The organism is Streptomyces sp. NPDC032940, assembly GCF_040636935.1.
Taxonomy (GTDB): Bacteria; Actinomycetota; Actinomycetes; order Streptomycetales; family Streptomycetaceae; genus Streptomyces.
In genome coordinates this window covers 1-115,343 of sequence record NZ_JBEZVJ010000023.1, presented here as the reverse complement: position 1 = coordinate 115,343, position 115,343 = coordinate 1, and the positions used below count along the sequence as shown (strand labels likewise).

At 71.9% G+C, this 115,343-nt stretch carries 97 protein-coding genes, 3 pseudogenes and 1 riboswitch (1 of these 101 running past the window's edge); of the genes and pseudogenes, 37 read left to right on the top strand and 63 right to left on the bottom strand.

Features of this window, described 5'->3' with window-relative positions; all coding sequences use genetic code 11:
- Positions 1-2,606 carry the 5' portion of a metallophosphoesterase gene (locus tag AB0E77_RS24995; RefSeq protein ID WP_361574160.1) on the bottom strand. It extends 643 nt beyond the left edge of the window, so only the first 2,606 of its 3,249 coding nucleotides appear in the window; its start codon is at positions 2,604-2,606; its stop codon lies off the left edge, out of view.
- A gap of 225 nt (positions 2,607-2,831) precedes the next feature.
- Here AB0E77_RS24995 and AB0E77_RS24990 point away from each other — a divergent pair, with 225 nt between their 5' ends.
- A complete protein-coding gene (locus tag AB0E77_RS24990; protein ID WP_361574158.1) occupies positions 2,832-3,488 on the top strand; it encodes an SLATT domain-containing protein in 657 nt (218 codons plus the stop codon).
- A 33-nt stretch (positions 3,489-3,521) separates the two neighbouring features.
- Here AB0E77_RS24990 and cimA read toward each other — a convergent pair whose 3' ends face one another.
- The 5 genes from cimA to ureA form a co-directional block, all read right to left on the bottom strand.
- Positions 3,522-5,126: a citramalate synthase gene (gene cimA / locus AB0E77_RS24985; protein ID WP_361574156.1), complete on the bottom strand. Its 1,605-nt coding sequence runs from the start codon at positions 5,124-5,126 to the stop codon at positions 3,522-3,524.
- Between the two features lie 309 nt (positions 5,127-5,435).
- A complete protein-coding gene (locus AB0E77_RS24980; RefSeq protein ID WP_361574154.1) occupies positions 5,436-6,044 on the bottom strand; it encodes a TetR/AcrR family transcriptional regulator in 609 nt (202 codons plus the stop codon).
- Positions 6,045-6,054: 10 nt separating this feature from the next.
- Complete coding sequence (locus tag AB0E77_RS24975) at positions 6,055-7,074, bottom strand: agmatine deiminase family protein (RefSeq protein WP_361574152.1); 1,020 nt, start codon at positions 7,072-7,074, stop codon at positions 6,055-6,057.
- A gap of 34 nt (positions 7,075-7,108) precedes the next feature.
- Positions 7,109-8,821 carry an urease subunit alpha gene (locus AB0E77_RS24970; protein ID WP_361574150.1) on the bottom strand — a complete coding sequence of 571 codons (1,713 nt, stop codon included), beginning with the start codon at positions 8,819-8,821 and terminating at the stop codon, positions 7,109-7,111.
- Positions 8,818-9,522 (bottom strand): urease subunit gamma, encoded by a 705-nt coding sequence (gene ureA / locus AB0E77_RS24965; RefSeq protein WP_361574148.1) that lies wholly within the window; start codon positions 9,520-9,522, stop codon positions 8,818-8,820. Before ureA ends, AB0E77_RS24970 begins: the two co-directional genes overlap by 4 nt.
- 160 nt (positions 9,523-9,682) lie before the next feature.
- On the opposite strand from ureA, the gene AB0E77_RS24960 reads away from it, so the two are divergent.
- Complete coding sequence (locus tag AB0E77_RS24960; protein WP_361574146.1) at positions 9,683-11,170, top strand: cytosine permease; 1,488 nt, start codon at positions 9,683-9,685, stop codon at positions 11,168-11,170.
- Positions 11,171-11,382: 212 nt separating this feature from the next.
- Here the strand turns inward: AB0E77_RS24960 and AB0E77_RS24955 are convergent, their stop codons facing one another.
- The 3 genes from AB0E77_RS24955 to AB0E77_RS24945 form a co-directional block, all read right to left on the bottom strand.
- On the bottom strand, positions 11,383-12,471 hold the full coding sequence (locus AB0E77_RS24955) for a branched-chain amino acid aminotransferase (RefSeq protein WP_361574145.1): 1,089 nt from the start codon (positions 12,469-12,471) through the stop codon (positions 11,383-11,385).
- A gap of 260 nt (positions 12,472-12,731) precedes the next feature.
- Positions 12,732-13,775: a 3-isopropylmalate dehydrogenase gene (locus AB0E77_RS24950; RefSeq protein ID WP_361574144.1), complete on the bottom strand. Its 1,044-nt coding sequence runs from the start codon at positions 13,773-13,775 to the stop codon at positions 12,732-12,734.
- Positions 13,776-13,862: 87 nt separating this feature from the next.
- Positions 13,863-13,994, bottom strand: a complete 132-nt coding sequence (locus AB0E77_RS24945) for a hypothetical protein (protein WP_272920560.1) — start codon at positions 13,992-13,994, stop codon at positions 13,863-13,865.
- A 338-nt stretch (positions 13,995-14,332) separates the two neighbouring features.
- Here AB0E77_RS24945 and AB0E77_RS24940 point away from each other — a divergent pair, with 338 nt between their 5' ends.
- Positions 14,333-14,539: a DUF5988 family protein gene (locus AB0E77_RS24940; protein ID WP_361574143.1), complete on the top strand. Its 207-nt coding sequence runs from the start codon at positions 14,333-14,335 to the stop codon at positions 14,537-14,539.
- Between the two features lie 79 nt (positions 14,540-14,618).
- Here AB0E77_RS24940 and pruA read toward each other — a convergent pair whose 3' ends face one another.
- Together pruA and AB0E77_RS24930 are read right to left on the bottom strand one after the other, a co-directional pair.
- Positions 14,619-16,250 (bottom strand): L-glutamate gamma-semialdehyde dehydrogenase, encoded by a 1,632-nt coding sequence (gene pruA, locus AB0E77_RS24935; protein ID WP_361574141.1) that lies wholly within the window; start codon positions 16,248-16,250, stop codon positions 14,619-14,621.
- 49 nt (positions 16,251-16,299) lie between these two features.
- Entirely contained in the window at positions 16,300-17,226 is a 927-nt protein-coding gene (locus AB0E77_RS24930; RefSeq protein ID WP_361574139.1) for a proline dehydrogenase family protein, read from the bottom strand.
- A 143-nt stretch (positions 17,227-17,369) separates the two neighbouring features.
- Here AB0E77_RS24930 and AB0E77_RS24925 point away from each other — a divergent pair, with 143 nt between their 5' ends.
- Positions 17,370-18,629: a helix-turn-helix domain-containing protein gene (locus tag AB0E77_RS24925; protein WP_361574137.1), complete on the top strand. Its 1,260-nt coding sequence runs from the start codon at positions 17,370-17,372 to the stop codon at positions 18,627-18,629.
- Here the strand turns inward: AB0E77_RS24925 and AB0E77_RS24920 are convergent.
- Positions 18,610-19,200, bottom strand: a complete 591-nt coding sequence (locus AB0E77_RS24920; protein WP_361574135.1) for a TetR/AcrR family transcriptional regulator — start codon at positions 19,198-19,200, stop codon at positions 18,610-18,612. The genes AB0E77_RS24925 and AB0E77_RS24920 overlap by 20 nt on opposite strands.
- 83 nt (positions 19,201-19,283) lie before the next feature.
- On the opposite strand from AB0E77_RS24920, the gene AB0E77_RS24915 reads away from it, so the two are divergent.
- Positions 19,284-20,831 (top strand): MFS transporter, encoded by a 1,548-nt coding sequence (locus AB0E77_RS24915; protein ID WP_361574134.1) that lies wholly within the window; start codon positions 19,284-19,286, stop codon positions 20,829-20,831.
- 8 nt (positions 20,832-20,839) lie between these two features.
- Here AB0E77_RS24915 and serA read toward each other — a convergent pair whose 3' ends face one another.
- From serA to AB0E77_RS24885, 6 genes are all read right to left on the bottom strand, one after another.
- Positions 20,840-22,429: a phosphoglycerate dehydrogenase gene (gene serA, locus AB0E77_RS24910; protein WP_361574132.1), complete on the bottom strand. Its 1,590-nt coding sequence runs from the start codon at positions 22,427-22,429 to the stop codon at positions 20,840-20,842.
- Positions 22,430-22,856: 427 nt separating this feature from the next.
- A complete protein-coding gene (ilvC, locus tag AB0E77_RS24905) occupies positions 22,857-23,855 on the bottom strand; it encodes a ketol-acid reductoisomerase (RefSeq protein ID WP_019329769.1) in 999 nt (332 codons plus the stop codon).
- Between the two features lie 119 nt (positions 23,856-23,974).
- The gene (gene ilvN, locus AB0E77_RS24900) at positions 23,975-24,499 is read right to left on the bottom strand and encodes an acetolactate synthase small subunit (RefSeq protein ID WP_055421816.1); all 525 of its coding nucleotides are present in this window, start codon (positions 24,497-24,499) and stop codon (positions 23,975-23,977) included.
- A 21-nt stretch (positions 24,500-24,520) separates the two neighbouring features.
- A complete protein-coding gene (locus AB0E77_RS24895; protein WP_361574130.1) occupies positions 24,521-26,365 on the bottom strand; it encodes an acetolactate synthase large subunit in 1,845 nt (614 codons plus the stop codon).
- Between the two features lie 243 nt (positions 26,366-26,608).
- Entirely contained in the window at positions 26,609-29,692 is a 3,084-nt protein-coding gene (locus tag AB0E77_RS24890) for an EAL domain-containing protein (RefSeq protein WP_361574128.1), read from the bottom strand.
- 398 nt (positions 29,693-30,090) lie between these two features.
- On the bottom strand, positions 30,091-31,032 hold the full coding sequence (locus AB0E77_RS24885) for a 2-hydroxyacid dehydrogenase (RefSeq protein ID WP_361574126.1): 942 nt from the start codon (positions 31,030-31,032) through the stop codon (positions 30,091-30,093).
- A gap of 75 nt (positions 31,033-31,107) precedes the next feature.
- Here AB0E77_RS24885 and AB0E77_RS24880 point away from each other — a divergent pair, with 75 nt between their 5' ends.
- Positions 31,108-32,106 (top strand): aldo/keto reductase, encoded by a 999-nt coding sequence (locus tag AB0E77_RS24880; protein ID WP_361574124.1) that lies wholly within the window; start codon positions 31,108-31,110, stop codon positions 32,104-32,106.
- A 97-nt stretch (positions 32,107-32,203) separates the two neighbouring features.
- Positions 32,204-33,367, top strand: coding sequence for a PQQ-dependent sugar dehydrogenase (locus tag AB0E77_RS24875; protein ID WP_361574170.1), 1,164 nt, complete (start codon positions 32,204-32,206; stop codon positions 33,365-33,367).
- A 9-nt stretch (positions 33,368-33,376) separates the two neighbouring features.
- Here AB0E77_RS24875 and AB0E77_RS24870 read toward each other — a convergent pair whose 3' ends face one another.
- The 6 genes from AB0E77_RS24870 to AB0E77_RS24845 form a co-directional block, all read right to left on the bottom strand.
- Positions 33,377-33,583, bottom strand: coding sequence for a DUF6191 domain-containing protein (locus AB0E77_RS24870; RefSeq protein WP_361574123.1), 207 nt, complete (start codon positions 33,581-33,583; stop codon positions 33,377-33,379).
- Between the two features lie 37 nt (positions 33,584-33,620).
- Entirely contained in the window at positions 33,621-36,737 is a 3,117-nt protein-coding gene (locus AB0E77_RS24865) for an AAA family ATPase (RefSeq protein ID WP_361574121.1), read from the bottom strand.
- A 104-nt stretch (positions 36,738-36,841) separates the two neighbouring features.
- A complete protein-coding gene (locus AB0E77_RS24860) occupies positions 36,842-37,027 on the bottom strand; it encodes a hypothetical protein (protein ID WP_361574119.1) in 186 nt (61 codons plus the stop codon).
- Positions 37,028-37,220: 193 nt separating this feature from the next.
- The gene (locus tag AB0E77_RS24855) at positions 37,221-37,775 is read right to left on the bottom strand and encodes a hypothetical protein (RefSeq protein WP_361574117.1); all 555 of its coding nucleotides are present in this window, start codon (positions 37,773-37,775) and stop codon (positions 37,221-37,223) included.
- A gap of 35 nt (positions 37,776-37,810) precedes the next feature.
- Positions 37,811-38,386 carry a GNAT family protein gene (locus AB0E77_RS24850; RefSeq protein WP_361574115.1) on the bottom strand — a complete coding sequence of 192 codons (576 nt, stop codon included), beginning with the start codon at positions 38,384-38,386 and terminating at the stop codon, positions 37,811-37,813.
- Positions 38,364-40,610 (bottom strand): MMPL family transporter, encoded by a 2,247-nt coding sequence (locus AB0E77_RS24845; protein WP_361574113.1) that lies wholly within the window; start codon positions 40,608-40,610, stop codon positions 38,364-38,366. Before AB0E77_RS24845 ends, AB0E77_RS24850 begins: the two co-directional genes overlap by 23 nt.
- Positions 40,611-40,949: 339 nt before the next feature.
- On the opposite strand from AB0E77_RS24845, the gene AB0E77_RS24840 reads away from it, so the two are divergent.
- Complete coding sequence (locus AB0E77_RS24840; protein WP_361574111.1) at positions 40,950-42,869, top strand: protein kinase; 1,920 nt, start codon at positions 40,950-40,952, stop codon at positions 42,867-42,869.
- Between the two features lie 79 nt (positions 42,870-42,948).
- Here AB0E77_RS24840 and gatB read toward each other — a convergent pair whose 3' ends face one another.
- The 6 genes from gatB to AB0E77_RS24810 form a co-directional block, all read right to left on the bottom strand.
- Positions 42,949-44,463, bottom strand: a complete 1,515-nt coding sequence (gene gatB / locus AB0E77_RS24835) for an Asp-tRNA(Asn)/Glu-tRNA(Gln) amidotransferase subunit GatB (RefSeq protein ID WP_361574109.1) — start codon at positions 44,461-44,463, stop codon at positions 42,949-42,951.
- Positions 44,464-44,478: 15 nt separating this feature from the next.
- Complete coding sequence (locus AB0E77_RS24830; RefSeq protein WP_161164393.1) at positions 44,479-44,721, bottom strand: hypothetical protein; 243 nt, start codon at positions 44,719-44,721, stop codon at positions 44,479-44,481.
- A complete protein-coding gene (gatA, locus tag AB0E77_RS24825) occupies positions 44,718-46,211 on the bottom strand; it encodes an Asp-tRNA(Asn)/Glu-tRNA(Gln) amidotransferase subunit GatA (protein ID WP_361574108.1) in 1,494 nt (497 codons plus the stop codon). Before gatA ends, AB0E77_RS24830 begins: the two co-directional genes overlap by 4 nt.
- 5 nt (positions 46,212-46,216) lie before the next feature.
- Positions 46,217-46,513: an Asp-tRNA(Asn)/Glu-tRNA(Gln) amidotransferase subunit GatC gene (gene gatC, locus AB0E77_RS24820; protein ID WP_003973500.1), complete on the bottom strand. Its 297-nt coding sequence runs from the start codon at positions 46,511-46,513 to the stop codon at positions 46,217-46,219.
- 81 nt (positions 46,514-46,594) lie between these two features.
- The gene (locus AB0E77_RS24815) at positions 46,595-47,113 is read right to left on the bottom strand and encodes a cupin domain-containing protein (protein ID WP_361574106.1); all 519 of its coding nucleotides are present in this window, start codon (positions 47,111-47,113) and stop codon (positions 46,595-46,597) included.
- A 65-nt stretch (positions 47,114-47,178) separates the two neighbouring features.
- On the bottom strand, positions 47,179-47,550 hold the full coding sequence (locus AB0E77_RS24810) for a DUF4267 domain-containing protein (protein ID WP_361574104.1): 372 nt from the start codon (positions 47,548-47,550) through the stop codon (positions 47,179-47,181).
- 85 nt (positions 47,551-47,635) lie between these two features.
- Here AB0E77_RS24810 and AB0E77_RS24805 point away from each other — a divergent pair, with 85 nt between their 5' ends.
- Positions 47,636-48,229 carry a TetR/AcrR family transcriptional regulator gene (locus tag AB0E77_RS24805; RefSeq protein WP_361574102.1) on the top strand — a complete coding sequence of 198 codons (594 nt, stop codon included), beginning with the start codon at positions 47,636-47,638 and terminating at the stop codon, positions 48,227-48,229.
- Positions 48,230-48,269: 40 nt separating this feature from the next.
- Here the strand turns inward: AB0E77_RS24805 and AB0E77_RS24800 are convergent, their stop codons facing one another.
- The 5 genes from AB0E77_RS24800 to AB0E77_RS24780 form a co-directional block, all read right to left on the bottom strand.
- Positions 48,270-50,489 carry a bifunctional diguanylate cyclase/phosphodiesterase gene (locus AB0E77_RS24800; RefSeq protein WP_361574100.1) on the bottom strand — a complete coding sequence of 740 codons (2,220 nt, stop codon included), beginning with the start codon at positions 50,487-50,489 and terminating at the stop codon, positions 48,270-48,272.
- Between the two features lie 260 nt (positions 50,490-50,749).
- Entirely contained in the window at positions 50,750-52,945 is a 2,196-nt protein-coding gene (gene ligA, locus AB0E77_RS24795; RefSeq protein WP_361574098.1) for an NAD-dependent DNA ligase LigA, read from the bottom strand.
- 15 nt (positions 52,946-52,960) lie between these two features.
- Positions 52,961-53,962: a methionine synthase gene (locus tag AB0E77_RS24790; protein WP_361574096.1), complete on the bottom strand. Its 1,002-nt coding sequence runs from the start codon at positions 53,960-53,962 to the stop codon at positions 52,961-52,963.
- 218 nt (positions 53,963-54,180) lie between these two features.
- Entirely contained in the window at positions 54,181-54,870 is a 690-nt protein-coding gene (locus AB0E77_RS24785) for an SDR family oxidoreductase (protein ID WP_361574094.1), read from the bottom strand.
- Between the two features lie 27 nt (positions 54,871-54,897).
- A complete protein-coding gene (locus AB0E77_RS24780; protein WP_361574092.1) occupies positions 54,898-55,437 on the bottom strand; it encodes a TIGR00730 family Rossman fold protein in 540 nt (179 codons plus the stop codon).
- Between the two features lie 89 nt (positions 55,438-55,526).
- On the opposite strand from AB0E77_RS24780, the gene AB0E77_RS24775 reads away from it, so the two are divergent.
- Positions 55,527-55,850 (top strand): DUF427 domain-containing protein, encoded by a 324-nt coding sequence (locus AB0E77_RS24775; RefSeq protein ID WP_361574090.1) that lies wholly within the window; start codon positions 55,527-55,529, stop codon positions 55,848-55,850.
- Positions 55,851-55,899: 49 nt separating this feature from the next.
- The gene (locus AB0E77_RS24770; protein ID WP_361574088.1) at positions 55,900-56,679 is read left to right on the top strand and encodes an alpha/beta fold hydrolase; all 780 of its coding nucleotides are present in this window, start codon (positions 55,900-55,902) and stop codon (positions 56,677-56,679) included.
- A gap of 13 nt (positions 56,680-56,692) precedes the next feature.
- Here the strand turns inward: AB0E77_RS24770 and mnmA are convergent, their stop codons facing one another.
- A complete protein-coding gene (gene mnmA / locus AB0E77_RS24765; RefSeq protein ID WP_361574086.1) occupies positions 56,693-57,823 on the bottom strand; it encodes a tRNA 2-thiouridine(34) synthase MnmA in 1,131 nt (376 codons plus the stop codon).
- A gap of 60 nt (positions 57,824-57,883) precedes the next feature.
- On the opposite strand from mnmA, the gene AB0E77_RS24760 reads away from it, so the two are divergent.
- Positions 57,884-58,585, top strand: a complete 702-nt coding sequence (locus AB0E77_RS24760; protein ID WP_361574084.1) for an N-acetylmuramoyl-L-alanine amidase — start codon at positions 57,884-57,886, stop codon at positions 58,583-58,585.
- A gap of 27 nt (positions 58,586-58,612) precedes the next feature.
- On the opposite strand, the gene AB0E77_RS24755 is transcribed toward AB0E77_RS24760, so the two are convergent.
- From AB0E77_RS24755 to AB0E77_RS24745, 3 genes are all read right to left on the bottom strand, one after another.
- Positions 58,613-59,776, bottom strand: a complete 1,164-nt coding sequence (locus tag AB0E77_RS24755) for a cysteine desulfurase family protein (protein ID WP_361574083.1) — start codon at positions 59,774-59,776, stop codon at positions 58,613-58,615.
- A 92-nt stretch (positions 59,777-59,868) separates the two neighbouring features.
- Positions 59,869-60,135, bottom strand: coding sequence for a DUF4190 domain-containing protein (locus AB0E77_RS24750; RefSeq protein WP_361574081.1), 267 nt, complete (start codon positions 60,133-60,135; stop codon positions 59,869-59,871).
- A 58-nt stretch (positions 60,136-60,193) separates the two neighbouring features.
- Positions 60,194-60,361, bottom strand: coding sequence for a hypothetical protein (locus AB0E77_RS24745; protein ID WP_361574079.1), 168 nt, complete (start codon positions 60,359-60,361; stop codon positions 60,194-60,196).
- A 115-nt stretch (positions 60,362-60,476) separates the two neighbouring features.
- On the opposite strand from AB0E77_RS24745, the gene AB0E77_RS24740 reads away from it, so the two are divergent.
- Positions 60,477-61,103 carry a TetR family transcriptional regulator gene (locus tag AB0E77_RS24740; protein ID WP_361574077.1) on the top strand — a complete coding sequence of 209 codons (627 nt, stop codon included), beginning with the start codon at positions 60,477-60,479 and terminating at the stop codon, positions 61,101-61,103.
- A gap of 88 nt (positions 61,104-61,191) precedes the next feature.
- On the opposite strand, the gene AB0E77_RS24735 is transcribed toward AB0E77_RS24740, so the two are convergent.
- From AB0E77_RS24735 to AB0E77_RS24690, 10 genes are all read right to left on the bottom strand, one after another.
- A complete protein-coding gene (locus AB0E77_RS24735; protein ID WP_361574075.1) occupies positions 61,192-62,052 on the bottom strand; it encodes a thioesterase family protein in 861 nt (286 codons plus the stop codon).
- A gap of 72 nt (positions 62,053-62,124) precedes the next feature.
- Entirely contained in the window at positions 62,125-62,784 is a 660-nt protein-coding gene (locus AB0E77_RS24730; RefSeq protein ID WP_361574073.1) for a trimeric intracellular cation channel family protein, read from the bottom strand.
- 70 nt (positions 62,785-62,854) lie between these two features.
- Positions 62,855-64,351 (bottom strand): dipeptide ABC transporter ATP-binding protein, encoded by a 1,497-nt coding sequence (locus AB0E77_RS24725; RefSeq protein ID WP_361574071.1) that lies wholly within the window; start codon positions 64,349-64,351, stop codon positions 62,855-62,857.
- A complete protein-coding gene (locus AB0E77_RS24720; RefSeq protein ID WP_361574069.1) occupies positions 64,348-65,445 on the bottom strand; it encodes an ABC transporter ATP-binding protein in 1,098 nt (365 codons plus the stop codon). The genes AB0E77_RS24725 and AB0E77_RS24720 overlap by 4 nt, the downstream gene beginning before the upstream one ends.
- Positions 65,442-66,449, bottom strand: a complete 1,008-nt coding sequence (locus AB0E77_RS24715; RefSeq protein ID WP_361574067.1) for an ABC transporter permease — start codon at positions 66,447-66,449, stop codon at positions 65,442-65,444. The genes AB0E77_RS24720 and AB0E77_RS24715 overlap by 4 nt, the downstream gene beginning before the upstream one ends.
- Before the next feature lie 69 nt (positions 66,450-66,518).
- Entirely contained in the window at positions 66,519-68,291 is a 1,773-nt protein-coding gene (locus AB0E77_RS24710; RefSeq protein ID WP_361574065.1) for an ABC transporter substrate-binding protein, read from the bottom strand.
- Between the two features lie 38 nt (positions 68,292-68,329).
- On the bottom strand, positions 68,330-69,328 hold the full coding sequence (locus tag AB0E77_RS24705) for an ABC transporter permease (protein WP_361574064.1): 999 nt from the start codon (positions 69,326-69,328) through the stop codon (positions 68,330-68,332).
- A gap of 355 nt (positions 69,329-69,683) precedes the next feature.
- The gene (locus AB0E77_RS24700; RefSeq protein WP_361574062.1) at positions 69,684-70,481 is read right to left on the bottom strand and encodes an enhanced serine sensitivity protein SseB C-terminal domain-containing protein; all 798 of its coding nucleotides are present in this window, start codon (positions 70,479-70,481) and stop codon (positions 69,684-69,686) included.
- A gap of 223 nt (positions 70,482-70,704) precedes the next feature.
- The gene (locus AB0E77_RS24695; RefSeq protein WP_361574060.1) at positions 70,705-71,508 is read right to left on the bottom strand and encodes an enhanced serine sensitivity protein SseB; all 804 of its coding nucleotides are present in this window, start codon (positions 71,506-71,508) and stop codon (positions 70,705-70,707) included.
- Positions 71,509-71,615: 107 nt separating this feature from the next.
- Positions 71,616-72,278: an AAA family ATPase gene (locus AB0E77_RS24690; RefSeq protein ID WP_361574058.1), complete on the bottom strand. Its 663-nt coding sequence runs from the start codon at positions 72,276-72,278 to the stop codon at positions 71,616-71,618.
- A 179-nt stretch (positions 72,279-72,457) separates the two neighbouring features.
- Positions 72,458-72,551: riboswitch (glycine riboswitch) on the top strand.
- Positions 72,552-72,711: 160 nt separating this feature from the next.
- Between AB0E77_RS24690 and gcvT the strand changes: the two genes are divergently transcribed.
- The 6 genes from gcvT to AB0E77_RS24660 all read left to right on the top strand — a co-directional run bounded on the left by gcvT (position 72,712) and on the right by AB0E77_RS24660 (position 79,457).
- Positions 72,712-73,830 carry a glycine cleavage system aminomethyltransferase GcvT gene (gcvT, locus tag AB0E77_RS24685; protein ID WP_361574056.1) on the top strand — a complete coding sequence of 373 codons (1,119 nt, stop codon included), beginning with the start codon at positions 72,712-72,714 and terminating at the stop codon, positions 73,828-73,830.
- A gap of 114 nt (positions 73,831-73,944) precedes the next feature.
- On the top strand, positions 73,945-74,322 hold the full coding sequence (gene gcvH / locus AB0E77_RS24680; RefSeq protein WP_361574054.1) for a glycine cleavage system protein GcvH: 378 nt from the start codon (positions 73,945-73,947) through the stop codon (positions 74,320-74,322).
- A 14-nt stretch (positions 74,323-74,336) separates the two neighbouring features.
- Positions 74,337-75,599, top strand: coding sequence for a serine hydroxymethyltransferase (glyA, locus tag AB0E77_RS24675; protein ID WP_361574052.1), 1,263 nt, complete (start codon positions 74,337-74,339; stop codon positions 75,597-75,599).
- Positions 75,600-75,689: 90 nt separating this feature from the next.
- Positions 75,690-77,057, top strand: a complete 1,368-nt coding sequence (locus AB0E77_RS24670) for an L-serine ammonia-lyase (RefSeq protein WP_361574050.1) — start codon at positions 75,690-75,692, stop codon at positions 77,055-77,057.
- Between the two features lie 306 nt (positions 77,058-77,363).
- Positions 77,364-78,770, top strand: a complete 1,407-nt coding sequence (locus AB0E77_RS24665; RefSeq protein WP_361574048.1) for an MFS transporter — start codon at positions 77,364-77,366, stop codon at positions 78,768-78,770.
- A 129-nt stretch (positions 78,771-78,899) separates the two neighbouring features.
- Entirely contained in the window at positions 78,900-79,457 is a 558-nt protein-coding gene (locus AB0E77_RS24660; protein ID WP_361574046.1) for a GH25 family lysozyme, read from the top strand.
- A 9-nt stretch (positions 79,458-79,466) separates the two neighbouring features.
- Here AB0E77_RS24660 and AB0E77_RS24655 read toward each other — a convergent pair.
- Both AB0E77_RS24655 and AB0E77_RS24650 read right to left on the bottom strand, forming a co-directional pair.
- Positions 79,467-80,141, bottom strand: a pseudogene (locus AB0E77_RS24655) (NAD(P)-binding domain-containing protein); the annotation flags it as partial.
- 85 nt (positions 80,142-80,226) lie between these two features.
- Positions 80,227-80,663 (bottom strand): annotated as a pseudogene (locus AB0E77_RS24650) (FCD domain-containing protein); the annotation flags it as partial.
- 101 nt (positions 80,664-80,764) lie between these two features.
- On the opposite strand from AB0E77_RS24650, the gene AB0E77_RS24645 reads away from it, so the two are divergent.
- The gene (locus AB0E77_RS24645; protein WP_361574044.1) at positions 80,765-81,388 is read left to right on the top strand and encodes a hypothetical protein; all 624 of its coding nucleotides are present in this window, start codon (positions 80,765-80,767) and stop codon (positions 81,386-81,388) included.
- A 49-nt stretch (positions 81,389-81,437) separates the two neighbouring features.
- Here the strand turns inward: AB0E77_RS24645 and AB0E77_RS24640 are convergent, their stop codons facing one another.
- Together AB0E77_RS24640 and AB0E77_RS24635 are read right to left on the bottom strand one after the other, a co-directional pair.
- Positions 81,438-81,650: an EF-hand domain-containing protein gene (locus tag AB0E77_RS24640; RefSeq protein WP_161163166.1), complete on the bottom strand. Its 213-nt coding sequence runs from the start codon at positions 81,648-81,650 to the stop codon at positions 81,438-81,440.
- A gap of 59 nt (positions 81,651-81,709) precedes the next feature.
- On the bottom strand, positions 81,710-82,624 hold the full coding sequence (locus AB0E77_RS24635; protein WP_361574042.1) for a MerR family transcriptional regulator: 915 nt from the start codon (positions 82,622-82,624) through the stop codon (positions 81,710-81,712).
- Between the two features lie 46 nt (positions 82,625-82,670).
- On the opposite strand from AB0E77_RS24635, the pseudogene AB0E77_RS24630 reads away from it, so the two are divergent.
- Positions 82,671-83,338 (top strand): annotated as a pseudogene (locus AB0E77_RS24630) (GNAT family N-acetyltransferase).
- On the opposite strand, the gene AB0E77_RS24625 reads toward AB0E77_RS24630, so the two are convergent.
- From AB0E77_RS24625 to AB0E77_RS24595, 7 genes are all read right to left on the bottom strand, one after another.
- Positions 83,320-83,931, bottom strand: a complete 612-nt coding sequence (locus AB0E77_RS24625) for an ADP-ribosyltransferase (RefSeq protein ID WP_361574040.1) — start codon at positions 83,929-83,931, stop codon at positions 83,320-83,322. The pseudogene AB0E77_RS24630 and the gene AB0E77_RS24625 sit on opposite strands and share 19 nt — an antisense overlap.
- 79 nt (positions 83,932-84,010) lie before the next feature.
- Entirely contained in the window at positions 84,011-85,192 is a 1,182-nt protein-coding gene (locus tag AB0E77_RS24620; protein WP_361574038.1) for a hypothetical protein, read from the bottom strand.
- On the bottom strand, positions 85,192-85,989 hold the full coding sequence (locus AB0E77_RS24615) for a polysaccharide deacetylase family protein (protein WP_361574036.1): 798 nt from the start codon (positions 85,987-85,989) through the stop codon (positions 85,192-85,194). Before AB0E77_RS24615 ends, AB0E77_RS24620 begins: the two co-directional genes overlap by 1 nt.
- A gap of 100 nt (positions 85,990-86,089) precedes the next feature.
- Positions 86,090-86,593 carry an ATP-binding protein gene (locus tag AB0E77_RS24610; protein WP_361574035.1) on the bottom strand — a complete coding sequence of 168 codons (504 nt, stop codon included), beginning with the start codon at positions 86,591-86,593 and terminating at the stop codon, positions 86,090-86,092.
- A 275-nt stretch (positions 86,594-86,868) separates the two neighbouring features.
- On the bottom strand, positions 86,869-87,636 hold the full coding sequence (locus AB0E77_RS24605) for an enoyl-CoA hydratase-related protein (protein ID WP_361574033.1): 768 nt from the start codon (positions 87,634-87,636) through the stop codon (positions 86,869-86,871).
- Between the two features lie 50 nt (positions 87,637-87,686).
- The gene (locus AB0E77_RS24600; RefSeq protein WP_361574031.1) at positions 87,687-88,859 is read right to left on the bottom strand and encodes an Ig-like domain-containing protein; all 1,173 of its coding nucleotides are present in this window, start codon (positions 88,857-88,859) and stop codon (positions 87,687-87,689) included.
- Positions 88,860-89,100: 241 nt separating this feature from the next.
- Positions 89,101-90,339: an Ig-like domain-containing protein gene (locus AB0E77_RS24595; protein WP_361574029.1), complete on the bottom strand. Its 1,239-nt coding sequence runs from the start codon at positions 90,337-90,339 to the stop codon at positions 89,101-89,103.
- A gap of 155 nt (positions 90,340-90,494) precedes the next feature.
- Between AB0E77_RS24595 and glgX the strand changes: the two genes are divergently transcribed.
- The 6 genes from glgX to AB0E77_RS24565 all read left to right on the top strand — a co-directional run bounded on the left by glgX (position 90,495) and on the right by AB0E77_RS24565 (position 96,258).
- Positions 90,495-92,756 (top strand): glycogen debranching protein GlgX, encoded by a 2,262-nt coding sequence (gene glgX / locus AB0E77_RS24590; RefSeq protein ID WP_361574027.1) that lies wholly within the window; start codon positions 90,495-90,497, stop codon positions 92,754-92,756.
- A gap of 604 nt (positions 92,757-93,360) precedes the next feature.
- A complete protein-coding gene (locus AB0E77_RS24585; protein WP_361574025.1) occupies positions 93,361-94,110 on the top strand; it encodes an SDR family oxidoreductase in 750 nt (249 codons plus the stop codon).
- A gap of 94 nt (positions 94,111-94,204) precedes the next feature.
- Positions 94,205-94,519 (top strand): nuclear transport factor 2 family protein, encoded by a 315-nt coding sequence (locus AB0E77_RS24580; RefSeq protein ID WP_361574023.1) that lies wholly within the window; start codon positions 94,205-94,207, stop codon positions 94,517-94,519.
- 33 nt (positions 94,520-94,552) lie between these two features.
- On the top strand, positions 94,553-94,735 hold the full coding sequence (locus AB0E77_RS24575; protein ID WP_361574021.1) for an SDR family NAD(P)-dependent oxidoreductase: 183 nt from the start codon (positions 94,553-94,555) through the stop codon (positions 94,733-94,735).
- A 30-nt stretch (positions 94,736-94,765) separates the two neighbouring features.
- The gene (locus AB0E77_RS24570; protein WP_361574019.1) at positions 94,766-95,329 is read left to right on the top strand and encodes a low temperature requirement protein A; all 564 of its coding nucleotides are present in this window, start codon (positions 94,766-94,768) and stop codon (positions 95,327-95,329) included.
- A 56-nt stretch (positions 95,330-95,385) separates the two neighbouring features.
- Positions 95,386-96,258, top strand: coding sequence for a LysR substrate-binding domain-containing protein (locus AB0E77_RS24565; protein WP_361574017.1), 873 nt, complete (start codon positions 95,386-95,388; stop codon positions 96,256-96,258).
- A 286-nt stretch (positions 96,259-96,544) separates the two neighbouring features.
- Here AB0E77_RS24565 and AB0E77_RS24560 read toward each other — a convergent pair whose 3' ends face one another.
- A complete protein-coding gene (locus tag AB0E77_RS24560; RefSeq protein WP_361574016.1) occupies positions 96,545-97,006 on the bottom strand; it encodes a PIN domain-containing protein in 462 nt (153 codons plus the stop codon).
- Entirely contained in the window at positions 97,003-97,269 is a 267-nt protein-coding gene (locus AB0E77_RS24555; protein ID WP_062698815.1) for a hypothetical protein, read from the bottom strand. The genes AB0E77_RS24560 and AB0E77_RS24555 overlap by 4 nt, the downstream gene beginning before the upstream one ends.
- Before the next feature lie 364 nt (positions 97,270-97,633).
- Here AB0E77_RS24555 and AB0E77_RS24550 point away from each other — a divergent pair, with 364 nt between their 5' ends.
- The 9 genes from AB0E77_RS24550 (at position 97,634) to AB0E77_RS24510 (ending at position 111,546) form a co-directional block, all read left to right on the top strand.
- Positions 97,634-97,729, top strand: coding sequence for a putative leader peptide (locus AB0E77_RS24550; protein ID WP_361574014.1), 96 nt, complete (start codon positions 97,634-97,636; stop codon positions 97,727-97,729).
- 50 nt (positions 97,730-97,779) lie between these two features.
- Entirely contained in the window at positions 97,780-99,183 is a 1,404-nt protein-coding gene (locus AB0E77_RS24545) for a sulfatase-like hydrolase/transferase (protein WP_361574012.1), read from the top strand.
- Positions 99,184-99,313: 130 nt separating this feature from the next.
- Positions 99,314-101,218: an ABC transporter ATP-binding protein gene (locus AB0E77_RS24540; protein WP_361574010.1), complete on the top strand. Its 1,905-nt coding sequence runs from the start codon at positions 99,314-99,316 to the stop codon at positions 101,216-101,218.
- Complete coding sequence (locus AB0E77_RS24535; RefSeq protein ID WP_361574008.1) at positions 101,215-103,083, top strand: ABC transporter ATP-binding protein; 1,869 nt, start codon at positions 101,215-101,217, stop codon at positions 103,081-103,083. The genes AB0E77_RS24540 and AB0E77_RS24535 overlap by 4 nt, the downstream gene beginning before the upstream one ends.
- On the top strand, positions 103,080-104,873 hold the full coding sequence (locus AB0E77_RS24530; RefSeq protein WP_361574006.1) for an ABC transporter ATP-binding protein: 1,794 nt from the start codon (positions 103,080-103,082) through the stop codon (positions 104,871-104,873). The genes AB0E77_RS24535 and AB0E77_RS24530 overlap by 4 nt, the downstream gene beginning before the upstream one ends.
- A complete protein-coding gene (locus AB0E77_RS24525; RefSeq protein ID WP_361574005.1) occupies positions 104,870-106,675 on the top strand; it encodes an ABC transporter ATP-binding protein in 1,806 nt (601 codons plus the stop codon). Before AB0E77_RS24530 ends, AB0E77_RS24525 begins: the two co-directional genes overlap by 4 nt.
- A gap of 292 nt (positions 106,676-106,967) precedes the next feature.
- Positions 106,968-108,995, top strand: coding sequence for a M4 family metallopeptidase (locus tag AB0E77_RS24520; protein WP_361574003.1), 2,028 nt, complete (start codon positions 106,968-106,970; stop codon positions 108,993-108,995).
- Between the two features lie 308 nt (positions 108,996-109,303).
- Positions 109,304-110,953, top strand: a complete 1,650-nt coding sequence (locus AB0E77_RS24515) for a M4 family metallopeptidase (RefSeq protein ID WP_361574001.1) — start codon at positions 109,304-109,306, stop codon at positions 110,951-110,953.
- An 83-nt stretch (positions 110,954-111,036) separates the two neighbouring features.
- Complete coding sequence (locus tag AB0E77_RS24510) at positions 111,037-111,546, top strand: DUF1990 domain-containing protein (RefSeq protein ID WP_361573999.1); 510 nt, start codon at positions 111,037-111,039, stop codon at positions 111,544-111,546.
- A 47-nt stretch (positions 111,547-111,593) separates the two neighbouring features.
- Here AB0E77_RS24510 and AB0E77_RS24505 read toward each other — a convergent pair whose 3' ends face one another.
- Positions 111,594-114,212 carry a glycosyltransferase family 1 protein gene (locus tag AB0E77_RS24505; protein ID WP_361573997.1) on the bottom strand — a complete coding sequence of 873 codons (2,619 nt, stop codon included), beginning with the start codon at positions 114,210-114,212 and terminating at the stop codon, positions 111,594-111,596.
- Positions 114,213-114,666: 454 nt separating this feature from the next.
- Between AB0E77_RS24505 and AB0E77_RS24500 the strand changes: the two genes are divergently transcribed.
- The coding region (locus AB0E77_RS24500) for a maltotransferase domain-containing protein (protein WP_361573995.1) at positions 114,667-115,343 on the top strand (677 nt) is incomplete at its 3' end.

The following is a 115,343-nucleotide window of genomic DNA, read 5'->3' as shown; positions in this document are numbered from 1 at the left end:
GTCAGCCGCAGTGCCTGCCGTTTGAGATCCAGGTCCCGCACGAGTTCGCTGCTGCGCAGCACGTCGGCGAGGAGGTCGAGCCACTCGACGAACACCTCGAAGTCGGAGCGGACGAGCACGCCGTCGCGGCGCTTGTCCTGGGCGATGGTCCGCATGGCGTCGGCCTGGTCGTACAGCTCGTCCATCATCACGTTGAGCTCGCCCTGGACCTCGGCGGGTGACGCCGGCGGCTCGTAGGCCAGGTCCGTGGGCCAGAAGTCGTCCAGCAGCGACTCCGTGTCGTCCCGGCCCCGCCAGCCGTCCTTCGACGCCAGCACGGAGAAGGGGTCGTGGGCGCCGTCCCCGAGGAGCTCCCGCACCTGGCGGAAACCGTCCATGACGCAGGCCAGCAGCGAGGTGTCGTTGCGGCGCAGCGCCGCCGCGTGGCGGATCACCTGCGCGTAGTCCAGCGGGTTGGCCAGCACCATCGCCTTCAGGTCCTCGGAGACCTCCATGCGGTACGCCGCCAGCAGGGGCCGGACCATCGGCTGGCAGAAGTAGATCAGCCCGTCGCGCTGGCCGAGTATCCGCTTGGCGATGAGGGCGTCCAGGACGGCGCCCGAGGGCTCGGACCAGCCCAGCCCCGTGAAGTAGTCCAGCAGGAACTGTTCGGCCTCCATGCGGGGCAGGGCGTCCCTGCCGCCGAGGGTGAGGTGCTCGTTCAGGCAGGACAGGATGTCCTGGAGCTCGCGGAAGTCCAGTTCGAAGCGGCGGTCGACGCTCGGGTCGTCACGGCCCAGCAGCAGGCCGAGGTAGGACTCGAGGATCGCGGTGCTGTTGACCCCGCTCGTCCAGTCGCCGTGTCCGGCGGTGGCCACCAGCGCGGCCAGCATGGCCGGCGTGCGGGGCAGCCTTCCGCGGCTGAGCAGGTCGAGCATCGCGGTCACGTCGGAGTCGGCCTCGTCCGGGCGCAGCAGGCGCACCAGGGCCCGCAGTTCACGTCGGCCGAAGGGGCCGATGTAGCGGACCCGCGAGGTCCAGCCCTCACGGCCCAGCTCGTCGTTGAGCCGGTGGCTCACCGCGGTCCGGGATCCGAGGAGATACATGTTCTGCGGGTACTGCGCCATGAACTTCAGCAGGTTTCTCAGCCGCTTCTCGGACCTCGGGTCGACGTTGTCCACGGCCAGGGCGAGACGCGGCAGGACGTCCCGCTTGCCCGTGGGTATCCCGGCGCGGGCGAGCTGGGTGCGCACCTCCCGCTCGACGCCGTTCCCGCCGCTTCCCACCGCGGTGAAGTCGATGAGCACGGGAGCGTACTGGGAGTCGAGGCCGTAGGCGGTGTGCGTCAGCCACTGGAGCGTGCTCGTCAGCCCGCTGTACTCGTCGCCGACGATGACGAAGTGCCGGTGCTCGGACAGGCTGGCCCGCAGGTCGTCGGGGGTGATCCTGCCGTCTTCCAGGTCCGTCAGGGCCAGGTACTGGTCGACCGGCAGGTGCAGCAGAACGGGGGGTACCAGCAGGCCGTCCATGTCCAGCTGCCACCGGTCCGGTCCCGCCATGAGCAGGCTGCGTTCGCGCACCGCGTCCAGGAGGAACTCGGCGGCCAGGTCCGCGGAGGTGCGCGTGACGGCCACCTCCTCGGGCGCCGGGGTGCGGACGGGCCGGCCGCCGGGTCCCTCGAGGTCGATGACCTGCTTGCCGCCCGGCATCACGTCGACGCCCTGGTCGAAGGCGTCCCTGGCGTCGAAGTAGCTCCGCACGTGCACGGTGTAGGCGTGCGGGGCGAGGGGGCGGTCGACGTCCACGACGCTGTAGGCGTTGTAGTAGTCACGCGTCTGGTAGAGCGAACCGGCCATGCTCTGCATGAGCGTGCCGCTTCTGCTCACGAGGCCGACCGGGTCGACGACGTGGACATGACCCGTGCACAGCATGTCGAACCGGCTCATCTCCCTGCGCACGTCGTGGCGGTCGAACTCCGCGAGCCAGTCCAGCGGATGGTGCATCACGCAGATCTTCAGATCGGCGTCGCCGAGCCGGTCAGCGGCGTGGACGATCTGCCGGTCCCCCACCAGGAGGTGGGCCCGGTCGGCGTCGTCGCCCGCCCCGGTCGCCCGCCAGGCCGACGTCAGGCCGGCCACCGTGACCGCACTGCCGCGCAGGGTGAAGCGGTGGAGGGTGACCAGCGGGGAGGTCAGGTCGACGTCCGTGGCCGCGTAGTAGTCGTTCCTGAACTCCAGCCACGGGGCCATCCGGTCCAGGTAGGACGTCAGGTTCGGAGCGTCGAGGAGCTTGTTGACCGCGTCCCGGCTGGTCAGCCCCGACCGGAGGCCGTCCTCCTGGTACTGGTCGATCCTGCTGATGTCGACGTCGTGGTTGCCCGGCGCGAGGATCATGCGGCCCCGGTCGAGGCCCAGCATGTCCTGGAGCGGATCGAGCAGGGCCTCACGGGCGAAGGCGAACTGGTCCGGCTGCGCGCTGAAGGCCAGGTCGCCGCTGAAGATCACCGCATCGACCGGTGTCTGCTCGTGGAACCCGCGCACGTCCTTCAGGAAGGCCTTGAGCACCTTGCTCTGGTCGGGTTTCCAGTCCGCCCTGGCATGCAAGTCGCTGATGTGAACGATCCGCACGAAATACCCCCGCCTCCCGGAAAACGCGTCTGACAGCTTACGCGCGGCCCACGAGGAAGATCCCGTCGCGGAACCCCATGTCCTCTGTTTCGTCGAGGAGTTGGTTACGTGGCGACAGGCGGGCGGCGCGCGCATACCATTCCTCCTGCTGCCGTGCACCGCACGGCAGGCCAGTCACAGGGGTGGACGGGGGCGGGCATGCTCGGCAAGCGCAGGGCCGCGGACATGACAGTCGCAGAACTGACCGAACTGGACCGGTCACGCCCGCGGGCCGATGTGCTGTGGGAGCTGTTCCGGCACGCGGAGGGCGAGGTCACCAAGGCCATCGGCTGGTACCTGGCGCGGCGCCGCGGTCCCTCCCGGTGGTCGCGCTCGCTGCGCGCCCTCGCCGCGCTGCTGGGCATCGTCGGCACCATCACCCCGCTGGTGCACGCGGCCGACCCGACGGCCGTCCCGGCCGAATGGGGGTTCGTCTTCCTGGCCGGGGGCGCGGGCTGCGTGCTCTTCGACCGGATCTTCGGCTTCTCGGCGTCATGGACCCGCTACATACGCACCGAACTGGCGTTGCAGCAGGTGCTCAAGCGGGCGCAGGCCGAATGGGCCCAGCACTTCCTCAAGAGCACGGAATCGCCCAGTGACAAGGAGACGGCCGCCCTCCTGGGAGTGATCGAGCGGCTGCGCGCGGACGCCCAGCGCCTCATGGAGGAGGAGAGCGCGGCCTGGGTCGGCTATCTGGCGGACGGGATGGAGGAGCTCACCCGTTCCACCGCGCACGCCTCCGGCCAGCGGCCGGGCCCGGCCGGCGTGTTCCGGCTGGACCGGCTGCCCGGGCGTGAGCGGACAGCCGACCAGACGCAGCGCACCCGCGACCCGGTCCTGTGACGGCGGGCGCGCCCGGGCCGGCCGGTGCCCGTGCTACTTGGCCGGTGCGACCCCCGCGCGCAGCAGGCCGTACGTGTACGCGTCCTCCAGGGCCTGCCAGGAGGCGGCGATGACGTTGTCCGCGACGCCGACCGTCGACCACTCGCCCGTCCCGTCGGACGTGGAGATGAGGACGCGGGTCGTGGACTGGGTGCCGTGCACGCCCTCCAGGATGCGGACCTTGTAGTCGACCAGGTCGAGCTTGGCGAGCTCCGGGTAGATCTTCTCCAGGGCCACGCGCAGGGCGCGGTCCAGGGCGTTGACCGGGCCGTTGCCCTCGGCCGTGGCGACGATGCGCTCGCCCTTGGCCCACAGTTTCACGGTGGCCTCGTTGGCGTGGGTGCCGTCGGGGCGGTCCTCGACGATCGCGCGCCAGGACTCGACCTCGAAGTACTCCGGCTTCCTGCCCTCGGCCTCCCCGCGCAGGAGGAGTTCGAAGCTGGCGTCCGCGGCCTCGTACGTGTAGCCCTCGAGCTCGCGCTCCTTGACCCGCTCGACGACCCGGCCGACCAGTTCCCGGTCGCCGCCGAGGTCGATGCCGAGTTCCCTGCCCTTGAGCTCGATGGAGGCGCGGCCGGCCATGTCGGAGACCAGCATGCGCATGGTGTTGCCGACCAGCTCGGGGTCGATGTGCTGGTACAGGTCCGGGTCGACCTTGATCGCGGAGGCGTGCAGGCCGGCCTTGTGCGCGAAGGCGGAGACGCCGACGTAGGGCTGGTGCGTGGAGGGGGTGAGGTTGACGACCTCGGCGATGGCGTGGGAGATGCGGGTCATCTCGCGCAGCCGGCCCTCGGGGAGCACCTGCTTGCCGTACTTCAGCTCCAGGGCGGCGACCACCGGGAACAGGTTGGCGTTGCCGACGCGCTCGCCGTAGCCGTTCGCCGTGCACTGGACGTGGGTCGCGCCCGCGTCGACCGCGGCGAGGGTGTTGGCGACCGCGCAGCCGGTGTCGTCCTGGGCGTGGATGCCGAGCCGGGCGCCGGTGTCGGCCAGCACCGTGGCGACCACGGCCTGGATCTGCGCCGGGAGCATGCCGCCGTTGGTGTCGCACAGGACGACGACGTCGGCGCCCGCCTCGGAGGCGGCGCGGACGACGGCCTTGGCGTAGGCGGGGTTGGCGCGGTAGCCGTCGAAGAAGTGCTCGCAGTCGACGAAGACCCGGCGGCCCTGGGCCTTCAGGTGGGCGACCGTGTCCGCGACCATGGCCAGGTTCTCGTCGAGCGTGGTGCGCAGCGCCAGTTCGACGTGCCGGTCGTGGGACTTGGCGACCAGTGTGATCACCTGGGCGCCGGACTCCAGCAGCGCCCTGACCTGCGGGTCCTCGGCGGCGGTCGTTCCGGCGCGGCGGGTGGAGCCGAAGGCGACCAGCTGGGCGTGCCGGAAGTCGATCTCCTGCTGGGCGCGGGCGAAGAACTCGGTGTCACGCGGGTTCGCGCCGGGCCAGCCGCCCTCGATGAAGCCCACACCGAAGTCGTCCAGGTGCCGTGCGATGGCCAGCTTGTCCGCGACCGTGAGGTTGATGCCCTCGCGCTGCGCGCCGTCGCGCAGGGTGGTGTCGAAGACGTGGAACGAATCGTCGAGTTCGCTGGTTGCGGTCATGATCTGAAGGCTCCTGTAGGGGATCTCGGTCAACCGGAATGACCGGCTCCACCGTCCATCTATGATCCCTCGCGCTCTCTTCCCGGCTGGAGGTGGGCCAGGAAAACGAAAAACCCCTCGCGGGTGCGAGAGGTCTGCGCGCGGGTCGAGGACGACGGTGGCCACCCGTACCTGGTCGTACGTGGTGGTCACTGCGGACCGGCGCGCCTGCTGCCAATAATCATGGCGAACGAGAGCACGGGGGAAGTCTGGCACAGTCCGTCCCCCTTCTCACCGTCCGTCTCAGGATGCGAGCCGGAGGCGTCCGCGTCAGGGCTCCGCGTACAGACCGTCGGCGAGGAACTCCCCCACGTGACCGAGGACCTGCGCCCGGTCCGTGCCGCGCAGCCCGATGGCGACGTGGATGGCGAAGCCGTCGAGGAGGGCTCGCAGGCGGGCCGCGAACCGATCGGGGTCGACGGGGCGGAACTCGCCGCGCGAGACGCCCTCGGCGAGCAGGGCGACGAGGTCGCGGTGCCAGGCGCCCTCGATGGCCGCCTGGCGGTCGCGGGCGCCGGATTCGACGGCAGCGGTCTGCGAGCGGTTCCACACCTCCAGCCACAGCGTCCAGTGCGGGTCGCGGTGGCCGTCGGGCACATAGAGGTCGACATAGGCGTCTAGGCGTTCGCGGGCCGTACCGGTGCGGGTGAGCAGGCGGGCGCGCTCCGCGCCGAGGCGGCCCTCGCTCCACTCCAGGGTGCGCAGCAGCAGCTCGTCCTTGGAGTGGAAGTAGTAGAGGAGGTGGCCGCTGCTCATGCCGACCTCGCGGCCGAGCGCCGCCATGGTGAGCTTCTCCAGGCCGCGCTCGGCGATCATCTCCATGGCGGCGGCGAGCACGTTCTCACGCGGCGGGGCCTGCCTGCGCCCACCACCGGCCATGTCGCTGCTCCTAGATCCTCGGCTGCTGCTGGGTGATGCAGTGGATGCCTCCACCGCTCGCGAAGATCGTACGGGCGTCCACGAGGGTCACGGTGCGCTCGGGGAACAGACGGCGGAAGATGCCGGCCGCGATTTCGTCGTTCGGGTCGTCGAAGGCGCACAGCACGACGCCGCCGTTGCACAGGTAGTGGTTGATGTACGAGTAGTCGACCCAGTCGCCCTCCTCGTCCGTCAGGACGGTCGGGGCGGGGATCTCGACGACTTCCAGGCGACGGCCCCTGGCGTCCGTCTGGCCCCGCAGGATGTCCAGGTAGAGCTGGGAGCGGGCGTGGTCGGGGTGGCGGGGGTCGCGCTGGCTGTGCACGACGACGGTGCCCGGCCGCGCGAAGGCCGCGACGATGTCGACGTGGCCCTGGGTGCCGTACATGCCGTAGTCGCCGGCGAGGCCGTGCGGGAGCCAGATCGCCTTGGTGGTGCCGAGCCTGGCGTGGATCTCCGCCTCGACCTCCTCGCGGCTCCAGCCGGGATTGCGGCCGGAGCCGAGCTGGACGGTGTCGGTCAGCAGGACGGTGCCCTCGCCGTCGACGTGGATCGCGCCGCCCTCGTTGACGAGTGCGCTGCTCAGGGCGGGGACGCCGGCGAGGTCCGCGACATGGCGGGCGATCTTGGCGTCGTGCTCCCAGCGGGCCCAGTCCTGGGCGCCCCAGCCGTTGAACACCCAGTCCACGGCGGCCAGACCGCCCTGCCCGTCCGTCACGAAGGTCGGGCCGATGTCCCGCATCCAGGCGTCGTCCAGCTCGCGCTCCACCAGATCGACGTCCGGGCCGAGCAGCTCGCGCGCGCTGTCGCCCTGACCGGGCCCGTGCACCACGGTCACCGGCTCGAAGCGGCGCACCGCGCGGGCGACGGACGCCCAGGCCGCCCGGGCCTCGGCCAGCTCCTCGTCGTTCGTGAACGTCGGGTTGGGGCCGGGCCAGGCCATCCAGGTGCGTTCGTGCGGGGCCCACTCGGGGGGCATGCGGTAGGTCATGGAGGTGTCCCAGGAGGTCGGAGGAACCGGGGGGTCAGAGGAAGTAGAGGCGGTTGAGGGAGACGGAGTCGGCCGGTGCGGAGCGCAGCGGGTCGCCGTCGAGGGTGACCAGTCCGGTGCGCTGGTCGACGTCGACGTGTCCGGTACGGGAGTTCAGCCGCAGGTCGGCCGGTCCGATGCCGCGGGTGCCGCGCACGGCGACCCTTCGCCTGCGGGTCGGCATGGTGTCGTGCCCCTGGTCGACGGCGGCCTGCGCGACGAAGGCGACGGAGATCTCGGCGGGGGTGGCGCCGTGCGCGCCGAACTGCGGGCCGAGCACGAGGGGTTCGCAGGTGTCGGTGGCCGCGTTCGGGTCGCCGACCACGCCGTAGGCCGGGAAGCCGGACTTGAGGACGAGCTGCGGCTTGGCGCCGAAGTACTCCGGGCGCCACAGGACGATGTCGGCGAGCTTGCCGGTTTCGATGGAGCCGACCTCGTGGGAGAGCCCGTGGGCGATGGCGGGGTTGATGGTCAGCTTGGCGATGTAGCGCAGGACGCGCTCGTTGTCGTTGTCGTCGTCGGGGGCGCCGAACTCGGCCTTCATCTTGCCGGCCATCGCGAAGGTGCGGCGGACCGTCTCCCCGGCCCGGCCCATGCCCTGCGCGTCGGAGGAGGTGATGCCGATCGCGCCCAGGTCGTGCAGCACGTCCTCGGCGCCCATGGTCCCGGCGCGGATGCGGTCGCGGGCCATGGCGGCGTCGCCGGGCAGGTCGGTCTTGAGGTCGTGGACGGAGACGATCATGCCGTAGTGCTCGGCGACCGCGTCCCGCCCGAAGGGCAGGGTGGGGTTGGTGGAGGAGCCGATGACGTTGGGGACGCCGGCCATCTTCAGCACGTTGGGGACGTGCCCGCCGCCGCAGCCCTCGATGTGGAAGGCGTGGATGGTGCGGCCCTCCAGGACGCGCAGGGTGTCCTCCACGGAGAGGCACTCGTTGAGGCCGTCGCTGTGCAGGGCGACCTGGACGTCGTGCTCCTCGGCGACGCGCAGTGCGGTGTCGAGGGCGCGCGTGTGGGCGCCCATGTCCTCGTGCACCTTGAAGCCGGACGCCCCGCCCTCGGCCAGCGCCTCGATCAGAGGCGCCTCGTGGGAGGAGGAACCCCGGCCGAGGAAGCCGATGTTGACCGGCCAGGCGTCGAACGCGCCGAAGGCGTGCTTCAGTGCCCAGGGCGAGTTGACGCCGACGCCCCACACGGGGCCGAACTCCTGGCCGATGACCGTCGTCACGCCGGACGCGAGCGACGCCTCCATGATGCGCGGGGAGAGCAGGTGGACATGGGTGTCCACGGCTCCGGCGGTGGCGATGAGGCCCTCACCGGAGACGATGGACGTGCCCGTGCCGACCACGACGTCCACGCCGTCGAGGGTGTCGGGGTTGCCGGCCCGGCCGATGGAGCAGATCCGGCCCTCGCGGATGCCGATGGAGACCTTCCGGATCCCCTGCGCCGCGTCGATCACGACGACGTTGCTGATGACGACGTCGCAGGTCTCGCGCACGGCGGCGGCCTTGAGGTGCAGTCCGTCGCGGGCGGTCTTGCCGAAGCCGGCGAGGAACTCGTCGCCGTAGCGCTGGGCGTCGGACTCGACGCGGACCGTCAGTCCCGAGTCGCCGAGCCGGATGCGGTCGCCGGCGCCCGGCCCGTGGGTGGCGGCGTACTCGTACGGGGTGAGGCGGCGGGCCTCGGCGGGGTGGCCTCCTGGACGGCTCATCGCCCGACCTCCTGCTCAGGTGTTGTCGTGATGCCGAGGTAGCCGCAGGCGGCGGCCCGGCGCAGGGCCTCCTCCTTGGCGCCCGGCGCGTCCAGCGGGCCGTCGACCAGACCGGCGAACCCGATCGCGACGCGGCGCCCGCCGACTGGCACGAGCCCGACCTCGGCGCTCTCCCCCGGGCCGAAGCGGACGGACGACCCGGCGGGTACGGCCAGGCGCATGCCGTAGGCCCGCTCGCGGTCGAAGTCCAGCCGCGGGTTGGCCTCGAAGAAGTGGAAGTGGGAGGTGACGGAGACCGGGACGGTGGCGGTGTTGGTGACGGCCAGCCGGACCACCGCCTCGGGCTCGGCGTGCTGCGGGCCGGGCAGCAGCGCGCCCGGGGCCCGGTCCCCCAGCCCCGCGCCGAGGGGGTCGGAGACGACCGCGAGCCGGGAGCCGTCGTCGAAGACCGCCTCCACGTGCACCTCGGTGACCACGTCGGCGACCCCGGGCAGCACGTCGTCGGGGCCGAGCACGGACCGGGCGCGCTCGATCGCCTCGGCGAGGCGCGCACCGTCGCGGGCGGCCTCGCACACGGTGTCCGCGATCAGGGCCGTCGCCTCGGGGACGTTCAGGCGGAGCCCTCTGGCCCGGCGGGCACGCGCCAGTTCGGCGGCTCCGAAGAGCAGCAGCCGGTCACGTTCCGTGGGAGTCAGTCTCACGACGCGGCACCTCCTTGCCTTCGATGAATTAGAGCACCACTCTAAACGTCGAGTACGAGGTGCGGAACCGTTGACGAAGAGCCTTGGCAGACGTCACATTGAACGTCGTTCTAAACAAACGTCGCTCTAGACATCTGGCGGCCGTCGAAGGAGACCAGCCATGCCGATAGAACAGCGCGGTGTCGACACCATCCCCGAGGCGGAACGCACCAGCGGCCCCCGGGACCTGGTCTCGATCCTGCTGGGATCCAACCTCTGCCTGGGCGTGATCGTCTTCGGCTGGCTCCCGCCGTCCTTCGGCCTCGACTGGTGGGCCTCGGTCAGCTCGGTGGTGGCGGGGACGGTCGTCGGCACGCTGTTCACGGCACCGCTCGCGCTGGTCTCGCTGCGCACGGCGACCAACCTGTCGACGTCGTCCGGCGCCCAGTTCGGGGTGCGTGGCCGGCTGGTCGGCTCGGTGGTCGGCCTGCTGCTGGCCCTCGGCTACACCGCGCTGACCGTGTGGATCGGCGGTGACGTCATGGTCGGCGTGCTCGGCCGGCTCTTCGGACTGCCGGCCGGCGGTGCCTCGTACGCCGTGGTCTACGGGCTGCTGGCGGCGGCGACCGTCGCGGGCGCGGTCTACGGCTACCGGGTGCTGCTCGCCATGTCGCGCGTGCTGGCCTTCACCATGACGGCACTGCTGGTCCTCGGCGTGATCGCCTACGCCCCCGACTTCACGACCGCCGCGCTGCCGGACGCGGGCGGTTATCTGCTGGGCGGGTTCTGGCCCACGTGGCTGCTGTCCGCCGTGGCGGCCGGGCTGTCCGGACCGATCGCCTTCATCACGCTGCTCGGCGACTACACCCGCTACATCTCCCCGGCCCGCTTCTCCTCCCGCCGGGTCCTGCACGCGACCTGGCTGGGGCTGCTGCTCGGCCTGCTGGTGCCGCAGCTCTTCGGCACCTTCACCGCGTACGCGGCGCGAGCCGCGCTGGACTACGCCGGTCCGCTGGTCGACGCCTCCCCCGGCTGGTACCTGGTGCCGCTTCTGCTCGCCGCCTCCGCGGGGTCGGTCGGCAACGCGGGGCTGATGCTGTACTCGATGGGCCTGGACCTGGACGCCATCCTGCCGCGCGCCTCCCGTGCGCGGGCGACCGTCACCGTCGCCGTCGTCGCCACGGCCTGTGTCTTCGCCGGGCACTACGCGTGGGACGCCCAGTCGGCGATGACGTCGTTCGTCCTGCTGCTCACGGCCATCGGCACGCCCTGGGCGGTCATCACCCTCATCGGCTTCGTCCGCTCCGGCGGGCGGTACGACGCGGACGCCCTCCAGGTGTTCAACCGGCGGGCCCGCGGCGGGATCTACTGGTACCGGTCGGGATGGAACGTCCCGGCCACGACCGCCTGGTCGGCGGGCGCACTCGTCGGCGTCCTGGCGGTGTCCCTGCCGGAGTACGAGGGCCCGCTGCTGTCCCTCACCGGCGGCGTGGACTGCAGCTTCCTGCTGTCGGGGCTGGTGGGCGGCGTGGTGTACGCGCTGTCGACGCACAGTACGGCTGCGCCTGCGACACGGGAGGCCGAGGCGACGCCGCCCGCCACCCGGCGGACCGAGTCGAGCGGCGGGGCCGCTTCCCGGCCGACCGAGTCACACAGCGAGCCCGCGTAAACGCGAGTGCCCGCCCGCCCGAGCCGAGCGCCGGACCCCTTCTCGGCCGCCCGGGTCGGTTGGGGTTCGGGCTGGAGGAGGCGCGGGCGGCGTTCACGCCGGCGGACGGCTCGGCCCGCTTCCCGGCCGAGGGAGTCGGGCGCTGGGTGCGCACAGGCCCGGGGGGCCGGGGACGGAGCCCCCGGACCTCGCCCGCGCCGGCGGCGGGGGCCCTACGCCAGCCGGTGCATCCACCCGTGCTTGTCCTCGACCGTCCCCCGCTGAATGTCCAGCAGCGCACTCCGCAGGCGCTGCGTCACCTCACCCGGCTCGCCCCCGCTCTGCTGCCACTGGGCGCCCTCCCGCTTCACCGTGCCGACCGGCGTGATCACCGCCGCCGTACCGCACGCGAAGACCTCCGTGAGGCTGCCGTTCTCCGAGTCCCGCTGCCACTGCTCCACCGAGACGCGCCCCTCCTCGGCCTCGTAGCCGAGGTCACGGGCGACGGTGAGCAGGGAGTCCCGGGTGACGCCCTCCAGGATGGACCCCGTGAGGGACGGCGTGATGATCTTGTTGCCGTACACGAAGTACAGGTTCATCCCGCCGAGTTCCTCGACCCACTTGCGCTCGATCGCGTCGAGGTAGCAGACCTGGTCGCAGCCCTTCGCCGCCGCCTCCGCCTGCGCGAGCAGCGACGCGGCGTAGTTGCCGCCGGTCTTGGCGTCGCCCATGCCGCCGGGGACGGCGCGGACGCGGTCCTCGGAGACCCAGATGGAGACCGGCTTGACGCCGCCCGGGAAGTAGGCGCCGGCCGGGGAGGCGATGACGATGAAGAGGTACTCGTTGGCCGGCTTCACGCCCAGGCCGACCTCGGTCGCGATCATGAACGGGCGCAGGTAGAGGGACTCCTCACCGCCGTGCGCCGGAACCCACTTCTCGTCCTGCGCCACCAGCGCGTCGCACGCCTCGATGAAGGTCTCCACCGGCAGTTCGGGCATGCCGAGCCGGCGCGAGGACGCCTGGAAGCGGGCGCCGTTCTTCTCCGGACGGAAGGTGGCCACGGACCCGTCGGGGCGGCGGTAGGCCTTCAGGCCCTCGAAGATCTCCTGCGCGTAGTGCAGGACCATGGTGGCCGGGTCGAGGGAGAGCGGGGCGTACGGGACCAGCTGGCCGTCGTGCCAGCCGCGGCCCTCCGTCCACTTGATCGTCACCATGTGATCGGTGAAGTGGCGGCCGAACCCCGGGTTGGCCAGGATCGCCTGCCGCTCGGCGTCGGAGAGCGGGTTGGCGGACGGCTTGAGCTCGATCGTGGGCGTCGTCATGGGTTGATGTCCTTCACCGGTTGTCGTGACGGGCCGCGTTCACGCCCGTACGGCCGGTGGCCGGTGTTAGGACGTCCGAGCATTCCCTCATGTCGCGGCTTCGCGTTCGATTATCGCGCGCGTGTGGCGACGGGTGAAACAGGGTGAATGCGGCCCAGGGTTCGATGGTCGCACCTGGCGGACGCAGGAGAAAGCCGCCGGGTGCCTTGTTTTTCGGACCCGGCGGCTTCGAAAGGTTGGGTTTCGAGTGCGCGGCCCGGTCAGCCGGCTACTCGTACGGCGAGCGCGTCGCCGATCTCGGAGGTGCTGCGGGCAGGCTTGCCGACACGCTCGCCGAGGTCGGCGGCGACGGCCTCCTCGATCCGGGTCGCCTCGGCGTCGTGGCCGAGGTGGCGCAGCAGCAGGGCGACGGACAGGACCGTGGCGGTCGGGTCGGCCTTGCCCTGACCGGCGATGTCGGGCGCGGAACCGTGCACCGGCTCGAACATCGAGGGGAACTCGCCGGACGGGTTGATGTTCCCGCTCGCGGCGACGCCGATGCCGCCGGAGACGGCCGCGGCGAGGTCGGTGATGATGTCGCCGAAGAGGTTGTCGGTGACGATCACGTCGAAGCGCTCGGGCTGCGTGACGAGGTAGATCGTCGCCGCGTCCACGTGCATGTACTCGGTGGTGACCTCGGGGAACTCCTCGGCCACCTTGTTGAAGACGTTCGTCCACAGGTGACCGGCGAAGGTCAGCACGTTGTTCTTGTGGATGAGCGCCAGCTTCTTGCGCGGGCGGGCCTGGGCGCGGGCGAAGGCGTCGCGGACGACGCGCTCGACACCGTAGGCCGTGTTGACGGAGACCTCGGTGGCGACCTCGTGCTCGGTGCCCTTGCGGATCGTGCCGCCGTTGCCCGTGTAGGGGCCCTCGGTGCCCTCCCGGACGACGACGAAGTCGATCTCCGGCTGGCCGGCGAGCGGGGTGGCGACACCGGGGAGGAGCTTCGACGGGCGCAGGTTCACATGGTGGTCGAAGGCGAAGCGGAGCTTGAGCAGGAAGCCACGCTCCAGCACTCCGGACGGCACCGACGGGTCGCCGATCGCGCCGAGCAGGATGGCGTCGTGGGCCTTGAGGGCGTCGAGGTCGGCGTCGGTGAGGGTCTCACCGGTGGCGTGGTACCGCCGGGCGCCGAAGTCGAACTCCTTGGTCTCCAGCTTCACATCCTGCGGAAGGACGGCGGAGAGGACCTTCAGGCCTTCGGCCACGACCTCCTGGCCGATGCCGTCACCCGGGATCACTGCGAGATTGAGGCTGCGAGACATGCCGGCACCCTACCCCTCGTCCCACGGGATGACATGCGGCGTCCGGCATACGGACACCGCAGGTGTCACCCGGGGCCGCGCCCGTGCTCAGTGGCCGGTGGAGCCGCCGTTGTCCCGGCGGTCGAGGGCGCGCTGGAGGGCGGCGGCGGCGTTCTTGCGGTCGGAGTCGCTCGTGCGGGAGGCGTGGCGGACTCGGCGGCGGACGGTCGTCTCGGCCATGGGGGATCGACTCCTTCGACACGGATGCGGAGTGCGGAAAGGGGATTACGAGACGCCGGAGGGGGCGGGGAGCCAGGGGGCCGCAGGGATTGCCTGCACAGGGCCCGGCTCACGACCGCCGTTCGCTCGATGGAGCGGATCGTTCGGCTCCTACAAAGCTAAGGGAGCCGGGGGCGCCTGTCTGCACAATTACTCGGACTTCCTACTATCTGAGACGGCGGCCCCGGTCACACCGCGCTGACCTGCTGACTCGCCGGTCGGCCGCCTTCGGTCCACCACACGGCTGATCCTTGGTCCCGGCGCGTGGCACGAGCCGCCGCAGCGGGAACGGTGCGGGCATGACGGACACGGCCAAGGCACTTCTCGAAGGCGGCCCGCAGGACCTGCCCGAGCGGATCGTCCCCGTCCCGCCGACCGGCGAGGACGTCAAGATCGAACTGCGCAACGGCTACGAGCACTTCCGGCGCGCCGGCCGCGAGGCGGACACACCGGAGGGCCGGCTGCCGGTCTACGAGTGGTGGGAGCGGACGGAGATGCCCGGCTAGGCGCGCAGCCGCGAGGTCCCCTCACACGCCGACGGGCCAGGTCGCAGGACCTGGCCCGTCGGGCGTTCGCGTGCGGGTGTCAGCCCATGTGCGGGTACGTGTAGTCGGTCGGCGCGACCAGCGTCTCCTTGATGGCGCGGGTCAGGGTCCAGCGCATCAGGTTCTGCGGGGCACCGGCCTTGTCGTTGGTGCCGGAGGCACGGCCGCCGCCGAAGGGCTGCTGGCCGACGACGGCGCCGGTCGACTTGTCGTTGATGTAGAAGTTGCCGGCCGCGTAGCGCAGCTTCTCCATCGTGTACGCCGCCGCCGCGCGGTCGTTGGAGATGACCGAGCCGGTGAGGGCGTAGTCGGACACCGACTCCATCTGGGTCAGCATCTCGTCGTACTTGTCGTCCTCGTAGACGTGCACGGCGAGGATCGGGCCGAAGTACTCGGTGCGGAAGACCTCGTTCTCCGGGTCGCTGCACTCGATCACGGTCGGGCGGACGAAGTAGCCGACCGAGTCGTCGTAGGAGCCGCCGGCGACGATCGTGCAGGCGGCGTCCTCCTTGGCGCGGTCGATGGCGGCCTTGTTCTTGGCGAAGGACCGCTCGTCGATGACGGCGCCCATGAAGTTCGACAGGTCGGTGACGTCACCCATGGTGAGGTAGTCGACCTCGGCGGCGAACTCCTCCTTGAACCCGTCGTTCCAGATGGACGCCGGGATGTACGCGCGGGAGGTGGCGCTGCACTTCTGGCCCTGGTACTCGAAGGCACCGCGGGTCAGGGCGGTCTTGAGCACCGCGCGGTCGGCCGACGGGTGGGCGACCAGGAAGTCCTTGCCGCCGGTCTCGCCGACCAGACGCGGGTAGGTGCGGTACTTCTCGATGTTGTTGCCGACCGTCTTCCACAGGTGCTGGAAGGTCTTGGTCGAGCCGGTGAAGTGGATGCCGGCCAGGTCGCGGTGGTTCAGGGCGACCTCGGAGACCTCCAGGCCGTCGCCGGTGACCAGGTTGATGACGCCCTTGGGCAGCCCGGCCTCCTCCAGCAGCTCCATGAGCAGCACGGCGGCGTGGGTCTGCGTCGGGGACGGCTTCCAGACCACCACGTTGCCCATGAGGGCCGGGGCGGTGGGCAGGTTGGCCGCGATCGCGCTGAAGTTGAACGGCGTGATCGCGTAGACGAAGCCCTCCAGCGGGCGGTGGTCCATACGGTTCCACACGCCCGGCGAGTTGGCCGGGGGCTGCTCGGCCAGGATGTTGCGGGCGTAGTGGACGTTGAAGCGCCAGAAGTCGACGAGCTCGCAGGGGCTGTCGATCTCGGCCTGCTGGGCCGTCTTGGACTGGCCGAGCATGGTGGACGCGGCGATGGTCTCCCGCCACGGGCCGGACAGCAGCTCGGCGGCGCGCAGGATGATCGCCGCGCGGTCGTCGAAGGACATCGCGCGCCACGCCGGGGCGGCGGCCAGGGCGGCGTCGACCGCGTCCTGGGCGTCCTGGCGGGTGGCGTTCGCGTAGGTGCCCAGGCGGGCCTTGTGGTTGTGCGGCTGCACGACGTCGAAGCGCTCACCGCCGCCCATCCGCTTGACGCCGCCGATGGTGCAGGGCAGATCGATCGGATTGTCGGCCAGCTCGCGGAGCTTGGCCTCCAGCCGGGCACGCTCGGGAGAACCGGGGGCGTAGCCGTGCACCGGCTCGTTGACGGGGGCGGGGACCTGGGTCACAGCGTCCATGGGTTCCGTAACTCCTTGACTTCAGCGGGTTGTGCGAGCGGGTGCGGGCTCAGCCCTTGGTGACCATCGAGCGGACGAAGAACCGGAGGTTGGCCGGCTTCTCCGCCAGACGGCGCATGAAGTAGCCGTACCAGTCGGTGCCGTAGGCGGTGTAGACGCGCATGCGGTGGCCCTCGGCGGCCAGTCGCAGGTGCTCGTCGCTCCGGATGCCGTACAGCATCTGGAACTCGTACTCGTCGAGCTTGCGGCCGGCGGTGCGGGCCAGCTCCTGGGCGATGGAGATCAGGCGGGGGTCGTGGGACCCGATCATCGGGTAGCCCTCGCCCTCCATCAGCGTGCGCAGGATCCGGACGTACGCCTTGTCGATCTCGTGCTTCTGCTGGTAGGCGACCTCTGCGGGCTCCTTGTAGGCGCCCTTCACCAACCGTACGCGAGAGCCGCTGCCGGCGAGGCGGCGCGCGTCGGCCTCGGTGCGGAAGAGGTAGGCCTGGATGACGCAGCCGGTCTGCGGGAAGTCCTTCCGCAGCTCCTCGTGGATGGCGAACATCGAGTCGAGGGTGGTGTGGTCCTCGGCGTCCAGGGTGACCGTGGTGCCGATCTCGGCGGCGGCCTCGACGACCGGGCGGACGTTCTTCAGGGCCAGCTCGTGGCCGCCGTCCAGCGCCTGTCCGAACATGGACAGCTTCACGGACATCTCGGCGCGGGTGCCCAGCTCCAGCGGCTTGAGCTGGTCGATCAGCTCCAGGTAGGCGTCGCGGGCGGCCTCGGCCTGCGCCGGGGTGGTGATGTCCTCGCCGACGACGTCCATCGTCAGCTCGAGGCCCTTGCCGGTGAGGTCCTGGATGATCGGCACGATCTCGTCGACCGTCTCACCGGGGATGAACCGGTCGACGACCGGCTTGGTCACCGGCGCGGCCGAGACCAGACGTCGCATCTTGTCGCTGCGCGACGCGGCGAGAATCACGGGACCCAGCACGGGGCACCTCCACTTACCAAGCAACACAAGGCCGATACCCGACGTTTCGGGAACGGCACGGAGAACCACCGTGAAATCTAAGGATCCCCCCGATCGTCGGCCATCGACAGCTGTCACGCATCCGCGCCACGGTTCTCAGACAGATGTATGAAAGGCACGCTCGATTGCGGCAGAATGCCCGGGTGACGTCGGATTCCAGAGGTGCGGCAGGCCCCGGTGGCTCCCGGGGCGACTACCAGGAGCTGGTCGACGAGATCTCGGAGCTGCTGGGCGCCCCGGCGACCCTGGAGAACCGCGACTTCGAGCTGATCGCCTTCGGCGCGTACGACAGCGAGGGGGAGCTGGATCCCTCCGTCCTGGACCCGGTCCGCACCCGCTCGATCCTCACCCGCCGTTCGACGGCGGCCGTCAGGGCGTGGTTCGAGGGCTTCGGCATCACCCGGGCGACCGGCCCGGTGCGTATCCCGCCGACCCCGGAGGCGGGGGTGTACCGGGGGCGGATCTGTCTCCCGGTCCGGCACCGTGGGGTGGTCCTCGGGTACGTCTGGCTCCTGGACACCGATCCGGGCCCGACGGAGCGGCAGCTCGCGGCGGCCATGGAGGTGACGGGCCGGATCGGCGCGCTGCTGGCGGACGAGGCGCAGCACGGCGCCGACCTCAGCCGGGAGCTGCGGGCCGTGCTGACCGCCGAGCGCGACTGGCAGCGGGACATGGCCGTCGCCGAGCTGCGCACCGCCCTCGGCCCCCGCGCGGACGCCCTGCACACGGTGGTGTGCGTGGCCCCCTGGCCGTCCGCCGATCCCGACGACGCGCCGTCGGTCCGTACGGTGCCGGGGGCGACGGCGCTGTGCACGGTGCCGTGGGGCGGGGCGGCCCGGTCGCTGGCTCTGCTGGTCCGGCTGCGCTCGACGGACGTACTGACCCCGGCGGCCTCGGCGGCGGGGCGGCTGCTGGAACGGGCGCGCGGGACGGCGGGGCCGGCTGCCGCGGCCGCGGTCGCGGCGGGCGTCTCCGCGCCGCGCGCCGGGCTGGCCGAGCTGGCGGACGCCTGGTGGGAGGCGTCGGCGGCGGCCCGCGCGGCGCTCGCCGAGGGGCGGTTCGGCCCGGTCGCCGAGTGGGCGTCGATCGGCCCCTTCCGTCTGCTGGCCGCGCTGCCCCCGCGCTCCGCGCACGACCCCGCCGTCCGGGTACTGCTCTCCCCCGCCCACCGTGAGCTGGCCCGCACCGCCGAGGTCTACCTCGACCGCGCCGGGCAGGCCGGCCGCACCGCCGCCGAGCTGGGCATCCACCGGCAGACGCTGTACTACCGGCTCTCCCGCGTGGAGCAGCTCACGGGCCTGGACCTGGACGACGGCGAGGACCGGCTGCTGCTGCACATGGCGCTCAAGGCGTGTCGCCTGTAGCGGCCTCGATCACCTGCCGGAGCCCCTCGGTCAGCGCGTCGGCGTCGGGGGCGCTCTTCGGGTCGAAGGTCCACTGGGCGATGAGGCCGGTCATCAGGGTGACGTAGAGCGCGCCCAGGGTGTCCGTCGTCCCGTCCGTCACGTCCTCCTCCCGGCCGCCCATGAGGAGGGGGATGATGCCGCGTCCGGCCTCGCGCTGGGCGCGGCCGAGGTGGTCGCGCAGCTCGGGCATCCGGTCGCCCATGACCAGCACTTCCATGCTGAGGCGCCAGATGGAGCCGGGCTCCCGCATGGTGCCGATGATGTTGGACCACACCTGCCGGAACCGCTCGACCGAGCCCGGCTCGGTGTCGTCCAGGGCGGGGCCCTCCCCCTCGAAGGCGCCCCCCATCCCCTCGATCAGCTCGATGTACGCCTGCGCGAGCAGGACGTCCTTGGAGCCGTAGTGGTAGCCGATGGACGCCAGGTTGGTCCCCGACTCCTTGACGATGTCCCGCGCGGTCGTGCGCGCGAACCCCTTCTCGAGCAGGCAGCGCTTGGCGCCCTCGAGCAGATCCTCACGGTGTCCCATGACGCCACCCTACCCGCACTTCCATACGATCGTCTTAAACAATGTTCTAGACAGCCGTATAAGACGTGCGTACAGTTCCTGCCATGACAACGAACTCGCCCCGCGCCGGGCGTCGTGAGTGGACCGCGCTGGCCGTCCTGATGCTTCCGCTGCTCCTGGTCTCGATGGACGTCTCCGTCCTGTACTTCGCGATCCCGGAGATCAGCGCCGACCTCGACCCGAGCGGCACCCAGCAGCTGTGGATCTTCGACATCTACGGCTTCGTCCTGGCCGGCCTGCTGATGACGATGGGCTCGCTCGGCGACCGCATCGGCCGCCGCAGGCTGCTGCTCGTCGGCGCCGCCGCCTTCGGCGCCGCCTCGCTGCTGGCGGCCTACGCCCACACGGCCGAGACCCTGATCGCCGCCCGCGCGATCCTCGGCGTCGGCGGCGCGACGCTGATGCCGACCACCATGGCGCTGGTCCGCACGATGTTCACCGACCCAGGCCAGCGGGCGAAGGCGATCGGGCTGTGGTCCGGGGTGATGACGGGCGGGATCGCCCTCGGCTCGGTGATGAGCGGCCTGCTCGTCGAGCACTTCTGGTGGGGTTCGGTCTTCCTGGTCAACCTGCCCGCGATGGTCCTGCTGCTGGTCCTCGGCCCGGTCCTGCTCCCCGAGTCGAAGAACCCCTCCCCCGGCCGCTTCGACCTGCCGAGCGTCCCGCTGTCGCTGGCGGCGGTGCTGCCCGTGATCTACGGAGTGAAGGAACTGGCCGCCGAGGGCTGGAACGTCCGGTACGTCGTCTCGATCACCGTCGGCCTGCTGTTCGCGGCGCTGTTCGTGTGGCGCCAGCGCACCGCGGCCTCGCCGATGGTCTCGCCCGCCCTCTTCCGCGGGCACGGCTTCGCCCCGGCGCTCGTCCTCAACACCGTGTCGGCCTTCGGGATGATGGGCTCGGCCTACTTCAGCACCCAGTACCTGCAGTCCGTCCTGGGCATGAGCGCGCTGGAGGCCGCGCTGTGGAGCCTGCTGCCGTCGGTGCTCATCGGTGCGGCGGCGCCGGTCGCCGCCCAGTTGGTCGAGCGCGGCGTCGAACGCGCCTACCTCGTGACGGCCGGCTTCCTCGTCGCCGCCGGCGGCTACGGGCTGCTGGCCCTGTCCGGCACGGACTCGCTGTGGCTGGTGCTGGCCGCGTGCGGCGTCCTGGCCGCCGGCATCGTGGTCGTGATGTCCCAGCTCACCGACCTGGCCCTGGGTGCGACCCCGGTCGAGAAGGCGGGGGCGGCGTCATCCCTGCTGGAGACGGGCACCGAGTTCGGCGGCGCCCTGGGCATGGCCACGCTCGGTTCCATCGGCACGGCCCTGTACCGCCACGGCATCCCGGCGGACGCCCCCGCGCCTGCCCGCGAGACCCTGGGCGGTGCGCTGGCCGTCGCCGCCGAACTGCCGGGGCGCGCGGGAGACGCCCTGGCGACGGCGGCACGTGAGGCCTTCACCGACGGGATGCGGGGCGCCGCGCTCGCGGGGGCGCTGCTGCTGGTCGCGGCGGCGGGACTGGCAGCGCGGGGACTGCGGAACATCCGGGTGCGTCCGCAGCCGGACACGGAGAACGCCGGACAGGCCGAGTCGCTCAGCCCGTCCGGCGTGTGAGGGGAACGTCAGACCAGGTTCACCGACCGGGCCGAGGCCGCGCCGATCTCCGACGCGACCTCGGCCAGCACGTGGGAGGGCACGGTGTCGTCGACGGTGAGGACGGCCAGCGCCTCGCCGCCGACGGTCGCGCGGGCCACCTGCATGCCGGCGATGTTGAGCCCGGCCTCGCCGATGACGCGGCCGACGGTGCCGACGACGCCCGGACGGTCCTCGTACCGCAGCACGACCATGTGGTCGGCGAGGGCCAGGTCGACGTCGTACTCGCCGATAGCGACGATCTTCTGGACGTGCTTCGGGCCGGCCAGCGTGCCGGAGACCGAGACCTCCTGGCCGTCGGAGAGGGTGCCGCGCACGGTGACCACGTTGCGGTGGTCGGCCGACTCGGAGCTGGTGGTCAGGCGGACCTCGACACCGCGCTCCTGCGCGAACAGCGGGGCGTTGACGTAGGACACGGTCTCGTCGACGACGTCCTCGAAGACGCCCTTGAGGGCGGAGAGCTCCAGCACCTTCACGTCGTGCTGGGTGATCTCGCCGTAGACCTCGACGTCGAGGCGGACGGCGACCTCGCCGGCCAGCGCGGTGAAGATGCGGCCGAGGCGCTCGGCGAGCGGCAGGCCCGGCTTGACGTCCTCGGCGATGACACCGCCCTGGACGTTCACCGCGTCGGGGACCAGCTCACCGGCGAGGGCGAGGCGCACCGACTTGGCGACGGCGATGCCGGCCTTCTCCTGGGCCTCGTCGGTGGAGGCGCCGAGGTGCGGGGTGCAGACGACCTGGTCGAACTCGAACAGCGGCGAGTCGGTGCACGGCTCCTTGGCGTACACGTCGAGGCCGGCGCCGGCGACGCGGCCCTCCTTGAGCGCCGAGTACAGCGCCTCCTCGTCGACGATGCCGCCGCGCGCGGCGTTGACGATGCGGACGCTCGGCTTGACCTTGCGCAGCGCCTCGTCGCCGATCAGGCCGAGGGTCTCGGGGGTCTTGGGCAGGTGGACGGTGATGAAGTCGGAGACCTCGAGCAGCTCGTCCAGCGACAGCACCTTGACACCCATCTGCGCGGCCCGCGCGGGCTGCACGTAGGGGTCGTAGGCGACGACCTTCATGCCGAAGGCCGACATGCGCTGCGCGACCAGGGCGCCGATGCGGCCGAGGCCGACGACGCCGAGGGTCTTCTCGGCCAGCTCGACACCGGTGTACTTGCTGCGCTTCCACTCGCCGTTCTTCAGCGCGGCGTTGGCCTGCGGGATGTTGCGGGCGGTGGCGACGAGCAGACCGCAGGCCAGCTCGGCGGCGGTCACGATGTTGGAGGTCGGCGCGTTCACGACCATCACGCCGGCCTTGGTGGCGGCGGAGACGTCCACGTTGTCCAGGCCGACGCCGGCTCGTGCGACGACCTTCAGCTTCTTCGCGGCGGCGACGGCCTCGGCGTCGACCTTGGTGGCGGAGCGGACCAGGATCGCGTCCACGTCGGCGATGGCGGGAAGCAGTTCGGCCCGGTCCGCGCCGTTGCAGTGGCGGATCTCGAAGTCGGGGCCAAGCGCGTCCACGGTCGCGGGCGACAGCTCTTCAGCGATGAGTACGACGGGTTTCGAGCTCACGTGAGTCCTCACAAGTCCAATGCGGACGGCCGTCCCGACGGCCGCAGGCGGTGGAGGGGAGTGACACCGGGGAAGGGCCGGTGCGTTCCCGCGTCGTTCGGTGCGTGCTCTCGGCGTGCCGGGCGAAGGTCCTCGTAGCGGAGCTACCAGGGCCTTTGCCCGGTGCGGCGGGAGTGCGTGCCGGGCGGCGTGGGGACGTGCCTGCACTTCTCCGGGGTCGCTAGGCCGCGTGGAAGACGCACGACGCTGTGAGCCTGACGCGTATGTTGTGCAGCAGTCTAGTGGCGTGGCGGAGGGCGTCCTGCGCCTCTGCGGAAGGATCACCCGTCCGTGGCTGGACGGGATGGACAACGCCGCCCCCTGCGACGTTACCCCGGGTTCGCCGAAGGGGCCGGAGCGATGCGCTCCGGCCCCTCGGCCGTGAGGCTTACGCCTCCTCGTCGACCCAGCTCATGAGCTTGCGCAGCTCCTTGCCGGTGGTCTCCAGCAGGTGCTCGGAGTCCTGCTTCTTGTACTCGTTGTACTTCTTCAGACCGCCGTGGTACTCGTCCATCCAGTTCTTGGCGAAGGTGCCGTCCTGGATCTCGGCGAGGACCTTCTTCATCTCGGCCTTGGTGGCGTCGGTGATGATCCGAGGGCCGGTGACGTAGTCGCCCCACTCGGCCGTCTCGGAGATCGACCAGCGCATCTTCTCCAGGCCGCCCTCGTACATGAGGTCCACGATCAGCTTCAGCTCGTGCAGGCACTCGAAGTAGGCGATCTCCGGCTGGTAGCCCGCCTCGGTCAGGGTCTCGAAGCCCGCCTTGACCAGGGCCGCGGTGCCACCGCAGAGGACGGCCTGCTCACCGAACAGGTCGGTCTCGGTCTCCTCGGTGAAGGTCGTCTTGATGACGCCGGCGCGGGTGCCGCCGATGCCCTTGGCGTACGACAGGGCGAGCGCGAAGGCGTTGCCCGAGGCGTCCTGCTCGACGGCGGCGATGCAGGGAACGCCGCGGCCCTCCTCGTACTGACGGCGCACCAGGTGGCCCGGGCCCTTGGGGGCGACCATGCAGACGTCCACGCCGGCCGGGGGCTTGATGAAGCCGTAGCGGATGTTCAGGCCGTGACCGAAGAACAGCGCGTCGCCGTCCTTCAGGTTGTCCTTGATGTCCTTCTCGTAGACCTCGGCCTGGATCGGGTCCGGGACGAGGATCATGATGACGTCGGCCTCGGCGGCGGCCTCGGACGGGCTCACCACGCGCAGGCCCTGCTCCTCGGCCTTGGCCTTGGACTTGGAGCCCTCGTGCAGACCGACGCGCACGTCGACACCGGAGTCGCGCAGCGACAGGGCGTGGGCGTGGCCCTGGCTGCCGTACCCGATGACCGCGACCTTGCGGCCCTGGATGATGGACAGGTCGGCGTCGGCGTCGTAGAACAGCTCGGCCACTGGGTTATCTCCTTGTGTGCAGGTGTTGCGTCCCACCGTATGCCGGTGAGGGGAGGGGAAGTTTCGGGGTCTCGGAATGCGGGCGGCCGGGCGTGGCGCCGGCCGCCCGTTTGCCGTCGTTACGCGGACCGGTCGAGTGCGCGCAGCGAGCGGTCCGTGATCGAACGGGCGCCGCGGCCGATGGCGATCGTGCCGGACTGGACGAGTTCCTTGATGCCGTACGGTTCCAGCATCTTGAGCATGGCGGACAGCTTGTCGCTGCTGCCGGTGGCCTCGATGGTGACGGCCTCCGGGGAGACGTCGACGGTCTTGGCACGGAAGAGCTGGACGATCTCGACGATCTGGGAGCGCGTCTCGTTGTCGGAGCGCACCTTCACCAGAACGAGTTCGCGCTGCACGGCCTGGGTGGGCTCCAGCTCGACGATCTTGAGCACGTTGACCAGCTTGTTGAGCTGCTTGGTGACCTGCTCCAGCGGGAACTCCTCGACGCTCACCACGATGGTGATGCGGGAGATGTCGGGGTGTTCGGTGACGCCGACGGCGAGCGAGTCGATGTTGAAGCCGCGGCGGGAGAACAGGGCGGCGATCCGCGCGAGGATGCCGGGCGTGTTCTCCACCAGGACGGAGAGCGTGTGCTTGGACATGATCTCTTCGGTCTCTCTCGCTCAGTCGTCTTCGTTGTCGCCGAAGTCGGGGCGGACGTCCCGGGCGGCCATGATCTCGTCGTTCGAGGTGCCGGCGGCGACCATCGGCCAGACCATCGCGTCCTCGTGGACGATGAAGTCGACGACGACGGGACGGTCGTTGATGGAGTTCGCCTCCTCGATGACCTTGTCGAGGTCGGCCGGGTCCTCGCAGCGGATGGCGTAGCAGCCCATGGCCTCCGACAGCTTGACGAAGTCGGGGACGCGGGTGCCGCGGGCGTCCGGGTTGATGTCCTCGGGCCCGGAGTGCAGCACGGTGTTGGAGTACCGCTGGTTGTAGAACAGGGTCTGCCACTGGCGGACCATCCCGAGGGCGCCGTTGTTGATGACGGCGACCTTGATCGGGATGTTGTTCAGGGCGCAGGTGGTCAGTTCCTGATTGGTCATCTGGAAGCAGCCGTCGCCGTCGATCGCCCAGACGGTCCGGTCGGGCATGCCGGCCTTGGCGCCCATGGCGGCCGGGACGGCGTAGCCCATGGTTCCGGCGCCGCCGGAGTTCAGCCAGGTGGCGGGCTGCTCGTACCGGACGAAGTGGGCGGCCCACATCTGGTGCTGGCCGACGCCGGCCGCGAAGACCGTGCCCTCGGGCGCGAGCTGTCCGATGCGCTCGATGACCGCCTGCGGGGAGAGCGAGCCGTCATCGGGCTGGTCGTAGCCCAGGGGGTAGGTGTCGCGCCAGCGGTTGAGGTCCTTCCACCAGGCGCTGTAGTCGCCCCGGTTGCCCTCGCCGTGCTCCTTCTGGACGGCCTGGACCAGGTCGGCGATGACCTCGCGGGCATCGCCGACGATCGGCACGTCGGCCTCGCGGTTCTTGCCGATCTCCGCCGGGTCGATGTCGGCGTGGACGATCTTGGCGTACGGGGCGAAGCTGTCCAGCTTGCCGGTGACGCGGTCGTCGAAGCGGGCTCCGAGGGCGACGATCAGGTCGGCCTTCTGCAGCGCGGTGACGGCGGTGACCGCACCGTGCATGCCCGGCATTCCCACGTGCAGCGGGTGGCTGTCGGGGAAGGCGCCGAGCGCCATCAGGGTGGTGGTGACGGGCGCTCCGGTGAGTTCGGCGAGGACCTTCAGCTCGGCGGTGGCCTGCGCCTTGAGGACGCCGCCGCCGACGTAGAGGACCGGCCGCTTGGCGGCGGTGATGAGCTTGGCGGCCTCGCGGATCTGCTTGGCGTGCGGCTTGGTGACCGGGCGGTAGCCGGGCAGGTCCATGGCCGGCGGCCAGGAGAAGGTCGTCTGCGCCTGCAGCACGTCCTTCGGGATGTCGACGAGGACCGGGCCGGGGCGGCCGGTGGAGGCGATGTGGAACGCCTCCGCGATCGTCTTCGGGATGTCCTCGGCCTTGGTGACCAGGAAGCTGTGCTTGGTGATCGGCATCGTGATGCCGACGATGTCCGCCTCCTGGAAGGCGTCCGTGCCGATCGCCTTGGTGACGACCTGGCCGGTGATCGCGACCAGCGGCACCGAGTCCATGTTGGCGTCGGCGATCGGCGTCACCAGGTTGGTGGCGCCGGGGCCGGAGGTCGCCATGCAGACGCCGACCTTGCCGGTCGCCTGCGCGTAACCGGTGGCCGCGTGGCCCGCACCCTGCTCGTGACGGACGAGCACGTGGCGCACCCGGCTGGAGTCCATCATCGGGTCGTACGCGGGGAGGATCGTGCCCCCGGGAATGCCGAATACGGTGTCGACCCCGACCTCCTCAAGCGAGCGGATGAGGGACTTCGCACCCGTGACGTGCTCGGGGGCGGACTGTCCTCCGGATCGGGGCCGCGGCTGCGGGTGATGGGCCCCGGTGGCCTGCTCGGTCATCGGCATTCTCTTCTCGATGCTGAGGGTTTTTGCGAGGATTGGGCGATCTGCGGCTGTTGCTCGGCAGGTGCCTGTGCAACAAAAAACCCCTCGTGCCATAAGGCAAGCGAGGGGAGCGCGCCGGGTGTGGGTCGCTGGGATTCCGGGTCGGTCCGGACGTCACCAGCTTCAGCCGACGCGCTTTCCAAGTACGAGAATTCGGGTGCGCATGGCACTGACCCTCCCCCCGGCACGCACTCACTGTCAAGTGGGTGGGACGGGCGTCTCATTATGTGAGCGCAGAGCCGTCCCGCCTCCCAGGACGGCCGGCAGCCCGGAGCCCACGCCGCCGGCGACCTGGCTGGTGGGAGCGTTGCCGAGGCCCGCGCCGACGGTGTTGGCGTAGACGCCCGGGCCACCGCCCGCGAAGGCCGGTTCGGCCGGTCCGTGCGGCACCGGATAATGGCCGGTACCGAGCGCTCTGCGCAGCCGGTGCTCGTCCAGCGGCCCGGAGAAGGCCATGCCCTGCCCGTGGGTGCAGCCCATCGCCCGCAGGGCGACGATCTGCTCGGGCAGGTCCACTCCGTCGGCCACGGACACGAGTCCGAGGTCGGTGGCGATGCGGAGCAGCCCACTGGTGATCTTGTGCAGCCGCGCGGACTCGACGACGCCCTCGACCAGGCTGCGGTCCAGCTTGAGGACGTCGACGGGGAGCCGTCTGAGGGCGGTGATCGCCGCGTGGCCGCTGCCGAAGCCGTCGAGGGTGATCCGGACGCCGACCCGCCGCAGGGCGTTGAGCCGGCGCTCCAGCTCGTCCAGGCCGGCCCGGGGGTCGGTGTCGGACAGCTCGATCACCAGGGAACCCGGCGGCAGCCCGTGTCGGGTCAGCAGGGCCTCCACGGAGCCCAGCGGCATGGAGCGGTCGAGCAGCCGGCGGGCGCCGATGCGCACCGCCACCGGCACGGTGAGGCCGGCCGCCGCCCGCTGCGCGGCCTGCTCGACGGCCTCCTGGAGCACCCAGCGGTCCAGCTCCGCCGTCCTGTCGCCGTCCTCGGTGACGCGCAGGAACTCGGCGGGCGTGAACAGCACGCCCTGGGACGAACGCCAGCGCGCCTGGGCGCAGACGGACGTGATCCGGCCGTCCGTCAGGGACACCACCGGCTGGTGCAGCAGCGCGAACTCGCCGTCGTGCAGCGCGGCCCGCAGCCGCCCGGCCAGCTCGGCCTTGCGGACGACGTCCTGCTGCATCTGCGGCCGGTACAGCTCGACGCGTCCCTTGCCGCCCGCCTTGGCGCGGTACATGGCGAGGTCGGCGTTGCGCAGCAGCTCGCCCGCGCCGAGGCCCGGTTCGGCGAAGGCGACGCCGATGGAGGCGTTGACGCGGACATCATTGCCGTCGATGAGGTAGGGCTGCGAGAGGGTCGCCCTGAGGCGGTCGGCGAGCTCCAGGATGTGGCCCTCGCGCGCCGCTCGGTCGCGGGTGCCGTCCCCGGCGATCAGGGCGGCGAACTCGTCGCCGCCGAGCCGGGACGCGGTGTCCCCCTTGCGGACGGCCTCCTGGAGTCTGCGGGCGGCCTGGACGAGGAGCTCGTCCCCGGCCTGGTGGCCGATGGTGTCGTTGACCGCCTTGAAGCCGTCGAGGTCGATGAAGAGCACCGCCGTGCCGCGCAGGGCGGCGCCCCGGTCGGAGGCGCGGCGGCCGGACAGGGCCTGCTGGACGCGCCGGGTGAACAGGGCGCGGTTGGGCAGGTCGGTGAGCGGGTCGTGCTCGGCGTTGTGCTGGAGCTGCGCCTGCAGGCGGACTCTCTCCGTCACGTCCCGGCTGTTGAAGATGAGGCCGCCGTGGTGCCGGTTGACGGTCGACTCGACGTTGAGCCAGCCTCCGCCGCCGGACCGGAAGCGGCACTCGATGCGCGTGGTGGGTTCCTCGACCGGGTCGGCGGCGAGGAAGCGGCGCACCTCGTGCACCACGCAGCCGAGGTCCTCGGGGTGGATGAGCCCGGCCAGTTCGCTGCCGACGAGGTCTTCCGCCGGGCGGCCGTAGACCCCGGCGGCGGCCGGGGAGACGTACCGGAGGATGCCGTTGGGCGCGGCGATCATGATGACGTCGCTGGAGCCCTGCACCAGGGAGCGGAAGTGGTTCTCCTTCTGGGCCAGTTCCTGGGTGAGGGTGATGTTGTCGAGCAGCATGATGCCCTGGCGCACGACCAGGGCGAGGACCACCGTGCCGCAGGTCAGCAGCACCACCCGGTCGACGCTGCGGCCGTTGAGGACGTTGTAGAGGATCCCCAGGGTGCAGACCGCGGCGGCGAGGTAGGGAGTCAGCGCGGCCAGCGACCCGGCGATGGGCCGGGCGGCCGGATAGCGGCCGTGCTCGTCGCCCGGCACGGAGGCGGGCTGGGCGGCGGTCAGCGGGAGACGACCCGCGGCGGACCGGCCCGGCACGTGCTCGCGGACCACGCGCGTGTGCCCGCCGGGCGTCTCCTCGCCCTGCGGCCGGCCGCGCCACGACGCGGCCCAGGGGGCGTAGGCCAGCAGCAGCGAGCCCGCGAACCATCCGGCATCGAGCAAATGCCCGGAGCGGTAGCTGTTGTGCAGCAGCGGCGAGGTGAACAGGGCGTCGCACATCACCGTCAGGGCGAGCGCGCCGATGGCGGTGTTGACCGTGGACCGTCCCACGGGCGAGCGCCTGAAGTGCAGCGCGAGCACCATGCTGATCAGGGCGATGTCGAGCAGCGGATACGCCACGGAGAGCGCGGCGTGCGCCACGCTGGAACCGCCTTCGGCCTTGGCCGCCTGGGCGAGCGCCAGGCTCCAGGCCAGGGTCAGCAGCGAACCGCCGATCAGCCAGGCGTCCAGCCCGAGACAGATCCAGCCCGCCTTGGTCACCGGCCGCTTGGCCAGCACCAGGAGGCCCACGATGGCGGGCGGCGCGAAGCACAGGAAGAACAGGTCGGCGTAGCTGGGGCTGGGCACCGGCTGCCGCAGGACGACCTCGTACCACCCCCAGACCAGATTGCCGAGGGACGCCATCGCCGACGAGAGGGCGAACAGGAGCCAGGCGGGCCGGAAGCGGACCCGGTGGCCGCGGGCGTAGACGAAGCAGGAGACGGCGGCGGCCCCGGCGGCGGCGCTCAGCCCGAAGTCGCCCATGATCTTCGCGACGTACGCGGAGCCCCAGCCGAGCGCGGAACCGACGGCGAAGGCCGCGCAGACGAGGGCGAGGGCGAGCTGGCGGACCAGTCCCGGGCCGCGGGCGCCCGGCACCGGTGCGGGCGGCAGGGGTCCGGGCGTGGCCGGCGTCCGCGGCGCTCCGTCCAGCGTGGACACGGACGCGGGCGGACTCACCGGGGCCTCCCGGTGCGCGCCGACGCGTCCCGCCGGTCCGGGCGCGCCGGAGTCACCTGCCTCCTGCGGCTGTTCTGCCGGCGCTGGTGCTGACCGGGTCGACCGTGAAGGCCACCGTGGTGGCCGTGCCGACCGCGCCTGCGCGTGGCCGTGCGCCAGGGTCGCCGGCGGCGGCTCCGCCGCGTCGGGTCGTTCGTCCATAGGCCGTGCATCGCCCGTCGCCCCCCTCACAGTCTGAGTTGTCCGTCCCCGGCGCCGAACGGTGCGCGGCGCGTCCCCTGTCGGACGATACACCAGTCTCGTCACTCAGGGACATAGCTTCTCTACGCTCCGTGACGACCAGGGAATATGCGGGTACCCACCGCACCCGGAGGGTTGCGGAGGGTACCCGAAACGGATTACCCGTCCGTCGTCAGGATCACGTTCCGCAGCGGCTCCCGGTTCACGAAACGGGTCAACTGGTCCACCATCAGCCGCTTGGCGCGCGGCAGGAAGGCGGACGTCGGGCCGCCGGCGTGCGGGCTGACGAGCACTCCCGGAGCCTGCCACAGGGGGTGGCCCGGCGGCAGCGGTTCGGGGTCGGTGACGTCGAGGGCGGCGGTGAGGCGCCCGCTCTCCACCTCGGTGAGCAGCGCCTTCGTGTCGACGACGGGGCCGCGCGCCACGTTGACGAGCAGGGCGCCGTCCTTCATCCGGGCCAGGAAGTCCGCGTTCACGAGGCCGCGGGTGGCCTCGGTGAGCGGCGTGGAGAGGATGACGACGTCCGCCTCCGGGAGCAGGGCGGGGAGTTCGGCGAGCGGATGCACCGGACCGCGCGCCGTGGTGCGCGCGGAGCGCGCGACGCGCGCCACCCGCGCGACCTCGAACGGCACGAGCCGGTCCTCGATCGCGGCACCGATCGACCCGTATCCGACGATGAGCACGTTCCGGTCGGCGAGCGCGGGCCGGAAGCCGCCGAGCCACTCGCCCCGGTCCTGCGCCCGCACGAAGTCGGGGACGCCGCGCAGCGACGCGAGGACCAGGGTCAGGGTCAGCTCCGCGGTGCTGGCCTCGTGCACCCCGCGCGCGTTGCACAGCCGCACGCCCGGCGGCAGGTGACCGAGTCCCGGCTCCACGTGGTCGATACCGGCGGAGAGCGTCTGGACGACCTGGACGGACCGCATGCGCGGCAGCGGGCGTATCCCGATCCCGCTGGGCTTCATGTAGGGGACGACGTAGAACGCGCAGTCGGCCGGGTCCGCGGGGAAGTCCTCCTCGCCGTTCCAGTAACGGTAGGCGGGGCCCTCGGGGAGGCCCTCGATCTCGTCCGGCTCGATGGGCAGCCACACGTCAGCAGTCATGGCAGGAGGCTATGTCAGGACCGTCGAGGGGCAGAGGTTAGGTTGGGTGGCCTGACGAGGGAGGGTCACGACCAGGTGGAGCGCAGGACGATCGGCGCGACGGCACTGTCGGTGGGGGCCGTCGGACTGGGGTGCATGCCGATGAACTGGGCGTACAGCGCGTCCCGGCAGCGGGGCGACGAGTCCGTCAGGGCGGTGCACCGGGCCCTGGACCTGGGCGTCTCCCTGCTGGACACGGCGGACATGTACGGCCCGTTCACCAACGAGCTGCTGCTGGGGCGGGTGTTGAAGGAGCGGCGTGCCGACGCCTTCGTGTCGACGAAGGTCGGTCTGCTCGTCGGTGACCAGCACATCGTGGCCAACGGCCGTCCCGGCTATGTGAAGCGCGCCTGCGACGCCTCGCTGCGCCGGCTGCAGACGGACGTCATCGACCTCTACCAGCTGCACCGTGCCGACCCCGAGGTGCCGGTCGAGGAGACCTGGGGCGCGATGGCGGAGCTGGTGCGGGCCGGGAAGGTGCGGGCGCTCGGGCTCTGCGCGGTCGGTGCCCGGTCGGCCCGGCGGCCGGGGGCGCGGCTGCACGACGCGACGGTGCGCCAGCTGGAGCGCGTGCAGCAGGTCTTCCCGGTGAGCGCCGTGCAGGCCGAGCTGTCGGTGTGGTCGCCGGAGGCGCTGCGGACGCTGCTGCCGTGGTGCGAGAACAGGGGTGTCGGGTTCCTCGCCGCGATGCCGCTCGGCAACGGCTTCCTGACCGGCACGCTGACCCCCGGGCAGGGCTTCGAACCGGAGGACCTGCGCGCCCGGCATCCCCGTTTCACCGCCGAGATGATGGCCGCCAACCAGCCGATCGTGGCCGGTCTGCGCCGGATCGCGGCCCGGCACGGCGACGAGGTCACGCCGGCGCAGGTGGCGCTCGCCTGGGTGCTGGCGCAGGGGCGGCACGTGGTGCCGGTGCCGGGCACCAAGCGGGAGCGCTGGGTGACGCAGAACGCGGGGGCGGCCGCGCTGCGGCTGACCGGGCCGGACCTGGCCGAGGTCGGTGGTCTGCCGACGGCTCAGGGCTCGTGGGACTGAGCCGGCCGTCCGGATTCGGGATTCGCCGACCGGGAACCTGGAAAGGCCCAGCGGTGTATGACAGGGAGAGGGAGAACCCGCCGCGTCGAAAGGGACTCTGATCGTGCGACGTCGATCCGTGACGGCCGTGCTGGCCGCCGCCCTGCTGGCGACGGCCGGCTGCTCCTCCGGCGACGGGGAGCCGTCGGGCGCGGAGGGGAGCGCCTCCGCGAGCCGTACGGCGGCGCCGTCGCCCTCCGGCCCGGCCACCGAGGAGGCACCGCCCGCGAAGGGCTCCGTGAAGGTGGTCCGCACGGTCGCCACGGGGCTGAAGAGCCCGTGGGGCCTGGCCCCGCTGCCGGGCGGGGGCCTGCTGGTCTCCTCGCGCGACGAGGCGACGATCATCCGGGTCGACGAGAAGACGGGCCGCACGACGGAGCTCGGCGAGGTGCCTGGGGTCTCACCGGCCGGGGAGGGCGGCCTGCTGGGCATCGCCCTCTCCCCCGACTACGCGTCGGACCACATGATCTACGCGTACTTCACCTCCGCCTCGGACAACCGCGTCGTGCGGATGCTCTACGACGCGAAGAAGCCGCCGGGTGAGCAGCTCGGCGCCCCGGACACGGTGTTCAAGGGCATCCCCAAGGGGGTCATCCACAACGGCGGCCGGATCGCGTTCGGGCCGGACGGGATGCTGTACGCGGGCACGGGCGAGAGCGGTGAGCGGGGCCTGGCGCAGGACAAGGAGTCCCTCGGCGGCAAGATCCTGCGCATGACGCCGGAGGGCGAGCCCGCGCCCGGCAACCCGTTCCCGGACTCCCCCGTCTACTCGTACGGGCACCGCAATGTGCAGGGGCTGGCCTGGGACGGTGAACAGCGGCTGTTCGCCTCGGAGTTCGGACAGGACACCTGGGACGAGCTGAACGCGATCAGGCCCGGGGGAAATTACGGCTGGCCCGAGGCGGAGGGCAGGTCGGACGACTCCGCCTTCGTGAATCCGGTCGACCAGTGGAGCACCGACGAGGCCTCGCCCAGCGGCGTCGCCTTCGCCGAGGGCAGCGTCTGGATGGCGGGGCTGCGCGGCGAGCGGCTGTGGCGCATCCCGCTCAAGGGCACCGAGGCGTCGGCGGACCCGCAGGCGTTCCTGGAGGGCGATTACGGCCGGCTGCGGACGGTGGCGGCGGCGGGCGGCGACCGGCTGTGGCTGGTGACCAGCGCGACGGACGGCCGGGGCGAGGCGAAGGCCGGGGACGACCGGATCCTGGAGCTGAAGGTGACGTAGGGGCGCCTCTCACCCCTCCCTCTCCCCGTCCGCCTCTTCGTCGTCCGGCCTGCCGGAAGGCGGCCGGTGGACGACGACCTTGCCCGACGAGAGGTCTATCGGGCCGTGGCCGGGGTCGCCGTCGCCGACGTCCTCCCGGGTCAGTTCGAGCCGGTTCTGCTCGTCCCGGGTGTGCTTGCGGCCTGGGGCGAACAGCTCCTCGAAAGCGTCGAACACGCGTCCTCCCTCGCTCGGCGTCCCTCCAGCGTAGGCCTCAGTCGGCCGAACGGGTGGTGAGCGTCCCGGCCGGGAACAGCTCCAGCCGGTGTGCCAGCGCCGCCGCCTCGCCGCGGCCGGAGACGCCGAGCTTGGCCAGGATGTTCGAGACGTGGACGCTGGCGGTCTTGGGCGAGATGAAGAGCTCCTCGGCTATCTGGCGGTTGGTGCGGCCGTCGGCGACCAGACGCAGGACGTCGCGTTCCCGGCTGGTGAGGCCGAGCGCGCCGGCCGGGTCGACGGGTGCGGCGGCCGGTTCGGCGGCGCGGCCGAGCACGAGCCCGGCTCGCTGGGCGAGCCGGGTGACGGCGTCGCCGAGCGGGCGGGCGCCGAGGTGACGGGCGACGGTACGGGCGAGGCGGAGCAGTTCCACGGCGCGGGCCCGCTCGTCCTCGCCGCCCGCGGCCAGCAGGGCGCCGGCCAGCCGGTGCCGGACGCGGGCGAGGTCGTAGGGCCGCTCCAGGCGCTCGAAGGCGGTGACCGTCTCCGACCAGGTCCGTACGGTGTCCCGGCCCAGGGCGCGGTCCAGTTCGGCGCGGACCCACCGCTCGTGGGCGAGCCAGACCGGGGCACCCGTGGTGAGCGACTTGGCGGCCGTGACGAGGCGTTCGAGCACCTCGGCACGGCCCTCCCCGGACCCCGGCAGGCCCCGCGCGTCCGCCTCGGACTCGGCGGCGGCCAGCAGCAGGGGCCATCCGTAGCGCTGGGTGCCGGGCGGGAAACCGGCCTCCAGAGCGCGGTCGAGCTCCGCCCGGGCGTCGAGGAGGCGGCCCTCGGCGGCGGCGACGGCGACGGCGAGGGTGGCGAGCGGCAGCCGGTACTGGGGTGCGGGCTGCTGCGTGCCGTAGGCGGCGCGGGCCTCGTCGAGCAGCCGGGTGGCCTCGGCCGTCTCACCGCGGGCGAGGGCGACGGCGGCACGCTTGAGACAGGCTCCGCCGCGCGGTGCGGCGCCCCGGGCGGGGGCCCCGGCGGCGAGCGCGGCTTCGAGCGCCTCGTCCCACCGGCCCAGCGAGATGAGGGACTCGGCGAGATTGCCCCATACCCACGCCTCGGACTCCAGCAGGCCCGACCGCCGGGTGAGGTCGATGCCCTCGCGCAGGATGGCGACCGCCTCCTCGGAACGGCCGATGGACTCCAGGACGGAGGGCAGATTGACATGGCTGCGGGCGATCACGACGGACTGCCCCTGTGCCACGACCCGGTCCCTGACCTGGTACATCTCGGCAAGTCCGGCGTCGATGTGACCCGCCTCGACCATCAGCCCGCCGAGGGTGAGCCGGGCGTTGAGCTCGATGTCGGAGGCGCCCACCATGCGCGCGTACTCCACGGCGCGCTCGGCGGCGGTCACGGCGTCGGGGCCGGGGTCGTGCAGCATCGACCAGTTGGCGGCCATGGCCAGCACCTCGGCGTGCACCTTGGACGGGGGCAGGCCGCGGACCAGTTCCTGGGCGATGCCGAGTTCCCTCCACCCGTCGCCGCGGCCCTGGGCCTGGACCAGCAGGGAGCGCTGGGTCCAGAACCAGGCGGCGCGCTGCGGGTCCCGTCCGCTGGACCGGGCGTCGGGGCCGGCTTCCTGCTCCTCCTCCAGGAGGCGCAGGGCGCGCTTGGTGATCTTGAGGGCGCGCTCGCGTTCCCCGCACAGCCGTCCGGCGACGGCGGCCTCGGCCATCAGGTCCAGATAGCGCAGGGGTCCGGTCTCCGGGTGGCATCCGCAGGGCGGGTAGACCTCGGTGGAGTCGACGGGCCGCAGGGTGGCGCGTACGTCGTCGGGGACGGAGTCCCACAGCTCCATGGCCCGCTCCAGCAGCCGCAGCTGCTCCGAGTAGGCGTGGCGCCGGCGGGCCTCGACGGAGGCGTCCAGGACGGCGGGCAGGGCCCTGGCCGGGTCGTGGGCGTGGTACCAGTAGCTGGCCAGGCGCATCACGCGCTCGACGGCCGGCACCAGCGTCGGATCGGCGTCGAGGGCCTCGGCGTAGCGGCGGTTGAGGCGGGAGCGTTCGCCGGGGAGCAGGTCGTCGGCGACGGCCTCGCGGACCAGGGAGTGGCGGAAGCGGTAGCCGTCGCCGTCGGGCGCGGGGAGCAGGAGGTTGGCGTTCACGGCGGCGCGCAGGGCCTCGATGAGGTCGTCCTCGGCGAGCCCGGAGACGGCGGCGAGCAGCCGGTACTCGACGGTGGAGCCGCCCTCGGCGACGATCCGGGCGACGCGCTGGGCGCTCTCGGGGAGGGCCTCGACGCGGACCAGGAGCAGGTCGCGCAGGGAGTCGGTGAGGCCGGCGCAGCTGCCCTCGTGGGCGGCGACGGCGAGTTCCTCGACGAAGAAGGCGTTGCCGTCGGAGCGTTCGAAGATCTCGTCGACCTGGAGCGGGTCGGGTTCCTGGGCGAGGATGCCGGCGATCTGGCGGCCGACCTCGTCGCGGGTGAAGCGGCCGAGTTCGATGCGGCGTACGGTGCGCAGCCGGTCGAGTTCGGCGAGCAGGGGGCGCAGCGGGTGGCGGCGGTGGATGTCGTCGGAGCGGTAGGTGGCGAGGACGACGAGGCGGCCGGTGCGCAGGGTGCGGAAGAGGTAGGCGATCAGGTGACGCGTCGAGGCGTCGGCCCAGTGCAGGTCCTCCAGGACGAGGACGACGGTGTGGCGGGCGGCGACGCGCTCCAGGAGGCGGGCGGTGAGCTCGAAGAGGCGGGCCATGCTCTCCTCGTCGTGCCGGCCGCCGCCGTGCCCCGGGGCGCTCTCGGCCAGCTCGGGCAGCAGCCGGGCGAGTTCCTCCTCCTGTCCGGCGGCGGCCGCGGCCAGCTCCGCGGGCAGTTCGCGGCGCAGGGCGCGCAGCGCGGTCGAGAAGGGGGCGAAGGGCAGCCCGTCGGCGCCGATCTCGACGCAGCCGCCGAGGGCGACGACGGCGCCCTGGCGGCGTGCGGCGGCGGCGAACTCCTCGACGAGGCGGGTCTTGCCGACGCCGGCCTCGCCGCCGAGCAGCAGTGCCTGCGGCTCTCCCCCGGCGCCGGACGCCTGGCCGGCGTCGCCGCCGGCGCGTGCGAGTGAGTCGTGCAACGTGTCCAGTTCGCCGGTGCGGCCGATGAACACGGGACTGACGGACCTGGTCTCCACGTGCCCGAGCATCGCACGCGGGTCCGACAGCGGGGCACCGGTTTTCGACAGGCGGACGGCGCCCGGAACGACGGCGGGGAGGGAGGCCGTACGGCCTCCCTCCCCGGTCCCCCCGTTCACGCCACCCGGGCGGGGCGGTGCCGGCGCGGCCAGAGCGTATGGCTCTCCGCGGGGGCGGCTTCGTGGCGGGCGTCTCGGCGGTCGGCGCGACGCGCGCGGACGGCCTCGCGGGCCATCCTGGCCTCGTCGGCCCGGCGGATGAGTTCGGCGGTGCGGAGCTGCTGGATCTCGTATTCGTACACGGTGTGTCCCTTTCGGAGGCCGGTTTCGCCATCGCTCTCTGCGATGCCTCAACCTTCGTCTCCCAGGGGGGCGGGCCACATCGGGTAAGTGCCGCATCTTCGGTGCCCGTGGGGGCCTTAGACACGGGTGAGGGGTTCTTAGGGCGTGCGCCCGGGGCGCGTCGATGCCCTAAGACCCCTCACGAGAGCCCGGTCAGCCGGTGGACGGCAGGCCCAGCAGGACGTCCGTGTACTTGAGGACGGCCAGGAGCAGCCCGATGACGCCGAGCGCGACGCCCGCCCAGGAGACCGACTTGATCCACGGGGCCTGCGGCCTGCCGGGGGCGCCGAAGGCGGGACGGGCCAGCACGACGACGCCGACGATCAGCGCGACCAGGGCGAACACGCCGCCCCACAGCGCGGTGGCGTGCCAGGCGTTGCCGTAGCCCTTCTCGATCAGCGTGGCGACGTTCGAGGACGACGAGGTCTCCAGCTGGCCGATCAGCGACTCACGGGCGGAGGCCACGGTGCCGACCCAGCTGCCGGTGAGCGACACGATGCCCAGCCCGGCGGAGACGACGGCGCCGGCTCCCTGGCCGACGCCCGTCGGGCCGGCTTTCTCGACGGCGCCCGCGTCGGCGTCGGTCTCCTCGGCCGCGGCGGCGTCACCGTCCGCGGCCGGGTTCTCGGCGGCCTCGGTCGTGGCCGTCTCCTCCACCTTGTCCAGGTCGGTCCTGCCGGCGGTCTCGTCCACTGTGTTCGTACCCATGCCTCGCACCGTACGGACGCTCTCTGAGAGGTCCCTTAATGATCGTTGTGAGCGCCGCTCTCGCGTGCCGCACGCCACTCGGGGGCCAGCACCGCCCAGATCTCGGTGTCCTGGCGGACGCCCCGGTAGGGGAAGGTCTCGCGCAGGACGCCCTCCCGCGTCATGCCGAGCCGCCGGGCGGCGTTGACGCTGGGGGTGTTCGCGGACGACGCGTGCCACTCCACGCGGTGCATGCCGCGTTCGTCGAAGGCCCAGTCGATCAGGACGCGGGCGCCGCGGGTGACGAGGCCCCGGCCGGTTCCCGCGGGCTCCAGCCAGCAGCCGATCTCGCAGACGCCGGTGGCCGCGTCGAAGACGCGGAACAGCAGGCCGCCGACGAGCTTGCCGTCCAGCCACAGCCCGTGCAGGAAGCCGCTGTCGGCGGCGTGCCGGTCGGCGTAGGACTGGAGCAGTTCCCTCGCCGAGTCGACGTCGGTGGCCTTGGCGCCGAAGGGGATGTGCTCGGTGATGAAGTCCCTGCCCCGGTCCAGGTGGGCGAGGAACTCCTCGGTGTGCCAGGTCTCCAGGGGGCGCAGTTCGGCTCCGTCGTCACCCAGTGATATCGCGTACATCGCGCTGCCGTTCCTCCTCCGCGAGGACGTCCGCCACCTCGGCGTCCGTCGCCGCGGCCAGCCTCTCATGGGCGGCACGGCACTCGGGCGGTTCGATGCTGAGGCGGGGCAGCCAGGCGTCCAGGCGGCGCGGCAGCCACCAGTTGGCCTTGCCGAGCAGGTGCATCAGCGCGGGCACCAGGAGCGTGCGGAGCACGAAGGCGTCCAGGGCGACGGCGGCGGCGAGCGCGATGCCGAACATGGCGATCACCCGGTCGCCGCTGAGCACGAAGGCGAGGAACACCGAGATCATGATGACGGCGGCGGAGTTGATCACCCGGCTGGTCTCGGCGAGGCCGACGCGGACGGCCCGCCGGTTGTCGCCGGTCTCCAGCCACTCCTCGTACATCCGGCTGACCAGGAAGACCTGGTAGTCCATGGAGAGCCCGAAGAGCACCGAGACCATGATCACGGGCAGGAAGGGTTCGATCGGGCCCGCGCTGCCGAGACCGAGCAGTTCGCTGCCCCAGCCCCACTGGAAGATCGCGACGACCACGCCGAAGGCCGCGGCCACCGCGGCCACGTTCATCGCGGCGGCTTTGAGGGGGATGCCGACCGAGCGGAAGGCCAGCAGGAGCAGCAGGCAGCCGAGCCCGATGACGACGCCGACGAAGAGCGGCAGCTTGCCGACGATGACGTCGGCGAAGTCGTCGTAGCCGGCCGTGACGCCACCCACGTGCACGTCGAGCGCGGTACCGGCCTCGGCGCGCGGCAGCACCTCCGAACGCAGCCGCTCGACCAGGTCGCTGGTCTGCTCGGACTGCGGCGCCGACTCGGGTACGACGGTGAGGTACGCGGCGTCGCCGCCGGAGTTGTACGTCACCGGCGTCACCGAGGAGACCCCGTCGGTGGTGCGCAGGGTGGCGTCGAGGTTGTCCAGGGCGAGCCGGTCCTCGGCGCCGCTCACCTTGGTGACCAGGGTGAGGGGGCCGTTCACGCCGGGTCCGAAGCCGTCGGCGAGGAGGTCGTAGGCCTGGCGGGTGGTGGTGCCGCGGGGGTCGTTGCCTTGGTCGGAGGTGCCCAGGCGCAGCCCGAGGGTGGGCAGCGCCAGGACGGTGATCACGACGAGGGCGAGGGCGCCGAGCAGCTTGGGCCGCCGTTCGACGAAGGCCGACCAGCGGGCGGCGAACCCGGTCGTCACCTCGGGCTCGGGACCGTGCTCGGCCAGCCGGCGCCGCTCGCGCCCGCTCAGGGCCCGCGGGCCGATGTACGACAGCAGGGCCGGCAGCAGCGTCACGGAGGCGGCGACGGTGAGGATCACGGTCAGCGAGGCCGCGACGGCGACGCCGTTGAGGAAGCTCAGCCGGAGGATCAGCATGCCCAGCAGGGCGATGCAGACGGTGGCGCCCGCGAACACGACGGCTCGTCCGGTGGTCGCCACGGCGTCGGCGGCGGCCTCCGCGACCGACAGGCCCCGCTTCAGGCCGCGCCGGTGTCTGGTGACGATGAACAGCGCGTAGTCGATGCCCACGCCGAGTCCGATGAGGGTGCCCAGCATGGGCGCGAAGTCGGCGACGGTCATGGCGTGGCCGAGGAGCGTGATGCCGGCGTAGGCGGTGCCGACGGAGACCAGCGCGGTCGCGATGGGCAGCAGCGCCGCGGCGACGGAGCCGAAGGCGAGGAACAGGACGACCGCGGCCACGGCCACGCCGACGGCCTCGGCGAGGTGGCTGCCGCCGGACTCGGTGAGCGCTATGGCGCTGCCGCCCAGCTCGACCCGGAGTCCGTCGGACTCGGCCGCCTCGGCGGTGTCCACCACGGCCCGCGCCTGGGCCGGGTCGATGTCCTGGGAGGCGGCCGCGAAGGTGACGGTCGCGTAGGCGGTGTCGGCGTTCTCGCTGATCCGGGGCGAGTCGGGGTCGTCGTACGGATCGGTGACCTCGGCCACGCCGGGCAGCTCCGCGACGCGGTCCAGGGTGCGGGTCATGGTCTGCTCGACGTCGGCGGCGCGGACGGTGCCGGTCGTGGTGTGCCAGACGATCGTGTCGCTGTCGCCGCCGAGGTCGGGGAAGCGGGATTCGAGCAGCTGGGAGGCGTGGTCGGAGCCGGTGCCGGGGATTCCGTAGTCGTTGGAGTACGCGGAGCCGGTGACCGTGGCGGCCGCGGCCACGCCGCCGAAGGCGAGCAGCCAGAGCAGGACGGCTACGAGGCGACGTTGAACACACCAGCGTGCGAGGGCTGCCACGAACGTGCTCCCAGAGTGTCTGATTGTGGATCTTTGACCGGGAACACCGGAAACTACCGGAAAACCGGAAACAGTCTTCCGTGAGACGAATGGCCCGCAAAGAAAGCATGAGCAATGCCCTGCCACTCTTGCAGGCAGAAATGATCGTTTGCGGACTTAGTGGGCTTGTTCACAATCAGGGCGCCCCCCTTCCGGAGCAACCGCGGGGAACCGCTGGGGGGCGTGGTGCTGTCGTTGACTTGGGCAACACATGCCGGGCAAGCTGACGCGCGCTCGTCCGCGGTGCCGCACGCTGCGCGCGCTGGGCCATCAACTCGTTTACGCCGGGGGGCAGTTGACTTGAACAGTGGTATGCACTACATCGGGCCCGACGCGGCGCCCGACCGCTACCGGCTCCTCAACGCCATCGGCCGGGGCGGTGAGGCCGTGCTGTACCGGGCGACGATCGAGCTGGACGGCGAACCGGAGACGGTGGTCGTCAAGGTGCTCGACGCCAGGAACACGCTCACGCCGGACCAGTTCGAGCGGCTGAGCGCCAAGTGGAACGACCAGGCGGAGCTGCTGCGCTTCGTGGGCCGACCGGGTGTCGTGGGGGTGCGCGAGCACTTCGAGGGGCCGCCGATCCACTCCCGGGGGGCCGCCGGTGCCGCCGCGGGCCGGGCCCTGGTCCTGGTCATGAACCACGTCGACGGTCTCGACCTGCGGGACTGGCGCGCCGAACGCACCCTGACCACGCACGCCGAGCGGCGCGAGGCCGGCCGGGTGCTCGAACAGCTCGCCGACACCCTGGACTGGCTGCACTCCGGCCGGGCCACGCCGTCCGGCCGGACCGTGGTCCACGGCGACCTGTCGCCCGGCAACATCATGGTCGACGTGCACGGGCAGGCCACGCTGGTCGACTTCGGCCTCAGCAAGCTCACCGCCGACCACCAGACCGCCGAGGTCTGGTTCACTCCCGGGTACGCGGCACCCGAGGTGTTCGACGGCAAGCGGACCCCGAACACGGACCGGTACGCGTTCGGAGCGATCACGTACTTCCTGCTGAGCGGGCAGACGCCGCCCAGCACCCCGGAGCAGCTCCGGGACGCGCTGGCCGGGCTGCCGTCCGTGCGGGCCCTCGCCGCCGACCGGGCCGAGCGGGTGCTGACGGTCTGCGCGACGGACCCGGCCGAGCGTCCGGAGAGCCTGCGCGCCTGGCTGAGCGACGTACGGGACGCGGTGGTGTCGACCACGAACCCGGTGCGCGACGCCCCGCCCGCCGGATCGTCCGGCACCCAGCGGCCACCGACGACGGTGACGGCCGCGCCGCCGGTCCCGCCGCCCCCGACGCAGCTGCCCCCGACCACGGTGACCGGCTCCGCCGCCCCGGACCCCACGGCCACCCAGGCATCGCCTACCACGGTGACGCACCCGCCGGAATCCGGGTCCACCGCGGGAGCGGAGTCCACCGTCGAACCGGTGTCCGCTGCGGCTCCTTCCTCGCCCGCCGGGCCCGGCACCGGTTTCGGCCCGTTCCTCACGCCGCCGCCCGGAACGGCGCCGGGCGCACCCGGCTCGCCCGGCACGGTTCCCGGGCGACAGGCCGGCGGCGACGGGGCGAGACGCGTGCTGGTGCCCGCGCTGGCCGTGGCCCTGGCCGCCTCGCTGGCCGTCATCGGCGTGCTGGCGGCACGGGGCGACGACGGGTCCGACGGCGCCTCTCCCGGCGCCACCGCCACGGTCACGGCGACCACGACTGTGACGGCCCCGCCGGACGCCGCGGCGCAGAGCCCGGCGGGGGACGAGGGGGCGTCGGACGGCCCCTCGGCGGACGCCTCGGCCGGCGGCACCGGGAACGACGGCGTGGTGGACCAGGCGTCCTCGGTGTCGCTGACGACCTTCGAGACGGTGGCCGAGGGCCAGTTCGCCACCCTCGCCGTCGGCGACGGCACGATGAACAACAAGCACTACGAGACGGCGCTCGTCCCCGACGGGACCGACGAGCAGTGCAGCGGGATGGCCGAGTACAACCTGGGACGCGAATGGAAGAACCTGACCATGACCGCCGGTGTGTCCGACGTCTCGGCCGACACGTCCTCCCGCCTCGAGGTGTACGTGGACGGCGAGTCCCTGTTCACCGGCCAGGTCGACCTCGGCAAGCCACGTGAGCTGAAGCTGAAGGTCGAGAACGGGCTGCGGCTGCGCATCGCGTACAGCGACCCGGACGACAGCTGCGCCATGGGGGACCTGCTGCTCGCCGACCCGACGCTGACGAGATGACGCGCTGACGACGGGAAGGGGCGGTGTCTCCGGGACCCTGGGTTCCGGAGACACCGCCCCTTCGGCGTGGCGCGGGTGATCAGCCCTCGGACACGCCCAGCTTCTCCAGGATCAGCTCCTTGACGCGGGCCGCGTCCGCCTGACCCCGGGTCGCCTTCATGACGGCGCCGACCAGGGCGCCGGCCGCGGCCACCTTGCCGCCGCGGATCTTGTCGGCGACGCCCGGGTTGCCGGCGATGGCCTCGTCGACGGCGGCGGTCAGCGCGCCCTCGTCGGAGACGACCTTCAGGCCGCGCTTGTCGACGACCTCGTCCGGCGTGCCCTCGCCGGCGAGGACGCCCTCGATGACCTGGCGGGCCAGCTTGTCGTTGAGGTCGCCCTTCCTGACCAGCTCGGTGACCCGCGCGACCTGCTCCGGCGTGATCGCCAGCTCGTCCAGCGACTTCTGGGACTCGTTGGCGCTGCGGGCCAGCTCGCCCATCCACCACTTGCGGGCGGAGGCCGCGTCGGCGCCGGCGTCGATCGTGGCGACGATCGGGTCCAGCGCACCGGCGTTGAGGATGGCCTGCATGTCGGTGCCGGAGATGCCCCACTCCTCGCGGAGCCGGTTGCGGCGCACCAGCGGCAGTTCGGGCAGGGCGGAGCGGATCTCCTCGACCCACTCGCGGGAGGGTGCCACGGGCACCAGGTCGGGCTCCGGGAAGTACCGGTAGTCCTCGGCCTCCTCCTTCACGCGGCCCGAGGTCGTGGACCCGGTGTCCTCGTGGAAGTGGCGGGTCTCCTGGATGATCGTGCCGCCGCCGCTCAGCACCGCCGCGTGCCGCTGGATCTCGAAGCGGGCCGCACGCTCGACGGACCGCAGCGAGTTGACGTTCTTCGTCTCGGAGCGGGTGCCGAACTTCTCGGTGCCGTGCGGGCGCAGCGACAGGTTGACGTCGCAGCGCATCTGACCCATCTCCATGCGGGCCTCGGACACGCCGAGGGCACGGATGACCTCGCGCAGCTCGCGGACGTAGGCCCGCGCGACCTCGGGGGCCCGCTCGCCCGCGCCCTCGATCGGCTTGGTGACGATCTCGATGAGCGGGATGCCGGCGCGGTTGTAGTCCAGCAGGGAGTGGGACGCGCCGTGGATACGGCCGGTGGCGCCGCCGACGTGCGTCGACTTGCCGGTGTCCTCCTCCATGTGGGCGCGCTCGATCTGGACGCGGAAGGTCTCCCCGTCCTCCAGCTGCACGTCGAGGTAGCCGTCGAAGGCGATCGGCTCGTCGTACTGGGAGGTCTGGAAGTTCTTCGGCATGTCCGGATAGAAGTAGTTCTTCCGGGCGAAGCGGCACCACTCGGCGATCGAGCAGTTCAGCGCGAGGCCGATCTTGATCGCGGACTCGACGCCGGTCGCGTTGACGACCGGGAGCGCGCCGGGCAGGCCGAGGCAGACCGGACAGGTCTGGGTGTTGGCGTCCTGGCCGAGCGCGGTCGAGCAGCCGCAGAACATCTTGGTCTTGGTGCCGAGTTCGACATGGACCTCGAGGCCCATGACGGGGTCGTACGACGCCAGTGCGTCCTCGTACGACACCAGGTCGGTCGTGGTGGTCACGGTGAAACTTCCCTCTCAGCCCAGCAGGACGTCGTCGTCGCCCAGCCGCTTCAGCTCGCGGTAGAGGATGGCGAGGCCGGTGACGATGGCGGCGGCGGACACGGCGGCGTCGACCAGACGGAGCGTGTCGCTCTCGGTGCGGGCGAGCTTCGCCTGCTTGGCGACGCTGACCGCGCCGAACGCGGTGGTGGCCATGGACAGGTAGAGGCCGGACTTGGACTTCTTGAAGCCCTTGGCCTTCGACAGTGCCTTGCTCACAGCGACGGAGCCTCCTCGATCAGCGGGTGGCCCCACTTTTCCACGAAGGCGGCCTCGACGGCGGCGCCGACCTTGTAGAGCCGGTCGTCCTTCATGGCGGGGGCGATGATCTGCAGGCCGACCGGGAGGTTGTCCTCCGGGGCGAGCCCGCAGGGCAGCGACATGGCCGCGTTGCCCGCCAGGTTGGTGGGGATGGTGCACAGGTCGGCCAGGTACATCGCCATCGGGTCGTCGGCGCGCTCGCCGATCGCGAAGGCGGTGGTCGGGGTCGTCGGGGAGACGATCACGTCGACCTGCTCGAACGCCTTCTCGAAGTCCCGCGTGATGAGGGTGCGGACCTTCTGGGCGCTGCCGTAGTACGCGTCGTAGTAGCCGGAGCTCAGGGCGTACGTGCCGAGCATGATGCGCCGCTTGACCTCGGGGCCGAAGCCGGCCTCGCGGGTCAGGGAGGTGACCTCCTCGGCGGAGTGCGTGCCGTCGTCGCCGACGCGCGCGCCGTAGCGCAGGCCGTCGAAGCGGGCGAGGTTGGAGGAGCACTCGGAGGGCGCGATCAGGTAGTACGCGGAGAGCGCGAGGTCGAAGGACGGGCAGTCCAGCTCGACGATCTCGGCGCCCAGCTCCTTCAGCAGCTCGACGGACTCGTCGAAGCGCTGGAGGACGCCGGCCTGGTAGCCCTCGCCGCGGAACTGCTTGACGACGCCGACGCGCATGCCCGCGACGCTGCCGCTCAGGGCGGCCTCGACGACCGCGGGGACCGGGGCGTCGATGGAGGTGGAGTCCATCGGGTCGTGGCCGGCGATCACCTCGTGCAGCAGGGCCGCGTCCAGGACCGTGCGGGCGCAGGGGCCGCCCTGGTCGAGGGAGGAGGAGAAGGCCACCATGCCGTAGCGGGAGACGCCGCCGTACGTCGGCTTGACGCCGACCGTGCCGGTGACGGCCGCGGGCTGGCGGATGGAGCCGCCGGTGTCGGTGCCGATGGCGAGCGGGGCCTGGAAGGCGGCGAGGGCCGCGGAGGAGCCGCCGCCGGAGCCGCCGGGGATCTTGGTGAGGTCCCAGGGGTTGCCGGTCGGGCCGTAGGCGCTGTTCTCGGTGGAGGACCCCATGGCGAACTCGTCCATGTTGGTCTTGCCGAGGATGACGACGTCGGCGGCCTTGAGCCGCTTGGTGACGGTCGCGTCGTACGGCGGGATCCAGCCCTCGAGGATCTTCGAACCGACGGTCGTCGGCACGCCCTCGGTGGTGAAGATGTCCTTGAGCGCAAGCGGGACGCCGGCCAGCGGGCCGAGCTTCTCGCCGCGCTCGCGCTTGGCGTCCACGGCACGGGCCTGGGCGAGGGCACCCTCGCGGTCGACGTGCAGGAAGGCGTGCACCTTCTCGTCGACGGCCTCGATGCGGGCCAGGTGGGCCTCGGTGACCTCGACCGCGGTCAGCTCGCCGGAGGCGATCTTCGCGGCGATCTCGGCCGCGGTGAGCTTGATGATGTCGCTCATGGCGGTTACTCCTCCCCCAGGATCTGCGGCACCTTGAAACGCTGCTGCTCCTGGGCCGGGGCGCCGGAGAGCGCCTGCTCGGGCGTGAGCGACGGACGGACCTCGTCCGGCCGCATGACGTTCGTCAGCGGGAGCGGGTGAGAGGTCGGCGGTACGTCTTGGTCGGCGACCTCGCTGACGCGGGCGACCGCGCCGATGATGTCGTCCAGCTGTCCCGCGAAGTGCTCGAGCTCTTCGGGCTTCAGCTCCAGACGCGCCAGCCGGGCGAGGTGGGCGACCTCCTCGCGCGTGATGCCAGGCATGCAGCGTTCCTCTGGGGTGAGTGCGTGTGTTTCGGGCCGATCGGTTCGGGCCCAATCCTATGGGGCCGGGCAGGGTGGCCGTTAAACGGTTTCCCCCGGTGCCGCCGTCCGGCGCCGCGTGTCCCAGGCCTCGCTGCGCAGGAAGTGGTTGTCGTAGAGGTCCTGCACGTCGAGGATGCTCTCCGGCGGGACCTCGCCGAGGCGGATGCGCTGCAGATGACGGAAGTACTCGAAGCGCTCCACGCCCGGCGTGAGGACGATGAGCAGGTCGGCGTCGGCCCCGGGCACGGCCGCGAAGGCGTGCGGCTTGCCGGGCGGGACCACGACGAGATCGCCGGGGCCCACGGTGACGACCTCGTCGCCGGAGAGGACGTCGGCGGCGCCGTCGAGCAGGAAGAACATCTCGGCGGAGTTGTCGTGCCAGTGCGGCTTGGCGCCGTCGGCGCCCGCGGTGAGGGTGACGCGCTGGGTGGACAGGGCCCCGCCGGTCGCGCTGCTGTCGGCCAGCAGCCGCACGGTGGTGGGCGCGCTGCCGACGACCTCGGCCTCGGCCGCGCGGACGATGACGGACTCGTCGGACTTCGGAACGAACAGCGACATGACGGACTCCTGCTGACGGCGGACGGGGTTCGTGCTCGGGTTGCGGGTTCCGGGCGGGGGCGCGTTCAGACCAGGAAGAGCAGGACCGCGCCGATCAGCACGATGACGGCGGTGGCGAAGTGGATGCCGAAGGCCGTGGCCCTGGTGCCCCCGTTGCGCAGCACTATCAGCGTGTCGGCGAGCGGCACAAGGGCCACGACGAGCAGGAACCACGCCTCGGCGGTGGCACCGGCGAAGGCCAGCAGCGCCAGGCCGACGAGGCCGAAGGTGCCGTCCCGTACGCCCTTGATCGCGAGGTAGGCGCCGGCGTCGCCCCCGGGGTCGGCCGGCACCCCGTAGCCGGTGGCGGCGGGGCCGGGCTGGAACAGGAAGCGGTAGCCGAGGAACACGCAGAACAGGTTGAGCACGATGGCCAGGGTGTACGCGGCGACGGTCATGACATCTCCTTGCTAGCAGCGCTAGGGGCAAGAGCAAAGCTAACAGAGCGTCGGCATAAATGCTAGCGATGCTAGGCTTCCTGTCATGACGATCCAGACGCGCCGAGAGCGCGAACGAGCGGAACGCGAGCGGCTGATCGTGACGACCGCGCGCGAGATGGCCGAGGCGGAGGGCTGGGACGCGGTCACCACCCGCCGGCTGGCCGCCGAGATCGAGTACAGCCAGCCGGTGCTGTACAGCCACTTCAAGGGCAAGGAAGCGATCATGGCGGCGGTCGCGGTACAGGGCTGCGAGGTCCTCGCCGACGAACTGCGGGGGGCTTCGGACACGGCGGGCGAGGGCGCACGGGAGCGGCTGGCGGCGGTCGGGGCGGCGTACACGTCCTTCGGCAGCCGGCGGCCCGCGCTCTACGACGCGATGTTCACGCACCTGGTGGACCTGCCGTTCGCGACGCCCGAGGCCCCGGCCGCCCTCCATGAGGCCTTCGGTGAGATCAGGCGGGTCGTCGAGCCGTTCACCGCCGACGGCGAGGATGTGGTCCTCCTGACGGAGACGTACTGGGCGGGCCTGCACGGCCTGGTCACCCTGGAGCGCAGCGGCCGCCTCCCCGAGGAGGCGCACGACGCCCGGCTGGCCCTGCTGATCGGCCGTTTCGCCTCGGGGGGTGCGGCGGGCTGAACGCGGTGGGCGCCGCCGGCGCGGCCCGGGGGCGCCCGGGTCAGTCGTCCGTCGCCGCCACCGGCAGGGCGGCCGCGGGGCGGATCCAGCCCCGGGTGCCGCGGGCCCGGAGCCAGGCCGTGGTCTCCTCGGGCGGCATCGCCGCCGCGACCAGCCAGCCCTGTACGGCGTCGCAGCCCAGGTCCCGCAGGCGTTCCCAGGTCTCGTCGTCCTCGACGCCCTCGGCGACGACCAGCAGGCCGAGGGAGTGGGCGAGGTCGACGGTGCAGCGCACGATCTCGGCGTCCTCGGTGTCGACGGCCAGCCGGGCCACGAACGAGCGGTCGATCTTGAGTTCGCTGACCGGGAGCCGGCGCAGGTGCACCAGGGAGGAGTAGCCGGTGCCGAAGTCGTCCAGGGACATCTTCACCCCGTGCGCGGTCAGCCCGGCGAGGGTGTCGGCGGCGCGCTGCGGGTCCTCCAGCAGGACGTGCTCCGTGATCTCCAGCTGGAGCGCCCCCGCGGGGACCCCGTGCCGGGCCAGCCGCGCGGCGACCGAGCCGGCGAAGCCGGGGGTGTGGACGTCGCGCGGGGAGACGTTGACCGCGACCGGCACGAACAGGCCCTGCGAGCGCCATGCGGCGACCTGTTCGAGCGCCGTCTCCAGCACGTACTCCGTCAGGTGGGGCATCAGCCCGGAGGACTCCGCGATCGCTATGAACTCGTCGGGCGGCACGCTGCCGCGCTCCGGGTGCACCCAGCGGACCAGCGCCTCCAGGCCGGCCACCTGTCCGTCGAAGCGGACCTTGGGCTGGTAGTGCAGCCGCACCTCGTGGGCGTCCAGGGCCCGGCGCAGATCGCCCAGCAGCCCGAGCCGGTCCGGGGTGTTGGAGTCGCGCTTGGACTCGTAGACCTCGACGCCCGTGCGGTCCCGCTTGGCCTGGTACATCGCCACGTCCGCCCGGCGCAGCAGCCCTTCGGCGTCCAGCGCGTGGTCGGGGAAGACGGCGACACCGGCGCTGGCCTCCAGGACGAGGGTGAGCCCGTCCAGGTCGAGCGGCGAACTGAGCGCGGCGACGAGACCCCGCGCGATGCGGGTCGCCGAGGTGGTCGAGTCGGCGACGGGCAGCAGGACGGCGAACTCGTCGCCGCCGAGCCGCGCGGCCTCCGCCCCGCGCGGCAGTGCCTGGCGCAGCCGGTCGGCGGTCTGCAGCAGCAGCCGGTCGCCGGCGAGATGTCCGAGGGTGTCGTTGACCGACCGGAAACGGTCGAGGTCGATCAGCATCAGGGCGGCGCGGGCGCCGACCCGTTCGGCGTCGTCCAGCGCGGTCCAGGTCCGCTCCAGCAGCCACTGCCGGTTGGGCAGTCCGGTCAGCGGGTCGCGCAGCTGCTCCTCCGCCCGGGCGCGGGCGATCCACAGCGTGGAGTCGAGGGCGATCAGCGGGATGGAGAACAGCGGCAGCAGCAGCGGCTTGGCGACGGCGACCACGCAGACGAGCGGCGCGATGCCGAGCAGCGCGACGGCCACCAGACCGTGCCGGACCAGGGCGGTGCGGGCGACGGTGGGCAGTCCGGTGCGCGGGGTGTGCAGATACCAGAGCAGGGCGCGGGTGACGGCGAGGTAGGCGACGGCGACGAGCACCACCTTGGGGGCCGCGTACACCCCCCAGGTGTCCGGGTCCCAGGGCTGTTCCACGGAGGGTACGGAGCCGCAGACCCCCAGCAGCAGCGCACCCGCGGCGATGCCGAGGATGTCCACCGCGCCGTGCAGGACGCCCTGCCTCCACCGGCCCCGGCGGGCTATGCCGACCAGGACGACGACGGTGAGGCTGACCATGCCGGCCGGGACCCACCCGTAGAGCAGCAGGACGGCGAGGGTGAGGGCGGCGCCCGAGCCGGTGCCGCCCCACCAGCGGGAGCGGCCGAGCATGACCAGGTGACCGACGACGATGCCGGTCAGCACGGCGAGGGACCAGCCGGCGGTGCCGGACGGGAAGAGGGCGTGGCCCTCCGTGAACGCCCCGTAGAAGCCCGCGCCCAGGACCAGCCCGGCCGCCGCGACGACCGCCGCGGGCAACGCGGGCCGGGACGGGCGGCGTTCGGTGTCGGCGCCGGACAGCGGGGGCGCGCCGGCGGCCGGCGCCGCGGTGCCCGGGGCGCCCGCCGCGGGGCGTCGTGCGCCACCGCCGCGCCGTCCGAGCCACCGGCCCGTGTGCCACGCCCCCATCAGGTGACGCAGGCGCAGCCGTGAGCCCGCGGCGGCGCTCTCGGTCGGTTCCATTCCCGTCCCTCTCACAGCCGGCGGTGCCCACGCCACGCGGCCCTGCGCCCGACAAACCCTCAACGGCTCCGCGTTGGAGAACCCTTCCCCCTGTTCCTTGGGGCAGGGGGATGCCCCCGACCGCAGCTGGGCACGGCAGGCGCACCCCTCAACAGTAGGCCGCGGAAGGCTTCCAGGGGCACCGGTCGTCGACGGTTGCCCGAATGCGACCCGGCCACCCGTATGCATCTGGTATGCGCCGATCGGGTGGCCTTCAACCGCTATTCCTCGGCCGAAAGCGCGACGCCGCCGGCCGCTTCGGGTCCCTCCTCGAGCAGGACGGCGAAACCGTCCTCGTCGAGGACCGGCACCTTGAGCTGCATCGCCTTGTCGTACTTGGAGCCGGGGTTGTCGCCGACCACCACGAACGACGTCTTCTTCGACACCGATCCGGTCACCTTGGCGCCCCGGCTCTGCAGGGCGTCCTTGGCCCCGTCCCGCGTGTGGTGCTCCAGGGTGCCGGTGACGACGACGGTGAGGCCCTGGAGCGGGCGCGGTCCCTCGTCCTCGCCGGTCGACCGCTCCTCCAGCGGGACTCCGGCCGCCTTCCACTTCCGGACGATCTCGCGGTGCCAGTCCTCGGCGAACCACTCCTTGAGGGAGGCGGCGATGACGGGGCCGACGCCGTCGGTGTTCGCCAGCTCCTCCTCGGTGGCCTGTTCGATGCGGTCGACGGAGCGGAACTGGCGGGCGAGTTCCTGCGCGGCGACCGGGCCGACGTGGCGGATGGAGAGGCCGTTGAGGAAGCGGGCGAGCGGCCGGTTCTTGGCCTCCTCGATGTTCTTCAGCAGGGCGAGGGTGTTCTTCTTCGGCTCGCCCTTCTGGTTGGCGAAGACCGTGACGATCTTCTCCTCGCCGGTCTTCGGGTCGCGCTTGGGCAGCCCGCTGTCCGGGTCGAGGACGTACGCCTTGATGGGCAGCAGCTTCTCCACGGTGAGGTCGAAGAGGTCGCCCTCGTCGACGAGCGGTGGAGCGGCCGGCTCCAGCGGCCGGGTGAGGGCCGCCGCGACGACACCGCCGAAGTGCTCGATGTCGAGGCACTCGCGGCCGGCGAGGTAGGTGACGCGCTCGCGCAACTGGGCCGGGCAGGTGCGGGCGTTGGGGCAGCGGAGGTCGATGTCGCCCTCCTTCATGGCCTTCAGCGGCGTCCCGCACTCGGGGCACTCGGCCGGCATGACGAACTCCCGCTCGCTGCCGTCCCGCAGGTCGGCGACCGGCCCGAGGATCTCGGGGATCACGTCACCGGCCTTGCGCAGCACCACCGTGTCGCCGATGAGGACGCCCTTGGCCTTGACGACCTCCTGGTTGTGCAGGGTGGCGAACTCCACCTCGCTGCCGGCCACGGTGACCGGCTCGACCTGCGCGTACGGCGTGACGCGGCCGGTGCGGCCGACGCCCACCTTGATGTCGACGAGCTTGGTGTTGACCTCCTCGGGCGCGTACTTGTACGCGATGGCCCAGCGGGGGGCGCGCGCGGTGGAGCCGAGGCGTCCCTGGAGGCGGATCTCGTCGAGCTTGACGACGACGCCGTCGATCTCGTGCGCCACGGAGTGCCGGTTCTCGCCGTAGTACGCGATGAACTCCCGGACGCCCTCGAGGCCGTCGACCACCCTGTTGTACGGGGAGGTGGGCAGGCCCCAGGCCGCCAGGAGGCCGTACGCCTGGGAGAGGCGGGTCATGCCCTGGTAGCCCTCGAGGGCGCCGATGCCGTGGACGACCATGTGCAGCGGGCGGGAGGCGGTGACGCGCGGGTCCTTCTGGCGCAGCGAACCGGCCGCCGCGTTGCGCGGGTTGGCGAAGGGCTTGTCGCCGGCCTCGACCAGCCGGGCGTTGAGCTCCTGGAACTTCTCCATCGGGAAGTAGACCTCGCCGCGGATCTCGACGAGGTCGGGGACCTCGTCGCCCGTGAGGCGCTCGGGGATGTCGGCGATGGTGCGGACGTTGGGCGTGATGTCCTCGCCGGTGCGGCCGTCGCCGCGGGTGGCGGCGCGGACGAGCCTGCCGCGCTCGTAGGTGAGGTTGACGGCGAGGCCGTCGACCTTCAGCTCGCACAGGAAGTGGTACTTCTGCTCCCCCAGCTCCTTGGCGATGCGCTCGGTCCAGGCGGCGAGCTCGTCGTCGTTGAAGGTGTTGTCGAGGGAGAGCATGCGGGAGCGGTGCTCGACGGCCGTGAAATCCGTCTCGTAGGAACCGGCGACCTTCTGGGTCGGCGAGTCCGGGGTGCGCAGCTCCGGGTACTCCTCCTCCAGTGCCTCCAGGGAACGCAGCAGCCGGTCGAACTCCGCGTCGCTGACGACGGGGGCGTCCTTCACGTAGTACCGGAAGCGGTGTTCCTCGATCTGCTCAGCGAGCTGCACGTGCTTCTCGCGTGCCTCGGCGGGCACACTCGTCGTCTCCGCCTGCTTGTCGCCGGCCACCGTGTCGTCCTCCCGTTACTCTGGGTTGTCCGCGAGGGATCTCGCCGCCCGGACGCAGTGGGCGAGCGCGCGCCGGGCGTACTCGGGGGACGCGCCCGCGAGTCCGCACGACGGGGTGACGGTGACCGCCTCCGGGAGAAGCCCCGGATGCAGCCCCAGCCTGCGCCACAGCGTCCTGACACCCATGACGCTACCGGCAGGGTCTGACAACGGGCCGTCCGTCCCCGGCACGACACCGGCGAAGAGCCGGGTGCCGCCCTCCACCGCCTCACCGATCGCGTCGTCGTCACGCTCGGTGAGCAGGGAGAAGTCGAAGGAGATGCCCGCGACGCCGGCCCGGCGCAGCAGGGCGAAGGGCACGTCGGGGGCGCACGAGTGGACCACGACGGGTCCGTCGCCGTGCACGCCGACGGTGTCCCGGAGGGTCGCCTCCACGATCTGCCGGTCCACCGCCCGGTGCGTGCGGTAGCCGCTGGCGGTGCGGACCTGGCCGCGCAGCACGGCGGTGAGGGAGGGCTCGTCGAGCTGGAGCACGAGCGTCGCGCCGGGCACGCGGCGCCGGACCTCGGCCAGGTGCAGGCGCAGGCCCTCGGCGAGGGAGGCGGCGAGGTCGCGGGTGGCGCCGGCGTCGGACAGGACGGCCTCGCCGTTGCGCAGCTCCAGGGCGGCGGCCAGCGTCCACGGGCCGACGGCCTGGAGCTTCAGCGGCCCCTCGTGACCCTGCGTGAACTCCTCCAGCGCGTCGAGGTCCTCCCCCAACCAGGAGCGGGCCCGCTTGGTGTCCCGGCCGGGGCGGTCGCCGAGGCGCCAGCCGCTGGGCTCCACGCGCGCGTACAGCTCGACGAGCAGGCCGGCGGTGCGGCCGATCATGTCGGCGCCGGGGCCGCGGGCGGGGAGCTCGGGCAGGAAGGGGAAGTCCTCGAAGGAGCCGGTGGCTGTCTTGGCGGCCTCGCGTGCGTCCTGGCCCGGCAGGGAGCCGATACCGGTGGCGGGGCCGAAGCGGGGGTTGTCGTTCACGGGAGGAAGGGTACGCAGGGGTGGCCGGGGGTGTGTTGCGCCCCCGCCGCCCCTTCCCTCCCCCACTCTCACTCTCGGCTTCGCTCGAGCGGGAGGTGCCCCCATCGTCCCCGGACCCCCGCTCCCGGCCTGAACGGTCTCGTCCTCGAACGCCGGACGGGCTGAAGACGATGCCGGACGGCTGAAGACCGCCCGGGCGGGCTGGAATCACCCGTGAGTCAGCGTCCCGGGCGGACCGTCAGGTCGTTGACCTCCGCGTCCCTGGGGAGGTCCAGGGCCATGAGGATCGTCGTGGCGACCGACTCGGGGTCGATCCACTTCGCGGGGTCGTACTCCTTGCCCTCCTGGCGGTGGACCTTGGCCTGCATGGGGCTGGCGGTGCGGCCCGGGTAGACGGAGGTGACGCGGACGCCGTTCGCGTGCTCCTCCTGGCGCAGGGCGTCGGCGAGGGCCTTCAGTCCGTGCTTGGACGCGGCGTACGCGGACCAGCCGGCGTGGGCGTTGAGCCCGGAACCGGAGTTGACGAAGAGGACGTGGCCCTGGGCGACGCGGAGCTGGGGCAGGAAGAGGCGGGTCAGCTCGGCGGGGGCGACGAGGTTGACGTTGAGCTGGTTGCGCCAGGTCTTGGGGGTGAGGTCGCCGACGGGGCCGAGGTCGACCACGCCCGCGATGTGCAGCAGGGTGTCCACACGGTCGGGCAGCGTCTGGTGCGAGAAGGCCCAGGAGAGCTTGTCCGGGTCCGCCAGGTCGCCGACCAGGGTCTTCGCGCCGGGGAGGGCGGCCGCCAGTTCCTTCGCGCGGCCCGCGTCGCGCGCGTGCAGCACGACCTCGTCGCCGCGCTCGTGCAGGCGGCGGGCGACGGCCGCGCCGATGCCGGAGCCCGCTCCGGTGATCACATGTGTAGCCATGCCCGCCATGCTCGCATCACCGGTGCCTCATTCGATGCCCTGGCTCTCCTCCAGGTAGGCGAGCGCGCCGACCGGCTCCTCGGCGAAGAACACCAGGTCGGTGAGGGGTCGCGGCAGGAAGCCCTCGTCCTCCATACGGCGGAACTGCTCCCTGAGCCCGTCGTAGAAGCCCGCCGTGTTGAGCAGGACGACCGGCTTGTCGGTGTGGCCGTGCTTCTTCAGCTCCAGGATCTCCGTCGCCTCGTCCAGGGTGCCGGTGCCGCCCACCATGATCACCACGGCGTCCGCCTTCTCCAGCAGCAGCCGCTTGCGCTCGGCGAGGTCCTCGGCGATCACCATCTCGTCGGCGCCCTCGCGCGCCTTGGCCGCCAGGAAGCCGACGGAGACGCCGAGGAGCCTGCCTCCGGCCTCGTGCACACCGTCGGCGACGACCTTCATCAGCCCGGTGTCCGAACCGCCCCACACGAGCGTGTGCCCGCCCTTGCCGAGGAGGGTGCCGAACTCCTTGGCGGGGCGCGTGTAGCGCTCGTCGAGGTCGGCGGCGGAGAGGAAGACGCAGATGTTCATGAGGCAACGGTACGTTCCCGCCCCGGCGGGAAGAACCCGGCCTGCGGCCGTGCTGTCATCAGGAGAGCCGGCCACCGAGGAGGACGATCGTGACCAAGGGACACCGCATCACCGTCGAGCCGAGCGGCCTGCACGTGCGCGTCGTGCGGGACGGGCAGGTGCTGGCGGAGAGCGACGAGGCGCTGGTGCTGCGGGAGACGGGCCTCCCGGACCGGTACTACCTGCCGCCCGAGGACGTGCGCCTGGACCTGCTGACACCGTCGGCCACGCACACACACTGCCCCTTCAAGGGGGACGCGTCGTACTGGTCGCTGCCGGACGCGCCGGACCTCGTCTGGTCCTACCCGGACCCGAAGCCGGACGTGGCCGCGATCAAGGACCACCTCTGTTTCTACGACGTCGAGGTGTCCTGAGGGGCGAAAAGACGGATGAAACGGGCGCTGTAGGGCAGTCTGCACAACCATGGACACAATGGCCGTTTCGCTCGACGGTACGCGTCTCGCGTACGCACGCGCCGGGCAGGGGCCCGCCGTCGTCCTGGTCAGCGGTGCGTTGTCGACGGGCGCCACGCTGGCGCCCCTGGCCGCGGAGCTGTCGGACCGTTTCGACGTCACCGTGTACGACCGGCGGGGGCGCGGCGAGAGCGGTGACACGGCGCCCTACGCGGTGGAGCGCGAGGTGGAGGACCTGGCGGCGCTGATCGAGGCGGTCGGCGGCGAGGCGTCGCTGTACGGCATCTCCTCGGGCGGCGCGCTGGTCCTGCGGGCGGCGGCGAGCGGGCTGCCGGTGCGCCGGGTCGCCGTCTACGAGGTGCCGTACGCCATGGACGACGACGCGGCGCGGGCCCGCGCGGAGTACACCGGGCGGCTGGGCGAGGCGCTCGGGCGGGGGCGGCGCGGGGACGCGGTGGAGCTGTTCCTGCGGCTGACCGGTCTGGGCGAGGAGATGATCCGGCGTGCCCGCCGGTCGCCGATGTGGGCCGGTCTGGAGTCGGTCGCCCCCAGCCTCGCGTACGACGACGCGGTGCTGGGCGACGCGCGGGTGCCGCGGACTCTGCTGGCGGGGATCACCGTTCCCGTGCTGGCCCTGGCGGGCGACGCCGGCGCCGCGTGGATGCGCGAGGCGGCACGGGCCGTCGCCGACGCCGTGCCCGAGGGCGCGTACCGGGCCCTCGGGGGCCAGAGCCACATGGTGGAGCCGGGCGTCCTGGCGCCGGTGCTGGCGGAGTTCTTCGCCGGCTGAGGGCGGCTCGGGCTCAGGCCACGCCCGCCGTCGCGCGCGTGGTCGACGCGATCGTCGCCGAGCCCACCACACGGGTGCCGTCGTACAGCACGATCGCCTGGCCGGGGGCCACGCCGCGCACCGGCTCGGTGAACCTCACCTCCAGGGTGCCGTCGACCAGGTCGGCGGTGACCTCGGTCTCGCCGCCGTGGGCGCGCAGCTGGGCGGTGTAGGTGCCGGGGCCGGTGGGGGCCGCGCCGCACCAGCGGGGCTTGATCGCGGTGAGCGCGGTGACGTCCAGCGCCTCGGCGGGGCCCACCGTGACGGTGTTGTCCACCGGGGAGATGTCGAGGACGTAGCGGGGCTTGCCGTCGGGCGCGGGCGTGCCGATGCGCAGGCCCTTGCGCTGGCCGATGGTGAAGCCGTAGGCGCCCTCGTGGGTGCCGAGGCGGTTGCCGGACTCGTCGACGATGTCGCCCTCCGCCCTGCCCAGACGGTTCGCGAGGAAGCCCTGGGTGTCGCCGTCGGCGATGAAGCAGATGTCGTGCGAGTCGGGCTTCTTGGCGACGGCCAGCCCCCTGCGCTCGGCCTCCGCGCGGATCTCCTCCTTGGTGGTGAGCGTGTCGCCGAGCGGGAACATGGCGTGCGCGAGCTGCCGGTCGTCCAGCACGCCGAGGACGTAGCTCTGGTCCTTGGCCATGTCGGAGGCGCGGTGCAGTTCGCGGGTGCCGTCCTCGCGGAGGATCACCTTCGCGTAGTGGCCGGTGCAGACCGCGTCGAAGCCGAGGGCGAGGGCCTTGTCGAGCAGCGCGGCGAACTTGATCTTCTCGTTGCAGCGCAGGCACGGGTTGGGGGTGCGGCCGGCCTCGTACTCCGCGACGAAGTCCTCGACGACGTCCTCGCGGAAGCGGTCGGCGAGGTCCCACACGTAGAAGGGGATGCCGATGACGTCGGCCGCGCGGCGGGCGTCCCGGGAGTCCTCGATGGTGCAACAGCCCCGGGCGCCCGTGCGGAAGGACTGCGGGTTCGCGGAGAGCGCGAGGTGGACGCCGGTCACGTCGTGCCCCGCCTCGGCCGCGCGGGCGGCGGCGACGGCGGAGTCGACTCCGCCCGACATGGCGGCGAGGACGCGGAGGGGGCGGGTGCGCTGCGGGGTGTCAGTCATAACCCTTCCAGGGTACGGGGGCGCGGGAACCGGAGCGCGCGAGTATGCGTTGAAGATCGCATGGGGGCGAAGAGCGGGTCCGCGGGCGGACCCAGGGACGCGGACCGGCGCATCGGGCGCCGGGCGCTGATCGTCGGCGGCACGGCGGCGGCCGTGGGCACGGCGGTGCTGGCGCGCGACGAGCTGGCGCGGCTGTGGTGGCGCACGCCGGGCGTGGAGAAGCCCCGCGAGGAGGGCGCCGTCGACTACGCGGGCGCGCGGTGGGTTGCGGCGTCGGACGCGAACTGGCGGCGGGCGGACCGGCCCGACGACTTCGGCATCGACATGGTGATCGTCCATGTCACGCAGGGCAGCTTCGCCAGCGCCGTCAAGGCGTTCCAGGACCCTGGGCACCAGGCGGCCACGCACTACATCGTCGGCCGGGACGGGCACGTGACGCAGATGATCCGGGAGCTGGACGTGGCGTACCACGCGGGCAACCGGGAGTACAACGAGCGCAGTGTCGGCATCGAGCACGAGGGGTTCGTGGACCGGCCGCGGGACTTCACGGACGCGATGTACGCGGCCTCGGCCCGGCTGACGGCGGGCATCTGCGCGCGGTACGGCATACCCGTCGACCGGGAGCACATCATCGGCCATGTGGAGGTGCCGGGCACCGACCACACGGATCCGGGGCCGCACTGGGACTGGGACCGGTACATGAAGCTGGTCCGGCGGGCGGCGACGAGCGGCCCGTCCGCCGGCGCGACGAAGAGCGCCTGAGTCCCCACCGGGCCGGCTGTCCGGCCGCTATGTCAGCCCGGCCGCCCGCGCCCGTTCCACCGCGGGGCCGATCGCCTTGGCGAGTGCCTCCACGTCGGCCTCGGTGGAGGTGTGGCCGAGGGAGAAGCGCAGGGTGCCGCGGGCGAGGTCCGGGTCGGTGCCGGTGGCGAGCAGGACGTGGCTGGGCTGGGCGACGCCGGCGGTGCAGGCGGAGCCGGTGGAGCACTCGATGCCCTGGGCGTCGAGCAGGAGGAGCAGGGAGTCGCCCTCGCAGCCGGGGAAGGTGAAGTGGGCGTTGGCCGGCAGCCGGTCCACGGGGTCGCCGCCGAGGACCGCGTCCGGGACCGCCGAGCGGACGGCGTCGACCAGGCCGTCGCGCAGGGCGCCGATCTCGCGGGCGAACCATGCGCGCTGCTCGGTGGCGAGGCGGCCGGCGACCGCGAAGGAGGCGATGGCGGGCACGTCGAGGGTGCCCGAGCGCACGTGCCGTTCCTGGCCGCCGCCGTGCAGCACGGGCACGGGGCTGTACTCGCGCCCCAGCAGCAGCGCGCCGATGCCGTAGGGGCCGCCGATCTTGTGGCCGGAAACGGTCATCGCCGCGAGCCCGGAGGCGGCGAAGTCGACCGGGAGCTGCCCGACGGCCTGGACCGCGTCGGCATGCAGCGGGACGTCGAACTCGGCGGCCACGTCGGCGAGTTCACGGACCGGCATGATCGTGCCGATCTCGTTGTTGGCCCACATGACGGTGGCGAGGGCGACGCTGCCGGGGTCGCGGGCGATGGCCTCGCGCAGTGCCTCGGGGTGGACGCGGCCGTACGCGTCGACCGGCAGGTACTCGACGGTCGCGCCCTCGTGCTCGCCGAGCCAGTGGACGGCGTCCAGGACGGCGTGGTGCTCGACGGGGCTGGCCAGGACCCGGGTGCGCGCCGGGTCGGCGTCGCGGCGGGCCCAGTACAGACCCTTGACGGCGAGGTTGTCGGCCTCGGTACCGCCGGAGGTGTAGACGACCTCGCTGGGACGGGCGCCGAGGGCGTCGGCGAGGGTCTCGCGGGCCTCCTCGACGGTGCGCCGTGCGCGGCGGCCGGACGCGTGGAGGGAGGAGGCGTTGCCGGTGGCGCCCACGTGCGCGGTGAGTGCCTCGACCGCCTCGGGGAGCATCGGGGTGGTCGCGGCGTGGTCGAGGTAAGCCATGGTGGGGCCGATTCTACGGGGCGGCCCCGCCCGGCCTCAGAGCAAGGCCGGACTCTTCGGCCGCACCGGGACCGGGCCGTACGGCGGGTGTCTCACAGGCTCCAGGACATCGTGCTGTCGGCGGACATGAACGCCGCGAGGACGAGCAGGTCGGCGACGCCCAGGCCGAGGCCGAGGAGGGCCCGGCCGCGGCGGGCGGTGCCCCGCCACAGGGCGACGCCGGCCAGCGCGATGGCGACGGGGCCCAGGAAGACGTTGAGGACGAGCAGGCCGAGGAGGCCGAGGACGAAGGACGCGACGGCCATGCCGTCGGTGTCCCGGATACCGGTCCGGCGGGTGGCCGGTGCGGTGAGCTGCACGGTGTTCTCCCTACGGTGCGTCGGTGGGCCGGACGGTGCGGCGGTGGACCGGCGGTGGTCAGTGGGCGGAGCTGCTCCGGCGGCGGCCGTGCCGCTCGCGGATCGCGAAGACGCCGAGCCAGACGGCGATGACCAGACCGACGGCGACTGAGAAGGTGAGCGGCGCGTGGGCGACGGTGCCCATGACGACGCCGAGGAGCAGGAGTGCGACGACGAGAAACAGCATGGAGCGGATCCCCCAACCTTCGGTGAACGGTTGTAGTTACAGTTGTTCACTGACTTCTCAGTCTAGCGCGCCTCACGCCTTTTCAATTCCGGAGAACAGTTGTTAACTGCATGGTATGAGTCACACCCTCGGCGTCCGGCAGGCCCAGAAGCAGAAGACCCGTCAGGCCCTCCTGGACGCGGCGCTGGTACTGCTGGAGGAGCAGAGCCTGAGCAGCCTGGGCCTGCGTGAGGTCACCCGTGCCGTCGGCGTGGCCCCGACCGCCTTCTACCGGCACTTCCGCTCCACCGCCGACCTCGGGGTGGCAATGGTCGAGGAGGCCCTGGGCAGCCTGCACCCGATGATCCGGACGACGGTGTCGCCCGCGGAGGACAGCGACGAACGGATCGCCCGTGCCGTGGAGTTGATCGCGGGTCATGTGGCCGCGCACCCCGCGCACGTCCGGTTCATCGCCCGGGAGCGGCACGGCGGGGTGCAGCCGGTGCGGGAGGCGATACGGGACCAACTGGCCAGGTTCGCCGAGGAGGTGCAGGCCGAGCTGGCCAAGGATCCGCAGTCGGCGGGCTGGGGCGACGACGACCTGCTGATGCTCGCGGGCCTCTACGTCGACCAGATGCTGAGCACGGCCTCGCTGTTCCTGGAGACGCTGGAGGCGCCGGAGGAGGAGCGCCGGCGGGCGGCCGCCGTCGCGACCCGCCGGATGCGGCTGATCAGCATCGGCCGCCGGCACTGGCTGGACTGACCGGACGGAGTCAGGCCGCACGCACACCGGGACGCCGGGACCTGTGGGTCCCGGCGTCCCGGTGTGCGGTGACGGCGCGCGGGATGCGTCAGGCGAGCCGGACGCGGGCCAGCTGGCGGGACTGGGCGACCAGGCGGTCGGCGCTGTCCCAGACCTCGGCGTCCTCCTCGAGGAAGCCGCCGGCGAGGTTGCGGGTGGTGATGGAGACGCGCAGCGGCCCCGGCGCCGGGCGGCAGCGGACATGCGCGGTCAGCTCGACCGTCGGCACCCAGCCCTTGATCCCGAGCTCGAAGGCGGTCGGCGGGAGCGCGTCCACCGCGAGGAGCAGCGAGAGGGGGTCGGCGTCGCGGCCGTCGGCGAGCCCGAACCAGGCCCGCATCTCCCCCTTGCCCGAGGGCTGTCCGAGGGCCCAGCCCAGGGTGGCGGGGTCCAGCTTGAGCATCAGCCGGTCGGCGATGGCGGAGCTGCCCTCCACCGGGGCGGGACCGTCCTGCGGGCCGAAACACTGGTCCATGGGCGGCATCTCGGGCGGCTTCGCCGACGTGCGGACGTCGTCGGGCAGTGTGCCGAGGTCGCCGTAGGAGGCGAGGACGCGGATGCGCTCGACCTCGTTGCCCTCGTCGTCGTACTGGAAGAGGGACGCCTGGCCGGTGGAGAGCGTACGGCCGGTGCGGACCGTCTCCGTGCGGACGACCGCCGGGCCCGGCTGGGACGCGGTGAGGTAGTGCGCCGAGATGGTGAACGGGTCGGGGTGCGGCAGGGCGTCCCCGAGCGCGCGGCCCAGGACGGCCAGCAGATAGCCGCCGTTGACGGCGCTGATGATCGTCCAGCCGGCGGACAGGTCGATGTCGTAGACACCGGGCGTGCGCCGGGTGAGGGCGGTGTCCCGGTCGAACTCGCTGTCGCCGATGGCGGCCCGGGTGGCCGGTGCGGGAGCTGCTTCTGGCATGGCTGCACGGTACAACAGGAAACTACTAAGCGGTAGCTTTCTCCTGGCCTCCCGGCTCGGACGGGAGATCTCTCAGTCCCCCTCCACGACCGTCGACCGCCGGTTCCAGGCGCGCGGGGCCCGCCAGTGGTAGCGCATCGCCAGCAATCGCAGCACGAAGGCGGTGACCACCGCGAGGCCGCTCGTGAACGGGCCCAGCGCGTCGAAGCGGATGCACAGGACGACCATGGTGGCGCCGACGATGGCCGGGACGGCGTACAGGTCGCGGTCCCAGCGCAGCAGCGACGGCACCTCGTTGGCCAGCACGTCGCGCAGCACACCGCCGCCGACCGCGGTGGCCAGGCCCAGACAGGCGGAGGCGGTCAGACCGAGCCCGTAGTCGTACGCCTTGGTCGTGCCGGCGACGCAGAACAGGCCGAGGCCGGCCGCGTCGAAGACGTTGACGCCGGTCTGGAGGCGCTCGACGTGCGGGTGCAGGAAGAAGACCAGCACCGTGGCGAGCAGCGGGGTCAGGAAATACCCGAGGTCCGTGAAGGCGGCGGGCGGCACCGCGCCGATGATCAGGTCCCGGAACAGCCCGCCGCCCAGCGCGGTCACCTCGGCGAGGACCGCGATGCCGAACACGTCGAAGTTCTTGCGGACGGCCAGCAGGGCGCCCGAGATGGCGAAGACGAAGATGCCGATCAGGTCGAGCGTGTGCTGCACGGTCGGGCTGAAGAGTTGCTCGTACACCCTGCCATTCTCACCTGCCGGTGAGCCCCCGCCTTACAAACGAAGGCGAGGGCTCACTGAGCAGGCCGGGCTACTTCTTCTTGGCCGGGGTCTCGGCCTGGGCGTCGGCTCCGGTCTCGGCCTCCGCGTCGGCTTCGGCTTCGGTCTCGGCTTCGGCTTCGGTCTCGGCTTCGGCTTCGGCTTCGGTCTCGGCTTCGGCTTCGGCTTCGGCTTCGGGGGCGTCCGTCTCCGACGGCTCGGAGGCGGTGGCCTCGGCCTCCGGCTCGGACGCAGGGTCCGCGCCGGCCTCCGCCGCAGGCGCCTCCGGCTCGGACGCGTCGCTCTTCGCCTCCGCGTCCTTCGCCTCCGCGTCCTTCGCCTCCGCGTCCTTCGCCTCCGCGTCCTTCGCCTCCGCGTCCTTGCTCTCCGCCTCCGCGGCGACCGCCGCCGAGGTCTTCGCGGACTCCGCCAGGACCTCGTCCGAGACCGTCTCCGCGGCCTCCTTGGCGGCCGTGAGCAGGACGACGTCCTGCGGGGCCTGGTCCTCGAAGTTCTCCGGGTGGTGGCAGGCCACCTGCTGGCCCGGCCGCAGTTCCAGCAGCGGCGGCTCCGTGGTCTTGCAGATCTCCGTCGCCTTCCAGCACCGCGTGTGGAAGCGGCAGCCGCTCGGCGGGGAGATGGGCGAGGGCACGTCGCCGCGGAGCAGGATCCGCTCGCTCTTGGCGCCGCGGCGCTTCGGGTCCGGCACCGGCACCGCCGACATCAGCGCCTTGGTGTACGGGTGCATCGGCGCCTCGTACAGCGAGGTGCGGTCGGCGAGCTCGACGATCTTGCCCAGGTACATCACCGCGATCCGGTCCGAGACGTGCCGGACGACGGACAGGTCGTGCGCGATGATCACGTACGTCAGGCCGAGCTCCTCCTGGAGGTCGTCCATGAGGTTGACGACCTGCGCCTGGATCGACACGTCCAGCGCGGAGACCGGCTCGTCCGCGACGACCAGCTTCGGCTTCAGGGCGAGGGCGCGGGCGATGCCGATGCGCTGGCGCTGGCCGCCGGAGAACTCGTGCGGGTAGCGGTTGTAGTGCTCGGGGCTCAGGCCCACCAGCTCGAGGAGCCGCTGGACCTCCTTCTTCACCCCGCCCTCGGGCTCCACGCCCTGGAGGCGGAACGGCGCCGAGACGATGCCGCCGATGGTGTGGCGCGGGTTCAGCGAGCCGTACGGGTCCTGGAAGATCATCTGGATGTCCCGCCGCAGCGGACGCATCCCGGCCGTGTTCAGCCGCGTGATGTCCTTGCCCTCGAAGTGGATCGAACCGCCCGTCGGGTCCTGGAGCCGGGTGATGACCCGGCCCATGGTCGACTTGCCGCAGCCCGACTCGCCGACCACGCCGAGGGTCTCGCCCTTGCGCACCTCGAAGTCGATGCCGTCGACGGCCTTGACCGCGCCGGCCTGACGCCGGAACACGCCCTTGTGGATCGGGAAGTGCTTCTGCAGGCCCTCGACCTTCAGCAGCACCTCACGCTCCTCGGGAGAGGATGCCTGGGCCGGGACCGTCGTCGCGTCCTTCTTCTTCGTATCGCTCACAGCTTCGGCGCAATCTCTTCGGTCCAGATCCGCGTGCGGTCCTCCGGCGAGAGGTGGCAGGCGGAGAAGTGCCCGCTGCCGACCTGCTGGAGCTCCGGGCGCACGGTACGGGTGACATCCCCCTTGGGGAGGTCCGCGTACGGGCAGCGGGGGTGGAACGCGCAGCCCGAAGGGACGTTGATGAGGCTCGGCGGCGAGCCCTTGACCGGGATGAGCCGCTCGGAGGTCTCGCGGTCGATGCGCGGCATCGAGCCGAGCAGGCCCCACGTGTACGGGTGCTGCGGACGCTCGAAGACGTCGTCGACCGAACCGCGCTCCACGCACCGGCCGCCGTACATCACCAGGACGTCGTCGGCGATCTCGGCGACCACGCCGAGGTCGTGGGTGATGAGGACGACCGCGGAGCCGAACTCCTTCTGGAGGTCGCGGATGAGGTCGAGGATCTGGGCCTGGACGGTCACGTCCAGGGCGGTCGTCGGCTCGTCCGCGATGAGCAGTTCGGGGTTGTTGACCAACGCCATCGCGATCATCGCGCGCTGGCGCATACCGCCGGAGAACTCGTGCGGGTAGCTGTCGACGCGCTTGCCGGGCTCGGGGATGCCGACCCGGTCGAGCATCTCGATCGCCCGCTTGCGCGCGGTCTTCTTGTTGACGTCGTGGTGGACCCGGTACGCCTCCACGATCTGGTTGCCGATCGTGTAGTACGGGTGCATCGCGGACAGCGGGTCCTGGAAGATCATCGCCATCTCGCGGCCGCGCAGCCGGCGGACCTCGTCCGGGTCGGCGGCGACGAGCTCCTTGCCACCGAGCCAGATCTCGCCGGACATCTGCACGTTCTTGCCGCGCGCGCCGAGCCGGTGCAGGCCCATGATCGCGAGCGAGGTGACGGACTTGCCGGACCCCGACTCGCCGACGATGCAGAGGGTCTTGCCCTTCTCCACCTGGAAGCTGAGTCCGTCGACGGACTTGACCAGGCCGTCGTCGGTGGGGAAGTGCACCTTGAGGTCGCGGACCGCGAGGAACGCGTCGGGCGCGTCCGAGGGAGCGGTCGTGGGCTCACCCACGGCGGCCCCGGTCTTGGAGAGTTCGGTCACGAGAGCCTCACGCGTGGGTCGGCGGCGGCGTACAGCAGGTCCACCAGGAGATTGGCGATCACGACGAAGAAGGCTGCGAGCAGGGTGACGCCGAGGATCTTGGGCAGGTCGTTGTCGGTGATGCCCTGCACCGCGTACTGGCCGATGCCGGGCAGCGAGAACACCTTCTCGGTGATCACGGCGCCGCCGAGCAGCAGGCCGAGGTCCATGCCGAAGACGGTGATGATCGGGGTCAGCGCGGCCCGCAGCCCGTGCCGGGCCACGACTCTGCGCTCCCGCAGGCCCTTGGCGCGGGCCGTGCGGATGAAGTCCTCGTTCATCGTCTCCAGCATGCCGGAGCGGGTCAGCCGCGCGTAGATGGCGGAGTAGAGCAGGGCCAGCGAGCACCAGGCGGGGATGAGCGTGTTGGCCCACTGGGCCGGGTTCTCGGTGAACTCCACATAGGTGCGGCCGAAGATCGGCCACTGGAAGGTGAACAGCAGGAGCAGCAGGTTGCCCGTGAAGAACATGGGCAGCGACACACCGGCCAGGGCCACGCCCATGAAGGTGCGGTCGAAGAGGCTGCGGGGCTTGAGGGCGGAGATCACTCCGATGAGGACACCGGAGACCAGCCACAGCACGGCGGCGCCGCCGGCCAGCGAGAGGGTCACCGGGAGGCGCGAGGTGAGCTGCGGCCAGATGGCCTCGTGGGTCTTGAAGGAGTAGCCGAAGCAGGGTGCGTCGCAGTGCGCCGTGGTGGGACCCAGGTCGTAGGTGGCGCCGCTGACGATCCCCTTGATGAAGTGCCAGTACTGGACGTAGAGGGGCTCGTCCAGACCGAGGTTCTGCTTGACAGCGAGGATGTCTGCCTTCGTCGGACTCTTTCCGATGTACTGCTGCGCGAGCTGGTCGGCGGTCTGACCGGCGAGCCGCGGCAGCAGGAAGAAGATCGCGAAGGTGACCGCGGTGACGACCAGCAGCAGGATCACTGCCGCGAACGTCCGACGGAGGATGTACGAGATCACGGGGACCGGCGCTGGTGCCCGCGGGCCGCGAAGCCCGCGGGCACCAATGCCTTCACCTGCCTTCCGGGGCTACTTCTTGGTCGTGCCGATGTTGAGGTAGTCGTACTGACCGCTGAAGGCCGCCGTGGACACCAGGTTGGTGTAGGTGGTCGGGCGGTACAGCAGGACCTTGAAGTAGGTCAGCGGGACGAGGGTGGCCAGGTCCATGGCGCGCTTGTCGATCTGGCCGTACAGCGCGTTGCGCTCGGTCTCGTTCTCGGTGGCGATGGACTTCTCGAGCATCTCGTTCATCTGCTTGTCGTTGATGTACGACAGGTTGGTGTTGCCCGAGGCACCGATCGCGTCACCGTGCAGGATCTGCTGGAGGAAGCCGTAGCCGGAGGGCCAGTCGGCACCCCACTGCATCATGTGCAGGCCGATGTTCTCCTTCTTGTCGAAGGTCGGCACACCGGCGTAGTCGGTGAAGTACTTGCCCGACGGGTACTGCTTCAGGCTGGCGTTGATGCCGACCTTCTTCAGCGAGGCGATGATCGCGGTGGCCGCGTCGATCTCCTGCGGGCGGTCGCTGCGCGCCGAGATGTTGGTGTTGATGCTGGTCGTGCCGCAGGCCTTCAGCTGCTCCTTGGCCTTGGCGACGTCGCCCTTGTTGCCGTCCGTGGCGTAGGTGTCCGCCTTCTGGTAGCCGGTGATGTCCGGCGGAAGGACGGTGGTGGCGATCTCACCGCGGATCGGGCCGCCGAGGGCGGTCTGCACCGAGACCTTGTCGATGGCGTACTGGACGGCCTTGCGGCACTCGACCTTGTCGAACGGCGCGACCTGGGAGTTGATCGCCATGTAGACCAGACGGCCACCGTAGGTGTTGTCGGTGTTGGCCTTCAGGTCGGCGTTGTTGACGACCTTCGCCTGCGTGGCGGCCTGGACGCCGGTGCCGCCGAGGTCGATCGCGGTGCCGGACTGCACGTCCTGGTCGATCGTCTCGGCGTTGACCTTGAGCTTGACGACGATCTTGTCCGGGTACTGCTTGCGCAGCGGGTCCGTCTTCGGGTCCCAGTTCTCGTTGCGGACGAGGACGGCCTGCTTGCCCTCCTCGTAGCTCTCGAACTTGTACGAGCCCGAGGACACGATGTTCTTGACGTAGTCGACGCCCTTGTCCTTGGCCTGGGGCACCGGAGCCGTCTGCGGCGTCGCGACCAGGTAGTCGAACTCCTGGAAGGACCGGTTCAGGTGGAAGACGATCGTGGTGTCGTCCGGCGTCTCGATGGACTTCAGGCCCTCGGGGCTCTTGTCCTTGTACGGACCCTTGTACTTGTCGCCGCCCTCCATGAACTGCTGGAAGTAGTTCGGGCCGAGGGAGAGCACGTCACGCGCGAAGTTGGAGCGCTCGACGGCGTACTTGACGTCCTTCGCCGTGATCGGCGTGCCGTCCTGGTACTTCAGGCCCGCGCGCAGCTTGTACGTCCAGGTCTTGCCGCCGTCGCTCGGCACGCCCTTGCTCTCGGCGAGGTCCGGGACCAGCGTGTTGCCCTCCTCGCCCGCGCCGGGCTTGAAGGTCATCAGCGGGCGGGCGTAGAGCCGGCTGAGGTTGTACATGTACGCGTAGTACGTGTTGCCGGGGTCGAAGGAGTCCGGCACGTCCGCGTACTCGTACGTGACCGTCCCACCCTTCTGGGTGGAGGCGTTGACGACACCCTTGGTCGCTGCGTTGGCCTCAGCCGACTTCTTACCGTTGTTGTCCGAGCTGTCATCGGCCTTGCTGCAAGCCGAAAGCAGCAAGCTCGCACTGCCGATGGCCGCGACCGCGGCCAGCGCTGACCTTCGCATGATGGTCTGCTTCCCCTCCATTGTTGGCAAATCTTTGGGACTCTCGGGGCAGTCGCCGGTCAGCGGCTGCGCGGGTCGAGAGCGTCACGGAGACCGTCGCCGAGCAGGTTGAACGCCAGGACGGTCACGAAGATGGCGAGACCGGGAACGATCATGAACTGGGGGTCGACCTGGTAGAAGGGGACCGCCTGGTTGATCATGCCGCCCCACGAGGCCTGCGGGGGCTGGATGCCGACGCCGAGGAAGCTCAGGGACGCCTCGAAGATGATGTTGGTCGGGATCAGCAGCGTCGAGTAGACGATGATCGGGCCCACGAGGTTCGGCAGCAGCTCCCGGAAGAGGATGTAGGGGCCCTTGGCGCCCATCCCCCGGGAGGCGTCGACGAACTCCCGCTCGCGCAGGGCCAGCGTCTGGCCGCGCACGATGCGGCCCAGATAGGGCCAGTTGAAGAAGCCGATGACGAAGACCAGCACCATGATGTGCAGCGGCAGGCCCTCCAGTCCGAAGGCGCCGCCCTGCAGGGTCGCCGAGATGGCGATCGCGAACAGCAGGAGGGGGAAGGCCAGGAAGGTGTCCATCAGCCGGCTGATGATCGTGTCGACGCGTCCGCCGTAGTAGCCGGCCACGACACCGAGGATCGTGCCGATGGTGTTGGACAGGATCGTGGCGCCGAAGGCGACGACCAGCGAGACCCAGGAGCCCTCGAGGATGCGGGTGGCGATGTCGCGGCCGAACTTCGGCTCCACACCGAGCGGGTGCTCCCAGCTCATGCCGCCGAAGTCGCCCTTGGGCAGCGAGGTGTTGGGGTCGATCAGGTCCTGGTTGAGGGCGTTGGGGTCCAGGCCGAAGATCGCCTGGATGGGGCGGGAGAGGATCGCGAGGAGGATCAGCAGGATCACGATGACCCCGCCGGCCATGGCGACCTTGTCCTTCTTGAAACGGGACCAGGCGATCTGCCCCAGGGAACGGCCCTCGATCTGCCCCTTATCGGCACCGGCGAGGACAGCCTCGGGCTGTGCCTCGGCTTGCGCCCCGGTGGTCTCGATCGGTGCGGTCACAGTGACCCGACCCCTCTCGCCGGTGGTGACCGGCCTACACCCGCCGTGGATTACGGCTTTGTCGACTTGCTCTCGATCACGAGATCGAACGATCCGTGCCTGTCTCGGGAGTCTTCAGCTTCGTCACGATCACCCGCCAGGTCTGACCGGGAAAGTATGCGCAACCGTGATGCACTGCTAGGGATTCCGTTATCCGAACAGTGGGTAACGGCCTTCGGACGAAGGACAGTTGGGACACAACGGCGAAATCGCCGATCTTCGCGACCTTCCGCCGACGTCTACGCGCGAAGAAATGTGTTCGTGACGTGAAGACCACGGAGCGTCGCCGAACCGGTCCGCGCGAGCCGACGCATCGTCAGACGCCCCCGCGGGCCGGAGGGTAGCCGTACCCGGCGCCCGGCGCCCGGACGGGCGCCGCGTGGGCCTCGCGGTCGTAGAACGGACGGGCGTTCGCACGCAGCCACATGGCGACCGGGTCGTGCGCGTCGGTCATCGCCACCGTCGACACCGGCAGCCCCTCCGGCACCGCGCCGACGGACTGCTGCATCATCGCGCGCACCGCGTCCACGGCCGGCGGCGACGTGTCGTACACGTCCAGGCCGATGGCGAGGTAGGGCGCGCCGAGCGACGGCTGCACCCAGGCCCGGCGCAACGCGCGGACCGCCGGGGTGCGGTGGGCGTTCTGCGCGAGCAGGGCGTAGAACTGCGGGATCTCGATGGCCGGTTCGGACACGCGCAGGGGTCCGGCGGGCTGGCGGTCGAGACCGGAGGCGATGCGGCGCAGGTCGAGCCAGGGGATGCCGACGCCGCCACCGGGGGCGTGCGGGTTGAGCCAGAGACCGTAGTGGTCGGGATAGAGGGCGCGGGCCACTTCGAGGCCGTCGACCACCTCGTACGACCGGTTCCAGCCGCTGGCGGAGAGTTCCTGGGCGGAGGTGACGCACGGCGCGTAGCCGAAGCCGTCGACCTCCATGTTCCCGTACTGGGCGTCCGGGGAGCCGGCCTGACCGTGCCAGAGCAGCATCCAGACCTGGCCGGTGGCGGGGGTGGCGAGCGCGCGGAGCAGGGCCTCGTAGGCGTCGTAGCGCCCGGGCATCACCTGGCGCAGCATGTGCTCGACCTGCCCGGTCGCGGCGGTACCGCTCGCGCTCACCTTTTACCGACCCTTCGAGAATCGTCCCCTGTTGGGCACCAGCTTAGGGCTCCGGCGGACGCGGTGGCTCGGCGCTCGGGCTCCGCCGGGTGGGGCGGCCGGGAGCTCGGGGCTCGTCCTCCGTCGCCGGGCGCCGGTTCGTCGTGGTTGACCGCGCCCGCGCGGCGGAGCCGCACATGGCGCAGCCCCGCGCCCCTTTCGGGGCGCTTCCCCGGCCCGGCGTTCAGAGGTCCCGGTCGTAGAAGGGGCGGACCTTCTCCCGCATCCAGTCGCAGACCGGGTCCTGGGCCGCCTCCAGGAGGACCAGGTTGACCGGCCACTGGACCGGGACCGCGCCGAGCGCGCGGCCGAGGGCGTCGAGGGGGACGGCCCGGGCGTCGCCCTCCCAGTGGGTCAGTTCCACGCCGACGAACAGCATCGGGTCGCCGGTCTCGACCGCGGCGAGGCAGCGACGGGCGGTGCGGACGACCCCGGTGGCGGCGAACTCGGCGGAGGCCGCGGCCAGGAAGTCCACCGGCTCGTCCTGCCAGTCGGGTTCGAAGAGGCGGACCCGGCCGCCGGACGCGGGCCCGTCCAGCGGGGTGCGCCCGGCCCGGCACAGCTCGGCCACGGCGGCCGGCGGCAGCGGGATGCCGACCACGCCGTCGGGGTTGACGGCGATCCCGACCTGCGGGGGCAGACCGCGGGCGAACTCGGCGGCGGGGGCGATGGTGTACGCCATGTGGGGGCCGGTGACCTGGCGGAGCTGCTCCTCGGAGCTGAACACCGGCACATGGGCCTGGCCGTCGATCTCCAGCGTGGGCAGGTCGAGGGGGCCGGTGCGGGGGCCGCCGCCGTTGGGCAGCGGGACCCAGACGAAGCTGCGGCCCAGCACCTCCACGATCCGGCCGCCGGCGCCGGGCACGCCGAGGGACGCCGACAGCACCTCCTCCAGCTCGTTGCCGGGCCATCCACCGTGCGGATGAGGATGCGCCTGCGCCGGAAACTCCGGGGAGAGGTCCGCCGGGAAGTCCGCTGGGAAGTCCATCTGCCTACCGCCTGCCTGGGTACCGCTGCTGTGGCTGAAAGGCTAACCCGTTCGGCCCCACCGGCCCACGGTCCGTCACCTCGGCCGGGGAACCCGGCCCCCGCGTCTCAGCCGGTGAACGCGATCCTGTGCAGTGCGTCCGCCGCCGCCCGGTCGAGGACGACCCCCGAACCGCAGCCGGCCGGCAGGGTGCCCTCGGTGACGGAGGCGAGCAGCCGCTCGGTCGCCGCGCGGTGCCGCAGGAACGCGTACCGGGAGACGCCCCGGCCGCGCTCGCGCTGGCCGGCCAGGGCGTCGTCGGCGCCGACGTCGAGGAGCAGCAGGTGCAGGGTGCCGTCGCGGCGGCGGGCCTCGCGGGCCAGCCAGCCGCGCACCCAGGCCTGGGTGCCGCAGTCGTGCACGACGACGCCCTCGCCGGAGCGCAGGGCGCGGCGCAGCCCGGCGTAGTGGGCGAGGCGGACCAGGGGCCGGTACAGGGCGTACGGGAGCAGGCGCGGCATGCGGCGGTCCCAGCGGTCGCGGGTGTCCTGGGAGTCGACGCGCCGCCCGCGCACGGTGCGCCGCATCAGGGTGGACTTGCCGCTGCCGGGCAGGCCGGTGATCACCACCAGGTCGCGGGGTCCGAAGAGCAGGGCGTGCGGGCTGCGGCCGTCGCGGTCGCGCAGGTCGCGGACGACGGGTGCCAGTGCGGCGCGCGCCTCCCCGGCCGGGGCGGGCCGCTTCGGCAGCGCGATGCCCGAGGTCGTTGCGTAGGCCGTGGTCCTGTTCACCGTGATCGTCCTCCCCTGGGGCGGTTCACGAGTTCCCGTCCCCGTCGAGTGTAAAGAGAAGGTAATGCGGCGGTCTCGCGTTTTCGTGCGCTTACTGCCACAAGCCGGTTACAGATCACGGTCTGCCACGAACAGGCCCGGCGTGCAATGATGGCGGCGCCAACTGCATACCGGCCGTTTGAATCCGCGCGGGAGAGTCCCCGGCCGCGCCGGGGCGCCGAAGGAGCAAGTCCCTCCCTTGAATCTCTCAGGCCCCGTTACCGCGCGGGCGAGGCACATCTGAAAAGCGGGCCGCCGTCCGACGGCTGCCCCACCCAAGGTGCAAGTCCTGACCGCCGTGCTGCGGTGGTCATGGCGAACCTCTCAGGTTCCGATGACAGATGGGGAGGACCGACCTCGCCCGTGCCGTCCTGTCCTGGGAGACGAACGACCGATGAGCAGTACCGAACTCCGCCGTACCGCGCTCGATGCCACGCATCGCGCGCTGGGCGCGACGATGACCGACTTCGCCGGCTGGGACATGCCCCTGCGCTACGGCTCCGAGCGTGACGAGCACGTCGCGGTGCGCACCCGGGCCGGGCTCTTCGACCTCTCCCACATGGGCGAGATCACCGTCACCGGCCCGGGAGCAGCCGCCCTGCTGGACTTCGCTCTGGTCGGCAACATCGGCAGCGTGAAGCCGGGCCGGGCCCGCTACACCATGATCTGCCGCGAGGACGGCGGCATCCTGGACGACCTGATCGTCTACCGCCTGGGCGAGACCGAGTACATGGTCGTCGCCAACGCCTCCAACGCCCAGGTGGTGCTGGACGCGCTCACCGAGCGGGCCGCCGGCTTCGACGCCGAGGTCCGCGACGACCGCGACGCCTACGCGCTGCTGGCCGTGCAGGGCCCGGAGTCCCCCGGCATCCTCGCCTCGCTCACCGACGCCGACCTGGACGGCCTGAAGTACTACGCCGGCCTGCCCGGCACGGTCGCCGGCGTTCCGGCGCTCATCGCGCGCACGGGCTACACCGGCGAGGACGGCTTCGAGCTGTTCGTGAAGCCGGAGCACGCCGTGGAGCTGTGGCAGGCGCTGACCAAGGCGGGCGAGGGCGCCGGGCTGGTCCCGTGCGGCCTGTCCTGCCGGGACACGCTCCGCCTGGAGGCGGGCATGCCGCTGTACGGGCACGAGCTGACGACCGCGCTGACGCCCTTCGACGCCGGTCTCGGCCGGGTGGTGAAGTTCGAGAAGGAGGGCGACTTCGTGGGCCGGGCCGCGCTGACCGAGGCCGCCGCCCGCGCCGGGCAGAACCCGCCCCGCGTCCTGGTCGGCCTGGTCGCCGAGGGCCGTCGGGTCCCGCGCGCCGGTTACCAGGTCGTCGCCGGCGGCGAGGTGATCGGCGAGGTCACCTCCGGCGCCCCCTCCCCGACGCTGGGCAAGCCGATCGCCATGGCGTACGTCGACGCGGCGCACGCTGCGCCGGGCACCGCCGGGGTCGGCGTGGACATCCGAGGCACCCTCGAGCCGTACGAGGTCGTGGCGCTGCCTTTCTACAAGCGGCAGAAGTAGACACTGGGCGTGCGGGGCCCCTCGGGCGTCCCCGTGTGCGTCCGGCGCCTCCCAGCAGCACCTTCCGCAGTCCCCCTTCACCAGCACTCCCCCGCGTACAGGAGAATTCAGGCCATGAGCAACCCCCAGCAGCTGCGCTACAGCAAGGAGCACGAGTGGCTGTCGGGCGCCGAGGACGGCGTCTCGACGGTCGGCATCACGGAGCACGCGGCCAACGCGCTCGGTGACGTGGTCTTCGTCCAGCTCCCCGAGGTCGGCGACGCCGTGTCCGCGGGCGAGACCTGCGGCGAACTGGAGTCGACCAAGTCGGTCTCCGACCTGTACTCCCCCGTCTCCGGCGAGGTCACCGAGGTCAACGAGGACGTCGTCAACGACCCGTCGCTCGTGAACAGCGCGCCCTTCGAGGGCGGCTGGCTGTTCAAGGTGCGCGTCAGCGAGGAGCCGGGCGACCTGCTCTCCGCCGACGAGTACACCGAGTTCGCCGGCGCCTGAGGAGACACGGACGCATGTCGCTTCTGAACACCCCCCTGCACGAGCTCGACCCCGACGTCGCCGCCGCCGTCGACGCCGAGCTGCACCGCCAGCAGTCCACCCTCGAGATGATCGCCTCCGAGAACTTCGCGCCCGTCGCGGTCATGGAGGCGCAGGGCTCGGTCCTCACCAACAAGTACGCCGAGGGCTACCCCGGCCGCCGCTACTACGGCGGCTGCGAGCACGTCGACGTCGTCGAGCAGATCGCCATCGACCGGGTCAAGGCCCTCTTCGGCGCCGAGCACGCCAACGTGCAGCCGCACTCGGGCGCCCAGGCCAACGCGGCGGCGATGTTCGCGCTGCTCAAGCCGGGCGACACGATCATGGGTCTGAACCTCGCCCACGGCGGGCACCTGACCCACGGCATGAAGATCAACTTCTCCGGCAAGCTCTACGACGTGGTCGCCTACCACGTCGGCGACGACGGCCAGGTCGACATGGCCGAGGTGGAGCGCCTCGCCAAGGAGAACAAGCCGAAGCTGATCGTGGCCGGCTGGTCGGCCTACCCGCGTCAGCTGGACTTCGCCGCGTTCCGCCGGATCGCGGACGAGGTCGGCGCGTACCTGATGGTCGACATGGCGCACTTCGCCGGTCTGGTCGCGGCGGGCCTGCACCCGAACCCGGTCCCGCACGCCCATGTGGTCACCACCACGACCCACAAGACACTGGGCGGCCCGCGCGGCGGTGTGATCCTCTCCACGGCCGAGCTGGCCAAGAAGATCAACTCCGCCGTCTTCCCCGGTCAGCAGGGTGGCCCGCTGGAACACGTGGTGGCCGCCAAGGCCGTCGCCTTCAAGGTCGCCGCGAGCGAGGACTTCAAGGAGCGCCAGCGTCGTACGCTGGAAGGCGCCCGGATCCTGGCCGAGCGTCTGGTGAAGGACGACGCGAAGGCCGCGGGCGTCTCCGTCCTGACCGGCGGCACTGACGTCCACCTGGTCCTGGTCGACCTGCGCGATTCCGAGCTGGACGGCCGGCAGGCCGAGGACCGCCTCCACGAGGTCGGCATCACGGTCAACCGCAATGCCGTACCGAACGACCCGCGCCCGCCGATGGTGACCTCCGGTCTGCGCATCGGTACGCCGGCCCTGGCGACGCGCGGCTTCACCGCCGAGGACTTCGCCGAGGTCGCGGACGTGATCGCCGAAGCCCTGAAGCCCTCCTACGACGCCGAGGCGCTGAAGGCCCGGGTGCGGGCTCTGGCGGACAAGCACCCCCTGTACCCGGGTCTGGACAAGTAACCGAACAGCACCACCCAGGGGCGCCGCGCGGGCCACGAGCGAGCACGGCGCCCCACCCTCTCCGCACCACCCCCGTTCTGAGGAGTTCCCGTGGCCATCTCGGTCTTCGACCTGTTCTCGATCGGCATCGGCCCGTCGAGCTCGCACACGGTCGGCCCGATGCGGGCGGCGCGCATGTTCGCCCGGCGCCTGCGCAACGAGGAACTGCTGGGCTCCGTGACCTCGGTCCGGGCCGAGCTGTACGGCTCGCTCGGCGCCACCGGCCACGGCCACGGCACGCCCAAGGCGGTGCTGCTCGGGCTGGAGGGCGAGTCGCCGCGCACGGTGGACGTGGAGACGGCCGACGAGCGCGTCGAGACGATCAGGTCGGCCGGCCGGATCAGCCTCCTCGGCGAGCACGAGATCCCCTTCTCCTACGACGACGACATGGTCCTGCACCGCCGCAAGGCCCTCCCGTACCACGCCAACGGCATGACGCTGTGGGCGTACGACGCGGCGGGCTCGGAGGTGCTCTCCAAGACGTACTACTCGGTCGGCGGCGGCTTCGTCGTGGACGAGGACGCGGTGGGCGCGGACCGCATCGTGCTCGACGACACCGTGCTGAAGTACCCCTTCCGCACCGGCGACGAGCTGCTGCGCCTGACCGAGGAGACCGGCCTGTCGATCTCCGCGCTGATGCTGGAGAACGAGCGGGCCTGGCGCGACGAGGAAGAGATCCGCGAGGGGCTGCTGGAGATCTGGCGCGTGATGCAGGCGTGCGTGGCCCGCGGCATGTCCCGCGAGGGCATCCTGCCGGGCGGCCTGAAGGTCCGCCGCCGCGCCGCGAACACCGCGCGCAAGCTGCGCTCCGAGGGCGACCCGCAGGCCCTGGCGATGGAGTGGATCACCCTCTACGCGATGGCCGTGAACGAGGAGAACGCGGCCGGCGGCCGGGTCGTCACCGCCCCGACCAACGGCGCGGCCGGCATCATCCCTGCGGTCCTGCACTACTACATGAACTTCGTCCCCGGCGCCGACGAGGACGGTGTGGTCCGCTTCCTCCTCGCCGCGGGCGCGATCGGCATGCTCTTCAAGGAGAACGCCTCCATCTCCGGCGCCGAGGTCGGCTGCCAGGGCGAGGTCGGCTCCGCCTGCTCGATGGCGGCGGGCGCCCTCGCCGAGGTCCTCGGCGGCTCCCCGGAGCAGGTGGAGAACGCCGCCGAGATCGGCATGGAGCACAACCTCGGCCTCACCTGCGACCCCGTCGGCGGCCTCGTCCAGATCCCCTGCATCGAGCGCAACGGCATGGCCGCGGTGAAGGCGGTCACGGCGGCCCGCATGGCGATGCGCGGCGACGGCTCCCACAAGGTCTCCCTCGACAAGGTCATCAAGACCATGAAGGAGACGGGCGCGGACATGTCGGTCAAGTACAAGGAGACGGCCCGGGGCGGGCTGGCGGTCAACATCATCGAGTGCTGAACCCCTCCCGGGCCGTCCGCCCCGGAGGCGAGAAGACCGGGGGGCGGCCGGTCACCGCGGGCGGACGGAGGGGTTCCCGCCGCCCCTCTGCTGGTGGCGCTGCCGACGGCCGGCAAAGAGGCCTGGGTCTCCCAAGCCCTACTCCGTCTTTGTCACATGCCGAGTCCACGGCACCCCCGCGGGACAGGAGACCGGAGGGCCACGCCGACTGGGCCCGTCTCACATCGTGGCATCGGCTTTCCGTCAGGCAAGACGCCTGAGATCGTTGCAGGGCACACACATGTTCCACGCGTGAAAGACCGAGCCATGCCCGCATCCGCCGCCGGTTCAGCCGAGGCACCCGTCAATCCGCGGTCCCGTGTCCTCATCGCCAGCCTCATCGGCACGACGATCGAGTTCTACGACTTCTACATCTACGCGACCGCCGCCGTACTGGTCTTCCCGGCGCTCTTCTTCCCGAACAGCGACCCGACCACGGCGCTGCTGTCGTCCTTCGCCGTCTTCGGTGCCGCGATGGTCGCCCGCCCGATCGGCGCCGTCTTCTTCGGGCACCTCGGCGACCGGCTCGGCCGCAAGAAGACGCTCGTGGTGTCGCTGCTGACCATGGGCATCGCGACGTTCCTCATCGGCGCTCTGCCCACCTATGCGCAGGCCGGCTGGGTCGCCACCGCGCTGCTCGTGCTGATGCGGCTCGCGCAGGGCTTCGCGCTCGGCGGCGAGTGGAGCGGTGCCGCGCTGGTCGCGACCGAGAACGCGCCCAAGGGCAAGCGCGCCCTGTACGGCACCTTCCCGCAGCTCGGTGCCCCGCTCGGCTTCATCATCGGCAACGGCCTGTTCCTGATCATCGGGGCACTGCTGCCGTCCGCGGCCGGTGCGGACCCCACCCAGCCCTCCGACGCCTTCACGAGCTGGGGCTGGCGCATCCCGTTCCTCTTCTCCGCCGTGATGGTGGCGATCGGGCTGTGGGTGCGGTCGCGGCTGGTCGAGTCGGCGGTGTTCGCCAAGACGCGCGAGGCCGGGAAGGTGCGCAAGCTGCCGCTGGCCACCGTGGTCCAGGGCCACTGGAAGCAGCTGATCCTCGGCACCTTCATCATGCTGGCGACGTACGTGCTCTTCTACCTGATGACCACGTTCTCGCTGAGCTACGGACGCACCGCGAAGGACGCCGCCGTGCCCGGACTGGGGTACAGCTACACCGCCTTCGTCCTGATGATGATCTTCGGCGTGCTGTTCTTCGCCGCGTTCACGCTGGTCTCCGGTCCGCTCGCCGACAAGTACGGACGGCGCACCACCCTGATCTGGATCACCGCCGCGATCGTGGTCTTCGGCCTCGTCTGGGTGCCGCTGATCGGCCTGGGCACGCTCGGCGTGGTGCTGTGGCTCGTGCTCGGCTTCACGCTGATGGGCATGACCTTCGGCCCGATGGGCGCGCTGCTGCCCGAGCTGTTCCCGACGAGCGTGCGCTACACCGGTTCCGGCATCTCGTACAACGTCAGTTCGATCCTCGGGGCGGCCGTCGCGCCGTTCATCGCGGTGGCGCTGTGGGAGGCCGGTGACGGCTCGCCGTGGCTGGTCGGCGTCTACCTGTCCTCGATGGCCGTGCTGACGCTGATCGCGCTGCTGCTGGGCAAGGAGACCAAGGACGTCTCCCTGGACGAGGGCGAGGCCGCCGGCGACGTCACGCCCGCACCGGTCGTCTCCTCCGCCTCCTGAACCGACCGGCGCACGCCGCCTCCGTACGCCGAGCGCCCTCGCGCCCGGCGTACGGTCGCCGATCCCGGGCATAACAACAACCTCCGCCCCCAAGGCACTTCAGCCCCAACGGCATCCGAGGGAGTCCTCATGCTGCGCGGCATCGACGTGAGCGCGTACCAGTCATCCAGCTACGACACGAAAGGCCTGTCCTTCGTCTTCGTCAAGGCGACGGAGGGCCGGTCGTACGTGAGTCCGAAACTCGCGGCCCAGACGGACCGGGCCCGCGACGCCGGTCTCGTCGTCGGCTTCTACCACTTCCTGTGGCCCGGGAACCTCACCGCCCAGGCCGAGTACTTCCTGTCCAAGGCCCCGGAGAGGAAGGGCGACATCCTCGCCGTCGACTGGGAGACGACCGGCGAGGGCACCCATGCCAGCAACTCCGAGAAGGACTGGTTCATCCGGAAGCTGAAGGAACTGCGGCCGGACAACAGGGTGATCCTCTACACGAACAGAAATTACTGGCTGACCGTGGACACGACGTCGTATGCGGGTGATGGCCTGTGGATCGCCGACTACGTGACGGCGGGCAAGCCCCGCATCAAGGCCAAGTGGCGCTTCCACCAGTACACCGACGACCCGGTCGACACGAACGTCGCCGACTTCGCGAGCAAGGCCACGCTGCAGCAGTGGGCACGGAGCGCCTGAGCCGCGCCGTCAGCCCCGGAAGTCCGCGGGCCGTTCCGGGGACGCCTCCGCCAGCGCCCGGGTGACGTCGGCGACGCCCGCGCGCAGGCCGTACACCGGGGTGTCGGGCTGCTGGCGCCAGGAGTCGTCGATGCCGCCGGCGTCCACGGTGTCGAAGCCGAGCTCGTCGATCAGGGCGCGGACCTTCGCCTTGGCCGCCTCGTCGTCGCCGGCCACCGGGAGGGCCATGCGGTCGGGGTCGCCGGCCGGGCGCGGGCGGTCCAGGATGTCCAGGGCGTAGGTGCCGTTGAAGGCCTTGATCACCGGGTGGCCGAGGTGCCGTTCGGTCCAGCGGCTCTCGGTGGAGCCCTCGTCCTCGATGCCGGCGATCCGGCCGTCGCGCTGCCGCGGGTAGTAGTTGCCGGTGTCGATCACCGCGACGTCGTCGGCGGCCCCGTCCAGCACCCCGGAGGGCAGGTCGGGGATCGCCTTGAGGGGGATCGTCACGATCACGATCGCGGCGCCGCGGGCCGCCTCCTCGACCGGGACGGGGGTGGCCCCGGTCTCCTCGGCCAGCGCGGCGAGGGTGTGCGGGCCGCGGGAGTTGGCGACGGAGACGTCGTGCCCGAGGGCGGTGAGCCGCCTGGTGAGGTTGCCGCCGATGTTGCCCGCGCCGATGATGCCGATCTTCATGGTCCTGGCTCGCCTGGCCTTCCGGAGGTCGTGTCCTGCGGGTCCTGCGCGCGTCGGGCGCGCCGGTGATCAGCTCCAACTCCCGGGCGGGCCGGCCCTATTCCGGCGCCGCCCGGCCTTCACCCGTCCGCAGCAGCGCGAGCGTCTCCTCCAGTTCCCGGCGCAGCACCGCCGTCGCCCCCGGCGCGTCGCCCGCGGCGACGGCGTCGACCAGGGCCGCGTGGGTGCCGTCGCCCGTGTTGGGGTCGCGGTCGCGCACGGGGACCAGGTCGAGCATGTCGAGCAGGGCGTCGCACAGCGTGGGGGCGAACTCGGCGAACAGGCCGACGAGCAGCGGGTTGCCGGCGGCGGCGACCACGGCCCGGTGGAGGGCGATGCCGGCGTCGACGAAGGCGGCCTCGTCCCGTGCGAGGCGGCCCGGCGTTCCTCCAGCGCGGCCCGCAGCGCCGCGACGTCGTCGTCCGTGCGCCGGGTCGCCGCCAGGTGGGCCGCGTGGACCTCGACCGCCATGCGGACCTCGTAGACGCCGGTCACCGTTCTCCGGCACCCATCAGGACGCCATCGGCAAGGGCCTGGCCCACCACGCCCGGACGGCGGCCGAGGCGGGAGTGCCGGCGGCGCGGGCGCCCCGGGCGGTGCCGTACCTGCCGATCGACCCGGTGGATGTGGGGCGTTCCTACGAGGCGGTGATCCGCGTCAACTCGCAGTCGGGCAAGGGCGGGGTCGCGTACCCGCTGCGCGCGCACGCGGGGCACGACCTGCCGCCGCGGATGCGGCCGGGCTTCGCCCGCGTCGTCCAGGAGGCGACGGACGACAGCGGGCGGGAGGGCACCGGGACGGAGCTGGCGGAGCTGTTCCGTGCGACGTATCCGGACGACGGCGAGCTGCTGCTGTCCGTGTGGCCGGCGCATCCGGAGCCGGCCGGCGGCCGTCGTTTCGTGTGCACCCTCGAGAGCGGCGGCCGTGCCGGGGACCACGAGGGCGCCGGTGAGGACACCCTCGCCGCCTGTGCCGACGCCCTGGCCGGTGCCGGGTATCCGGTCGACGTGCTGGAGACGGTCGTGGACGGGACGGGCGGCACGGAGGGCGGCCCGGTGACCGCCTACGCCGAGTGCCGGGCCGGCGGCCGGACCGTGTGGGGGCGCGGGCGAGGGCCGCTCGGGCCTGGAGGCGTCCGTGCGGGCGGTGCTGTCCGCGGTGAACCGGGCGGCGCGCCGACGGGACCGGGGAGAGCCGTGCGCGCACGGTGTGCGGCATGACCAGGGGGCGCCCGCCGGTCCGTCCGGCGGGCGCCCCCTCGGGCGTCGCCTACTTGTTGAGGTGCGCCCAGAACTCGTCGAACGACAGCTGCTTGTCGCCGTTGAGGTCACGGCCGGCGATGATCGCCTCGGCCACCGACTCGGTGACGTTCCAGTCACCGCCCTGGGCCAGCGCGGTCTTGAACTCGGCAGCGGTGATGAACCCGTCACCGTCCGTATCGATCCGCTCGAACTGCTTGCGCGCTTCCTCGATGTCCGCCACCGATCAGCCCCTCATCCGTGCTCCGGTCGTGCTGTCGCACGCCACTGACGCAGGTCAGATTAGCTGCCCACCCGGGCCCGCAGTGCGGCGACCACCCACCCGAACTCGGTCTCGTACGTCGGCTGGGGCCCGAGACCGCTCACGACGGCCGACAGTTCCCGGTACCGGCCGACCCGGCTGTCCGTCATCGCGGTCAGGCGTTCCAGTACGGCGGCGGGGTCGGCGTCGCCGAGCAGCGGGCGCAGGACGTCCCCGGCCTCGGGTGCCTCGGGGGCGATGCCCCGGCGCAGCGCGTCACCCGCGAGCTGCACGAGACGGCTGACGAACCACATGGACGTGCCGGCGGGGACGTCCGGCTCCCGGTCGGCCGCGTTGAACTCCACCATGGAGCGCATCAGCGCCCGGAAGCCGGGATCCTGGATCAGTTCGGCCAGTTCCACCCAGGCGTCCACCTGCTCCGGCGTCGGATCGTCGGGCAACGTGGCCGCCGTGAACCGCAGCCGGTGGCGGACGTCGGGATCCGCCGTGTCGATCCCGTCGAAGAGCTCCGTCATGAAGTCGTCGACGATGCGGGCGCGTTCGGCGGCGGACAGCCTGGCCAGTCTGTTCATCAGGGTCATCTCCTCAGCGGTCGAGCCGCGTCGTGCCACGGTCGACAGCACCGCACGGGTCACCTTCAGCGACGCGATCTGTGCGTCCAGCGCGCTCACATGCGCCGCCGCGACCTGCGCGACCGTCGTCTCGCCGGACAGGATCCGGCGTACGTCGTCGAGGCCGAGGCCGAGTTCACGCAGGGTGCGGATCAGCTCCAGTCGTGCCACCGAGGCCGCGTCGTAGAGCCGGTAGCCGCCCGCGGAGCGGGTCACCGGGGGCAGGGCGCCCGCGTCGGACCAGTAGCGGATGGTGCGCACGGTCAGTCCGGTGGCCCGCGCCAGCTCGCCGATGGTGATGAGTCCGGTGCCGTCGTCGGTCATGTCTGGGAGTCTGGGCCTTCCAGTGGGTGGAGACTCAAGGAGCACGGTGGCGGAGAGCCTGCGGAAGATCCTGGACGCGGCGGCGCGGGGTGTCTTCCCGCCTGCGGACGGCGGGACGACGGTGGTCGCGCAGCCCGGCCCGCGGGACGCGGGGGTGATCGCCTTCACGGCGCACTCGGTCGTCTTCACGGACGAGGACGAGGGGTGGGTGCGCGAGACGCTGGGCTCCCTGGAGTGCGATCCGCTCGCCGCGACGATGCACGCGCGGTTCCTGGCGGCCCTCATGGAGCGGACCGGGCGGACGACCGACACGGTCGACGTGCTGCTGAGCGGGGCGCCGCTCGCGGGGCGCCCGCGGCTCGCGCTGACGGAGGTGGCCGATCCCGGGCATCCCCGGGTGGTCGCGGCCCGTCGGCGGCGCGACGACGTACGGGTGTGGGCGGCGGACGGCGGGGTGCTGGTGCTGGGCCGCGGGGTCGCGGGCGGCTGGAGGCCGCGGTGGAGGTGGCGGAGGGCGCGCGGCACCGGGGGCTGGGGCGGCGGCTGGTGACGGCGGCGCGGCAGCTGGCCGGGGGCGAGCCGGTGTGGGCCCAGGTGTCACCGGGGAACGCCCGCAGTCTGCGGGCGTTCCAGGCGGCGGGTTACCTTCCGGTGGGGTCGGAGGCGCTGTTCCTCCTCTCCCCGGGGCCGGGTGGTCAGTGCCAGGGCTTGTAGTGGGGGTTGCTCTCGCAGTCGCTCATGATCTCGGTCTTGGTCTGCTTGTCGACCGGGCAGACGCCGATGATGTACTGCCGTCGGATGCCGCCCGGGAAGGCGACCTCGACCTGGTCGGCCCACTTGTGGGTGTCGCCGATGGTCTTGTTGACGTCGACACCGCCGGGGGCGTCGATGTAGTAGTTGTAGCCGGACTTGTACCAGGTCTTGTACAGGTCGTGGTCGTAAGTCGTCGACACGTACGGCGAGGGCTGGTTGACCAGGACGTACTTCTCGATGTCGTACTGGCCGTCGCGGACGTCCTTGGCGTGGAAGCCCTCCTCGAAGACGATCTGCGGGCCCCGGCTGTCGCTGCGGTAGAGGGTGCCGCAGGTGGTGCGCCAGACCGGTTCGGGCGTGATGCGGTCGACGTCGACGTCCCGGTCCGCGGCGGCCTTGACCTTGTCGTCGAACTGGGGGCAGACGGGGGCGGCCTTCGCGGGTGCCGCCGCCGGGGCCGCCGCGCCGGGGACGGCGGCGGCGGACGTGGCGAGGACGGCGGAGAGGGACAGGACGGCGGCGGCGGTCCGGCGCCGCAGGCGTGTGGTGATCATGGACGTACGATCCCGGCTCCGCGGTGCCGGACTGTGGATCATCACCCGATGGTGGCGTGTTGGCCGAACCCCCTTGCCGTCAGCGGAAGATGCCGGTGTGGCCGAGCGAGTAGCGGCCGGGCTGCGGGTAGACGGCGAGGCCGTGCGGGCCCTGGCCGACCTTGATGCGGGCCAGCTGTTCGCCGGTGCGGGTGTCGATGGCGTACACCTCGGCGTCGTAGCGGCCCGAGAGCCACAGGACCTTGCCGTCGGCGGAGACGCCGCCCATGTCGGGGCTGCCGCCACCGGGCAGGCGCCACTTCTTCGTGAGTTCGTCACGGCTGAAGTCGAAGACGGAGACGGTGCCCTCGCCCCGGTTGGAGACGTACATCTCGCGGGAGTCGCGGCCGACGTAGAGTCCGTGGGCGCCCTTGCCGGTGGGCAGGAGGGTGGGGGTGGCGAAGGTGTCGCCGTCGAGCACCCACATGCCGTCGGCCTTCATGTCGGCGATGTAGAACCTCCTGCCGTCGGGCGAGATCTTGACGTCCTGGGGCATGGCGCCGTCGAAGGGGAGCTTCTGCCGGCCGACGACCTTCATCGCGCGGGTGTCGACCTTGAGCAGTTCGCCGCTGAACTCGCAGGAGACGATGAAGTAGCGCCCGTCGAGGGAGAAGTCGGCGTGGTTGACGCCGTAGCAGGTGACGGGGACGGTCTTCTTCACCTTCATGGTGTGCGGGTCGCGGAAGACCAGTTCCCGGTCGAGGGAGGCCATCACGACGGCGTACTTGCCGTCGGGGGTGAAGTACAGGTTGTACGGGTCGTGGACGTCGACCGGTTCGCCCGCCTCGCCCGTGCGCGGGTCGATGGGGGTGAGGGTGTTGCCCTTGTCGTTGTTGACCCACAGGGTCTTGAGGTCCCAGGACGGCACCACGTGCTGGGGCTGCCGGCCGACCGGGACGGTCTCGATGACCTTGTAGGTCTTCGGGTCGATGACCGTGACGGTGTCGGACTCGGTGTTGGGGACGTAGACCCGGGAGGGGAAGTCCCTGACCACCGGGGAGAGCTTGTTCGGGCGGTCGGCGGCGTAGACGTCCTTCGGGTCGAGGACGGGCGGCATGCCGGGCAGGCCGTCGACGGCGGGCCCCCGCTCGGCGGGGGTGGCCTTGGCGGCCCGGATGCTCGGGGGTGTCCCGCCGGACTGCTGCTGTGCGTCGCCGCAGGCGGCGAGGGCGGCGAGGGCGAGGCCCGCGATCAGGGTGCGGGTGAGGGTTCGGGCGTGCATCAGCCGATCAGCTCCGTGGTGGTCACCGCGTGCAGTCCGCGGCGGTCGAGTTCTTGCAGCAGGCCGGGGAGCGCGGCGACCGTGTCCGCGTAGCCGAAGTGCAGGCTCACGACGGACCCGCCGCGCACCGCATCGAGCACGGTGCGGGTGACGGCGGGGGCGCCGGGCGAGGTGAAGTCGAGGGAGTCGACGTCGTAGGACAGGACGTGCGGGTAGCCGGCGCGGACGGCCAGCCGTTCGACGAGCGGGGAGGCGCGGGCGGCGCGGGAGGGCCGGAACCAGGTGCCGATGGAGCCGGTGAGGCGTCGCAGGCGCCGGGCGCAGTCGGTGATCTCGGCGTACGCCTCCGCCTCGGTCATGGCGTTGACGTCCAGATGGTGCTGGGTGTGGTTGCCGAGGTCGTGGCCGCCGTCGAGGATGCGGCGGGCCAGTTCCGGGTGGGCGTCCAGCCAGGTGCCGACGGCCAGTACGGTGACGCGGGCGCCGTGCCGTTCGGCCTCGGTGAGGATCGCGCGGGCGGTGGCGGGGTCGCCCTGGCCGTGGAAGGTGAGGGCGACGCGGGGGCGGTTCCGGGGGCCGTGGGCGAGTTGCACGGGGCGGCCGGGGAAGCGGCGGGGCTCGGGCGCGGTGCGGACGGTGGGCGCACGGGACGTGCGGGGCGGCGGGGACGGTGAGCCGGAGGGACGTGCGGCGGGGTGGGCGGCGGCGCCCTTCGTGCCGCATCCGGTGATCGGCGCGCCCGCGGCGACGATTCCGGCGCACGCGGTCAGTGCGGTTCGGCGGTCGGTCGTGGTCACCGCACCATTTAAGGGGCGTTATGCCCGAAACCTCGCGATTCGCCCGAACGGCGGCCGGTCTCCCGGGCGCCCCCTCGTCGAACGGCGGCGCACCGTGGGCTCAGCGGTCCGTGACCCGCATCTCGAACCAGGTGGTCTTGCCGCGCGGCAGCAGATCGACTCCCCAGCGATCGGACAGCTTGTCGACCAGGAAGAGTCCGCGTCCGCTGATGTCCGTCTCCTGGACCGGCATCAGACAGGGCAGTCCGCGGGAGGGGTCGCGGACCTCGACGCGGATCCGGCCGGGGCGGCGGCGCATGTGGAGGCCGAAGGCACGGGCCCCGGTGTGGCGCACGGCGTTGCCGACCAGTTCGGAGACGAGCAGGACGGTGTCCTCGGTCACCTTGGGTGACAGATGCCACTGGCGCAGGGCCACCACCTGGGCCAGGCGGCGGGCGATGGCGGCGGACTCGGGGCGGGACGGTAACGGAACGTCACACTCCGTCGGGTTGCCGTACAGCTCCAGCGCCTTGAGCGCGTGTTCGTCCTCGACCGCCGGCGACCAGCGCGCCGCGGTCGCACGTCCGGCTCCCCGCGGCTGTTCCGTACCCTCCAGCCCCGCCATGCCCCCATCATGGCCGCCCTCGGCGGACTCCGGGGCCGTTCCCGGGGAATGCGCCGGCGCAGAGCCGGAGCCCCGGGGGAGGCGCGTGGCATGTGCCAGGGGCAGTTCGGGACCGCGGACAGCGTCGCTGACCTGCGCGGACCGCTCGGCCGGAGACAATCGACGGACTCCCTCGACAAGGCACGCTTAATGGTGCGTTAAGGCTGCCATGAACCGCTCCGCCGAGGGGCCCGTATCAGACATCACGTCAACTGCGAGGGGGTGGTGGTGCCGGCTCAGACGAACTTGGCCTTGCCGGGGCCCTCCTCCACGAAGCTGCGCATGCCGCGCTCGCGGTCCTCGGTGGCGAACAGGCCCGCGAACCAGTTGCGTTCGACGGCGAGACCGGTCTCGATGTCCGTCTCCAGACCGGTGTCGATCGCCTCCTTCGCCGCGCGCAGCGCGATCGCGGGGCCCTTGGCGAGGCGGGCGGCCCAGGCGTGCGCCTGCTCGTGGACCTCGGCGGCGGGCACCACGCGGTCGGCCAGGCCGATCGTCAGCGCCTCGTCGGCCTTCACCTGACGGCCGGTGAAGATCAGGTCCTTGGCCTTGGAGGGGCCGACCAGCCGGGACAGACGCTGGGTGCCGCCCGCGCCGGGGATCAGGCCGAGCAGGATCTCGGGCTGGCCGAACTTGGCGTTGTCCGCGGCGATGCGGAAGTCGGCGCAGAGGGCGAGTTCGCAGCCGCCGCCGAGCGCGTAGCCCGTCACGGCGGCGACGACCGGCTTGGGGATGCGGGCCACCGCGGTGAAGGAGTCCTGGAGGGCACGGGCCCGGGCGATCATCGCCGCGTGGTCCATCACCTGCATCTCCTTGATGTCCGCGCCCGCCGCGAACACCTTCTCGCCGCCGTAGATCACCACGGCGCGCACGTCGTCGCGCCGGGTGACCTCCTCGGCGAGCTCCTTCAGCCGGTCCTGCGTGGCGATGTCCAGCGCGTTCATGGGCGGACGGTCCAGGCGCAGCGTGCCGACGCCGTCCGCGACTTCGAGGTGTACGGTCATGCTCCGCAGGTTAGCGGGCGTTCACTGGTCGCGGCACTCGCGGGGCGTCGTCAGGCCTTCCACTGCTCCCAGGGCATGTTCCAGCCGTTGAGGCCGTTGTCGGGGGCGATGGTGTCGTCGTTCGAGTTCTTGACGACCACCACGTCGCCGATGAGCGAGTTGTCGAAGAACCAGGCGGCCGGCGTCTTGCCGTCCCAGCCGCCCTGCACGTCGCGCAGGCCGACGCAGCCGTGGCTGGCGTTGCGGTTGCCGAAGGCGTCTCCGCCCCAGTAGTTGCCGTGGATGAAGGTGCCGGAGGTGGACAGGCGCATGGCGTGCGGGACGTCCTTGATGTCGTACTCGCCGCCGTAGCCGACCGTCTCGCCGTTCATGCGGGTCACGGCGAGCTTCTCGGTGATGACCATCTGGCCGTTCCAGGTCTCGTACCCGGGGGCGCCGGTGGTGACGGGGACGGTCTTGAGGACCTTGTCGTCCCGCACGACCTGCATGGTGTGCTTCTTGGCGTCCACGACGGAGACCTGCTTGCGGCCGATGGTGAAGGAGACGGTCTTGGCCTGCTTGCCGTAGACGCCCTCGCGGCCCTCGACGCCGTCGAGGGCGAGGTCGACGGTGACCTTGGTGCCGGCCTGCCAGTACTTCTCCGGGCGGAAGTCCAGGCGGTCGTTGCCGAACCAGTGGCCCTCGACCTCGACGGCCGGCTCGGTCGTGATGCGGATGGCCTTCTCGACGTCCTCGGGGTGGGTGATGCCCCGGCTGAAGCGGATCGAGAACGGCATGCCGACGCCGACCTTCGAGCCGTCCTCGGGGGTGAAGGTGCCGGTGAAGGTGTTCTTCGGCGTCAGCGTGGTGAAGCGGGAGTCCTCCGCCGCGGTGCGGCCCTCGGCGTCCTTGGCGACCGCGTGCACGGAGTAGGCGGTGGCGGCGGCCAGGTGGGTGGACGGCGTCCAGGTGGCGCCGTCCCCGGATATCTTGCCCGCGACGGGGTCGCCCTCGGCGTCCTTGACGACGACCTCGGTGAGCCTGCCCTTGGCCGCGGCGACCTTGAGGGTGCCGCTGGTGTCGACGGCCTTCGCCCCGTTGGCCGGGGTGATGGTGACGACCGCCTCGGACTGCTTGCTCTGTGCGGCGGTGGAGTCCCTGGCGTCGCCGCCCTTGCCGTCCCCGGACCCCGGATCCGCGCCGCCCCCGCCGCACGCGCTCACCGCCAGAAGCACGCCGAGCATCAGCGCCGGCAGCCCCCTGCGTGTTCCCCTGCCGCTCCGCCCCCGGATGCCGGCCGACGACGTCCCCGATATCGGACGCACGCTCACCTTGTCTCCCCTCGCCGGGCCTGGTCCGGCCCGCGCCCCAGTGCGCGCACTCGCGCACCGGCGCATCGTAACCGCAGGCCAGGGGCGTTGCAGCCAGGGGAATTGTCACTGTTCCGTACCGAGTTGGCGCCGTGGGGCCCGGAACACGGGCCGGTCACCGCACGGCGCTGCCCGCCGTCCACGTCCTCCAGTTCATGTTCCATCCGCCGAGACCGTTGTCGGGGGCGACCGTCTTGTCCTTGCTGTGGACGACCTCGACGACGTCGCCGATCAGGCTGCGGTCGAAGAACCAGCCCGCCGGGGTGTCGGAGCCGCCGCCCTTGACGTCGCGCAGGCCGACGCAGCCGTGGCTGACGTTGGCCCGGCCGAAGGTGTCGGCCGGCGCCCAGTAGTTGCCGTGCAGGAAGGTTCCGGAGCTGGTCAGGCGGATGGCGTGGGGGACGTCGGGGATGTCGTACTCGCCGCCGAAGCCGACCGTGCGGCTGTTCATGCGGGTGACGTCGAGCAGCTCGGTGATCACCATCTTGCCGTTGTAGGTGGGCGTCGTCGGTGCCCCGGCGGTGATCGGCACGGTGGCCATCAGGGTGCCGTCCCGGCGCACCTCCATGGTCCGTTCGACCGCGTCGACCCGCGAGACCTGGCTGCGGCCGACGGTGAAGGAGAACGTCTTGTGCTGGAGCCCGTAGACCCGCGGGGCGCCCTCGACGTCCCGCAGCCTCAGGTCGACGGTGACTTCGGTGCCGGGCTTCCAGTACTCCTTGGGCCGGAAGTCGAGGCGGTCCTTGCCGAACCAGTGGGGGCGGACCTCGGTGGCGGGCTCCGCGGTCACGGAGACGGCGCGTTCCACGGCGGCGCGGTCGGTGATCTCGCGGTTGAACTCCAGTGAAACGATCATGCCGGTGCCGACGACCGAGCGGTTCTCGGGGGCGACGTACGCGATGAAGCGTTCCTCGGGGACGTACGTGGTGAAGGTGGTGTGCCGGGCGGAGCGGCGCCCGTGGCCGTCGAGGGCCACGGCGTCGACGGTGTACCGCGCGGCGAGCGCGAGCCGGTCGTCGGCGGGCTGCCAGCTGAGCCCGTCGGCGGAGATCCGGCCGGGCACCGGGGTCTCCTGCGCGTCCTGCGACTTGACGACCTTCACCGACTCCAGGCGCCCCTCGGGCACCCGCACCGACAGCTTCTTCTCCGGCCGGACGTCCTTGCTCGCGTCGGCCGGGGTGACGCGGATGACGTCCTCGGGGGCGGGCGGCTTGCCGAACACCTCCCCGATGCCGGAGCCGATGCCGCTGCCGCCCGAGGTGCATCCGGCGGCCCCGGCCAGCAGTACTGCCCATGTCATGACGGCGGCCAGCGCGGCCCCCGCGCGCCGTGCGCGCCCTTGTACGTGCCTCACATCCACCCGTAACGACCGGCCGGCCCTGGGGAAACGTGAGTGCGAGCCATGGGGTGGGCAGAACAGTGGGGAGGACGACGCGACGGGGAGCAGCGGCCGGGACGCCGCACGCCCTCCTGCCGGACGTCGTTCCATGAGCCGTGGGAGGCTGACAGGTGTCCAGCGCAGCCGAGCAGGAGGCGGTGGCCGGGAAGCGGGCCGCCGAGGACGGACGCCCCGCCGTCGTGGTGAACGGTGCGCGGCGTGCCGCTCCGCCGCCCGCCGAGCAGGCCTGGCCGGGGACGCCGGTGCCGCTGGGCGCCCGGTTCCGCACGGGTCCGGACGGGGTGGCCGGGACCAACTTCGCGCTGTGGGCGGGCGGGGCGGAGGCGGTCGAGCTGTGTCTGTTCGACGAGCCGGGTCCCGGCGGTGCGGAGCGGCGGGTGCGGCTGACCGAGCTGACGCACGAGATCTGGCACGGCTTCGTGCCGGGCGTGCTGCCCGGCCGGCGCTACGGGTACCGGGTGCACGGCCGCTGGGACCCGTGGACGGGCGCCCGCTGGAATCCGGCGAAGCTGCTGCTCGACCCGTACGCCCGGGCGGTGGACGGGGAGTTCGTGCTGCCGCCCGAGGTGTACGGGCACGTCCGCGACTGGCCGGAGCAGCATGTGGCGGACACCGTGCGCGACGACCGGGACTCGGCGCCGTACGTCCCCAAGGGCGTCGTCGTGCACGATGACGACGACTGGTCGGACGACCGCAGGCCCAAGACGCCGTGGGCGGACTCGGTCATCTACGAGCTGCACGTGCGCGGATTCACCAAGCGGCACCCCGGCATCCCCGAGGAGCTGCGCGGCACGTACGCGGGCCTCGCGCACCCGGCGGCGGTCGGTCACCTGGTGAAGCTGGGCGTGACGGCCGTCGAGCTGCTGCCGGTGCACCAGTTCGCGCACGAGGACCATCTGCTGAAGCGGGGCCTGCGGAACTACTGGGGCTACAACTCGATCGGCTACTTCGCCCCGCACGCCGCCTACGCGGCCTCCGGCACGACGGGGCAGCAGGTCGGCGAGTTCAAGCGGATGGTGCGCGCGCTGCACGCGGCCGGCATCGAGGTGATCCTCGACGTGGTCTACAACCACACGGCGGAGGCGGGCGAGCTGGGCCCGACGCTGTCCCTGAAGGGCATCGACAACCGCGGCTACTACCGCCTCCAGCACGACGCCCGCCGCTACGCCGACTACACCGGCTGCGGCAACACCCTGCACGTCGTCCAGCCGCACGTGCTGCGGCTGATCACCGACTCGCTGCGGTACTGGGTGACGGAGATGGGCGTGGACGGCTTCCGTTTCGACCTGGCGGCGGCGCTGGCCCGCTCGATGCACGACGTCGACATGCTCTCCCCGTTCCTCGCGGTGATCGCGCAGGACCCGGTGCTGCGCCGGGTGAAGCTGATCGCCGAGCCGTGGGACGTCGGCTCGGGCGGCTACCAGGTGGGCGCGTTCCCGCCGCTGTGGACGGAGTGGAACGACCGCTACCGGGGCGCCGTGCGGGACTTCTGGCGGCACGCCCTGCCGGACGTGCGGGAGATGGGCTACCGCCTGTCGGGCTCCAGCGATCTGTACGCCTGGGGCGGGCGGCGGCCGTACGCGTCGGTCAACTTCGTCACCGCGCACGACGGTTTCACCCTGCGCGACCTGGTGAGTTACGAGCGCAAGCACAACGAGGCCAACGGCGAGGGCAACCGGGACGGCGCGGACGACAACCGGTCCTGGAACTGCGGCGTGGAGGGCGAGACGGACGACGAGGACGTCCGGGCGCTCAGGCGGCGCCAGTTGCGCAACCTGCTGACCACGCTGCTGCTGTCGACCGGTGTGCCGATGCTGGTCGCGGGCGACGAGATGGGGCGCACCCAGCGGGGCAGCAACAACGCCTACTGTCAGGACAACGAGATCGGCTGGGTGGACTGGAGCCTGCTGGACGACCCGGACTGGCGTCCCCTGTTCGAGCTGACCTCCCGGCTGATCGCGCTGCGCCACCGGCATCCGGTGCTGCGCCGCCGCGCCTTCTTCTCCGGCCGGGCCCATTCGGCGGACGGCCTGCGCGACCTGGCCTGGTTCACCGCGCGGGGCACGGAGATGACGGAGGACGACTGGTACGCCCCCGCCGCCACCCTCGGCATGTATCTGTCCGGGCGGGACATCCCCGGCCGGGACGAGCGCGGGGCGCCGATCACCGACGACAGCTTTCTGGCCGTCCTGCACGCCGGCGACCGTCCGGTGGAGTTCACGCTGCCCGCGGCGCCGTGGGCGGAGCGGTACGAGGTCGTCGTGGACACCGGCCGGGAGGAGCAGGCCGAGGCGCCGGGCGTGGAGTACGCGGCGGGGGTGCCGGTCACGGTGCCGGCGCGGACGGTGCTGTTGCTCCGGGTCGCCGGCTGACGACCTCCACAACGACCAGGACGCCCTGAACCTGTGGCTTCTGCGATCCGGCCGAGTGCGCCCGGTGGCCGGTGGTTTCAACCGGTTCGAGGTCGGCCGATTCCTGGCACGCGGGAACTGGGTGCGCCGGGTCGTCACGCGGTCACCGAAGCCCGATCCGACTGCCGCCCTCGTGCACTTCGTCGGCCCTGAGAAGCCGTGGCAGGCCGACTGTCCCGTCACGGAGGAAGTCGTCGAACACCGGCGGCACCTGGAAGGGGCCATGCGTCACGTCCGGTGTCTGGGCGCTGTCGGCGTGGAACCGGCGGGTGTGCGGTGAGTGTGGGGGCACCGCCCGCTGTCTCGCGCGCCGGCCTCGCCCTGACCGGGGTACCGGCCCGCACCGCATGGCAGACGCACCTCGCCGGGCTCGCCGGCCTACGCCGACGGGCCAGTGGTCCACAGACCCCCGCAAGCGGAGACTACGTGGTGTGACCAGCAGGTATCGACGACGTTTGTGGGGCCACGCATAGGTTGTGTTGGCCGGCGTCCGGTATGCCTGCCTAGCCTCGTAAATGGAAGTGATCAAGCCGGTCACTGAGGCGGATATGAGGAGGTGCCGGACATGACCGAGCACACGCTGAAGGACAGGGTCGCGGTCATCGGCGGGGGCGAGAAGAACCTGGGCGGGCTGCTCAGCAGGACGTTCGCCGAGGCCGGGGCCAAGGTGGTGGTGCACTACCACACCTCGGAGAAGGAGGCCGAGGAGACCGTCCAGGCCATCAAGGACGCCGGCGGGCAGGCGGTGTCCGTGCAGGGGGACCTGACGGAGGTGGCGAGTGTGCGGCGGCTCTTCGACACCGCGGTGGACACCTTCGGCGGCGTCGACGTCGCGGTGAACACGACCGGGATGGTGCTGCGCAAGCCGATCCTGGAGACCAGCGAGGAAGAGTACGACCGCATGTTCGGCATCAACGCCAAGGCGGGGTACTTCTTCATCCAGGAGGCGGGGCGCCGCCTGAACGACCACGGCAAGATCATCAGCCTTGGCACGTCCCTGCTGGCCGCCTTCACCGACGGCTACTCCACCTACGCGGGCGGCAAGGCACCGCTGGAGCACTTCACCCGGGCGGCGGCCAAGGAGTTCGCCGACCGGTCGATCTCGGTGAACGTGGTGGCGCCGGGGCCGATGGACACGCCGTTCTTCTACGGTCAGGAGACGCCGGAGCGGGTGCAGTTCCACAAGTCGCAGGCCATGGGCAACCAGCTCACCCACATCGAGGACATCGTCCCGCTGATCAGGTTCCTGGCCACCGAGGGCTGGTGGATCACCGGTCAGACGCTGTTCGCCAACGGCGGCTACACCACCCGATAGGCCCGCGCCACCGGTGCCGACCGCGCCTGCGTTGGCGCGGCAGGCCCGGGGCGGGAGCGATTCGTATCCGACTCCGGCACACAGGAGACAAGAGATGGCTGCCGAGCTGACCGATCCAGCGGTCGCCGCGTTCATCGCCGCGGTCAACGCGGGCGACAAGGAGGCGTTTTTCGCGGCGCTCACCGATGACGCCACGATGTCCGACGACGGCACCGACCGGGACCTGCGGGCATGGGTGGAGAGCGAGATCTTCTCCTCGAATGGCCGTATGGACGTCGAGGACGTCTCGGCCGACGGCCGTACCCTTACGGCCACCTACACCAACTCGACCTGGGGCAGTATGCGCACCCGGTGGGTCTTCACCGTCACCGGGGGTCATATCGGCCGTTTCGAGACCGGTCAAGCCTGACCGCGCTGGTCTCTGGCAATTTACGGAGCTGCCATGTCACCGCTGACCGTACTGGTGACCGGTGCGTCCACCGGCATCGGCCGCCTGACCGCACAGACACTCGCAGGAGCCGGGCACACGGTGTACGCGAGCATGCGCGATGTCGCCGGCCACAACGCTGCGAACGCCGCCGCCGTACAGCAGTACGCACAAGACCGTGGGGGGATCTGCGGGTGACGGAGCCAGACGTCTGCGACCGAGCTCGCGGTGCCGGCGTGGGCGGAGTTCCGGGGGAGCGCCACCAGCTGGCATCCGGGGCACATCGCCGAACGCCACAGCTGCTTCACGATCACCGTGCTCGGCGAGGTCGTCCTCGCCTCACTGGTGGCCGTGCAGTCGGCGGTGACCGGCCACGGCCTGTCCGGGCCCGTCGTGCTGCTCGCGGTGGGCGGGCTGCTGCTCGTCTTCGCCCTGTGGTGGATCTGCTTCACCGGCAGCGAGGCCGCGCTGACCAGCCTGCGCACAGCCCTGGTGAGGGGATACGGGCACTACGGCGTCTTCGCGGCCCTGGCCGCCATCGGCGCCGGCCTGGAGACGGCACTGGACGCCACCGCCCACCACGCTCACCTGTCCAGTCGGGGCGCCGCGCTGAGCGTGGCGGTGCCCGTGGTGATCGCGCTGGTGCTGCTCGACGCTATGCACCGCATGACCGGCGCCGGCGCCGTCGGGCACAACATGCTCGTCGCGGCCGGCGCCCTTGTGGTGCTCGCCCTGGGCCTCGCCGCGCCCGCACTCGGTGTGGGACGGGCGGTGCTGGGCATGGGACCGTGACACTGACCGCGAACCTCGCCGTCTTCCGCCAGCGTTTGGGTGAGGTGAGCTGACCCGTGGGCCTGGATCTGAACAAGCTGGAGCACCTGATCGCGGTGGCCGAGGAGGGCAGCATCACTCGCGCCGCCGCCCGCCTGCACCTGTCCCAGCAGGCGCTGTCCACCTCCATCCGCGTCCTGGAACGCGAAGTGGGCGTCCCCCTGCTGGAGCGCACCGCCACCGGCGTGATGCTGCTGCCCGCCGGCACCGCCCTGGCCGAGGACGCCCGCGTACTGCGCGGCGCGGCGCGATCGGCCCTCCAGCGCGCCCGCCGCATCGGCCGCGGCGAGAAGGAGACGCTGCGCCTGGGCCACACCCCGGCCGTCACCGGCGAGGAGGTCATGCCCCTGCTGCGGCAGGTGGCCGCCTCCCACCCCCACCTGGCCACCGACGTCAACCAGCGCTACCCGCACGAACTGACCGAAGCCCTCCTGTCAGGAGACCTCGACATCGGACTGTGCCGCGCGCTGACCCCACCGCACGGACTGGCCCGCACCACCCTGAGTCACCAGCCCCTCAACATCGCGGTCGCCGCCAACCACCCCCTCGCCACACGCACCTGCGTGGCCCTGTCCGACCTCGCCGGCCAGCACTTCATCGTCTGGGGGCGGCCCGGCCACTCCGGCTACACCGACCTGCTCATCAGCTACTGCCGCGCAGCCGGCTTCGAACCCCGTACCGAACGCACACCGCTCCAGGGCACTCCACCTGCCACCGCTGTCATCGGCACCGACCGCCTCGCCTTCGTCACCACACCCCCGGGCCCCGCCGCCGGCGGCGCCGTACGCATCCTCGCCCTCGACCCACCCCTCTACGCGCCCCTGCACGCCCTGTACTCCCCACGGGCCACCAGCCCCGCGAGAGATGCCTTCCTCACCGCCGCCACTTGACGGATTTCGCCGTCGCCGTCAGCGATCAGGAGCAGGAGCCCGCCCGCCTTGGACACCTCGTCCAGTACCGGCGCAGCGGCCGGGGCCTGGTGAGAGCATGGCGTAGGCCGAGCAAGGTGGTTCTGGGCCGATGTCCTCGTACCTCTGCAACTTGTAGAGCGCGCTTGGGCTTCTCCGTCCCGGCGGTTGGCTTGACACCCGTAACGGAGGGTGCCTGTCGGTGTACGGGCAGCGGGCCGTCAGGGGTGCCGGCGAGTCGTCGGATTGAGGTGTGGGCGGCGTCTCGTCAGACCTTCTCGACTCGCACGGAGTGTCCGGCGAGTAGCTGTCCGGCGAGTAGCTGATTCATGTCGTCGGTGTCGGAGGTGAAGACGGTTGCCTCAGCTCCCCGCGCGGCTTCCTGCCCGGCCACGGCCGCCAGAATTGCGTCGATGGCGTACTTGTGCCCATGCAGGCCGGCTGTCTTCAGCATGTCGCGCGCCATGGCGATCACCTGTTCGTCCGTGTGCACGACGCGGATCCGGGACAGCGTCCAGTTCCACAGTTCCTGCCTCGACGCTTCGCGAGGGTCCCATGCCTCCAGGGTCGTGAGCGCCGAGGTGACGATCGGGATGTCGAGCCGTGGAGCCGTCTTGATCAGCGCTGTCATCTCCCGATCGCCCTGAACCGCCTTGGAGAGAGCCTCGGAGTCGAACACGAAGACGCGCTGTCGCGGCCGATGCAGCCTCGCCCGGGCGGTGCGGCTCACGCGGCCTCGTCCGAATGTGATCGCTGCTCGTCATGCCAGCCGTCAATGGCCGCGATGCGGTCCAGCGCTGCCTGCTGCTCGTCGTCCGTCACGGCGCCGTGCTCTTCCTCGAGGCGCCCTGCCAGCTCGCGCAGTCGGTCCATGGCGTCCTGATGAGCGGCGGCGGCCGCGATATAGCCGGACACTCCGCGTGCGTCGACGCGCTCCTTGATCGATTCCACCAGCTCTTCCGGCACGGTGATGGTGATCTTCCGGGTTGCCATACTTCAAGTATGCCATGTTCGCCCGGCTCGGAGGCCGTGGCGGATGATGCAGATCCTTTGGGGGATATTCGGGAGATCAACTCTCCGTCCGCTCACGCAAAACGGCACCGGACGAGGAGTCCGAGGCCGAGTGGGGGCCCTCCCTGGGGAAGTAACCCCAGTTCAGAGCGGTAACGCGTTGTGCCCCCGGCAGGATTCGAACCTGCGAAACCCGCTTTCAGGGAGGGCGATGCTGTCCCCTGCCCCGCGGCGGGGCGGGGTGGCGAGGGGCCCCGGGCCCGTGTGTTGCGGGCCCTTGTCGGCTTCGTGAAGCCGTCGGTGATCTTCTTGACCAGGGAACAGCCCGGCTGACAGCGTCCAGTTCATGAGGCCCGCCGCCGCTCCACGGTCCGTGAGCGCCGCGCTCGTCCGGCGCCGCCACGTCGACCTGTGCCGCCAGTCCAGCGCCGTCTGTCGCTGAGCCCGCGCCCTTGCTCCTTTCCCCTCCCTACTCTTCCCCCTGGATCACGCATGCCCGAGATATCCCGTCGTGTCTTCGGTGGCCTGGTCGGCGGCGGTGCGGTGACGGCCGTGGCCGGTGCGTCCGGCACCGCGTCGGCCGCTCCCGCCTCGGACGGTCCCGCCGAACGCCCGTTCCGGTCCCGCCCCGCCGCCGCGCGTCCGCGCCGGCGCCCGAACATCCTGTTCGTCCTCGGCGACGACCTCGGCTGGGCCGACCTGTCGTCGTACGGCGCCCCGCACATCCGGACGCCGAACCTGGACCGGCTCGCCGCGCAGGGCGTGCGGTTCACCCAGGCCTACTCCGGCTCCGCGACCTGCTCCCCCACCCGCTTCAGCCTCTACACGGGCCGTACCAAGGGCGGGCTGGCCGAGCCCATCGGCAACCGCACCCAGGGCCTGGACCCGAACCATCCGACCCTCGCCTCCCTGCTGAAGAAGGCCGGCTACGCGACCGCCCTGATCGGCAAGTGGCACTGCGGCTGGCTGCCGGACCACAGCCCCACCAAGTCGGGCTGGGACGAGTTCTTCGGCAACTTCGGCGGCGCCCTGGAGTACTTCTCCAAGCTGGGCCAGCTCGGCGACTACGACCTGTACGAGGGCGACGCCGAGTACAAGGACCTGCGCTACTACACCACGGTGCTGACCGAGCGTGCCGTGGAGTACGTCGGCCGCGACCACGACAGGCCGTGGCTGCTCAACCTCAACTTCACCACCCCGCACTGGCCGTGGCTGACCGAGGACGACGAGGAGACGGGCGCCGAGATCGCCGCCGAGGTCCGTTCCGGGAACGTGCTGGGCGCGCTGCTGCACAACGACGGCGGCTCGGTGGAGAAGTACAAGGAGATGGTCGAGAACCTGGACGCCTCGGTCGGCAGGGTGCTCGCCGCGCTGCGCCGTTCCGGCCAGGAGGAGAACACCCTCGTCGTCTTCGCCAGCGACAACGGCGGCGAGCGCTTCTCCTACCAGTGGCCGCTCAGCGGCGGGAAGTCCGAGCTGCTGGAGGGCGGCATCCGGGTGCCGACGATCCTGCGCTGGCCGGCCGGGATCGACGCCCGCCAGGTCAGCCACCTGCCCGTCTACTCCCCCGACTGGACGGCCACCCTGCTGGAGCTGGGCGGCGCCCGGCCGGACCCGGCGTACCCGCTCGACGGGCACAGCCTCGCCGGCTACCTGCTGCGCGGCGAGAAGGTGCCGGAGCGCGACCTGTTCTGGCGGGTTCGGGGCAACCGGGCACTCAGGCGCGGCGACTGGAAGTACTACCGCGACGCCGACGGCCGCGACCACCTGTTCGACCTGGCGGTGGACGCCCGCGAGCAGGCCGATCTCGCCGCGGACCGGCCCGCGCTGCTCGCGGAGCTGAAGGCGGCCTGGGAGAAGACCGACGCCGGACTGCTGCCGTACCCGACGGGCTGACACGGGGGTACGGCACTGCGGGCGGTGCGCCGGGCGGCGCACCGCCCGGGCCGCCGATGCCTCCGTACGACCCTCGGGGCGACGAAAACTCGGTGGGCAGTGTCAGTGGCGAACCGTAGGCTCGCTGCTGATGCCCACGACACCTGCCCCCGCCCCGGACTCCGCCGGAAGGCGGTCCTCCGTCCGTTCCCTGCTGCGGCTGTGGCCGTACGTCCGTCCCGTGCGGGCGCGGCTGTCCACCGCCGCGTTCGTGGCGATACTCGCCTCCTGCGTGGGGCTGGTGATCCCGCTCGTCCTGAAGTGGATGGTGGACGGGCCGGTCGCCGACCGCGACCCGGCGGGCGTGTGGCTGGGCGCGCTGTATCTGCTGCTCCTGGGGCTGGCGGAGGCGTTGCTGTTCGGGCTGCGGCGCTGGCTGGTGGCCCGGCCGCTGGCCGGCGTCGAGGCGGGGATGCGGGCGGATCTGTACCGGCATCTGCAAAGGCTGCCGGTCGCCTTCCACGACCGGTGGGCGTCGGGGCAGTTGCTGTCGCGCGGGACGACGGATCTGATGCTGCTGCGCATGTTCCTCGCCTTCCCGCTGACGTTCCTTCTGGTCAACGGCGTCACGATCCTGGTCGGCGTGGGCATCATGCTGGTGCAGGACTGGACGCTGGGGCTGGTGATCCTCGGACCGGCGATTCCGGTGATGCTGACCTGCGCGGTCTTCGAGAAGAAGTACTCCGAGGTGGCGCGGCGCGCGCAGGACCAGGTCGGGGATCTGACGACCGTGGTCGAGGAGAGCGTGCTCGGCATCCGGGTCATCAAGGGCTTCGGGCGGCACCGCAGTCAGGCCCGCGCCTTCCACGAGCTGTCGCACACGCTGCGCGGCACGGAGCTGCGCAAGGCGCGGCTGCTGGCGGCGATCTGGGCGGTCATCGTCACGCTGCCGGAGCTGGCGATCGGTGCGGCGCTGGTGGTGGGGGCGGTGCAGGTGGCGGACGGGGCGTTGTCGGCGGGGACGCTGGTGGCGTTCCTGTCGACGGCGCTGGCCCTGCGGTGGCCGGTGGAGTCGATCGGGTTCCTGCTGGCGATGAGTCAGGAGGCGGCGACGGCTACGGACCGGTACTTCGAGGTGATGGACGCGGAGCCGGAAACCGGCATAGCTGCGGGCAGCCGTGCCGCTGGGGCGGCACGGGTGGGCGATGGGGGTACCTCCCAGGCCGTTCAGGCACTGGGGGAGGCACCTCGCAGCGCCGAGCAGCGCGACCAGCCCCCGGCCGACAGCAGCACCGGGCGCGTCGAAGGCCTTCGGTTCGAGAACGTCCGCTTCCGTTACCCCGACGCACCCCCCGGTTCCCCGCCCCTCCTCGACGGGCTCGACCTGCATGTCCGGCCCGGGGAGTCCATGGCCCTCGTCGGTGCCACCGGGAGCGGGAAGACCACGCTGACCGCGTTGATCCCCCGGCTGCACGAGGTGACCGAGGGGCGGATCACGCTGGACGGCGAGGACATCGCCGCCCTGCCCCGCGAGGAGCTGCGCGCTCTGGTCGCCGTGGCCTTCGAGGAGCCCACGCTCTTCTCGGCCACCGTCGGCGAGAACGTGCTGATGGGCGCCGGCGAGGGCACCGGTCCCGACGCCCTGGAGCGGGCGCTCTCCGTCGCGCAGGCCGACTTCGTGCACGCCCTCCCGCAGGGCACCGGGACCCAGGTCGGCGAGCAGGGCCTCAGTCTCTCCGGCGGCCAGCGGCAACGTCTCGCGCTCGCGCGGGCCGTGGTCGGCGGGCCGAGGTTCCTCGTCCTCGACGACCCGCTGTCCGCGCTGGACGTGCACACGGAGGCCGCCGTCGAGGCCGCCCTGCGCCGGGTGCTCGCGGACACCACCGCGCTGATCGTCGCCCACCGGCCCTCCACCGTGCTGCTCGCCGACCGGGTGGCCCTGCTGTCCGGCGGCCGGATCGCCGCCGTCGGCACCCATCACGAACTGCTGCGCACGAACGCCGAGTACGCCCATCTGATGTCCGGCGCCGAGGAACAGGAGGACGACCGGCGATGACGGCCCCCATCACCTCCCCGCCCGCTCCCGGCGAGGCGGAGGATCCGCCCCGGCCCGGGGACGGGGAGCACACCGGCGACGACTTCGACCGCGACGTCCTGCCCAGCCCGCCGGGCGCCACGGCTGCCCTGCTGCGCTCGCTGCTGGCGCCGATGCGGGCCCGCGTCGCGATCACGGTGCTGATCCTGCTGCTCCAGCAGGCGGCCGTGCAGGCGGGGCCCCTGCTGGTGGCGTACGCCATCGACCGTGCCGTGCCGGCCTTCCGCGACGGCGACCACGGTCCGCTGGTCGCGGTCGGCGCCGGATACCTGCTGTGCTCGCTGACCGCCGGTGCCCTCCAGTACGCGTTCATCGCCGCGTCCGCCCGCGTCAACCAGGACGTGCTGCTGGACCTGCGGGGCCGGATCTTCCGGCACGCTCAGGCGCTCAGCGTCGACTTCCACGAGCGCTACACGTCGGGGCGGCTCATCTCCCGATCCACCACCGACGTCGAGTCGCTGCGGGAGCTGCTCAGCGAGGGGCTGCAGGAGCTGGTCACGGTCGTCCTGTCCTTCGTCTACATCTCGGCGATGCTGCTGTGGCTGGACCTGGGCCTCGGCGCGGTCGCGGTCGCCTCGTTCGGACCGCTGTACGCGCTGGTGCGGATGTACCAGCGCCGCGCGGGCCGGGTGTACCGGAAGCGGTCCACGGCGATCGCGGCGGTGATCGTGAAGTTCGTGGAGACGATGAACGGCATCCGGCCGGTGCGCGCCTTCCGCCGGGAGGCCGCCAACGACGCGGACTTCACCGTCCTGAACCGGCGGCACGAGGTGACCAACGGCGACGCGCTGCTGGAGATGGCCCGATATGTCGTGGGCTCCCGGCTGGTCGCCAACACGGCCGTCGCGGGGATCGTGCTGTGGGGCGCCTACCGGGTCGCCGAGGGCACGCTGGCGCTCGGTGTGCTGGCGGCGGCGGTGCTGTACCTGCGCCGGCTGTACGACCCGATCGACCGGCTCGGCATGTTCCTCAACTCCTACCAGTCGGCGGCTGCCTCGCTGGAGAAGATCGCGGGGCTGCTGGCGCAGACGCCGTCCGTGCCCGAGCCGGCCGCGCCGAAGGAGCTGCCGCCGCCGGTGTCGGAGCACCCGGGGCGCGAGGTGGTCTTCGACGCGGTCCGCTTCGGCTACCGCACCGGCGGCGAGGTGCTGCCCCGCTTCGACCTGACGATCCCGGCCGGCCAGACCGTCGCCGTGGTCGGCTCGACGGGCGCGGGCAAGTCGACGCTGGCCAAGCTGCTCGCCCGGTTCTACGACCCCTCCGAAGGGCGGGTCCTGCTCGACGGCACCGACCTGCGCGACCTCGCCGTGCCCGAGCTGCGGCGCGGGGTGGTGATGGTGACGCAGGAGGCGTTCCTTTTCTCCGGGACGGTCGCCGAGAACATCGCCATCGGGCGTCCGGAGGCCACGCGGGAGGAGATCGAGCGGGCCGCGAAGGCGATCGGCGCCCACGACTTCATCGCCGCGCTGCCCGACGGCTACGACACGGACGTCCGCAAGCGGGGCGGCCGGATCTCCGCCGGTCAGCGGCAGCTGGTGGCGTTCGCGCGGGCGTTGCTCGCCGATCCGGCGGTGCTGATCCTGGACGAGGCGACCAGCTCGCTGGACGTTCCGGGTGAGCGCGCGGTGCAGCGGGCCATGGCGACGGTGCTGAAGGGCCGTACGGCGGTGGTGATCGCGCACCGGCTGTCGACCGTGGGGATCGCGGACCGGGTGCTGGTGATGGAGCACGGCCGGATCGTGGAGGACGGCGCCCCGGCCGAACTGGTCGCGGGGACGGGCCGGTTCGCGGACCTGCACAAGGCGTGGCGGGACAGTCTCGCGTGAGCGGCACCGGAGGGTGGCGCACGGGCGGCACCTCGGTCGACGCGTACGAGGATCCCGGCACGCCCGACCTGCGGGGCGGCTGGCGGTACCTGTGGTGGCTGGTGGGGCGGCAGTGGCGGCGCTGTGCGGCGGGGGCGGTGCTGGCCAGCGCGTGGATGGTGCTGCTGGCGGCGACGCCGTACCTGATGGCGCGGGCGGTCGACCACGGGCTGGAGCCGGGTGACCTGGGCGCGCTGGCCGGCTGGACGGGGGCCCTGGCCGCGGCCGGGGTGGTCAACGCCTGGCTGGGCATCATGCGGCACCGCACGATGACGCGGGTCCGGATGGACGCCAACTTCCGCACGGTCAAGGTCGTCGTCGGGCATGCCACACGGCTCGGCGCGGCGCTGCGGCGGCAGGTGGGGACCGGCGAGGTCGTCACCATCGGGGTGGGCGACGTGCAGACGATCAGCCAGTCGCTCACCGCGGTGGGGCCCGGCATCGGGGCGGTCGTCGCCTACGCGGCCGTAGGCGGGCTGATGCTGTCGGTGTCGGCGCGGCTGGCCCTGGTGGTACTGCTCGGCGTACCGGTCCTCGGAGTGCTGCTGGGGCCGCTGATGGGCCGGTTGCAGGGCCGGGAGGCCGAGTACCGGGAGCGGCAGAGCGTGCTCACCGCGCGGATCGGCGACCTGGCGGGCGGGCTGCGGGTGCTGAACGGGCTGGGCGGCAAGTCGCTGGTCGCGGACGCCTTCCGGCGGGACTCGGCGCGGCTGCGCGAGCAGGGGTACCGGGTGGGGGCGGTGACCAGCTGGATCCAGGCCATCGGGGTGGGACTGCCGATGCTGTTCCTGGGGCTGGTGACCTGGCTGGGCGCCCGGCTGGCCGCACGCGGCGAGATCAGCGTGGGCGAGCTGGTGTCGGTGTACGGCTATGTCGTGGCGCTGGGCTGGCCGGTGGCATTCCTGATCGAGATGAGCCATCAGCTGAGCCGGGGTGTGGTGGCCGCCCGCCGTGTGGTCGCGTTCCTGCGGCTGGAGCCCGAGCCGGACGAGGGCACGCGCGAGGCCCCGGCGGAGCCGTCGGCGCTGTACGACCCGGCGTCCGGGGTGCGGGTGGCGCCGGGGCGGCTGACCGTGCTGGCCGGCGCCCGGCCGGCCGACGCGGCCGACGTGATCGACCGCCTCGGCCGGTACGCACCCTCCGACGTCACCTGGGGCGATGTCCCGCTGACCGAGATCCCGCTGGGGCGGGTGCGGGAGCGCATTCTGGTGGCGGAGGCGGAGGCCGACCTGTTCGCCGGCACCCTGCGCGAGGTCATCGGCGCCGGCGGACCGCGTCCCAGGGACATGCCCTCGGAGGACCGGCTCTCCCGGGCCCTCGACGCGGCCGCCGCCGACGACATCGTGCGGGGTCTGCCCGAGGGGCTGGACACCGTCGTGGCCGCGCAGGGCCGCGATCTGTCGGGCGGTCAGCGGCAGCGGGTGCGGCTGGCCCGGGCCGTGGCGGCGGATCCCGAGGTGCTGCTGGCCGTGGAGCCGACGTCGGCCCTGGACGCGCACACGGAGGCGGCGGTGGCGGAGCGGCTGCGGGCGGAGCGCGCGGGCCGGACGACCGTGCTGGCCTGCACGTCGCCGCTGGTGCTCGACCGGGCGGACGTCGTGCACTACCTCGTCGACGGCAAGGTCGCGGCCGTCGGGAGCCACCGGGACCTGCTCGACGCCGAGCCGGGCTACCGGGCGCTGGTCGCGCGGGAGGCCGAGGAAGAGGGCCGCGAGAAGGAAGACGCCGAGGAAGAGGAGCCCGTGCGATGACCTCGCGGGAGCAGGGCGGGCCGGGCGGGCTCCCGGTCGCCGGGCGTGCCGCCGTACGGCGGGCGATGGCCGGACTGGTGCGGGCCGACGGGCGGGCGTTCGCCGCGCTCCTCGGGCTGAACGCGCTGGCGGCGCTGGCCGGGCTCGCCGGTCCGTGGCTGCTGGGCCGCATCGTCGACGAGGTGCGGGCCGGGGGCGGGGTGGACGCCGTGGACCGGATGGCGGTCGCCATCCTGGCGTGCTCGGCGGCCCAGTTGCTGCTGGCCCGCTGGGCCCGGTACGTGGGTCACCGCTTCGGTGAGCGGACGCTGGCCCGGGTGCGGGAGCGGTTCGTGGACCGGGCGCTGGCGCTGCCCGCGTCCGTGGTGGAGCGGGCGGGTACCGGGGACCTGACGACCCGGGGCACGGCCGATGTGACCACCGTCGGCACCACCCTGCGCGACGCCGGCCCGGACCTGCTGGTCAACGCCGTGCAGACGCTGTTCCTCAGCGCCGCCCTGTTCGTGCTCTCCCCGCCGCTGGGCGCGGTGGCGCTGGTGCTGCTGCTGCCGATCCGGTGGGCGCTGCGCTGGTATCTGCGGCATGCGCGGGACGGCTATCTCGCCGAGGGGGCGGCCAATTCGGACGTCGCGGAGATCGTCGCCTCGACGGTGGCGGGCGCCCGCACGATCGAGGCGTTCGGGCTGGCCGGGCGGCGGGTCGGGGCGAGCCGCCGGGCGCTGGAGGTCTCGCGGCGCGCCCGGTTCCACACGCTGTACCTGCGCAGTGTGCTGTTCCCGGTGATCGAGGTGTCGTACGTGGTGCCGGTGGCGGGCGTGCTGCTGGCCGGCGGGGTCCTGCACGCGCACGGCATGGTGAGCGTGGGCGCGGTGGTGGCCTGTGCGCTGTACCTCCAGCAGCTGACCGTGCCGCTCGACGAGGTGCTGATGCGCTTCGAGGAACTCCAGCGCAGCGGCGCCTCCTTCGCCCGGGTGGAAGGGCTCGCGCTGGCCCCGCGGGCCGCGGCGGACGACACGGCGGTCCCGGCGGACGACCGCTTCGACGTGTCCGGGGTGCGCTACGCGTACGAGCGGGGCGGCGAGGTGCTGCGCGGGGTGGACCTGACCGTGCGGCCGGGTGAACGGCTGGCGGTCGTCGGTCCGTCCGGGGCGGGCAAGACCACGCTGAGCCGGCTGCTCGCGGGGGTCGACGCCCCGGACGAGGGCTCGGTGACGGTGGGCGGGGTGCCCGTGGTCGCGCTGGCGCCGGAGCGGCTGCGCCGCCAGGTCGTGCTGGTCACCCAGGAGCACCATGTCTTCCTGGGTACGGTTCGGGACAATCTGCTCATCGCCGAACCGGACGCCACGGACGACGCGCTGTGGGCCGCGCTCGCCGCGGTCGGCGCCGCGGAGTGGGTGCGGGAGCTGCCGGGCGGACTGGACACCGAGCTGGGCGGCGACGCCGGCCGCGCCGACGGCTCGCGGGCCCAGCAGCTCGCCCTGGCCCGGGTGGTGCTGGCCGATCCGCACACCCTGATCCTGGACGAGGCCACCGCCCTGCTGGACCCGACGACGGCCCGGCACACCGAGCGGGCGCTCGCCGCCGTGCTGGAGGGCCGTACGGTCATCGCCATCGCGCACCGGCTGCACACCGCGCACGACGCCGACCGTGTGGCCGTGATGGAGGAGGGCCGGCTGACCGAAATCGGTACGCACGACGAGCTGGTGGCGGCCGGCGGGGCGTACGCGGCGCTGTGGGCGTCGTGGCACGGTCAGGCCCGCGAAAGCACCTCCGCCGGTGATGCCGGGCGGCCAGCCGGCTGAGCGGGCAGTCAGTACGGGCCGCCAGGCAACGAATCCGTATATCGAACATGAACGCCCGGACAACGAACGATTTCCGGCCAACTTACTGACGCGGTCCTGACAAGCGCCCGGGTCTCCTGCCACTCTTCCCACGGCCGCTCCACAGCGCCCCCACAGCATCGTCATCAGCGCTGTGCCGTGGCCAGCTCCTTGCACGTGGTTTCTGCGTACCACCCCGTACTGCCCGGTCGGCTCACCCGCCGTCCGGTCTCCCCTGGCCGCGCGACCCGCGGCCACGCAGAAGGAGTCAGTGTTGAGCAGCAGCACTCCCCACAGACGCACCTCCCACACCACGCACCGCCGCGCGGCGGGCATCGCCCTCGCCGGTGTCGCCGCGCTGATCGCCACGGCCTTCCAGGCGGGCGGAGCCACCGCGGCCCCGCAGCCGGCCCCCGCGCCGGGCGCCGAGTCGGTCAAGCTCACCCCGTCCCAGCGCGCGGAGCTGATCCGGGACGCGGGCGCCGCCACGGCCGAGACGGCCGGCGACCTGGGCCTGGGCGCCAAGGAGAAGCTGGTCGTCCGGGACGTGGTCAAGGACCGCGACGGCACCCTGCACACCCGCTACGAGCGCACCTACGACGGGCTGCCCGTGCTCGGCGGCGACCTGGTCGTCACCACCGCCCCGTCGGGCGCCACGAAGCAGGTCGTGAAGGCCACGGCCAAGGCCATCAAGCCGGCCACCGTGACGCCGAAGATCACCGCCGCCAAGGCCGAGCAGCAGGCGGTCTCCGCCGCCAGGGCCGCCGGCGCCGCGCAGCCCGGGACCGACCGTGCCCCGCGCAAGGTGATCTGGGCGGGCAACGGCACGCCGGTCCTGGCGTACGAGACGGTCGTGGGCGGCCTCCAGGAGGACGGCACGCCGAACGAGCTGCACGTCGTCACCGACGCGGCCACCGGCGCCAAGCTGTACGAGTACCAGGCGATCCACGAGGGCACCGGCAACACGATGTACAGCGGCACCGTGACGCTGGGCACCGCGCAGTCCGGGTCGTCGTACACGCTGACCGACACGACGCGCGGCAACCACAAGACGTACAACCTGAACCGCGGCACCTCCGGCACCGGCACGCTCTACTCCGGCTCCGACGACACCTGGGGCAACGGCAGCGCGTCCAACACGGAGACCGCCGCCGCCGACGCCCACTACGGCGCCGCGCTGACCTGGGACTACTACAAGAACGTCCAGGGCCGCTCCGGCATCCGCGGCGACGGTGTGGGCGCGTACTCGCGGGTCCACTACGGCAACAACTACGTCAACGCCTTCTGGTCGGACAGCTGCTTCTGCATGACCTACGGCGACGGCTCGGGCAACACCCACCCGCTGACGTCCATCGACGTGGCCGCGCACGAGATGACGCACGGCGTCACCTCCAACACCGCGGGCCTCAACTACAGCGGCGAGTCCGGCGGCCTCAACGAGGCCACCTCGGACATCTTCGGCAGCGCGGTCGAGTTCTACGCGAACAACTCCTCGGACGTCGGTGACTACCTCATCGGCGAGGAGATCGACATCAACGGGGACGGCAGCCCGCTGCGCTACATGGACAAGCCGAGCAAGGACGGCGCGTCCAAGGACTCGTGGTACTCCGGTCTCGGCGGGATCGACGTCCACTACTCGTCCGGCCCGGCCAACCACTTCTTCTACCTGCTGAGCGAGGGCAGCGGCACCAAGACCATCAACGGTGTCACCTACAACTCGCCCACCTCGGACGGCCTTCCGGTCACCGGCATCGGCCGCGCGAAGGCGGAGAAGATCTGGTTCCGCGCGCTGACCACGAAGTTCACGTCGACCACCAACTACGCGGGCGCCCGCACCGGCACCCTCGCGGCCACCGGTGAGCTGTACGGCACCGACAGTGCCGAGTACAAGGCGGTCCAGGACGCGTGGGCGGCCATCAACGTCGGCTCGCGCTCGGGCGGCGGCGGCGGGGGCGGCACGACCGTCGAGAACACCGCCAACGTGAACATCCCCGACTACGGGTCCGCGGTGACCTCCTCGATCACGGTCTCCGGCCGCACCGGCAACGCGCCGAGCAACCTCCAGGTGGGCGTCGACATCGTGCACACCTGGCGCGGTGACCTCAAGATCGACCTGATCGCCCCGGACGGCTCGGTGTACGCGCTCAAGTCCAGCGGCTACGACCCGGCGGCGGACGTGCACGAGACCTACACGGTCAACGCCTCGTCCGAATCGGCCAACGGCACCTGGAAGCTGCGCGTCCAGGACCAGGGCCCGGCGGACACCGGCTACATCGACGCCTGGCGCCTGACCTTCCCGTAGGCCCGCACCGTCCCACCACAGTCAGGGCGCCGTCCCCGGAGGTTGACTCCCGGGGGCGGCGCCCTCCCCATGCCCGTCCGCTTTTTGCCAAGCCCATACGCGGGTGGGGTTGCGCTTTTGCCGAGGTCACGCGGGTTCATGTTCCCGCAACATTCACCCGTTCGTCGATTTTCGGCCAACATCATTCGACCCCACTGACATGTACGCGGCACTGGTGCCAGTCTTCCCTCACCCGCCGCACAACTTCGCAGTCAACGCCGGCCGGCCACCCGAAAAGCCGACCGGACTCCCCCACCGAAGGAGCTTGTGTGTCCTCCCTGTTCGCGCGCCACAAGCGCACCACGCTGGCCGTCGCCACCGCCGTCGCGTCCGGCGCCCTGCTCACCACCGGCCTGACCGCCGGCACCGCCGCCGCCGACTCCGCCGCGCCGCGCGCCCTGCCGGGCGCCCCGGTGCTGCTGTCGGACTCCGCCCGCACCGCGCTCATCCAGGAGCAGCAGCAGTCCGCCGCCGCGACGGCGCGGCAGATAGGCCTCGGCACCCAGGAGAAGCTGGTCGTCAAGGACGTCGTGCGGGACGTCGACGGCACCGTCCACACCCGCTACGAGCGCACCTACGCGGGCCTGCCGGTCCTCGGCGGCGACCTCATCGTGCACCAGGCGAAGTCCGGGGCGGCCCAGGGCGTGACCAGAGCGACGAACGCGGCCATCAAGGTGGCCACCGTGACGCCGAAGATCGCCGCGGCCGAGGCCGAGCAGCAGGCGCTGGGCGCCGCGAAGGACGCCGGGTCCTCGAAGACCGCGGCCGGCTCCGCGCCCCGCAAGGTGATCTGGGCGGCCGACGGCAAGCCGGTCCTCGCCTACGAGACCGTCGTCGGCGGCCTCCAGGACGACGGCACCCCCAACGAGCTGCACGTCATCACCGACGCCGCCACCGGCGCCAAGCTGCACGAGTACCAGGGCATCGAGACGGGCTCCGGCAAGAGCCTGTACTCGGGCACGGTCACCCTCGGCACCTACAAGTCGGGCTCGACGTACCAGCTGTACGACACGGCGCGCGGCGGCCACAAGACGTACAACCTGGCCCGCAAGACCTCCGGCACCGGCACGCTGTTCACCGACGCCGACGACGTGTGGGGCACCGGCACCGCCTCCAGCTCCTCCACCGACCAGACGGCCGCCGTGGACGCCGCCTACGGCGCCCAGGTCACCTGGGACTTCTACAAGAACACCTTCGGCCGCAACGGCATCAAGAACGACGGCAAGGCCGCCTACTCCCGGGTGCACTACGGCAACCAGTACGTCAACGCCTTCTGGTCCGACAGCTGCTTCTGCATGACCTACGGCGACGGCTACGGGAACACCAGCCCGCTGACCTCGCTCGACGTCGCCGGGCACGAGATGAGCCACGGCGTCACCTCCAACACCGCGGGCCTCAACTACAGCGGCGAGTCCGGCGGCCTCAACGAGGCGACCAGCGACATCTTCGGCACCGGCGTGGAGTACTACGCGGCCAACTCCGCCGACAAGGGCGACTACCTCATCGGCGAGAAGATCGACATCAACGGCGACGGCACCCCGCTGCGCTACATGGACAAGCCCAGCAAGGACGGGGCGTCCAAGGACTACTGGTCCTCCACGCTCGGCAGCGTCGACGTGCACTACTCGTCCGGCCCGGCCAACCACTTCTTCTTCCTGCTCGCCGAGGGCAGCGGGGCGAAGACCATCGACGGGGTCAGCTACAACTCCCCGACGTACAACGGCTCCACCGTCACCGGCATCGGCCGCGCCAAGGCGCTGCAGATCTGGTACAAGGCGCTGACCACGTACATGACGTCGACGACCAACTACAAGGCCGCCCGCACCGCGACCCTGAACGCGGCGTCGGCCCTGTACGGATCGACCAGCACCGAGTACAAGGCGGTGGCCGCGGCCTGGACCGCGATCAACGTGAGCTGACCGGCACCGGCAGCTGCGCCGGCACCGTGAGGGGCGGCACCCGGAACCTCCGGTTCCCGGGTGCCGCCCTACCCTTGGTGCCCATGTCCTTCACGTACGACGACGTCGGCGCCACCCGCGAGCAGGCCCCCTGCCCGCCCGGCTTCCGCCCCCTGCACGTACGCACGCGCCTCGGGGAGGGCGAGCCGGTCTTCCGGCGGGCGGCCGAGGCCGTGCTCACCTGGGAGATGCACCGGGCGACGGGCGTCGGCATCGACGCGAGCGCGGACCGTGCCGCGCCCGGCGTCGACGTCACCGTCACCCTCGCCGGGATGATCAAGGCGCCCTGCCGGGTGGTGTGGACATTGGAGGAGCACCGCCGGGCCGGCTGGGCGTACGGCACCCTGCCCGGGCACCCCGAGTCCGGCGAGGAGGCCTTCGTCGTCGACCGCACCGGCGACGGCACGGTCTGGCTGACGGTGACCGCCTTCAGCCGCCCGGCGAAGTGGTACGCGAAGGCCGGCGGACCGGCGAGCCGGGGCTTCCAGCACGCCTACGCCCGCCGCTGCGGGACCGTCCTGCGGCGGCTGAGCGGCGGCGAGGAGGAGGACTGAGCCCGGCCGCCCCCTCCCCCCCCTGCCCTCGCCCTCACCCGGGGCGCTCACCTCATCAGCATTCCCGCCGCCTCCCCCAGCTCGTCCGACGGCACCGCGACCAGACCGGCCTCCGCGCCGGACGCCAGCAGCCGGTGCGCGGGCAGGATGCGGACGGTGTAACCGAAGGGGCCGGTGCGGTCCAGGGCGAGCGGGCCCTCGTACAGCCAGCGGCCCTCCAGGTCGGGGCCGCCCACCGGTTTCAGCGGCACGGTGGCCGCGTCCGTGATGCGGTCCTCGGAGTCCACCCGGCCGGAGACCGCCTGGACCTCGACGTCGTCCGGGGCGAGCTCCCCGAGGTTCACCCGCACCCGCAGGCCGAGGGTCGTGCCGAGCTCCGCCGTGGCGGCGGGCGCGGACGTCTCGACGTGGTCGACGCTCACTCCGGGCCAGGCCGCCCGCAGCCGGGTCTTCCACTCGGCGAGCCCCCGGGCGGAGTCCGGGTCCATCGCGCGGTGTGCCTCGGCCGCCGGGGTGTACAGCCGCTCGACGTACTCCCGGACCATGCGGCCGGCCAGCACCTTGGGCCCGAGCAGGCTCAGCGTCCTGCGGACCATCTCGATCCACCGGTCGGGCAGCCCGCTCGCGCCCCGCTCGTAGAAGCGCGGGGTGATCCGCTGCTCCAGCAGGTCGTAGAGGGCGGCGGCCTCTATGGCGTCGCGCCGGTCGGCGTCGGTCCCGGCCCCGTCGGCGGTGGGGATCGCCCAGCCGAAGTCCGGCTGGTACCACTCGTCCCACCAGCCGTCCAGCACCGACAGGTTGAGGCACCCGTTGAGCGCCGCCTTCATGCCGGAGGTGCCGCACGCCTCCAGGGGCCGCAGCGGGTTGTTCAGCCAGATGTCACAGCCCGGGTAGAGCTTCTGCGCCATCGCCATGCCGTAGTCGGGCAGGAACACGATGCGGTGCCGGACCCGCGGGTCGTCCGCGAACCTGACCAGCTCCTGCACCAGCCGCTTGCCGCCGTCGTCCGCCGGGTGCGCCTTGCCGGCGACGACGATCTGGACCGGCCGCTCGGGGTGCAGCAGCAGTTCCGTCAGCCGGTCGCGGTCGCGCAGCATCAGCGTGAGCCGCTTGTACGACGGGACGCGTCGCGCGAACCCGATGGTGAGCACGTCCGGGTCGAGGACGTCGTCGATCCAGCCCAGCTCGGCCGTGCCCGCGCCGCGCTGCCGCCAGGAGGCCCGCAGCCGCTCGCGCACCTCGGTGACCAGCTGCTCGCGCAGGGTGCGGCGCAGCTCCCAGATGTCCTGGTCGGGGATGTCGGCGACGGAGTCCCAGCGGTCCGAGCCGCCGATGGTCAGGGCGTCCTCGGCGCGCTGGGCGCCGATCTGCCGGGCGCCGAGCCGGAACACCTCGGGGGCCACCCAGGTCGGGGCGTGCACACCGTTGGTGACGGAGGTGATCGGCACCTCCTCGGCGTCGAAGCCGGGCCACAGCCCGGAGAACATCTCCCGGCTGACGGCGCCGTGCAGCAGGGAGACGCCGTTGGCCCGCTGGGCCAGGCGCAGTCCCATCACGGCCATGTTGAACAGGCCCGGCTCGCCGCCGGGGTAGGTCTCCATGCCGAGCCGGAGGACACGCTCGGCGTCGATGCGCGGGAGTTCGGCGCCGGGGCCGAAGTGGCGGGCGACCAGTTCGCGGTCGAAGCGGTCGATGCCGGCCGGCACGGGCGTGTGCGTGGTGAAGACGGTGCCCGCCCGGACCGCCTCCAGCGCGGAGCCGAACTCCAGTCCCTGGTCGCAGAGTTCGGCGATGCGCTCCAGGCCCAGGAACCCGGCGTGGCCCTCGTTGGTGTGGAACACCTCCGGTGCGGCGTGGCCGGTGAGCCGGCAGTACGTGCGCACCGCCCGGACACCTCCTATGCCGAGGAGCATCTCCTGGAGGAGCCGGTGTTCGCTGCCGCCGCCGTAGAGCCGGTCGGTGACGCCGCGTTCGCCGAGGTCGTTGTCCTCGACGTCCGAGTCCAGGAGCAGCAGCGGCACCCGGCCGACCTGGGCCAGCCAGATCCGGGCCCGCAGCTCCCGGCCGCCGGGCAGGGCGAGGGCGACGCGGGCGGGCGTGCCGTCGGACTCCTTGAGGAGGGCCAGCGGCAGCTCGTGGGGGTCGAGGACGGGGTAGTGCTCCTGCTGCCAGCCGTCCCGGGACAGGGACTGCCGGAAGTAGCCGTGCCGGTAGAGCAGGCCGACCCCGATGAGCGGCACCCCGAGGTCGCTGGCCGCCTTCAGATGGTCGCCGGCCAGGATGCCGAGACCGCCGGAGTACTGGGGCAGGGCGGCGGTGATGCCGAACTCGGGGGAGAAGTAGGCGACGGCGGCGGGCAGTCGGCCCGGCTGGGTCTGGTACCAGCGGTCACCGGTCATGTAGTGGTCGAGGTCGCCGGCCACCGCGGTCAGCCGGCCCAGGAAGCCCTGGTCCCCGGCCAGCTCCGCCAGGCGCGCGGGCGGGACGGTGCCGAGGAGCCGCACCGGGTCGCGGCCGGACTCGGCCCAGCGTCCGGGGTCGACGGACTGGAAGAGGTCGCGGGTCTCCGCATGCCAGGACCAGCGCAGATTGCGGGCCAGATCGCTGAGTGGCCGGAGGGGGTCGGGGAGAACGGGACGGACGGTCAGTCGACGGATCGCCTTCACACTCCACCTCTGCGCATTCGCTCGATTGGACGGGGTGCGTGTTACCTCGTCGCATATGACGTTACCGGCGCCGGTCTGTCCCATGCTGGGCGCTTCGCCCCATGACCCCTCAATCGGCTTGAACGGCCCGCGTCCTCGTACGCCGGACGGGCCGGTGCGCACCGGCGTGTCGATATGGCCGGATCTTTCCCCATCGGCCTTCTTGTGGCATGTCGCCCCGCACGAAAAGCTGCACTTGTCGCGGAGGCACGGATTGCGGGAGCGGCGCGCGGGAAGGCGTTCGGTCGGGACCCGCCGCATGTGTCGACATACGCGCGAGTAGTTAACAAAGTGCCGGATTGCCCACCCGAACAGTGTGGGAAGGCTCCTGCGGTACACCCCACGCGGCACACCCCGCAGGACCCACCTCCCCAGAGTCATCCGCCCACCCTCGTTGACGCGGACAGGAGCGGTCATGCCCGCCACGCACCACTCGTCATCCCCCGCCGCACCCGGCACCGGAGCGTCCCCCGCGCGCCCGGCCGATGCCGGCCCGCCGGTCCCGGAACCACCCTCGGGCGGGGAGTCCACCGTCGTCGGACGCATCCCCGTCCTCGATGTACGCCCCGTCGTCCAGGCCGGCCGCCGGCCCGCCAAGGCCGTCACCGGCGAGGAGTTCCCGATATCGGCCACCGTGTTCCGGGAGGGGCACGACGCGGTGGCGGCCAACGTCGTCCTGAGAGATCCGCGGGGCCGCCCGGGGCCGTGGACGCCGATGCGGGAACTGGCCCCCGGCACCGACCGCTGGGGAGCCACGGTGACCGCCGGGGAGCCCGGACTGTGGTCGTACACCGTCGAGGCGTGGGGCGATCCGGTCACCACCTGGCGGCACCACGCGGGCATCAAGGTCCCGGCGGGCATCGACACGGAGCTCGTCCTGGAGGAAGGGGCGCGGCTGTACGAGCGTGCCGCCGCGGTCGTGCCGCGGGGGCGGGGGCGCGCCCTGCTCCTCGCCGCCGTCGACGCGCTGCGGGACGAGTCGCGTCCGGCTGCGTCACGGCTGGCGGCGGCGTTGACGCCGGAGGTGGACGCGGTGCTGGCCCGGTATCCGCTGCGCGAACTGGTCACCACCTCCGACCCGCTGCCCCTGCT

Bases quoted from the DNA above. Each gene is read 5' to 3' on its own strand.
- AB0E77_RS24850 (WP_361574115.1), bottom strand. From the start codon at position 38,386: ATGTACGCGATATCACTGGGTGACGACGGAGCCGAACTGCGCCCCCTG.
- mnmA (WP_361574086.1), bottom strand. From the start codon at position 57,823: ATGACTGACACCCCGCAGCGCACCCGCCCCCTCCGCGTCCTCGCCGCC.
- AB0E77_RS24635 (WP_361574042.1), bottom strand. From the start codon at position 82,624: ATGACCGACGACGGCACCGGACTCATCACCATCGGCGAGCTGGCGCGG.
- AB0E77_RS24960 (WP_361574146.1), top strand. From the start codon at position 9,683: ATGCCGATAGAACAGCGCGGTGTCGACACCATCCCCGAGGCGGAACGC.
- AB0E77_RS24925 (WP_361574137.1), top strand. From the start codon at position 17,370: ATGTATGAAAGGCACGCTCGATTGCGGCAGAATGCCCGGGTGACGTCG.
- AB0E77_RS24525 (WP_361574005.1), top strand. From the start codon at position 104,870: ATGACCTCGCGGGAGCAGGGCGGGCCGGGCGGGCTCCCGGTCGCCGGG.
- AB0E77_RS24755 (WP_361574083.1), bottom strand. From the start codon at position 59,776: ATGGCTTACCTCGACCACGCCGCGACCACCCCGATGCTCCCCGAGGCG.
- AB0E77_RS24950 (WP_361574144.1), bottom strand. From the start codon at position 13,775: ATGTCTCGCAGCCTCAATCTCGCAGTGATCCCGGGTGACGGCATCGGC.
- AB0E77_RS24810 (WP_361574104.1), bottom strand. From the start codon at position 47,550: ATGACCGTCGCCGCGTACACCCTGGCCATCGTGCTCAACCTGTTCTGC.
- AB0E77_RS24760 (WP_361574084.1), top strand. From the start codon at position 57,884: ATGGGGGCGAAGAGCGGGTCCGCGGGCGGACCCAGGGACGCGGACCGG.
- AB0E77_RS24940 (WP_361574143.1), top strand. From the start codon at position 14,333: ATGACGGACACGGCCAAGGCACTTCTCGAAGGCGGCCCGCAGGACCTG.
- AB0E77_RS24695 (WP_361574060.1), bottom strand. From the start codon at position 71,508: ATGGACTTCCCAGCGGACTTCCCGGCGGACCTCTCCCCGGAGTTTCCG.
- AB0E77_RS24945 (WP_272920560.1), bottom strand. From the start codon at position 13,994: ATGGCCGAGACGACCGTCCGCCGCCGAGTCCGCCACGCCTCCCGCACG.
- AB0E77_RS24710 (WP_361574065.1), bottom strand. From the start codon at position 68,291: ATGGAGGGGAAGCAGACCATCATGCGAAGGTCAGCGCTGGCCGCGGTC.
- AB0E77_RS24665 (WP_361574048.1), top strand. From the start codon at position 77,364: ATGCCCGCATCCGCCGCCGGTTCAGCCGAGGCACCCGTCAATCCGCGG.
- AB0E77_RS24800 (WP_361574100.1), bottom strand. From the start codon at position 50,489: ATGGAACCGACCGAGAGCGCCGCCGCGGGCTCACGGCTGCGCCTGCGT.
- AB0E77_RS24545 (WP_361574012.1), top strand. From the start codon at position 97,780: ATGCCCGAGATATCCCGTCGTGTCTTCGGTGGCCTGGTCGGCGGCGGT.
- AB0E77_RS24895 (WP_361574130.1), bottom strand. From the start codon at position 26,365: ATGACCGAGCAGGCCACCGGGGCCCATCACCCGCAGCCGCGGCCCCGA.
- ilvN (WP_055421816.1), bottom strand. From the start codon at position 24,499: ATGTCCAAGCACACGCTCTCCGTCCTGGTGGAGAACACGCCCGGCATC.
- AB0E77_RS24990 (WP_361574158.1), top strand. From the start codon at position 2,832: ATGACAGTCGCAGAACTGACCGAACTGGACCGGTCACGCCCGCGGGCC.
- AB0E77_RS24605 (WP_361574033.1), bottom strand. From the start codon at position 87,636: ATGACCGTACACCTCGAAGTCGCGGACGGCGTCGGCACGCTGCGCCTG.
- AB0E77_RS24745 (WP_361574079.1), bottom strand. From the start codon at position 60,361: ATGCTGTTTCTCGTCGTCGCACTCCTGCTCCTCGGCGTCGTCATGGGC.
- AB0E77_RS24785 (WP_361574094.1), bottom strand. From the start codon at position 54,870: ATGGCTACACATGTGATCACCGGAGCGGGCTCCGGCATCGGCGCGGCC.
- AB0E77_RS24620 (WP_361574038.1), bottom strand. From the start codon at position 85,192: ATGCACGCCCGAACCCTCACCCGCACCCTGATCGCGGGCCTCGCCCTC.
- AB0E77_RS24780 (WP_361574092.1), bottom strand. From the start codon at position 55,437: ATGAACATCTGCGTCTTCCTCTCCGCCGCCGACCTCGACGAGCGCTAC.
- AB0E77_RS24735 (WP_361574075.1), bottom strand. From the start codon at position 62,052: ATGCCAGAAGCAGCTCCCGCACCGGCCACCCGGGCCGCCATCGGCGAC.
- AB0E77_RS24970 (WP_361574150.1), bottom strand. From the start codon at position 8,821: ATGAGCCGTCCAGGAGGCCACCCCGCCGAGGCCCGCCGCCTCACCCCG.
- AB0E77_RS24865 (WP_361574121.1), bottom strand. From the start codon at position 36,737: ATGCTCGGGCACGTGGAGACCAGGTCCGTCAGTCCCGTGTTCATCGGC.
- gcvT (WP_361574056.1), top strand. From the start codon at position 72,712: ATGAGCAGTACCGAACTCCGCCGTACCGCGCTCGATGCCACGCATCGC.
- AB0E77_RS24550 (WP_361574014.1), top strand. From the start codon at position 97,634: ATGAGGCCCGCCGCCGCTCCACGGTCCGTGAGCGCCGCGCTCGTCCGG.
- AB0E77_RS24885 (WP_361574126.1), bottom strand. From the start codon at position 31,032: ATGACTGCTGACGTGTGGCTGCCCATCGAGCCGGACGAGATCGAGGGC.
- AB0E77_RS24510 (WP_361573999.1), top strand. From the start codon at position 111,037: ATGTCCTTCACGTACGACGACGTCGGCGCCACCCGCGAGCAGGCCCCC.
- AB0E77_RS24585 (WP_361574025.1), top strand. From the start codon at position 93,361: ATGACCGAGCACACGCTGAAGGACAGGGTCGCGGTCATCGGCGGGGGC.
- cimA (WP_361574156.1), bottom strand. From the start codon at position 5,126: ATGACCGCAACCAGCGAACTCGACGATTCGTTCCACGTCTTCGACACC.
- AB0E77_RS24975 (WP_361574152.1), bottom strand. From the start codon at position 7,074: ATGACCTACCGCATGCCCCCCGAGTGGGCCCCGCACGAACGCACCTGG.
- AB0E77_RS24580 (WP_361574023.1), top strand. From the start codon at position 94,205: ATGGCTGCCGAGCTGACCGATCCAGCGGTCGCCGCGTTCATCGCCGCG.
- AB0E77_RS24535 (WP_361574008.1), top strand. From the start codon at position 101,215: ATGACGGCCCCCATCACCTCCCCGCCCGCTCCCGGCGAGGCGGAGGAT.
- pruA (WP_361574141.1), bottom strand. From the start codon at position 16,250: ATGGACGCTGTGACCCAGGTCCCCGCCCCCGTCAACGAGCCGGTGCAC.
- AB0E77_RS24805 (WP_361574102.1), top strand. From the start codon at position 47,636: ATGACGATCCAGACGCGCCGAGAGCGCGAACGAGCGGAACGCGAGCGG.
- AB0E77_RS24980 (WP_361574154.1), bottom strand. From the start codon at position 6,044: ATGGCCGGTGGTGGGCGCAGGCAGGCCCCGCCGCGTGAGAACGTGCTC.
- AB0E77_RS24920 (WP_361574135.1), bottom strand. From the start codon at position 19,200: ATGGGACACCGTGAGGATCTGCTCGAGGGCGCCAAGCGCTGCCTGCTC.
- AB0E77_RS24540 (WP_361574010.1), top strand. From the start codon at position 99,314: ATGCCCACGACACCTGCCCCCGCCCCGGACTCCGCCGGAAGGCGGTCC.
- AB0E77_RS24625 (WP_361574040.1), bottom strand. From the start codon at position 83,931: ATGATCACCACACGCCTGCGGCGCCGGACCGCCGCCGCCGTCCTGTCC.
- AB0E77_RS24555 (WP_062698815.1), bottom strand. From the start codon at position 97,269: ATGGCAACCCGGAAGATCACCATCACCGTGCCGGAAGAGCTGGTGGAA.
- AB0E77_RS24815 (WP_361574106.1), bottom strand. From the start codon at position 47,113: ATGTCGCTGTTCGTTCCGAAGTCCGACGAGTCCGTCATCGTCCGCGCG.
- AB0E77_RS24770 (WP_361574088.1), top strand. From the start codon at position 55,900: ATGGACACAATGGCCGTTTCGCTCGACGGTACGCGTCTCGCGTACGCA.
- AB0E77_RS24575 (WP_361574021.1), top strand. From the start codon at position 94,553: ATGTCACCGCTGACCGTACTGGTGACCGGTGCGTCCACCGGCATCGGC.
- AB0E77_RS24660 (WP_361574046.1), top strand. From the start codon at position 78,900: ATGCTGCGCGGCATCGACGTGAGCGCGTACCAGTCATCCAGCTACGAC.
- glyA (WP_361574052.1), top strand. From the start codon at position 74,337: ATGTCGCTTCTGAACACCCCCCTGCACGAGCTCGACCCCGACGTCGCC.
- AB0E77_RS24955 (WP_361574145.1), bottom strand. From the start codon at position 12,471: ATGACGACGCCCACGATCGAGCTCAAGCCGTCCGCCAACCCGCTCTCC.
- gatC (WP_003973500.1), bottom strand. From the start codon at position 46,513: ATGCCTGGCATCACGCGCGAGGAGGTCGCCCACCTCGCCCGGCTGGCG.
- AB0E77_RS24610 (WP_361574035.1), bottom strand. From the start codon at position 86,593: ATGGCGGGGCTGGAGGGTACGGAACAGCCGCGGGGAGCCGGACGTGCG.
- AB0E77_RS24600 (WP_361574031.1), bottom strand. From the start codon at position 88,859: ATGCTCGGCGTGCTTCTGGCGGTGAGCGCGTGCGGCGGGGGCGGCGCG.
- gcvH (WP_361574054.1), top strand. From the start codon at position 73,945: ATGAGCAACCCCCAGCAGCTGCGCTACAGCAAGGAGCACGAGTGGCTG.
- gatA (WP_361574108.1), bottom strand. From the start codon at position 46,211: ATGAGCGACATCATCAAGCTCACCGCGGCCGAGATCGCCGCGAAGATC.
- AB0E77_RS24855 (WP_361574117.1), bottom strand. From the start codon at position 37,775: ATGGGTACGAACACAGTGGACGAGACCGCCGGCAGGACCGACCTGGAC.
- AB0E77_RS24740 (WP_361574077.1), top strand. From the start codon at position 60,477: ATGAGTCACACCCTCGGCGTCCGGCAGGCCCAGAAGCAGAAGACCCGT.
- AB0E77_RS24915 (WP_361574134.1), top strand. From the start codon at position 19,284: ATGACAACGAACTCGCCCCGCGCCGGGCGTCGTGAGTGGACCGCGCTG.